Consider the following 103,875-nt stretch of genomic DNA (forward strand, 5'->3'; position numbering starts at 1 on the left):
TAATTAGCTTTAAAGTTAATTGTTATAAAAAGGTCACTCAGGTGGCCTTTTTTAATGCCTGAAGAAAAGTGTCATATGAAGGTGGCGCTCTTACCTTAGGCGTAGGTACTTTGTAGCAACGTTCAAAGCGTAATAATTAGCTTTAAAGTTAATTGTTATAAAAAGGTCACTTAGGTGGCCTTTTTTAATGCCTGAAGAAAAGTGTCATATGATAGTGGCGCTCTAGCCTTAGGCATAGGTGCTTTGTAGCAACGTTCAAAGCGTAATTATTAGCCTAGCTAATTATTACCAAAAAGCCCGAGCTTAGTTTCGGGCTTTTTAATGTCTAAAATAAAGTGTTATATAAAAGCGGTATTCCTACTTTTGTTCCAGAGTGGCTTTTATTTAAATATTTACCTTCTAACACAGCTACATAAAATACAAAAAATTAATTACTAATCTAGCCGATAGGTTTGAGTCTTGATAAAGTTAAATTAGAGCCAGTTAAGGGGAATATTTATGTTGAACCAAACTCTATTTAGCGCCGAGCAGGTGAGAGATAACGAAGCGCTTGCAGCTAAAAATAGCCATTGTGATTTATTTACCCTAATGCAGCGCGCAGGAGAGGCTGTATATAAGCAATGGCAGTTATTTGATGCACAGCATACATTAGTCATTGTTGGCCATGGTAACAACGCTGGAGACGCCTATATTACTGCTAGGCTGATCAAGCAATCAGGTCAACTGGTAACAGTATGCGCAGCTGAGCCTAATAAAGTATTAACCGGTGATGCTGCAAAGGCGCAGCAGTTATGGATAGAAGCGGGTGGGGTGGTTTCTCATTTTACAAAAGATGCTCTTAATGAGTGCGATATCGTTATTGATGCGCTCCTTGGGACTGGGCTTAATAACGCCGTGCGCGATAATTTTGCGAATATAATTAACGCTGTAAATAACAGTGGTAAGCCCGTAATAAGCATTGATATTCCATCAGGCATTGAAGCAAATACAGGACAGCCTTTAGGGTGCGCAGTACAAGCGACTTCAACCGTTACTTTTGTAGGTATAAAGCAAGGGCTCGCAACGACGGCAGGTAAACAATATAGCGGTAAGTTAGTATTTGATGATTTAGCAATTGGCGATGCGTTTACTTGTGTCGCTCAATCTTCAGGAACCCTTGTTAATATCAATAGCTATAAAGGAATAGCCACGCGGGCAATCAATAGTCACAAAGGAAGCCACGGTAAACTTTTATGTGTTGGTGGCAATCAAGGTACTGCAGGTGCAATTAGGTTAAGTAGTGAAGCAGCTCTTAGAACGGGTGCTGGCATGGTAAGAGTGTATACACACGAAAGCTCAATAACGCCTATTAGTATTGGCAGACCAGAACTTATGGTAAGCAGTAATAACTTACATCAAGCGCTAGAGTGGGCAAGCTGCGTTGTTATTGGCCCAGGGCTTGGGCAAGACGAGTGGGCACAACAAACATTCGATGAAGTAATGCAATATTGCCAAAACAATAAAATGCCATTAGTTATAGATGCAGACGCCCTTAATTTACTGGCTAAGAAAGCTTCATCATACACGTTAGAGCAATGCGTACTTACTCCACACCCAGGCGAAGCTTCGCGACTGCTAAGTGTTAGCACCAGCGAAATAGAATCAGACCGCTTTAATTATGCCCGCCTTTGCGCCAAGCGCTATAACGCGACTTGTGTATTAAAAGGCGCAGGAACATTAATAGATAATGCTCAGCACACGTGGGTATGTGAAGATGGCAATCCGGCATTAGCCGTTGGCGGCAGTGGCGATGTACTTACTGGTATTATTGGTGCCTTACTTGCTCAAGGTTTAACTATTGATGAAGCAGCACGCTATGGTGTAACACTGCATGCTAAAGCCGGTGATATCGCAAGTGAGCGAGACGGGCAAAGGGGCATGCTACCCAGTGATTTATTCCCAATTGTAAGAGAGTTAGTTAATAAAGTGACGTGAGTTTAAGCGTCACTCAACTATCAGTGTTCGGCTTTAAATTGTGGAACGTTATTGCACCCACTAAAAAGCATACACCTACATAAAGCCAAACACTGCTCGCTATAATATTCCACGTATCGGCACGCATTAATGCAGGGATAATTTTTAAGCTTCGTATGATACACAAGGTTGCAATAGCAATTAAAGCGGTTCTAGTAAGTACTATGTTACGCACTAGGCCAATTGCTGATAAGGCAAATGCAGTACAGGCAAACATAAGTCCAGCTATTGCAATACTACCTAAAGGCGCAAGGAGCGTACCTTGCTGTGATGATTCTATTATTTGTATTGGAGCGCGAGCAAATATAAACCAACTAGTGCCACCCCATATACAAAGTAAATGCCATACAGCCGCTGCAGATGCAATAACTCCTGCGCTTAATAAAAATTTTGCTTTTATATTTAACAGCATTTTATCTCACTGATTATTAAGCTGTAATAAATCCCACTTTGTACCATATAAGTCTTCAAAAACCACTACGGTGCCATAGGGTTCTACTCTAGGCTCTTCGTTAAATGTAACGCCTTTAGAAAGCATTAAATTATAATCTCGCCAGAAATCATTAGTATGCAAAAATAAAAACACGCGACCACCCGTTTGATTACCAATAGCGCTAATTTGTTCGGGCGTTGTGGCTTTAGCAAGCAGTAGATTAGTCCTGCTCGAATTAGTCCCATTTGAACTAGCCCCGTTTGAATTTGGAGGTTAAATTAATACCCAGCGTTTACCATCACCTAAGTTAGTATCCTCTACTAACTCAAAGTTGAGCTTTTGAGTATAAAACTCAATGGCATCGCCGTAGTCCTTAATAACTAATGCAATGCTGCTTATATGCTGTTGAACGTTAGCCATGTTTGGTTTACTCCGTACTATTAAATAAATGTGATTTTTATTATATTTAGTAAGCGATCAAGTAGGGTATATGCTCGCAGTATGTAGTGTGAATTAACTTGCGAGTTCGTCTTCATCATCGGGTGGATCACCTGAGTCTTCTTTGCGTTTTCTTTGTTCTTGTTTTGCTTTTTGTACATTTTCGTAGGTAGGTGGCGGAATAGGCATCAGTGAAATAAGCGGAAAGAATGCTAAAAATAAATAAGCCCCCTTAGACATACTTTTACCCCACGTGACCATTTTGAGCATAGCCCAAACTACGAATGAAAATAACCCAGTCACAAGGGCAATAAAAACAAAGAAGATGAATATTCCGTTATTACTTAATAAATCCATTTAATATAAATCTTAGTTATACGTAACTTAGATGTGGGTATAAATTAAACAATACCAATGGTTTTTATACTAAAAAGCAAAAAACCAGCCGAAGCTGGTTTTTTATATAAGCGAGGTGCTTAGGGATTGATTACATCGCGTTGCCCTAAATTATTTATATTTTTGATTTTAAATAAGTAAAACAAAATATTATTTACAAGTATCCCGCTTTATGACCCAGTATATAATGAGGTCTACTCAAAAGTTAGCTATCATCGCACTAACACTCATAGCCCATTGTCATGACAAATTCTCTCTCCAATTTTTCCAAATAACCCTCTTTGCGCAGAGTGAAATGGCCGTAATAACCCATTAATAGGAAGTAATTCAGTTTCTGCAATTAGAGACAAAGAGGCTTCATCAGATTCATCAATAATCTCCTCTAAAGCTTTCAACCAAACATTACGCCAATTTACTAATATTGGGGCGTTTAAGTTTAATTTATGAATCGTAAGTCTTGCTTTGGCTTTTTCCCTTCTAGTAGGTAAGCTTTCTTTAGGCACAACTTTTCCTGTTGTCTCATAATGAAAGTAATCACAACAATTTTCTAAGAGTGGTGATATAAAAGATATTTCATTAAACCATTTCAACTTGGCATGCCCGCCAAAAACATCTTTTTTGATTAAATTGTTTGCTTTGATGTCCTTAATTGCTGATGCAATTAAGTTAGTATGATCAAATGTTCTTTGCGGATTAATATTTTTAGGTTCAACATGCTCTATATGAATACCAAGGTTACGGCTAATTTCATAATTTGAATCGTCAATTATTGGAAAAATATTATCCAAACTAATTTCACTATAGCCACATAATCCAAATTGCTCTTCATAGCATAGATTCTTTGTTGCACGTTTTCTCTCTCCTTGAAAACGATCCCAAGCCTTAGTTGCTTGTTCATGAGTTTGTGGAGGCTCCATATGACGACTTTCTAGATGTCTATTTGCAACACCTTTCTTTATTCTCCTCATTCTAATCGCTCCCTGCGTCGCTTAGCCATAGCTAACCTAACCATATCAGGATGTTGTTCGCCTAATACTCCATTTAGCTGTAACTGTAACTTATTTATTTTATTGGCTACCTCTTCGGATTTTAAATCGCCTTGCTCTATCAGTTTCCTATATTTTATAAGAATATCTGACTCTGCGATTATCGGAGTTGGTTCCACCCCCATAATTGTATGCATAACATCAGAATTAGGATGACCATAACTGTCTGCTATAGGGATCGCTGCAACGGCATCACCATAAATATTATTACCTAGAACTCGAATATTGTGTTTATGCACAGTAGATAAGACCTGTGGACTGTGAGTAGTTAAAATAAACTGAATATTTTTAAACGTAGTAAGCAACTTACTTACCACTTGTTGTTGCCAGCGAGGATGTAAATGTAAATCTATTTCGTCAATTAAAACGATGCCATTACCATCAAATGGGTTATCTCTAGATGGATTTAACATGATCATACGTTTTGCTAGATCTCCTACCAAAGCGAGCAGCGACTTTTCGCCTTGTGATAGCTGAAATACGCTAATCATTGCACCTGACTTTTCGATCTTCATATCAATACCACCATTAGCATGTACAATCGAGATGGAATTTATTTCGGGAATAAATGTGCAGATAGCACTGATAACTTGATTAGTCATGTTCAAACAAAGACCGGCTTCACTATTAACTACTGATAGTTCTAGTTCAGATAGCTCTTTCTGTTTTTTTTGACGGTCTTTTTCAAGGTAAGTTAATAGGTTACCGTCGGCCTTAAGAATATCTTCATTTATAGTTTTTAGCTCATCATGCAATTGTGTTATGCGTGCCAGAGGTACTTCGGCCTGTTTTGCCATTTTGTCGCAAAGTATAAACCATGCTAAAAAATTGGTGAAATTTTGTGAATTTTTAAGCGCATCTGCATAACCATCAAATTTAGACCAACTAAGTTTTTCTGCTTTTTTTTCTGCTGTTTTAGATATATCAACTGCTATTTCATTTGCTCGATCAATCGAATAATAGGCAATGACAGGTAAGTTGGATTGATTGTTTACACGATCAAAGTTGCGATAAATATCACCAAGTATTGTAATCGGTGCATGATTAGATTCACCTTTTGAACGCTTTCCTTTCGATAACGTGTGTTCAAAATATTGGCCATCTTCAACCGCTAATAAATTAATAGCCGTAGCAATATCAGCTAACTCATCGACATTTATATCTCTATCATCTAATGAAGAACGCGAGGCATTTTCCTTAATAATAGTTGCAGCTAAGTATTTTAAAGATTTAGCAATAGCATCGATTATTGTCGACTTACCTGAACCGTTATCACCAACTAAAATGGTTACTTGTGGTTCAAATTCGACGCTTATTTTTTCAAACTGACGAAATTGAGATAAATTCAATTTCTTCATTACCAATTTAAAGTGTTCAACTGATGCATAAACTTGATCAAAGTAATACTTCGCCTTTATAGCATCTTGCTTAACATGTATGCCTTTCTCATACTTGTTTGCCATTTCAATAGATGCTAAATAATCTCCGTTATCTGCTTTTTCTATCAAGTCTTTCGTAAGTCTAGCAGGAGGAACAAACGAGTTATCAGGATTGTTGTTATTCATGGTTATGGACTCTATCGTAAGCAAGTAATTGTTGGATAACTTGTGGCGAATATTTTTTTGTCATTCTGGCTTTAAAGTCAGATTCAATATGATTAGCGAAAGTTAATAAACCACGCAAAGAGAGAATATCTTCTGTACCTAACAAACCAAGCGAAAATTTATGCAACAATAAAGATATATGGCGTTTACGCTTTCGGCCAATTGATAGTAGACCTTGGTTTGTTAATGTAATACCTGTGACATGTCGGTTATGTTTTTTAGAAGTAAATATCGTCTTGACATCATTAATGACAATGCCACCATCTAATTCTTCGCGCAAAATAGATTTGATTTGTTTAGGTATTTTGTACAATACATTTTTCTTATTAGTTGAGAATGTCAGGTCATCTGCATAACGCGTATAAACAATATTTTCTTTTCGGCATAATTCAAATACAATTTTATCAAACCCATACATGATCCAGTTTGAAATAAATGGTGAACTTGGTGCACCAACACTTAAAATTCGTTTACCCCCTGTTTCCTTGCTTGGACACCAAAAAGCTAAATGCTCAATTAAAAAGGTGTCTTGAGGTGAGATTTTGATACTAAGTTTATCTAGCATACGGACGAACAATGGCGCAGTTATGCTATTAAAAAAGTTTTGAAAATCCATTTTCAATAAATACTGGTTGTGACAATGTTCCTGTGCATTGAGCTTAATACTAAGACCTTCCTGATAAGCAAATGCACAATGATGGATAGGAAATATGACTTTCATTTGCCTTAATAAAGCATGCTGAGCAACCTTAACCCGTTTTGCTGGATGAGCAATGATGCGTTTACCTGAGGTTCGTTTGGGAATAGCATAAACCTTATACATTTTCGGGGATTCTAACGCAAAATCAATAACCTGAGTCTTATCTAACTTCAGCTCAGCACATAATGCTTGGCATATATGCATACCCCTTACTCCATAGATATCGAACAAAAAAGCCCAAGAATAAATATACTCTTGGGCTATAGACTCTTTACTTAAGAAAGCGAAGGTCTCGCATTTCTTATTGAGGAACGAGATAATAAATGCGAGGCTTTCGCATTCATAATACCGTTCAATAAATTACAGTCTGGCGTATCGCCCGACTAAGCTGAAAAGCAGCTCAAAAACGCTAAAGAGTTCAAATATAGTAACAGCCCATGAGAGTCGAATCAACAAGCAGAAACACCAAAACTAATGTACGCATCGACTACATCTACATATGAAAAATTCACAACATTACTCCTGTTAAAGTTATCCTTTAGGTGAACGAAATTTAGACAAATTTAACTCAGCAGTACGATTTATTAAATCCAATTTTGTAAGTGCGTCGATAATTAAATTTAAATGAGCTTTCCTTTATACCTAGCTACCAGAGAAAAAAGATAGGACATCCATATTGTAAACTCTATAAAAAATGGGACTCTTTTTAGCCGGAGTTTAAAACAACTATTCAATTTGTAATGGCACAGTAATTTGGCCACCTATTAAGAAAGGAATGTTATGCTACCGGCATACATATATGTGGTTGTAAAGAGAGGGAATCTTGACTTCAAGCATCATATTGCGGGTTTTAATACACTAAAAGCAAAAAACCAGCCGAAGCTGGTTTTTATATAAGCGAGGTGCTTAAACGGTGATGTTTATCACATCATGCCGCCCATACCACCCATTCCACCCATGCCGCCCATATCAGGTGCACCAGCAGATTCGTCTTTAGGGATTTCAGCTACCATTGCTTCAGTAGTGATCATTAGACCCGCAATAGACCCTGCAAACTGTAGCGCAGAGCGTGTTACTTTAGTTGGATCTAGGATACCCATTTCAATCATGTCGTTGTATTCGCCCGTTGCTGCGTTGTAACCGTAGTTACCGTCGCCGCCTTTAACTGCGTTAATTACAACTGATGCTTCGTCGCCTGCATTTGTTACGATTTGACGAAGTGGTGCTTCCATCGCACGAAGTGCAACTTTAATACCGTGGTTTTGATCTTCGTTGTCGCCAAGTAAATCAGCTAGCTTGCTAGCAGCACGTACAAGTGCAACACCGCCGCCAGGTACTACGCCTTCTTCAACCGCTGCACGAGTTGCATTTAATGCATCTTCAACGCGGTCTTTTTTCTCTTTCATTTCGATTTCAGTAGCAGCACCTACTTTGATTACTGCAACACCGCCAGCTAGTTTAGCCATGCGCTCTTGAAGTTTTTCTTTATCGTAGTCTGATGTTGCTTCTTCAATTTGTGCTTTAATTTGAGAAACACGACCGCTAATACCTGCTTCTTCACCAGCACCATCAATGATAGTTGTATCATCTTTAGTGATAATTACGCGTTTAGCTGTACCTAGGTCTTCAACTGTTGCTTTTTCAAGCTCTAAGCCTATTTCTTCAGAAATAACAGTACCGCCAGTTAATACAGCAATATCTTGTAGCATTGCTTTACGACGATCGCCAAAGCCAGGTGCTTTAACAGCTGATACTTTAACAATACCGCGCATGTTATTAACTACTAATGTAGCGAGTGCTTCGCCTTCAAGGTCTTCTGCGATGATTAGTAGTGGTTTGCTTGCTTTAGCAACCGCTTCTAATGTTGGTAATAATTCGCGGATGTTAGATATTTTTTTATCTACAAGTAGAATAAATGGGTTATCTAGTTCAACAGTGCCTTTTTCTGGGCTGTTGATGAAGTAAGGAGATAAGTAACCACGGTCAAACTGCATGCCTTCAACAACATCTAGTTCGTTTTCAAGTGATTGACCTTCTTCTACAGTAATAACACCACTGTTACGGCCTACTTTTTCCATTGCTTGTGCAATGATATTACCAATCTCTTGATCAGAGTTAGCTGAAATAGTACCTACTTGTGCAATTGCTTTAGTATCAGAACAAGGAACAGATAACGCTTTAAGCTCTGCAACAGCAGCAATAACTGCTTTGTCGATGCCGCGCTTAAGATCCATTGGATTCATGCCTGCTGCAACAGCTTTAAGGCCTTCATTAACAATAGACTGTGCAAGTACTGTAGCGGTAGTTGTACCATCGCCGGCTGCATCATTTGCTTTAGATGCAACTTCTTTAACCATTTGTGCGCCCATGTTCTCAAACTTGTCTTCAAGTTCGATTTCTTTTGCTACAGATACACCATCTTTAGTGATAACTGGAGAGCCAAATGATTTATCTAGTACAACGTTACGGCCTTTAGGACCTAATGTAACTTTTACTGCGTTTGCCAGGATGTTTACGCCAGTTAGCATTTTAGCGCGTGCGTCACCTGCAAAAAGTACTTCTTTTGCTGCCATGTTTTAAATTCCTCTAAATTCTTAAATGTTTATAAACGAAAAGTAGGTTTAGCCTACAATGCCTAAAATATTATCTTCACGCATGATCAGGTACTCTTGACCTTCGATCTTTTCAACTTTTTCAACATATGAGCCAAATAACACAGTGTCACCGGCTTTAACTTCTAACGCTCTCACGTCACCGTTTTCTAAAACGCGACCATTACCTACGGCTACAACTTCTCCGCGAGTTGATTTTTCAGCTGCAGAGCCAGTTAATACAATACCGCCAGCAGATTTTGTTTCTTCTTCTAGACGTTTAACGATTACGCGATCTTGTAAAGGACGAATGTTCATGTTTTTTAGTTCTCCTAACAGTTTCTGAACAGTACAGAAAAAAGCTTTTCTAATTTGCATTCATTAATGGGGGTAGAGTGAAAAATTCCAAGAGAAAAAACGATAAATTTTTAATCTTTTCGCTCATATTCACCATCAATAGTGGTCGGCTGGTCCATTTGCTGCTGTTCACGCGGTGAATGTGGTTGTTGAGCAAACGGTGATGGCCCTTGTTGCATGCCTGCGCTCATTCTAACAGTTGCTTGGCTAGCAAGGCCTGCTGCCAATTTGTTACGAATGGCAGGGGTTAATAATAGTAGCCCAAATACGTCAGTCATAATGCCAGGAGTAAGTAGTAATACACCTGCAATGACCACACATATTCCGGTAAATAATTCTTTAGCTGGCATTTGCCCTTGTGCCATTTGCGTTTGCACATTTTGTAGTGCACTCATACCTTGTTGTTTAACCATTTTGGCACCTAAAATAGCAGTAATAACAACAAGTGCGATTGTTGCAAACCCACCAATTACGTCGCTTACTTGAATTAGTAAGGCGATTTCGATAATAGGCACGATGATAAACAACACAAATAAAAATCTAAACATAACGCTCTCTAAATAATGACACTCAAAAGAGTTGATGAAATATAAATGAGGGTGACGAGGTCTCTTTTCAAGGTTAGGGCATAGGTATAGTCATTTTACTGATATTTAAGCGTCTACACATTGTATCGGCTATCAGATACTATGAAGCTAGACACTGTTAAATAAGTAAAGGTTCACAATGACTACGCAATTTAAACTGATTTTCACGATCTGCAAAGACGAAGACGAAGCACGTATACTTGCAAGGGCATTAGTTGAGCAAAAGCTTGCTGCTTGTGTAAATATTTTACCCAATGTGGAATCTATTTATATGTGGGAAGGCGAAGTGGCTGAAGCGACTGAAACTAAACTACTTATAAAAACGAAATCAGACAAAATGAACGATGTGTTTGTAACAATAAAAGCAATGCATAGTTATGAAGTTCCAGAGATACAAGTTATTGATGTTGCAACTGGAAACTTAGCATATTTTAATTGGATGGATGAGGTACTGAATTAATGCGTTTTTTCTTTTTATTATTGGTAACGCTATTAACTGCGCCTGTAAAGGCTACAACTAATAATGTGCTTGGTGATCTCCTTGGGCCTCCGCAACAGACTTTTTTACCTGTAGACCAAGCGTTTATGTTTGACTTTGATCAGCAAGGCAGCACCTTGTTTGTAGGTTGGGATATAGCGCCAGACTATTATTTATATAAAAAGAAAATAGAAATTATTGCCAAAGGCGCAAACATTCAAGTGGGTGACTTGGGTACAGGCGAAATTATTGAAGATGAATTTTTTGGTAAAACAGAGGTTTTTTTTAATTCCGCAAGTGTTATTAGTAAGCTAAGTAATGTTACCGACGGTGCCGTAGTTAAAGTGCGTTACCAAGGCTGTGCTAAAGCCGGGCTTTGTTATCCGCCAGAAGTTATTAGCATTCCACTTAGTGTAATTAATGGCGCACAGGTTAAAAATGTAGAGCAAAATAACACTACAGATGAAGCAGCAACTGCGCAAAGTACGTTTGCAGCACTCAATGAGCCTGCCACTGAACCTACAACAAATTCGGATGATGCCGAAAAAGAACTTACTTTTACCGAGCAGTTAGAAAGTCAGGGCTTAATAACTAATTTACTCATATTTTTTGCTGTTGGTGTTGGCCTTGCTTTTACGCCATGCGTATTCCCTATGTTTCCTATTTTGTCGAGCTTAATTGCGGGTCAGCAAAACCTTTCAACTAAAAAAGCCTTTGCACTATCGTTTGTATATATACAAGGTATGGCTGTTACTTACGCAGCACTAGGTTTGGTTGTTGCAGCGCTTGGTGGGCAAGTGCAGGGGTATTTACAGCATCCATTTGTGTTAATCAGCTTTAGTTTATTATTTGTATTATTGGCTATGTCTATGTTTGGCTGGTACGAAATTAAATTGCCAAGCAGTATGATGAGCAAGTTAACTCAGGTAAGTAATAATCAAAAAGGCGGCAACTACGTTGGCGTATTTTTAATGGGCGTGCTTTCGGGATTAATAGCATCACCTTGTACTACTGCGCCACTGTCGGCGGCGCTCTTATTTGTTGCGCAAAGTGGTGATTACTTAGTAGGTGGTTTAACACTATACGTGCTTAGTTTAGGTATGGGGTTACCACTTTTATTACTTGGTACATCTGGCGGTAAATTGCTGCCTAAAGCCGGTGGTTGGATGGAGCAAGTTAAAACCTTGTTTGGTTTTGTGATGCTCGTTGTGCCGCTTATATTACTTGAGCGCCTAATCAGCGCCGACATTATATTATTAATGGCAGGTGTGCTTGCATTAGCAACGGCACTGTACTTACATCATTGGCAGAGTAGTCAAACACAAAGCATGTTAAAAACTGCATTGTGGTTTGCTGCAACGCTATTAGTTATTACAGGCTTTACGTTAACAAAAAACTACTTTTGGCCGGTACAAGCGGTGCAGGTAAGCTCGCAAAGTAATGAGTTTAAAAAGGTGGCTGATTTAGCTGAGCTAAAAGAAGCGGTTGCACAAGCAAACGACGACGGTCGAATGGTTATGGTCGACTTATATGCCGACTGGTGTGTGGCGTGTAAAGAGTTTGAGCATTACACGTTTCCAAATGCCAAAGTGCAAAGTGAATTTAGCCATTACCAGCTAATTCAAGTTGATTTAACTAACAGTGACAATAAAACAATTGAGCTAATGGAAGAGTACACCGTGTTTGGTTTACCTAGTATTTTGTTTTTTAATACTCAAGGGCAAGAGCTTAGTATGCAACGAGTGACTGGCTTTTTAAACGCTGATGATTTTGCTAAACACCTAGCTATAGTGCGCGCCAGCGCACAATAATAGTGCAATAGTGCCACCTATACTGATTAAGTGGCACCTTCTTTATTCTTCTGATACCTGTACCCATCACACTGATAAGACCAGTATTTTGCTGCTATTTACGTCGAAATCACTATAATAGTTGGTTAACGTGAGAAATTGTTGCTACATTGCTTTTTTTACTTACTTAAAAGTGAAAAATTAGTTAGTAACCGCTTAACTCATTACTTATAGGATATATCGCGTATTATGGCTGCAAAATTTAACCTTTTAGTTATAAATGGTCCAAATTTAAACATGCTTGGCAAACGTGAACCGGACAAATACGGTTTTCAGACGCTCAGTGAGATTATGAACGAACTAACCAGTGCTGCTGATAGTCTAGATGTTAAGTTAACGCATTTTCAAAGTAATAGTGAGCAAGTACTCATCGAACGAATTCACGATGCTTGGCAAGCGGTTGATTACATAATTATCAACCCAGCTGCATTTACGCATACTAGCGTCGCATTACGTGATGCACTGTTAAGTGTTGATATTCCGTTTTTTGAGGTGCACTTAAGTAACGTGCACGCACGTGAAGCCTTTCGTCATCATTCGTATTTTTCTGATGTGGCACAAGGCGTGATATGTGGATTAGGTGCAATGGGTTATCACGCAGCATTAAATGCAGCAGTTAACCGGTTGCAAAACGCAATTTAATTTTAAATTAACACACAAACTAACAGGCGGGTCGTGTAATGGATATTCGCAAGATAAAGAAGCTTATCGAATTAGTAGAAGAATCAGGTATTGCTGAGCTAGAAATCACTGAAGGTGAAGAATCAGTACGTATTAACCGTAACAATATGAGCGCAGGCCCAGGTTACCCGCAATTTGCTCCACAGCAATATGCACCAGCGCCAGCAGCACCAGTTACAGCGGCTCCTGTAGCTGTTGAAGCAGCAGCACCAGCTGAGCCTATGGGTCATCAAGTTAAATCACCAATGGTTGGTTCTTTTTACTCAGCTGCGTCCCCTGAAGCGCCAGCATATGTAGAAGTAGGTCAGCAAGTTAAAGTTGGCGATACACTTTGTATTATCGAAGCTATGAAAATGATGAACCAAATTGAATCAGATAAAGCCGGTACAGTAAGAGCTATCTTAGCTGAAAATGGCGAGCCAATAGAATTTGATCAACCTCTATTCATCATTGAATAATAGCGTAACCTAAAAGGCCAACTCTAATGTTAGATAAAGTAGTCATTGCAAACCGAGGTGAAATTGCACTTCGTATATTGCGCGCCTGCAAAGAGCTTGGGATCAAAACGGTTGCTGTGCATTCAACGGCAGATCGCGATCTTAAGCATGTATTGCTTGCAGATGAAACCATCTGTATTGGTAGACCTTCAGCAACTGAAAGTTATTTAGATATTCCGCGCATTATTGCTGCGGCTGAAATAACTGACGCTGTAGCGATTCATCCTGGTTACGGTTTCCTTGCAGAAAATGCTGATTTTGCCGACCAAGTTGAGCAAAGTGGTTTTGTATTTATTGGCCCTCGTGGCGACACTATTCGTCTTATGGGTGATAAAGTGTCTGCTATCGCAGCAATGCGTAAAGCAGGCGTTCCATGTGTTCCTGGCTCTGACGGCCCAGTATCAGATGATAAAGAACGCAACATGCAAATCGCTAAGCGTATCGGTTACCCGGTAATCATCAAAGCTGCTGGTGGCGGTGGTGGTCGTGGTATGCGTGTTGTTCGCAGCGAAGCTGAACTTATTGATTCAATTGCATTAACACAGCAAGAAGCTAAGCAATTCTTTGGTAATAGCATGGTTTACATGGAAAAATTCCTTGAAAACCCACGCCATATCGAAGTTCAAGTATTAGCTGACGGCCAAGGTAATGCAGTACATTTAGGTGAACGTGATTGTTCTATGCAACGTCGTCACCAAAAAGTAGTTGAAGAAGCGCCAGCACCAGGAATTACTGCTGAAACGCGTAAATTCATTGGCGAGCGCTGTACACGTGCATGTATCGAAATTGGATACCGCGGTGCAGGTACGTTTGAGTTTTTATACGAAAACGGCGAATTTTACTTCATCGAAATGAATACACGTATTCAGGTTGAACACCCTGTTACTGAAATGGTTACTGGTATCGATTTAGTGAAAGAGCAGTTAAAAATTGCAGCGGGCCAGCCATTATCATTCACTCAAGACGACGTTGTTATTCGTGGTCATGCTATTGAGTGTCGTATTAATGCTGAGGATCCTGAAACGTTTATCCCGTCACCGGGTAAAATTACCCGTTTCCATCCAGCGGGTGGTTTAGGTATTCGTTGGGACAGCCATATTTACGCTGACTATACGGTTCCACCGCATTACGATTCAATGATTGGTAAGCTAATTACTTACGGTGAAAACCGTGACGTAGCTATTGCCCGCGCGCGCAATGCACTTAACGAGCTAGTAATTGACGGAATTAAAACTAATACTCCTCTGCATAAGAGAATTCTTGCAGATGAGAACTTCCAAAATGGTGGTACGAACATCCACTATCTTGAGAAAAAATTAGGGTTATAATTCTAGCGTTTTAAAAAACCGGCTTAGGCCGGTTTTTTTATGCCTGAAACTGCAATTTATCGCCTTAAATAAATATTCTGGTATGATTGGCAAACATGCGCTTTTAAGTAAATTTTTGAGGTAGTAATGACGCGTAGTTTTGAATCACACCTAAATGATGAAGTGGCAACCGTTACTATGGGAAACCAAGTTGCAGCTATTATAGAGCAAGGTGCGGTGATTTATTTACATGGCGATTTAGGTGCTGGTAAAACCACGTTTACCCGTGGCGTAGTGCAAGGCTTTGGCCATACTGGTAAGGTTAAAAGCCCCACATATACGTTAGTAGAACCTTATGAGCTTGAACAAGCAAATGTTTATCATTTTGATTTATACCGTTTAGGCGACCCTGAAGAACTCGAATACATGGGAATACGCGATTATTTTTCAGCAAATGCAATTTGTGTTGTTGAATGGCCTGAAAAAGGTGGCGAATTTATTCCTGTGCCTGATTTAGATATTACCCTAAGCTATGTGGGTAACGAACGTAAAATTGTTATTAATAGTGCGAGTGATCGCGGTGTAGCAATTGTCGAAAAACTAAATAAAAAACAATAAAATAGTGAAGGCAGTAATTATCAAATGAGTCGAGGTGCAGTTAAACTCTTTATTTACCTTATGGTTATTACCATAAGCCTGCCGCTGTGGGCGAAAAATACGATTAATAGCGTACGTGTATGGCCATCACCAGACAGTACGCGTGTGGTGTTTGATTTAAATGACAAGCCCGACTTTAGTTATTTTATGCTAAAAAGCCCTAGCCGCTTAGTGGTCGATTTAGAAAATACTAGCGAGTTAAAAATACTGCCAGGTGTACCACCAAAACATCAAATAGTGAGCAAGCTACGCTACTCAAAGCCTAAAAATAAGCACAGTGTACGGTTAGTGTTTGAATTAAACGCACCAGTAAAACCTGTTGTGTTTGCTTTAGCACCTACTGGTCCTTATAAAAATAGACTCGTTGTTGATTTATATAATAAGAGCCAAGCAAAAACTGTTGTATCACCTGCACAAACAGCGGCTAAAAATCGCCAATTAAGTCAAGAACGCGACATTGTTATTGCAATTGATGCAGGCCATGGCGGCGAAGATCCTGGCTCCATAGGTCCATCAGGCACGTACGAAAAAACAGTCACATTGCAAATAGCAAAGCGATTAGAGCGTATGATCGACGGTGAGCGCGGTATGATTTCACGTATGGTACGAAGCGGTGATTATTTTGTAAAACTCAATACGCGTACTAATCGAGCTCGTGAAAAAAAGGCCGATTTTTTTGTTTCTATTCATGCAGATGCATTTACAAGCCCAGGACCAAACGGTGCCTCTGTTTGGGTGTTATCATTAAGGCGTGCTAATTCAGAAATAGGTAAATGGATAGAAGATAAAGAAAAGCACTCTGAGCTTTTAGGTGGTGCTGCTGATGTGATGAAAGATGCCGCTAATGAAAAATATCTAGCACAAGCATTGCTTGATATGTCGATGGACCACTCGATGAAAACTGGCTTAAGTGTAGCCGACGAGGTGGTTAAAGAGTTGCGTAAAGTTGCCAAACTGCATAAAAAAGATCCGCAACACGCGAGCCTTGCTGTACTTAAGTCACCAGACATTCCATCTATTTTGGTAGAAACGGGGTTTATATCTAACCCGCGAGAAGAAAAATTACTTAAAAGCGCTAATCATCAAGAGCGTTTAGCTAAAGCGATATTTACTTCAATTAAAAATTATTATTTAAAAAATCCACCTGATGATTCTTTATTTGCCAAATTAAAGTCGCAATACCCAACAAAACATAAAGTACGCCCTGGAGAGTCTTTGAGTATGTTGGCAAGTCGTTATGGCATTACGGTCAGTAAATTAAAGCAAGTTAATAAACTAAGCTCTAATACTTTATTTATTGGGCAAGAGCTTGATATACCGCAAAGTTAGTCATTATTATCAGCGCAATGTTTGCTAGGAAGTTCCATGAATATTGAAATATTACCCGCGCGTTTAGCCAACCAAATAGCTGCAGGCGAAGTGGTCGAGCGTCCAGCGTCGGTAGTAAAAGAGCTAGTCGAAAATAGTTTAGATGCTGGTGCTAACCGTATTCAAATAGATATAGAGCGCGGCGGCCACAAACTTATTCGTATTCGTGATAATGGCACTGGGATAAGTAAAGATGAGCTAACGCTCGCGCTTTCTCGCCACGCAACAAGTAAATTAAAATCACTTGATGACCTTGAAAACATTTGCTCACTTGGTTTTAGAGGGGAAGCACTTGCGTCAATTAGTTCTGTGTCGCGTTTAACGCTGAGCTCAAAACCAAAAGAGCAAGAAGCAGCTTGGCAAGCTTTTGCAGAAGGCCGCGACATGGCCGTGCAAGTAAAGCCAGTAGCGCACCCCGATGGCACAACCATTGAAGTAAAAGATTTATTTTTTAATACTCCAGCACGTCGTAAATTTTTACGCACCGAAAAAACTGAATTCAGCCATATTGATGAGTTGATAAAGCGTATTGCGCTTAGTCGCTTTGATGTCTCTATTACACTAACTCACAACGAAAAAGTAGTAAGGCAGTATCGTGCCAAAACTGATCCCTCTCAGGCTATAACACGCGTAGCACAAGTTGCAGGCAAGGCCTTTGCCGAGCAAGGTTTGCATATTCAATCAGGAGAAGGCGGTTTACAGTTGCATGGTTGGGTGCTGCCTGTAGGCTCAGCGAATACTACTCAGTACACTTATGTGAATAATCGCATGATGCGCGATAAGCTTATTTTACATGCGATACGCCAAGCGTTTGAAGAGGTGAGTGGGACGCAAGAGCTACCTGGGTTTGTTATTTATATTGATATTGACCCACGACAGGTCGATGTAAATGTTCACCCTGCTAAGCATGAAGTGCGTTTTCATCAAGGGCGATTAATTCATGATTTTATATTGCAAGCTATTAAGCAAGTAGTCGTGCCATTACAAGGGGAGTTTACTAGCGAGTCAGTAAGCACTGAAACTGAATTTTCTTCTGTGTTCACAAGCCCAACACATAGTAGCGGTAATAATATAGAGAGCGATGGAGTATTTGATTACCCTAAATCGCAATTACAGCCCTCTTACTCTGGAAGTGCTGGTAGCTCAAGTTCGTCCTCAGGTACTAGAAGTGTTGGCGGTGCATACCGTGCAGCACCAAGTACGAGCCATCATGACGTAAATGCGTTTTATCAAGGAGTGAGTGAGCAACACGCTGCGCATTTTGACAATACAGCCAATATATCTGCAGCACAACACCAGTCAGTATCTGTTGATAATGTCTTAAAAGCTGTTTCTATTATAAGTGTTAGTGAAGGAGTGTGTGTCTTTAGTGAAGAGCAGCAATTGTATTGCTCACATTTTAAATATGCATTAGTTGATGATTGGCATAATCAAATTAAAGAGTTCGGAAGTTTAGAAGGGAAAGCCCTTTTGTTACCTGTGCGGGTAAGCCTAGACAAAGAAGATTGCTTGCTTACAAAGGCTCAGCAATCGTGGTTTACATTACTTGGTTTTGAACTCGTAATAGAAAAACAGTTTGTAATGGTTAAAAAATTACCAGCGTGTTTATATTTACTTGATGTAAGTACAGCAATAGGTGAGCTGCTTGATGCATGTAAAGCGGGACTCGAAAATATAGAGAACTGGTTAGCGTGGCAGATGAAATGTGTACCAACTCGATTTTATTTGAGCAATGTATTTTTAGCGCAACAAATACGCTTACAAAATAATCCGCAAACTATTGAACGCTTACGCGAAAAAGCAGTTAAAATAGAGTTAAATCACTATTTAACGCAATTAGATTAAGGTATCAGTGTTGAGTAATTTACCAGTTATATTTTTAATGGGTCCAACTGCTGCTGGTAAAACAGCATTGGCTATCTCACTGTGCGAGCATTTAAATACAGAAATAATCAGCGTTGATTCAGCGTTAGTGTATAAAGATATGAACATTGGAACTGCAAAACCCGATGCAGAAGAACTTGTTAAAGCTCCACATCATTTAATTGATCTACTTGACCCGAGTGAAACGTATTCAGTTGCAGATTTTAGGCGCGATGCAGTGCAAAAAATTGACGAATTCCATAGACAAGGTAAAGTGCCTGTATTGGTTGGGGGTACAATGTTGTACTTCAAATCTTTAATTGATGGTTTATCGCCTTTGCCTGAAGCAGATGCAGTAATAAGAGCAGAATTAGAAGCACAAGCTAAAGAATTTGGCTGGCCTCATTTATATAAAGAATTAGCTAAAGTTGACCCTAAAGCAGCTGAAAAAATGAGTGAAAATGATTCACAAAGAATTAATCGCGCTTTAGAAGTTTACCGATTAACTGGTAAAACCATGACTGAGTTGCAAAAGCAAAAACAGCCACCTTTACCTTATACTTTTCATCAATTTGCGATTGCACCGCAAGAACGCAGTGAATTACATGCGCGAATTGAAGAAAGGTTTAAAATAATGATTGATCAGGGGTTTGAAAATGAAGTTTCGACCCTATATCTACGTAAGGATTTACACCCCAATATGCCTTCTATTCGTTGTGTAGGTTATAGACAAATGTGGGATTACCTTGCGGGTGAGATAGACCATGATGAAATGGTTTTTCGCGGCATCGCTGCTACACGTCAATTGGCCAAACGTCAATTAACTTGGTTGAGAAGCTGGCCTGATGTTACTTGGTTAACAACAGGTGATGAAGAAAACTTGCATCGTGTAGTAAGTTCGCTAAGCTAGTAGTAGTTGAACAAAATTTAGCTTTGTTAAATAAGTTCAGCCACTTAATTATAATAACACCTAGAACGAAGGAATAATAACATGGCAAAAGGCCAATCGTTACAAGACCCATTTTTGAATGCACTACGTCGTGAGCGCATTCCAGTATCAATCTTTTTGGTAAATGGCATAAAATTACAAGGTAAAATTCAGTCATTTGACCAATTTGTTATTTTACTTGAAAACACTGTAAACCAAATGGTGTATAAACACGCAATTTCAACAGTTGTACCTGCTCGCGCAGTCAACTTCCAAGGTGTTCAAGGGGATGAGAGCACTGAAGAGCCAGAAGCTGGAAACTTTTAATTAGGAGCGTAATGCTTGTTTGACCGCTATGAATCCGGCGAACAGGCAATTTTAGTTCATATCGACTTACCTAAAGAAGGAGATCGTGAAGATCTTCATGAATTAGAAATGTTGGTATCCTCTGCTGGTGTTAGTAGTTTGGCGGTTGTGCAAGGCAGCCGTCAAGCACCACATCCGAAACTATTCGTCGGTACCGGTAAAGCAGAAGAAATAGCTGAAATTGTCAAAATCCACAATGCAGATGTCGTTATTTTTAATCATCAACTTAGACCGTCACAAGAGCGTAACTTAGAGCGCGTTTGTGAGTGTCGTGTACTTGATAGAACGACGCTAATTCTTGATATTTTTGCCCAACGTGCACGTACCCATGAAGGTAAGCTGCAGGTTGAATTGGCACAACTTCGCCATATGTCAACTCGATTAATTCGAGGCTGGACCCATCTTGAACGTCAAAAAGGCGGGATTGGTTTGCGTGGGCCAGGTGAAACCCAACTTGAAACCGACAGACGATTACTTCGTGCTCGTATTCAAAATATTCGTGCGCGTTTGGCTAAAGTAGCTGTACAGCGCGAACAAGGTAGGCGAGCTCGTACGCGTAATGAAATACCTACTGTATCGTTAGTGGGTTACACGAATGCGGGTAAATCTACGTTATTTAATCGTATTACACACTCAGACGTATATGCGGCCGATCAGTTGTTTGCAACGCTTGATCCAACTTTACGTAAGCTTGAATTAGGTGATGTTGGCCCCGTTATTTTAGCGGATACGGTTGGTTTTATTCGTCATTTACCGCATGACTTAGTCGCGGCTTTTAAAGCAACGCTTACTGAAACACGTGAAGCTGATTTACAGCTACATGTAATTGACGCAGCAGACTCTCGTCTTCAAGAAAATATTGAACAAGTACAATCTGTGCTTAAAGAAATTGAAGCCGATGAAGTACCACAACTATTAATTTATAATAAAATTGATGCGCTAGATAACGTAGCTCCCCGTATTGATCGCGATGACGAAGGACAACCTATAAGGGTGTGGCTTAGCGCCCAGACTGGTGAAGGCTGTGAATTACTTAGTGAGGCCATTAGCGAGTTACTTGCTAAGAAAATGTTTAACGAAACCTTATTTCTTACGCCATTGTATGGTCGCCTAAGGGCTGCATTATTTAGTTTAAATGCAGTGCATGAAGAGCGATTTGATGATCAAGGTAATTGGCTGTTAGATGTTAGAATGCCTATGGTTGAGTGGAATCGTTTAATTAAAGAATTTGGTCCTGAAATTGCTGGTTTTATCAGCCGTAATTAAAAATTGACGTTTAAATGTCGGTTTTTGTATGAGAAACGCGGTAGATTTGTTAGATTTAACACAATTTCCTAATTTATTTAGATAACAATGGAGTATAGCTATGGCCTGGAATGAACCGGGTAATAATGGCAATGACAAAGATCCGTGGAATAATAAAGGCGGACGTGATCAAGGCCCACCTGATTTAGACGAGGTGTTCCGTAAATTTAGTAACAAGTTCGGCGGCTTATTTGGCGGGAAAAAATCCGGCAATGGTAGCGGTGGTGGACTTGGCGGAGCCGGTATTTCATTTATACTTATTATCGCCGTTATTGTATGGGCGTTAAGTGGTATTTACACGGTAAAAGAAGCCGAGCGTGGTGTGGTTCTTCAATTTGGCAAATATGACCGAATTGCAGATCCAGGTCTGCGTTGGAAAATGACGTTTATTGAAACAGTGATCCCAGTCGATATTGAAGCAGTTCGTTCACTATCAGCTACTGGCTTTATGTTAACTGAAGACGAAAATGTAGTAAGCGTTGAGTTTCAGGTGCAATACCGAGTTATTGACCCATACCTTTACAAATTTAGTGTAACTAATGCTGATAGCAGTTTAGAAGAAGCTTTAGATAGTGCACTGCGCTATGTTGTGGGCCATGCCAAAATGGACCAAGTTTTGACTAATGGCCGTGAGGTTGTTCGTCAAAATACATGGGATGAGCTTAATAAGATTATCGAACCATATAACTTGGGTTTAATTGTAACTGACGTTAACTTTAAAGATTCTCGTCCGCCAACTGAAGTTAAAGATGCATTTGATGATGCAATTGCTGCACAAGAAGATGAAGAACGTTTCATTCGTGAAGCAGAGGCCTACGCCCGTGAAATTGAGCCTCGTGCACGTGGTCAAGTAACACGTATGACGCAGGAAGCTGAAGGTTACCAAGAGCGTATAACTTTAGAAGCACAGGGTGAAGTGGCTCGGTTTGAAAAGTTATTACCTGAATATCAAGCAGCTAAAGAAGTTACTCGTGAGCGCTTATACATTGATGCAATGGAAGAAGTGTTAGGGAGTAGTTCTAAAGTATTGGTTGATGTTAAAGGTGGTAATAACATGATTTATTTACCGCTTGATAAGATCATGGATAAGCAAGGCACAGCAACACGTGTTGCTCTACCAAGCTCAAGTGATATTCAAGATTTACGTAATAAAGTGAATACATCACGCAATAGCACTGTTAATGGTGGTAATGACCGCTTTAACAATGATCGCTTTAATGAAGGGAGATAAGCATAATGAAAAACTTTAGTTTAGTAATACTATTAGCTGCCATTGTGATGTCTTTCTCGTCAGTTTTTGTTGTACCTGAAGGGCAAAAAGCAATTGTTTTGCTATTTAGCAAAGTACAAAAAGACAGTGAAGACAGTGCTGTTGTTTACAGCCCTGGTTTACACTTTAAAGTACCATTTTTTAGCCAAGTACGACGTATTGATGCGCGTATTCAAACATTAGATGGTACGCCAGACCGCTTTGTTACAAGTGAAAAGAAAGACTTAATTGTTGATTCATTTGTAAAATGGCGTGTAAACGATTTTAGCACTTTTTACTTACGTGCTCGTGGCGATAAGCAATATGCTGAAACGTTACTTGAACAAAAAGTAAATAATGGCTTGCGTACTAACTTTGGTACGCGAACTATTCGCGAAATTGTATCAGGTGAGCGTAGCGAGTTAATGGAAGAGGCGTTAGTACAAGCTTCTGAAAGTGCACGCGAGTTAGGTATTGAAGTGCTCGACGTACGCGTTAAGCAAATTAACCTACCTCAAGAAGTCAGTAGCTCTATTTATCAACGTATGCGCGCTGAGCGTACTGCCGTTGCAAAAGAGCATCGTTCTGAAGGTCAAGAAAAAGCTGAAACTATTCGTGCCGGTGTCGATCGCCGTGTAACGGTTATGCTTGCTGATGCAGAGCGTAACTCTCGTTCTGTACGTGGTCAAGGTGATGCAGACGCTGCTGGGATTTATGCAAATGCATATAATAAAGACCCTGAGTTCTTTAGTTTTGTACGCTCGCTAGAAGCATATAAAAAGACTTTTAAAAATAAGCAAGACGTTATGGTGCTTTCACCAGATAGCGACTTCTTCCAATATATGAAAGGTGCTAAAGCTCAATAAGCTTTACATTAAGTATTTAAAAGTTAAAAGCCTCGCATTTGCGGGGCTTTTTGTTAATGGGTATTTAATAGTTTAAATTACTGTTATTTATGTGGTTATTAGCTATCGTTTAGGTTTAAAAAAAACTACGCGGAAAAAATAAGCTGAACAGGGGTGATCTTTACTTTAGTTTTCTGGTAAAATCTCGTCCTAATTTTCTCTAAGTGAATTTACAATGGGTAAAAACGTTGTTGTATTAGGCACCCAATGGGGTGACGAAGGTAAGGGTAAGGTAGTTGACCTCCTTACGGACAAAGCATCTTTAGTAGTTCGTTATCAAGGAGGCCACAATGCGGGTCATACTTTAGTTATCGAAGGTGAAAAGACGGTTCTACACCTTATTCCATCGGGTGTATTACGTGACAATGTTAAATGTGTGATTGGTAATGGTGTAGTTTTATCACCAGAAGCGCTAATGAGAGAAATTGGCATGCTTGAAGAGCGCGGCGTACCAGTACGCGAGCGTCTTTTAATAAGCGAAGCATGTCCACTAATCTTGCCTTTCCATGTTGCATTAGATGTAGCCCGCGAAACTGCTCGTGGCGATAAGCCAATTGGAACTACCGGTCGTGGTATCGGTCCAGCGTATGAAGATAAAGTGGCGCGCCGTGGTTTACGTGTAGGTGACTTGTTTAATCCGGAATTATTTGCAACTAAATTAAAAGAAGTTCTTGAATACCATAACTTCACTTTAGTTAACTACTACAAAGTAGATGCTGTAGATTTCCAAAAAACGTTTGATGATGCAATGGCTGTTGCTGATATCTTAAAAGCAATGGTTGTAGATGTAACTGAGCTTTTAGATCAAACGCGTTTAGCAGGCGAAAACATTTTATTTGAAGGTGCACAAGGTACGTTACTTGATATCGATCACGGTACTTACCCTTATGTAACGTCTTCAAATACTACCGCTGGTGGCGTTGCGACGGGTGCAGGTTTTGGTCCATTAAACCTTGATTACGTTCTAGGTATTATTAAAGCGTACACGACACGTGTTGGTTCAGGTCCTTTCCCTACAGAGCTTTACGATGGTCTTGATAAACAAGATCCAGTTGGTAAGCATTTAGGCGATAAAGGCCATGAGTTTGGCGCAACAACAGGTCGACTTCGTCGTACTGGTTGGTTAGATGCAGTGGCTATGCGCCGTGCAGTTCAAATCAACAGTATTTCAGGTTTTTGTTTAACTAAGCTTGACGTTTTAGATGGTTTAGAAACACTTAAAATCTGTATTGGTTACAAGCTCGAAGATGGTACAGTTACTAACGTAACGCCATTAGCAGCTGAAGGTTACGATAAAGTAACACCAGTATACGAAGAGATGCCAGGTTGGTCAGAGAACACAGTTGGTGTAACAAGTCTTGACGGTTTACCAAAAGCTGCAATTGACTACATCAAGCGTATTGAAGAAATTACGGGTGTTCCAATTGATATTATTTCTACAGGCCCAGATCGTGTAGAGACTATGGTACTTCGCAACCCGTTTGCGTAATTACTATTAGATTAAAAAAAGCTGCCTAGTGCAGCTTTTTTTTGTGCCTAAAATTCACTTTGGAACGATCTTTGTATAGTATTTTGTAGATATTATTTTTATATGTGGCGAATATGCGTTTATTATTTTGTAATTCAATGTTGGCAATATCGCTAACATCACTCTCTTTACTCATAAGTGGCAATAGCTTAGCTGAGGAAACATCTGCTGCTGTGCCGTTGTACACTGAGCCTGAGTTGATTGCATTGATAAATAAAAATGTCCATTTACAGCGCGTAAAGGCTGATGATTGCCAGTTAGTGCAAGATATAGAAGCACGAGCCAATAAAATGGCGTTACCGTCTTATCAGTTTTTATATGGCGATATGCTGGCTTATAACGTATGCGTTGATCGAAATGTAGAGTTAGGTGTGTATTATATGCGTAAAGCTGCTCAGCAGGGCTTAGCGGCAGCATTAGAGCAACTAGGACGTTACTACGACACTGGCCGATTAGTGCAACAAGATAAAACGATGGCAATTACGTATTTACGTGAAGCTTCATCGCAAGGCAATTTAAAAGCTCAATTGCGCTTGGTTAAATTATTTAATGATGGCTTTGGTAGTCCACGAGACTTTGAAGATGCGTATCGATGGTTGTTTAACTCTATGGTGGCAGATAAGGCAACCCATCAAAAAATTGAACAATCACTTACTCAATTAGCTGAAAAAATGCCAGCAAGTGTGGTTGCTCGAGCTCGTCTTCCTATTTAATGGCTTTAAAAAACAAAACCCTAACTTTTTAAGTTAGGGTTTTTTAGTTTTTACAGACTGTAAAAGTATTTAACTGTCTTCTTTAGCCTTTGTTTGCGGGTCTTTTAAAACTGACATTTTAGGCGGCTGTAATGCAACAACGCGTTCGCCTTCTTGCGGCGGTTTTTCCATGTTGATTGTAAACGGTCTGAGCTTAATTGGTGTATCCTCATCACTGTCTTTATCACCAATGAGAATAAACAGTGGTATAGCCTCAGGGTTCATTTCTAGATATTGCTCCCAGCTAAATTCATCAGAAATACGTGTTGAACTAACTTTACCACCTTTAGCTATAATGCTGCTTAAGCGTGCATATGACCCTTCGTCACCAAAAAGTATTTGTCGTGATAAAAACGTTGCGCTGTCTTTATTTGCTTTTGCGTGCGACGTTGAAGAGCGCAATGAGAATACATTTTTCTCATTAAGTAAGTGAGAAAAATATTGGACGCCCAACGCGTTGTGATGACGATTAGGTGAGAGTGCTAGTACACTGCGAATAGTAGTTAGTGGTAAATAGCGTTCGGCGTGCTCCGATTGCGGGTTACCGTAATAACACGCTAAGCCATCCATACGTGCCATTCTACAGTTTTCCCATGCTGGGTCTGATAAATGAACAGGAATATTTTGATCTTTTAAGCCTCGGCCAATGGCACGTGCAACATGGTTTGCACCAATAATCAAAATCGTATTTGGCGACGGTTGGCGTACACCTAAAAGTTTAGCAACAGGAATCGCAGTTAAGCTCTGTAGTACAACGGTAATTATAATTACTGTAAATATGAGAGGTACCATTTTTTCAGCATCAGCAACACCAGACTCCATCATACTAAGCGCAAATACCGACCCAACGGCAGCGGCGACTATACCGCGTGGAGCTATCCAAGCAAGTACCAAGCGAGACTTCATTGGTAGGTCAGTACCAAAGGTCGAAATAGCAATACATAATGGGCGTGCAACAAAAAGTACGATGGCTAAAAATATAAATACATCGCTGTCGAGCATCATTAAATCAGAGAGCTGTAAGCGTGCTGCAAGTAAAATAAACAGCGTTGATATTAATATCATCGACAAGTCTTCTTTGAACTCCAGTACAGAATCTATTTCTAAATCGTCTTGGTTAGCAAGCCAAATGCCAAATACTGTCACAGCTAAAAGACCCGATTCATGGCTTAAATAGTTTGATACAGAAAAACTAATGAGTACTAACGCTAAAATTCCAAACTTATGTAATTCAAATGGTAGCCATTCGCGGCGCATTAATAGTGTTGTTAGCCAGCCTGCAGCAACACCAATACTTAAACCAACGCCGAGGGTTTTAACTAAAGCAATAATAGTGTGGCTAAATACTTCGCCTTGGCCTACAAGCATTACGGCTTCAAATACTAATACAGCAAACAATGCGCCGATTGGGTCTATTACAATACCTTCCCAGCGTAGTATGCGGTCAATGTCTTGTGTTGGGCGCATTGAGTTTAATAGCGGTGCTATCACAGTAGGGCCTGTTACAACTAGCACTGCACCTAATACTGCAGCTACACGCCAATTAAGCTCAAGTAACCAATAGGCGCTTAGGCTAATAATAATACAGGTAGTAAGCATGCCGATTGAGCAAAGGTTTCTTACAACTTTTCCAATCCCTTTTAATTCTCTGAAATGCAGAGTAAGTGAACCTTCAAATAAAATGATTGCAACGCTTAGTGATACAACTGGAAACAGTAAATCACCTAACAATGCATCAGGGTCTAAAACACCACTAAATGGCCCAAGTAAAAGACCAGTAAGCAATAAAAAAAGAATAGCGGGTACTCTAAATGCCCACGCGACCCACTGGGCAAGTACAGAGCAAAGTGCGATACCGGCTATATAAATTGCTGACATAGATTAAGAATTCCTTATTTATGACGATATATTTTAAAAGTATAACTTTTGTTAATTATTAATACAGGGGTATACACGGGAAATTCAAATATTACTAATCAATTTTAGCTGCTAATAAAAGATTAGTGATCTTTAATTTTGGATCTTGGATGCAAAGACTTTATAAAAGCACATTAACTACTATTATCTTGTTGATTTATAATGAAAATATATATTTTATTATTAATGTGTAATAGCTCTGTTTGAATTTTAGCCTTGATCTTACTGTGTAATTTAGCGTATTATACTTCGAGTTCGAATTATTAGTTATCTAATTAAGATTGTTGGTTGAAATAGTAGAACGTTAATACTACGGTCATTTTTACTGCTTATAATCATGTTTTGGATACTAAATTAGTATCTGAACGTTAAAATTTTATTTTCCGAATTCTTAAGTATGGTTTTACTGGACAAGTTTGTTTATTTTTTTTTAACAAATAAAGGTTTGAGTTGAACTATTACTTTTCAATATTTAATCCCCATCGTGGCGATTAAATCTCGGTCCTTGAGTCTTCACCCTATCTGTTGGTGTATCAGACTCTAGAGGCTCTATGTATGTTGTTAATAGAAAAGCCACACACAGCTTTTTACAGCGATGCATAAACAACACTTTTAAACTTTCTTATTGGTACTGCTCATAACACTGGGTGGGTGCTACTTTATATCTGAGCTTAAATTTAAAACAACGTTTTAGATTTGGCCTTTTTGTGTGCGTTTAAAAGTGCTGTCAAACGATAAATAAATTCGAAGCAAGGTTTTATACCTAGCTACTTAGTTTTAGCTCACGAGTAGTGAGCGCAAATAAAATGGAAAGTTGAGCATTTATGCAAAAGTTAAATTGGCGACGCATTGTACTTAAAGTAGGCAGCGCTTTAATTGCACCGGATCACGATGGCTGCCGTTCACGTTATATATTAACCATCGCACAGTTTATTGTTCGTTGCCGTGCGCGTGGTATTGAGGTGATCCTAGTTTCGTCTGGTTCGGTAGCGGCTGGCGCGCACTTGTTTCCATCAGATAAACCACGTTCAGTTGTAATGAAAAAGGCAATGGCGGCAGCAGGCCAAACAGAAATGATTGCCATGTGGGACCGTTTTTTCGACTTTCCATCTGCGCAATTACTACTAACTCATGGTGATTTACGTGATCATGAGCGTTATCAAAGTATTCGGGAAACCGTATTTACGTTACTTGAGCACGGTGTGCTACCAATCATCAATGAAAATGATGCTGTGACAACAGACGATTTACGAGTAGGTGATAACGATAATTTATCCGCTATGGTTGCCGCTGCAGCAGATGCAGATGCTTTACTGATTTTTTCGGATGTTGATGGGTTATATGATAAAAATCCTAATTTGCACGACGATGCTGTTTTATTACCTGAAATAAAATCAATTGATGAATCTATTTATGCTATGGCAGGATGTGCTACGAGTGCTGTAGGCACAGGTGGTATGAAAACTAAAATAGAGGCTGCGGAAAAGGCAACATCACACGGTATAGCCACTTATATTATTAATGGCTTTAAAGAAGAAACATTTACTCGATTATTAGCTGGAGAAAATCCAGGTACTATTTTTTCGCCATACGAAAAGCCAATGCAAGATTCTGTACATTGGATGACACATACAGCAAACGAGCAAGGTGAAGTTGTTGTTGATGGGTCGTTTGATGAGTCATTAGAAGGTGAAACTGGGTGTATTCGCGGCGATGAGATCGTTGAAGTACACGGTGAATTTGCTATCGGTGATACCATTTTAGTACGAAGTGAAGACGGTACGCGTCTAGCTAAAGCGACCGCAAATTATAGTAGCTGTTTGTTAAACTTTATTGCAGACAACGAACAGAGTGAATTCAGCGAAAAAATGCAGGATTCAATTGGACCAGTTATATCTGAAAAACATATCGCATTATTGGAGAAGTCATGAGTTTAATTACGGACATTTCACGTCAGGCAGCTAAAGCTGCACATACACTTGCTTTACTCGATACCGAGACTAAAAACCAAGTATTAGTTGAAATGGCAGCGGCATTAAGAGAGCAAAAAGCATTTATAATAAAAGAAAATGAAAGTGATTTAAGCGCAGCACGCGACAATAACTTAGCTGCCTCAATGATCGACCGCTTAACGTTAAACGATGAGCGTATTGAATCAATGGCACAAGGCATTGAAGTTATAGTAAGCCTTGATGATCCTGTTGGTCAGCTACGAGATATTACCGAGCGTCCAAACGGTATCAAAATTCGTAAAATGCGCGTACCTCTTGGCGTTGTATGTATGATTTACGAAGCACGCCCGAATGTGACAGCAGACGCTGGTGCATTATGTTTTAAATCAGGTAATGGCGTAATTTTACGTGGCGGTAAAGAAGCACTTAGAAGTTCACAAGCTATCGCAAGTGTGATGCATAGCGTACTTGAAAAGCATAACTTACCAGTATCACTTATTTCAGTGATTCCAGATCCAGATCGTGCGCTATTAATGGAGTTAATGCAGCAACGCGAAAGTATTGATTTAATTATTCCACGTGGCGGCGAAGGCTTAATCAACTTTGTTACTGAAAACAGTACGATTCCTGTAATTCAGCATTACAAAGGTGTTTGTCATCTATATGTGGATAAAGATGCAGATCTAGAAGTAGCCCTTAACTTACTACTTAATGGTAAAACGCAGCGTACCGGTGTTTGTAATGCACTAGAGGGCTTAGTTGTTCATCAAGATGTGGCAGATGAGTTTTTAAATCTGTGTGCAGTCGTACTACGCCAAGAAGGTGTGAAAATAAATGCAGACAGTTTTGCAGCTAAATATTTTGATAACGCAACCGTTTTAGCTGATGATGAATTTGGTGAAGAGTATCTAGATTTAGAAATTGCTATTCGCGTTGTTCCAAGCTTTACGGCAGCAGTTGAGCATATTGCACAGTTCGGTTCAAACCACACCGAAGTGATTTGTACTAAAAATCAAACTGCCGCAGAGTTATTTCAACGCAGTGTTGATGCTTCTGTAGTAATGGTTAACGCGTCATCTCGCTTTTCTGATGGCTCACAATTGGGTCTAGGTGCGGAGATTGGTATAGCGACCTCCAAGCTTCATGCATACGGTCCAATGGGGCTTGAATCACTCACTACTGAGAAGTACTTAGTAAATGGCGAAGGCCAAGTTCGTGAATAAATTAACGATGTAAGTAATAAAGCCGAGCATTGCTCGGCTTTTTTGTATTTGTGGTTTATTTTAATTTTTTTATCCAATCACTTGCTGGTTCTGGCTTATGCAAATGATAGCCTTGCATAATTACTTCAGGGTACTCTTGGAATAAATCAAAGTGGGACTGATTCTCTACTCCTTCGGCAACAACTTTCAACTGAAATAGCTTTCCTAAGCTAACAATCATATCAATAATTAATTTATCGTTGTTATCAGTCGGCGCATCAAACACAAATGAGCGGTCTATCTTCAATTCTTGAATAGGCAATTGTTTGAGGTAGGTAAGGCTTGAATAACCCGTACCAAAGTCATCAATGGATACACGAACACCTAAGTTTTTTAGGTATTGTACCGCCTCAATGGCGGACTCTATGTGATTGAGTAAGGTGCCTTCAATAATTTCGATAGTTAACTGGTTTGGTTTTATTTCGTAAAACTCTATTTTAGTTTTTAATAATGATAGGAAACGTGCTTCATGAAAGTGTCTACCACTAATATTTACCGATAAGCTCAGTGTTGAATGACGATCATCTAACTGTTGAATAAGCGACAAAGAATTTGTAAGTACCCATGAGTCTAGTTCATAAATAATGTCTGACTCTTCAGCAATAGGAATAAACTCAGCGGGGCTAATAAAGCCTTTCTCAGGATGCATCCACCGTAAGAGCACTTCGCCACCTTTTAACTTTTGCTGACTATCAAATTGAGACTGAACATAAAGTGTTAATTCATTTTGCGATATTGCTTTTCGTAAGTCTTGTTCAATTTCAAAGCGGCGCTTTGCCTGTTCACCAAAAGAGTTATCAAAGAAAGTGACTCTATTACCGCCTTTTTCTTTTGCTTTATAACAAGCAGCTTCGCAGTTTCTGATCGTTTCAATCGCATTTTCCCACTGATCTTCTCTAGGGAAAATATAGGTGCCGATGCTAATTGTAATACTTATTTGTTGATCATCAATTATGAAAGGCTCGTTAATAACTCTTAATAACTCTTGTGCCTTATGTTCTGCAATTTCTTGTGATCTTAGTCGACCAACGCCTTTGTCAACACTACTCAAAGCGGCAAATTCATCGCTGCCTAAGCGTGCAATAACGTCTTTTTTATCAAGTTTATTATGGATACGATTGGCAAGTTCTTTAAGAACTTTGTCGCCTGCTAACAAACCAAGGCCATCATTAATTGAGTGAAAGCTGTCTATGTCTATTATATAAATATAAGCGTAGTTATTGTCTAAAGAACATCGCTGTAATTGTTGTTCTAGCTGCTTTAGAAAACCGTTTCGGTTAGGTAAAGCGGTTAGCTCGTCATGCCAAGTAAGGTAGTCAATGCGTTCTTGGGTTACTTTCAAACTCGAAATATCACTAAATACACCAATGAAATGAATATTTGTGTCTTGTTCACCTTTTACCATACTTAGTGTCAGTAATTCAGGGTATAGCTCACCATTTTTACGACGCGTAACGAGCTCTCCGCTCCAATAACCGGCTTTGTTAGCGTGTTGCCAAACATTATTGAAGCTTATACCTGCTTGGTTATTTTGTTTTAGTTTATGTAACTTAATATCTAGCGCTTCGGCTTCAGTAAAGCCTGTGATACGGCAAAAGGAAGGGTTAACAGCAATTATTTTACCATCGGAATCAGTAATAACAACACCATCGGCAGTACTCACCAACGCCTGATAGAAAAGCTTTTGTTTAGATGATAATTGCTTAAGCTCCTCTTCTCTTTCACTTAATTCTTGTGCTAGAGATTCTATTTCAAGGAGCTTATCGTGCAGGTCAAAGTTCTTCTCTATAAGTCGGTCTAACATACCCTGAGATGTTATGTGAGTACGAATCCTGGCTCTTACTAAAGCAAGTTTATAAGGCTTGTGGATATAATCAATAGCACCTAATTCAAACCCATGTTCTTCTGAGTCTTCAGTGGTCAGTGCTGTCACAAAAATAATGGGGATTCCTTTGGTATTTTGGCGTGATTTTAATATTTCACATACTTCATAGCCATCCATACCCGGCATCATTATATCAAGCAGAATTAAATCAGGGCGTGTTGATTCTATAAAAGTTAGGGCTTGTTCGCCGCTAATAGATACTCTTACGTCATAGTCAGCAAGTAACCCTTCAACTAATACATGAAGATTATTTGGCTCATCATCAACAATTAACACTAAGGGTTTGTGTTTTTTATCTTGAGCTTCACTAATATTTTTAGCCGGATACATCGAATGCACATTCAATCCTTTTGAGTCTTTAATATCTAATCTAGCTTAGTTTTTTACGCTTGGCTAATTTAAATTGTCATCACGAAATTGGCTTATCAACTCTAATACTAATTGATAGTCAAATTGATTTATTGCCGACTTAAGTCCGAGTAAAGGATGGGGAGATTTCAAAGTGAAGCCATTTAAGCTTCTTACTAAGCTGCTAGGAATTGGCTTTGAGTTAATTGTTAATTCATAAATTTTATCAATAAGGGTTGTAAGTTCGCTTGCATTTTCATTGCCCTCTAAATTGACATCTTCGCTAAGGCGTTGAGTTGTTAGATACTGTTTAATTGCATGCAAAGTAATTACAAATTGCTCACTAAACAGTGAAAATGAAACAACTTCTTTATTGCGTATTTGAGATTCAATTTTTTTAGCTAGCTGCTCTAAAACTTCTAATCCTAAAGTGCCCGCTAAACCCTTTATTGCATGAACATGGCGAGCAAGTTCAATATTATTATTAGTTTCTTGTAGCTTTTGAAACTTTACAATAAAGTTTTCATAGTCTATCGCGAACTGTGTAATCAATTTATTTAGCAAACGTTCATTATTATCTAAGTTATCAAGTGCTAGAGGGATATTAATGAGTAAACCACTTTGGGGCGTTGATAAATTCTTTTCAAGGCTTTGAAATAGCATATCAAAAATGAGGGGCTTGGTTAAAAAGTCATTCATACCTGCATCAATAGCTGCCTTTTTATCCTCAGGAAGTACTGCCGCGGTTAATGCAACTATTGGTAGCGTTTCACCATTTTCTCTAATTTTACTGGTGGCTAAAATACCATCCATTACTGGCATTTGAATATCCATAAAAATAATGTCGAATATATTGTTTTTAACACACTCAACGGCTTCCAGCCCGTTCATTGCCGTTACAATGTCTAGATCTAATTTTTTTAACATTGCAGAGGTGATTTCTATATTCAGAGGGTTATCGTCAACAATGAGTGCTTTTATACCAGTAAATTTAATCAAGTTATCAGGCTTTGGGGTGATGCTTGCTTTGCTTTCAGATGCAAGTAATTTTAAGATATCCGACTGTTTGTAACTGTTATTTATAATATGTACATTTTTTTGTGTTGGCTGGGTGTGAGGCTGATCGGTATCCGTAATTATTATGATGATTTTTAAATTGTTTTTAGATAGCTGACTGCTTTCAGTGAGTTTTTGAAGAATAATACTGTTTTTGGCTTCTTCTTGCGTCAATGACAAAATGACAATATCAAAAGGAGAGCTTGGTTGAGATATTTTAGCGAGAGCGCGTAGCGGCTCTTCTGTTGTTTCGGGTGTTATTCCAACACTGCTGAGTAAAGACACAAGTTGGGCAGCTTGTTCTTTTTGTGGCGTAATGAGTAAGGCTCGTTTTTTTTGTCTGTGTTGTGGTGAAAGTTTAAATGGTAAGGTGAAATAAAACTCACTGCCTTTATCTTTTTCGCTTCGAATTTGAATTTTTCCACCGAGTACTTTTGTAAATTGTTGGCTAATAGTTAACCCAAGCCCCGTGCCACCGTATTTGCGAGTAATAGAAGCATCACCTTGATAAAAAGAGTTAAATACTTTCTCGACCTGTTCAGGTTCAATTCCTACGCCTGTATCTTTAATACAAAACCTTAAATCAATTATGTTTTTTTGTTGGGATATTGTTTCTACAATTAACTGAATTTTCCCATGTTCAGTGAATTTTATTGCGTTTCCGACGCAATTATTGATGATTTGGTTCAGATGAAATGGATCCCCTATCAGCTCTAAATGTGGGTCAGCATGTAGATTAAATTCAAGTGCTAAGCCTTTTTGATTCGCGGTATCTTTAAATAAATTGCCCGTGTTTTTTACAATAGAGTCGAGAGTAAATGGTATTTCTTCTATTTTTATTTTTTTTGATTCAAGTTTAGAAAAATCTAAAATATTATTCAGGATATGCAGTAAATTATGTGCACTTGAATATGCTTTGTCTGCGTAATGTTGCTGTTTAGTAGGTAAAGTACTGTCTCTTAAAAGCTGTAGCATACCTAATACGCCATTCATTGGTGTTCGCAGCTCGTGACTCATATTTGCCACAAAGTCACTTTTTGTTTTGTTAGCACTTTCGGCTTGTGCTATCGCAACTGTAAGCTCTTTGTTCATAGTCTCCATTTGGATATTTAACGCCTGCGTTTCAATCAGTAACTCTTTGGTTTGCTGATTTTTTTGATACAACATATTTGCTGCTTTTATTACTGCGGATATCTCGCTTTGATTATGATGGTTTTTATTGAGCGTAACTTGTTTTTCATTACTCATATCGTTTAGTAAAGTGGTTAACTGAGTAATTGGTTTAATGACCGATCTAAAAATAAAGTAGCCGACTGATATAACAATAATCGTAATTAATAAAGCGAATAAATTCGCTTGTTCTGTGTAGCTTATTAGGTGGGAGCTGAGCTGTTTTTCAGTTTCATTAAATTTCAGTTTTTCAGTTTTTTTGACTTGATTAGCTAAATAGAGTAATTCGTTTTCAATACCAGTAAGCACAACATTAATCGAAAAAGTGTAGCTACGTGTCAGCAGCATTAATTGGCTGTAAGCTTTCTTTAAGTTTGTAATCGTGTTCATGGAGACACTGCTTATGCTAGGTGCTTTCGCTAATTTTGAGTGTAAATGCTCAAGGTTTTTATTAACATTTTGTGCTTCGTCAAAATTAGGTTTATACAGGTAACTTACTACCGCGTGCTCTAGGTTGCTTATAGTAAGCAATATATCGCTAAAAATAGCTTTGCTTTTAGGGGAAGCTTGCGTTTCTAATTTCGTTATCTGTATTTTTAGATCTGTAATAGGTTGTTTAAATTGCGTTATGTAAAGTTGCTCTCGTTTAGTTCGATTCATCACAATTTGATTGAACGTGTCTTGATAGTTACTTAGGTAGTCACCAAGTCTGTTTAGTGCACTTTGATACTCTAAAGAATGCTCTACAGAATTGCTTTTTAAGAGATTGAGGTTTTTATTTGCTTCATTTAAATAAAGGTCGAATTTTTCGATTGTATTTTGATTTGCTTTATCAACATAAGCAATCGCCTGACTTTGCAGTGAAATAACATCGTTTTCTAAACGCGTTACACTTTCATTTTGCATCAGTGCATTGTGTTGTGCTTTTTGTAAGTTTAATAATGATTTTTGTGAATAATTAAATAAATAGCTTTGCAGTACTAATAAGCTCATAAGTAAGCACAAAGCTAAAATTATTTTTGATTTTATCGAACGAATTTTCATTAGCGACTAATTAACTCATGCCATTTTTGCAAACTGTAATCGTAGGTTGGCATAACACTGTTCCATACTGCAACATTACTGAAACGTTTGAGATAACTACCTCCATTTCGTTCCTCTCCTGCTTTTATCGTTATATCACCGTTGGTATTTCGTAAGTCTATTTCAGTTGCTTTACCATCGTACCAGTAGTCCCATTCAGAAGAACTCAGTAGTGGCTTTGAGCGTTCAGGGTTGCTAATGTAATAACCTTGACGAGCTATAAAAGCCCCCGGCCAACCTGATAACCACCAATTCATATAATCGTAAGCAGCATCTTTAACGCTATTTTGTGTTTGTGACGATAAGCACATCACACCGTGCCAGCCTCTGTAACCCTCTTTTGGAGCGGCAAAGCGCACATTAACACCTTGGCTATTAAGCGCGGCTACTGCTGGTGAGAACATGCTCTCTATATGCGCACGTTTGCTCTTCATAAACTCGATTGATTCTGGCACAGAGTTCCAGTACCCACTAAAGTGACCTTGGCGTTTAAAATCAAGTAATATACTAAAGAGTCGATCCATTTCTGAACGCGTTATTGAACCGATATTATTAAATTTTATGAGGCCTTTGCTTTGTGCAGCTAAGGCCAAATCGAATAATCCGATAGTAGGGGCATTTACAATGGCTACTTTTCCTCGGTTCGTATCATCTAATAGCCAACTCCAGCTTTCTGTTTCGTAAGCTATACCTGGTTTGATGAAATCAGTGTTGTAACCAAAAGAGTCAACATTGTGCACATAAGGCAAAAAGCTTATGTGATCGCTTTCGTGCTCGCTTAATGTACCATCGGGTTGGACATTTAATAATTTATACGGAGCATCGCCTGCACCAATATTTGCATTTTCGGTGAGCTTTCCTGTTTTAGTAAGGTTGTTAATTTCATTAAAGTAAGTGAGTCGTTTTTTTTCTATTGGCTGTATAGAGCCTGCATTCCACAGCACATTTATGCTATTTGACCATTGTTCGTATAGATCAAAGGAGCTTGGGGCCATTGACGCTCTTTGTAAAACGGCTGCACTGCCTGCGGGTGTAAATTCGATATTAATACCCAAGTCGCTCATCGCTTGTTTTCGAATAGCATCTTGTAATGTGACATGTGTACCAAGGACTCTTAAAGTGACTTTTTTTCGGGCAAAAACATAAGGAGCTTGCATAATCGCGCCAGCAGTCAAACCAATAACAGCAAGTTTTTTTAACGTTGAGCGCTTAGGGGTGTCCATGATAAGCCTAAAGCATTAATACATATGACATTATATATAGCTAATAAGTTGTAAAGACTCAAGTTGAAAGTTATAAAAATTAGTTAGAAAAGAAAGTAATTAACACTACGAAAAAATAGTTTTTGTTTTTTGATGAGGAGTTAGGAAAGTGGTGGAGCTAAGCAGGATCGAACTGCTGACCTCCTGCGTGCAAGGCAGGCGCTCTCCCAGCTGAGCTATAGCCCCACATTCCTAAATTACGATTTACGTAATTACTTGGCTGCTGAGTTCCAAGCGGGACGAACTTTAAATTTTTTTATAAATTTGGTCAAGTATTTTTTCGCTAATTTTTACTGTTTATGACAAATTTTGATAGACTCGGCTTAATTACAAACTAAAACGACAAAAAACATGAAAAAAAGTGTTCTAGTGATGATGGTTTTACTCGCAGGTTGTGCGTCAAGTGACGGGCCTCCTTTTGAAATAAACAACAAACAGTTTCATGAAAAAAAGATGCGCAAGGTAATAAAATTTTTGCTTATGTTGTTTCAGTAAAAGCTAAGCATCGTGAAAACTTTAATCTTGACCGTGGTCCTAATAACAGACCAAGTCGTGGTGAGGTTAAGCAATATATTGAGCAAGAGCATTTTGAAGAGTCGAGTGTTTTAAAGTTGCAGCTAGAAGACCAAGCTGTTGAGTTATTAAATCAAGAGCTAAAAGAGCGTCAGTATTGCGATAACGAACACGAAGTCAATGACGTTATATGGCGAGATTTGAGTGTGCAATTAAGAGGACGTTGTTTGTAATATGTTGGCTGATAAAACTAAGTTAGCAGAGCTTTTAGCGCACCTAGATATTAATTACGATGTAATAGAGCATCCGCCGCTGCATACTAGCTTAGCGGCTGATGAGTTTATGATTGAGCGCCCAGGTACACGTCTTAAAAATTTATTTTTACGTGACAATGAGGGTAAGCGACATTTTTTAGTTATTACAGCGCACGATAAACAACTCGACTTAAAGGTATTGTCAAAGCAGCAAGGTCTTTCACGCTTAGGGTTTGCATCAAGTGAGCGGCTAGCTAAATATTTAAAAGTGGCTCCTGGGTGTGTATCTATGTTGGCTCTTTTAAATGATAAGCAAAACGAAGTGAGCTTATGGGTTGACCAAGATATTTGGGGTGGCGATTTGTTCCATTGTCATCCATTTGAAAATACCCAAACATGGTTGCTTAGCAAGGCTGACTTAGAAACTTTTTTTAATTACACAAAGCATCAACCGCGAGTTGTATTTTTACCCTCAAAATAAGCCCACACAATTAACGATAAACCGCATAAGCAAACCGCAAGCAGCGTAAACATAAACGCTGTTTGCCCATAATGTTGGTATACCACACCGGGTAATAACGACCCTAATGCACCACCACTGTAATAAAATGATACATACCCGCCATTGGTTACGCTTGGTGGGGCTTTACTTATTTTGTTAACGAGCGGCGCTGCAGTTGAATGGATTACAAACATTGCCCCACAAAACAAAGTAAATGCGATTAAAAATAAGCTAAGTTGGTGGCTCATTAATAAAATGATACTCACACTATAAAAACTAAATACAGCGACTAAAAGATGCCAAGCTGAAGGTGTTTTTTTAAGCAACCAAGGTGCAGTAATAGAGGCGAGTGCACCAATTAAATAACCACTGTAAACTAAACCTATGTCACGAGTATTGGTAATTAAAAACGTGTTTTGTAATATAAACGGTAAGTAATTAAGTAGTGCAGCGAAACAAAAAAACATACAAAAAACGGCGCCATACACTTTAAGTACAGCACCTTCTTTAAGTTGTTTAAGGTAATCTAGAGGGGGGAGCTGCGACGGTGTAGCTGGGTTTGAAAAGCGAGAATGCTTAATTGTTAAAGCCAAAAAAATAAGCATAAAAGCAATAACATAATAAAAACTTTGCCAATGCCACAAATCGCTAAACAAAGCGGCGAGTACGCGGCCAAAGTAACCTCCAACTATACTGCTACCAATATACAGAGTCATATTTTTTTGAAGGGCATCTGCGCTGTAGCTCATGCCTATATAACTAGTCATTGCTGTTAAAGCTGCTGGAAGCGTTAAACCTTGTAGAAATCTAACCAAGAGTAAAAGTTCAAAGCTCGGTACATAAATGAAAAGCAGGCTACTAAGTCCTAAAAATACCATTGCAATACGCAATACGAGTAATGGGTTGCGTTTTGCTAAAAGTACACCATAAACAAGTGGTGCAATGGCCAAGGGTAGCATAGTTGCGGTCATTAAGCTGCCAGCTACCGCAGGGACTACATTAAACTCATTCGCAAAAAGACTGAGTAAGGGCTGTGGCGCATAAAGTACAAAAAATATAAATACTGAGCAAACGAGTAGATGAGGTAAACGCATTATATGCCTTGTACATTTGCTGATTGGTTAGGCGGCATTGTATTAAAAATTGCTTTTAATTCATAATTAAAAGCACGCTCTTTGCGCTATATCATGGTTTGTTTTAACTAGTTTGTTAGATTAATGTCGATAGCGCTGTTATTTAGACTCGTTGGTGATTAAAATAACCTTAATATTAGTTTTTAGTGGAACAAAGCCATGGGTTCATTACAAGACCAATTGCTTCAAGCAGGATTAACAACATCGCATAATGCTAAAGTTGCTAAATCAGAAAAACGTAAGCAACAAAAAAAGCAAAAGAAAGGGGCTACTAGTAACCCAAGTGATCTGCAAAAGCACATCCAACAAACCAAGCTAGAGCAGCAAAAAAAGGCTGAAGAGCTTAACCAAACACGCCAAGTTAGCTTAAAGCAGCGCGAACAAGAAGCGCGTGTTAAACAAATTTTAGAGCACCACAACCAAGACGCTATTCGTGGTGAGCGCACATTTAATTTTACTTATCAAAACAAAGTAAAAAATATCGATGTGAACGAGAAAACGCAAAAAGCGTTATCGGGTGGTCGTTTAGCTATCTGTGTACTAGAAGGGCAATTTTACGTTTTAGACGATGAACCAGCGCGTAAAGTGGCTGAAGTTGACGAAAAGTATATTGTTTTTCATGTAGAGCCTGAAAACAAGCCAAAAGATGAAGACGACCCATATGCAGACTTTGAAGTACCAGATGATATAGTTTGGTAATACCCCATTAAGGGGAAGCTCATTTTTGTTTGTTAAGATAAATGAGTAGAAACGGGTTAGCAGTTTTTGGTTAAGTTGATCGTCTAGCGTCGTTTCGTACGTATGCTTTTTATTTGATTGTTTACTACAATCAATAGAACAGTTTTTTCTAACCGTCAAAAAAGAAGAGTAAATACAATGAGCAAGATGAAAACACTACTATTAGGTGCGGGTATTACTTTAGCTGCAAGCTTTTCGTTTAATGCAGCTGCTGCTGATGGCGCTGCACTTTATACCGCTAAAAATTGTCAAACCTGTCATGGCGCTGAAGGTAAAGCACCAATTATGGGTATGTACCCTAAGCTAAATGGTCAAAATAAAGACTACTTAGTAGCGCAAATGAAAGACATTAAATCAGGTGCACGTAACAACGGTATGACCATGGCCATGAAAGCAATGGTTGCAACGGTAACAGATGAAGAGTTTGACGCAATTGCAGATTACCTCGCTAACGTAAAATAATTTACGCAATTATACCATTTGAATGCAATTGGTATTTTAGCTTTATAAACAGCCACACAATAGTGTGGCTGTTTTGTTTGGTGTTTGCTATAAAATAGAGACTGCTTTAGACTTCTAAACATCTGTTCGTACAGATTGATAATGTACGTTTTAAAAGGCTTATTATGTTTGATTTACCCCAACTCGATTTAAAAAATAAAGTATCAGCACAAGAGTGGCAACTTCGTGTTGATTTAGCCGCATGTTATAGACTGGTAGAGCACTTTCGTTGGGGGGATTTAATCTATACGCATTTATCAGCACGTTTGCCTGGCACCGACCACTACTTAGTGAATGCCTTTGGTTTAACCTTTGATGAAGTAACTGCCTCTAATTTAGTGAAGGTCGACTTAGACGGCAACATTATTGACGATACGCCATTTAGTATTAATCCAGCTGGTTTTACTATTCACAGTGCGATTCACGAGGTACGCGAAGACGCTCATTGTGTTATTCACCTTCATACTAAAGAAACAATCGCAGTCGCTACACAAAAAAATGGTTTGTTACCGCTTAGCCAATATTCAATGTTTTCACTGCCATCGCTTTCTTATCATGGCTACGAAGGGCTTGCAGTAAACGACGATGAACGAAAAGTACTGCAAGATGATTTGGGCAGCACTAACCATATGTTATTGGTAAACCACGGTGGCTTAACGGTAGGCCCAACGGTAGGTGATGCGTTTATGCGCTTTTATGATTTACAGCGCGCATGCGAAATTCAATTAGCGCTACAATCAAGCTCGCAAGAGGTTATTGAAGTGCCGCAGCCTATAATCGACAATATTTATAATCAAGCAAACGTAGTACACAGCGGCAGCACTGGCGGGCAACTTGCGTGGCCTGCGATGTTGCGTAAAGCGTACCGACTTGACTCTAGTTTTGCAAAATAACCCATAGCGGTTAATAAGGAATTTTAATGAAAGTAAATCGCGTTGAAGTATTTGATATTCACTGTCCTGATAGGCCTTCTTGGACACCTGTATTTGTACGTATTCATACTGACGAAGGTATTAGTGGTGTTGGCGAGGCAGGCCTTGCTTACGATTTAGGCCACAGTGCAGCCGCTGCTATGATTAAAGAAATGGCCGACGCCTTTTTAATCGGCCACGACCCTTTTCAAACAGAAAAACTATGGTCACGTATGTTACGTGAGAGCTTTTGGGGTTTAGGCGGCGGACCAGTTGTATATGCTGCAATGAGCGCAATTGATACCGCACTTTGGGATATAAAAGGTAAAGCGCTTGGTTTACCTGTATATCAATTATTAGGCGGTAAAGTTAACGACAAACTACGTACATACGCATCGCAATTACAGTTTGACTGGGATAGCGAATTTAAAGCGCTAGTACAGCCGCAAGAATATGCAGAAGCTGCTTTGAAAGCGATGGCCGAAGGCTATGATGCAGTTAAAGTAGATCCAATTCAGTACGATAAAGACGGCAATACTTATTACGATCGTACAAAAATAATCTCACGTACTGAAATGAAGTTATACCGTGCGCGCATGCAAGCTATTCGCGAAGCAGTAGGCGATGAAGTGGATATTATTTTTGAATGCCACAGTTTACCAGGCGTGACAACAGCCATTCAGTTGGGTGAAATTGCAGAAGAATTTGACTGTATGTACTTTGAAGAGCCAGTTAACTACCTAAACCACTCATTACACGCAAAAGTAGCAGATAAAGTTAATGTGCCTATTGCTGGTGGCGAACGTCTGTATAACCGCTGGGGAGTGCGCCCATATTTAGAAGATCAAAGTATTGATGTTCTACAGCCAGATATTGGTTTGTGCGGTGGTTTTACCGAAACTAAGAAAGTATGTGACTACGCTGATATTTTTGATGTGCGAATTCAAGCTCACGTATGTGGCGGCCCTGTTGCAACCGCAGCATCACTGCATTTAGAAACGGCTATCCCTAACTTTTTAATTCATGAGCACCATACTTATGCGATTAAAAAATGGAACCGCGAGTTATGTTTGCAAGATCCACAGCCTAAAAACGGCTTCTTTGAAGTATCAGAAGAGCCAGGGTTGGGTATTGAGCTAAATGACGAGATTGTTATGCGCTCTCAGCGAGTTGAAATTAAGTAGCCAATGCGTTGAGATTGATAATATTACACTTTAAAAAATAAACTATTAAAAATAAGTTAGACCGACTATTTCAGCCGGTCTAATTTATTACTAAAAATGTCACTAGTGCTTTTTATTGTATGATCTGCTGCTCACTCTACATTGTCTTCTAAATTTGAAGACTCTATTTTTTTTCCTTTATAAATAGTAAACGTTTTTCCGCCAAAGCGGACTTTTCCGCGTTTACGTTCTATCAATGCACTGGGTATTATTTCATTATTAAGTATTTCAACAAATTGCTTTCGTGCGCGATGGATTTGAATATTAACGTGACTTTCACTAATACCTAAATCTTTTGCTAGTTTTTTTACTTGCACCCAACCCTGTACATCAGCCTCAAAATTATTTTGCATGTCATTTAATTTATATCGTGCTAATAGCAAGGTTAAATAATGATGAGAACGCACATCAAAGTCTAATGTAACTTTATTTTTTTTGATTTTTAGTTCGGCTAATTCTTCATCGAGGCTTAGGCTAAAAATGAACTCTAAATTATTATTAGGCTGTCTTTTGAGTTCAACTGTTTTTTCTTGCATGGTGGATTCAGCTTGAAATAAGCACCAACTTTGTCCGCCGATATATAAATTTTGACCATCACTCATTAGGGTCAGAAGGTGATCTTGCATAGTTTCATAATACCAACAGTGCTGCTGTGAGTCGAAAAAGACAATCACTTCAGGTTGCTTATTGTCAGGTAAAAAATGGTATTGCTCTAGAAAAATGACGTCTTCATGCGAGGCATTTTCTGGTAACAATAAGTCTCTTGGTGGGTCGACGCAAATAACTTGATACACCGCATTATTTACTTCAGAAAAACGGATATTATCGCCTTTTTTTAAAGGTATATTTTGATTTTTACTGATTTTTTTATCGTTTAACCAAACGCCATTTTTGCTTAAATCATTTATACACCATTGCTCATTTAGCCATTCAATTACGGCATGAATACGTGTAATTTCAGGAAAATCAAGCAAAGTATCTACAGAGTGTACTAATCTACCAAAGCGGTGGAAAGCACGTAAATAGAATTTACTCTGGGATTCTATATGTTTTAAAACAGCCATGGTTCATCCGTTTTTTCTTATTGATATAATTTATTATACTTAAATAATATCAATAGATTGTAATTATTTAATCTTTGAAGTTACACTAACCATTAAAATGTAAATATTATTGAGTTGCAGTGTGTTTAAATTAGAAGAGCATTACCATAAGCTAAACGTTTTAGCACAAGGAGGTATGAGCAAAGTCTACCTTGCTACTGATTTAAAGTTAGATCGCCAAGTTGCGCTCAAAGTAATCGATTTATCATCTTCAGTTACAGATCAAATACTATTAGAGGCTAAATTATTAGCTTGTTTTAATCATCCAAACATAGTCCAGATTTATAAGACCATCCAGTATGGTGAGCAATTGGTTCTTGAAATGGAATATGTTAAAGGTACAACACTTGAACGTTTGTTAAAAAAACAAGTATTAACCGCACAAGAAAAGCTAGCATTATTAATTGATATAAGTGAAGGGTTGTTAACCATTCACCAGCAAAATATTTTGCACCTTGATTTGAAGCCAAGCAACGTTTTGGTCAATGAAAGTGGTTCAGCTAAAATCGCTGATTTTGGTATTTCACAGATAAAAGATACTTTGCAATCGGAAGAAAACATGAGCTTTGGCAGTTTAACAGCAATGTCTCCAGAGCAGTTAAATGATCAACCGTTAGACTTTAGAAGTGATTTGTTTTCATTTGGATTAATTGCTTATCAATTATTCGCTAATCAACATCCATATAGTGCGCAGTCTTCTGACCTTACTAATAAGTCTATAGCAGAGCAAATAAAAAATAATAAATGCAGTGCTAATGCATGCGCTATTACGGGTATCCCAGAACCATTGGGGCTACTTATAAACCGTCTTCTTTCTTATAATGTAAAACACCGACCGTCATCTTGCGTAGAAGTTACTGATGAATTAAAACGTATTTTATTGTCGCTAAATGGTAATAGTGAAACTATTTCTATGGCAGACATTCATTTAGCTAGCAAACACAAACAAAGGAATAAGTGGGGCATTTTTGCATTATTGTCATGTATTACCATCAGTTTACTCAGTGTGAGCATTTGGTATTGGCAAGCAAATAAACCCAAAACTTACGTTGCAGTGTTACCTGTCGAATTTAGTAAAACAACCAAACTCTTAGATGCTCAAAAGCAAGTGCTTAACTTGGCAATTAATGATGCTATAGCGCATTACTTATTAAATCACTCTGATTATGCATTAATCTCAAAAACTGAAATACGACAAACTCAAAAATTATTAGGCAAAGACACAAATTTAGCCACTTTAGGCCAGGCACTTAATTCGGATCAATTACTTGTTACGCACTTAGATTGCACTCCACTTTCTTGTGATATCAATTTAAGCCTACTGAATGGGGGAAATGCGACGCTAATTCGTGAAGAAAGAAGTGCAAGTGATACTGAAAATTACATGGGAATTTATAATTTAGCGAGTAGTTTTGTTGAAAAATTATACACAGGTAATGCTGCGAGTAGGCAAACACTAAAAAAAGAGAGTGAGTTTTTAGATCAATATGTGAATTTAGTACGTGTAGTGTCAAATAATTCGCGTGATGCGGAATCTTTAATGGCAGATGCTGAGAATTTGATTTTACACAGTCCCGAGTTTACACCTTTATATCCACTGTATCGTAAAATCGTACTTCGTCAGTATGATAAAACACATGATCCCGAAATTATAAAAAAATTAAAACAAACCTTAAATACTTTACCTCGTACTTATCGTAATAGTGCTGCTTACTTAATTGATATGTTAGAAGTTCATCAGCATGTTAAAGATAAGTATAATGCGGAAATTGTGATACAAAAAATTCAGGAGTCAGATCTTGAAGAGTTTCAAAAACAAACATTACTAGCAATTTACTATAAAAGAAATGGTGATTTAGCGCGTTCCTTAACGCATGCAAAGCTCGCTTATAAAATAAGGCCAACACTTGTTGCAACACGGAATCTAGCTATTGCCCACCTTATGCAAGGCAATAATCAAAAAGCAGCAGAGTATTTATCAAAAATACTTACCTACACACCTAATGATTTTATTACGCTACAAACGCTCGCAGATATTTCATTGTTATCAGGTGACCTAGCGGAAGCTGAAATTAACTACCAGCGATTAATTTCAGCAGGGACTGCTATTTCATCAACATATTCAAATTACTCTATTGTGTTGTCTTTAAAAGGGGAGTTAAAAGATGCATTACACCATGCCCAAAAGGCAGCAGAACTCTCCTCTATAAATAGTACGCAACAGCTCAATCTAGCTGATATTTTATATATGTTAGATAAAAAGGAACTGGCTTTTGATATTTATAAAAAGATAGATCGACAGATAGCAGACGATACACAAGTTGTTGAGTTATTATTAGAAAAAGCGCAAGCCCAGGTTCATTTGAATAAAGGGCAAGAAGCGATGATCAGTATCGATCGTGCTTTAGCTCAAAGTTCTGAATTAAGCGAAGTATACTTTGTGAAAGCTATGATTCAGGCCATTTTAGGAGAGAAGTACTCAGCGGTTGCATCTGTAGAGCAAAGTATTAAAAAGGGATGGAGCCCCACTTTTTATCGACTTGGTTGGTTCAAGCCGTTATGTACAGAGAGTAAGTTTCAAAAACTCTTAGGCAAAGAGAATTATGATTCTCTCTGTACATAAAATCCCTAGTGTGGTTCCATGTCTTGAAGAATCACTCGCGGATCTTGAGAAAAATAACGCATTGTTGGTTCTTGATTAGCTGTGTTTTTAGCGACAAGACGGAAGTTTACTTCATAGTCTGCGCTCTCACTTAGCATACCTGAAACAGCTTCGTCTGGATTGTCAGCGAGATCTGTTGCTAGCTGAGCAGGTAATGCGTGGGCAGGAATGATACTTGAGATAGACACTATAAGTGATTGACCGCTATTGGCCACTATACTTGTTAATTGATAATTAAAATTATCTTTAGCATCAGAGAAATAGGTGCCATTTTCAGCGAATTCCCATCCTAGACAATCAACCAATTCATAATATAAATTGACGGCTTGGCCTGCCTTTAATGCTTTATAATCAATACAAATATTTTCACTCTCTCCGCCCGTAGGGCTAAAAATGTTCCATTGTCCATTTTCTGTAGGAATAACTCGAAAGCTAAGATTATTCATTTTAATATCCTGTTTTAGGGTTAATAAATGTCATTATAGTTGTTTTACAGGTTAAATAACCTGCGCTTAGGTAAAACATATACTCCAGTGAGCATAGCGTTTTTTATACATAAATTGCCATTGAGCAAACTAGTTATTTACTCGGCAATTAACATCATTTATGACTTTGGTTGCCTTACTATCAAGGTGACGTACAAAACATTGCTCGTTTTTAATCATTAACTCAAATTGATCGGGCATGTTGAGTTGCTTGCCCATAATCGGGTTACCCAAAGTGTCTTTTTGATTAAGTCTATCGAGCGTTACCGTACTACTTGTTAAAAATACGTCATCAGCTAATTGTATCTGCTGACTATGAAGTAGTAGAGCTATAACCTCGGCTACAGCCTCACTATTTGGTTCTACCAATAATGCATGTTGCAGCTTAGGTGTCGACTCAGAGCTTTGTGCTGAGCACCCAGTAAGCGTACACATTATGATAGCTGTGATTATTAGTAAACGCATTTGCATAGCCTACCTTATGTTATCGCTGAGAATAATATTTTGATTAAGCATGGTTTGCACTCGGGTATCTTCTACCTTTGGTGAATCATCTACAATTGATGGAGCAAAACCCTGCTTGCTACTGGTAGAGCTTGGCGCAGGACAGCTTTCTGTTGTGCGATAGCTAAGTGCCGTTTTGAGTAGTGCTTCATTAGCATCACCTAAGGAAGTAGTAAAATCATCTGCAACGGCACAGCCTGCTATTAATACAGGCTGGAGTGCGTTATCTAATGTATTTTGTGGTGCAAAACCATCTGAAAATTCACCAAAGCCTTTATTGTTCTCGCCGGTAAATTGAATGGTGAAATAAGTTGTATCGCAATTATCTGTTGGGTAAAAGCCATATGGTTTTCCACAAGTACCTGAACCCACTTGAATCACCTCTACATCTGCGCCGCGTAGACCATTAATAATGGCTTCACTGGCAGAACAAGTGCTGCTGGTTGTAAGCACAAATACACGATTTAAGTTAAGTGTTGGCAAAGGTGTACCCGGTGTAATACTTGGGTTGCTCTCAAATCCCACAAATTGATTGGTAAAAGACATTGGGGTAAGTGCTTGCCCTGTTATTGGGTTGGTATTTGGGTTTTTATCGTTAAAAATAGTACGTTCAAAAACCTTACCTTGTGTATTACTATTACCTGCAATCATATAAGCAATTTGGCTTGCCATTTGTAAAAGCCCACCACCGTTATAGCGTATATCGATGACTAAGTCTTTAATGTCGCTTGCAGCAAGTTGGTTAAATGCGTTGTATAGTTGCTCTTCAGCAATTGCATTATGGCTATTAAATTGAAAATATCCAACCTCTCCATTCGCTAAGTCAGTCCGTACATTACTTACCGGTTGCGAGGTTATATTTTGCGACGTGAGGGTAACAGTACGGTTTTCGTTGGTGTTGATATCTTTAAATACAAACTCAGTTACTTTACCTGTTTGCGTAGGGAATAAACCTGCATTAATAACACTAACATCATTTGATGAGTTGGTATTTACAAAATCAATACCATCTACTTCAACTAACTCAAATCCACGTGTTAGGTTTTGGTTACTTGCCGGAGTATTGGGCTGCGTATAACTTATTATGGCTTGGCGAGGTGCGCTAGACGCTAGAATTTTTATATTGAAACCGTAGCCATAACTTACGCCTGCTTGATTTTGGCGTTCCCACTCATCGGTAGGTAAATTAAAATGAAAGTTATCCTTTTTTGCACCCGATTCGGTGAGTTCATTGGTTTTTAGTTGTTCAAAGTAATCAAGGACTCCACTCGTAAGAGCTGGGTCAGTGTCGATAATTTCATCATACCAAAGGTATGTTTCGTTACTCCATGAACGTAGCCAGTTCTTCTCATCACTTGCTTGGCACTGGCCTTTAAATTGACTAGCGCGAGCAAATTCATTGGCGGTCCAAGTTGTTGTATTTGAGCCAATAGGAGTGACACTATTACTGTCATTTAAACTTCCGCCACCGCCACATGCGCTTAAGATGCTAATAAGTGTTAAAGGCAGAATGGTTTTTGCAATATTTAACTTCGTAGGAATGAACATGTGAAGGCTCGCTTTTTATACTATTACGTAAATATAGCGGTTTTTATTTATACTAGATAGAGATGTTTGGCATTTTTGTAGCTTAACTGGTACCAGATGTGATCGCTGTTACACAACCCCAAATGAGCATGCCATAAATTGTTATAGCTGGAGTTAATTTGGCAAACGGGGAAATTACTGGCAAACATAATCCGTTGCTCACCAAAATGCTGAAAAATAATATCAAAACACGTAATTTGCTGTTGGTTATTTAGCGACAGAAGCTCAAACCCTGAAAACTTAATTGCAACGTTACAATTTTTGGCTAATAGTTCAATACCTTGTTGCCAAAGTACTATATTGCTTGGTAATCCAGCATGATTAATTACAATCTGTAGATGTGGGAGTTGCTTCGCGTAATACGCTAATTTTTTTACTATTGGTATATTTTCAAGCTCAAGCTGCGCTTCAAAATGCAGATTCAAGTGGCTTAATATTTTAAGATTATCTAAGCAAAAACTGTTTAATAAGCGTGCTGCATCATTGCCTTCGGTAATATCTCTGATCCCGGCTAACGTTGGGTGTATAAGGTTTTTTAGCGTACGTTCAAATGACTCACTGTCTTGATCAATTTGTATAAAGCTAATCGCTTTATAGGCAATATTACTTAAGTGTTTATCAAGCCATTTTAACTCATTAATAGGTGCGCTGTTATCAAATCCAGCTTCTATATGCACTAAGCCAGAAAGTTCGAAATCAGTGCTTTCAATAAGTTGTTCTGCGCTAATTTGCTGTTTTATTTTATCTAAATTTGGCCATGTTGGCGGATTGGCGCCCTGCAACCATAAATACTGACCCTCAATTAAATTAAAGAAATGGACATGCGGGTCAATTATTTTTGTACTCATTGGGCAGTATAGCCACCGTCAATACTTTGTAGGCTGCCAGTAATAAAGCTGGCATCGTCGCTTGCTAAAAAGCTCACAAGAGCGGCAACTTCGTCGGCTTGCCCCAATCGGTTAAGCGGTTGAAGGCTTGCTTCTTCGGCAACTATCTCGGCCTTGTTTGCACCACTTTTTTTACAGTACGCATCTATTGCGTTATGAAATAGCGGGGTCTCTATCGTGCCAGGGCATACGGCATTTGCTCTAATATTGAAACTCGCGTAATCAAGCGCTGTTGTTTTTGCCATAGAGGCAAGGGCGTGTTTGGTCAGGTTATACGCAAAAGAGTTTTGCTTACCTATAAGCGCCTGATCGGAAGCGACTAATATAATAACGCCGTTATTTTGCGCTTTCATGCTAGGCAATACACTTTGTACTGCCGCATAAGCGCCTTTAACATTAAGCGCAAACAGCGCATCGAGAGTTTGCTCGTCGGTGCTTTGTATATTTGCGCTTAAATGCTTTCCTGCATTAGAAACAAGTACGTCTATTCGTTGCGATTGCTCGTATATAATATTAATACAGCTACGTACGGCTGTTACATCACTGACATCGCACTGATGGAATATACCGTATTCACTAGGCTCTATATCGAGGTTATGAACTTGGTAACCACTGTTTAGCAAGCGTTTAATTACTGCTAAACCAATGCCTTTTGTTCCGCCGGTAACAACAGCAACTTTAGCCATATTTGATCCTAATTAGTAAAGGTGATTAGTGAGAGTGGCCACAGCCGCCTTCAGCGTGCACATGTCCGTGAGAAACTTCTTCACTTGTTGCTTCACGTACAGAGATGATTTCCACATCAAATGTTAGCGTTTTACCCGCAAATGGGTGGTTTAAATCACAATCTGCGTTAAAGCGACCTACTTTAACAATAGTCACTTGATGACGACCTTGGTTAGAACTTACCATTGCTGTCATACCAGGTTTCCATACTTTAACATCGCCTTGTAAGTGCTTAAGCGGGATGCGTTGAATTAAGTCATCAACACGCTCGCCGTACGATTCACTTGGCTCTAGCGTTACACTAAACTTCTCACCAGCTTGTTTGCCTTCAAGTGCTTTTTCTAAACCAGGAAGCATGCCTTCGCTACCATGAATGTAAGTGAGTGGTGCTTCATTTGTGCTACTTTCTACTTGTTCAGTGCCTTCACTGAGTGTGTAGTGAAATTCAACAGCTGAATTTTTACTGATTTGCATGCTTATCTCTTTAAATTTGACTATGTTGAGGCTGATTTTACGCGAAATATACTTGTTTATAAACTTAACGTGGCTGATTTAGTGTTTTTTGTAAATCTAGCAGTAAATCTTTTTTATTGGTGCTGCTTTTTGCTTTTCAGCCTGGGGTATAAACAGCACTAATTGAGTGCCTGGCTTTAAAATGCTTGATGCAGAGAGCTTATTCCATTTTGCCAAGTCGCTATGAGGGACATCATAAAGCTGACTTATACTCCAAAGGCTATCGCCTGACTTAACTTCGTAATCTATTTCAATGGTGGGGATCGCAATCTCTTGGTGCTCTAAATAAGGGCTAATTTTGTAATCAACAGTTAATGTGCTTGGCAGGGTTTTAGGTCGTCCAACTAATAACTTTTCTCCAACGCCGATTAAATTGTTATTTTTATTATTAAGTTGTTTTAGAGCTTTTACCGACATACTAAAACGCTTAGCGATACCATAAAGCGTGTCGTTTTGTTTAACGATGTACTCTCCAGCAAAGTTTGATTTAAAAAACTGACTTTTTAATAATGCCTCTTGCCCTATAGGAAGCAGTAAAGTGTGCGGCCCGTTAGGTGAGCTTTGATTTTTTAAGTACCCCTGATTGATTGCATGTAACTGCTTGGAGCCTATACCAGAGAGCTTAGCAATAACTGAAAAGTCAAACTGCTGGCCTATATTCATCTGTGTTGTAAATGGCTTATATGCAAGCTTTGGGCGCTTAATGCCTTTTTGTGGGTGTTTAACTAAATAGCTTAAAGCGAGTAACTTGGGGACGTAGTCAGCGGTTTCTTTTGGCAGACTGAGCGACCAGTAATCGCTGCTTTTACCGCGCTTTTTGTTTTTTTCGATTGCGCGTTTAACACGGCCCTCACCACTGTTATAAGCGGCCAAAGCGTGTAGCCAATTACCATCAAAGCGTTTATGTAAGTAGCTTAAGTAATCAAGTGCAGCATCGGTTGAAGCAAGTACGTCTTGGCGCCCGTCATACCATTGGTCTGACTTAACTCCAAAGTGATGCGCCGTTGCGCCAACCAGCTGCCAAACACCAACAGCTTGCTGTGATGAGGCTATCGTTGGTCTAAAATCGCTTTCTACAAATGGTAGTAAAGCGAGCTCCATAGGTAGTTGCTTTTGCTCAATTTTTTTTACTATGTGATACAGGTACGGCGCTGCGCGTTTGTTTACAGCACGTAAGTAATTGGGTTGCTTTAAATACCAATTTATACGTTGCTTTAAAGCTCGGTTTTGATCAATTTTAAAATGCAGGCTCTCGGCAATGTGAACCCATAGGTCAGTTGCTTTGGGAGAAGGCTTTTTAATGTTTACTTTTTTATGTAGTAATACTGTGTTCTGAGGCTTTACTTGAGCATCTTCAATTATACGTTGATCCGATTTGTCTAAAAAAGTGTGTTTTGGCTCAAAGTGAGTAAATATTTTTGGCGTTTCTTGAATTTCTGATTCAGTTGTTTCACAACCGAATAGAAATAAAACTAAAAAACAGAGAGACAAGCTGCGCATAATGTTCACTTTTGTAAATTCCTTTTACTATTTTAACACAGTCCATTGTGTTGAGTTATTTTGCGTTTTTCGCGCGAGCTAATCCTGATTGCAAAAACAAATTGCTCGATTTTGCATTTAAAGATTCTTCTGTGTAAGGTTTCATTACTTTTTCAGGAAACGATAACACAAGTTGTTCTATCGTTTGATCGTTGTTTTTGTTCACATGCTCAGTAATAGCGGTTAGAAATGCTAACGGCTGTTTGAGTTGAGCTCTGTCAAGTATACCACCATGCCCAGGTATAATCAGCGCAAGATTTTCATCGTCAATGTATTGTTTAAGCAGCGTTTGCCAGCTTTTAAATTCGCCGTGCCCAGGATAAGGGAGCCAGTCAACAATGTCGCCACCAATTAAAATACGACCGCTATTAGTTGTGAGTGTTAAGTCACCACTTGTGTGGGCTTGATGGGCGTTTAAGGTTACTTTAAAACCCCCTAAATCAAGAGTTTTATTTTCATCAATAATAATTTCTGGCGACTTTAGTTGATATTCTTGCCAGCGAAAAAGGCGTTTTTTTGCAAGCTCCAACTTTTCACGCCATTGTGCTTGTTCTACTTTTGAAATACCTGCTAAGCGTTGGTAACTCAGCTCTATACTTTTCTTGTAACTATCGAGTTGGTCATTAAATGCTTTTTGGTAGCGATTAAAATCGCTATTTACTTGCTGATGCACAATTAGTTTTGCATCAGGGTAGAAGTGTTGCATAACCGCCATACCGAGTAAATGATCATCGTGGTAATGCGAAGCAACTAAGTAGCATAATGGTGTTTTTAGGTGTTTTTTTAGGTCATTAGCTAGCTGTTCCACAGCAGCAAAATTACCGCTTGCATCAACAAGTAGTGCACACTTGTCACCTTCGATAAGTACTTGGTTAGAGTCGTAAAAACGCAGCTTTTTTTCTTGTTCTAAAAATTGGATATTAGCATTAATAGTTACCCAATTGACTGCGCCATAAGTTGTTGGCGCTACGAGTAATAAAGAACATGCTAGTAGTAAGTATTTACATGAAGCGATTATATAAGATAGGTTTAACTTCATCCTGTGTCTCTACGCTATTATTTAATTATGCTAATAATAAACAAAAAGCGCAGTTTGCGCTTTTTATTTTTGATGTGAGGGGTCATTTGCCAAATGCTGACTTAGTTTGTCAACGAGTTGGTCTTGTTGCTGTTGCTCAACTGTAGCCTGTGTTTTTGCTTCTAGCAATTCGTGGCTTAAGTTTAACGCTGCCATAAGTAAGGCTTTTTGATCATTTCGAACTGAAGAGCGTTGTTTCATTTGCTCCACCAAATCATTAAGGTTTTTAGCTGCTGCTATTAGTGCCTCTTCTTGTCCTTCAGGACAAGCAAATTGCTGCTCTTGACCTAGCAACTCAACAGTGACCCGCTGGTTTTGCAGCTCAGACATTAGCTAGCCTGTTGTGCACTTTGTAATTTATCAAGAAGACCAGATAAAGTTGTGCTGGCATCTTTTTGTTTTTCTTCGTTTTCAATAGCTTCTAGCTGTAATAACTCGTTTTCATCTGCTAGTTTGCTATTTTGTTCTTTTAAGTTTGAAACATCAGTTAGCAATTGATTATTACGATCAATTAGTGAATCGATCAGTTGTTCGAGTTGTTGAAGAGTGTTGTTATTCATAAAGGCGCTCATATAACTGTAATTAATGTCATGCAAATGTAAAGCAAAGTGTATTGATTTGCCAGCATTTACGGTGGTTTTAGCTGATTTTTCTTCTGCGTTAAGGGATAATTCAGCGTGAAGGCTTTTTCATTCATAAATGGTTCACTCTCAGTTGCCAAAGTATAGTGCTTATGGTTCACTGTTTTTTATTAAATAGCGTATGGCGAAAATAAATAATGCTTAGTTATAGACACTCATTTCATGCTGGTAACCCTGCCGATGTACTCAAACATTTAGTGTTAGCGCAAGTACTAGGTTATCAAACAATTAAAGATAAACCACTTGATTACATAGACACACACTCAGGCGCAGGTTTTTTTGAATTAGCCGCAGCTGATTCGCAAAAAACACAAGAATATCAAGATGGTATAGAAAAGTTGTGGCAGCATAAAAGTGAACACGCTGCGCTTAATGAATATATAGCGTTAATTAAATCGTTTAATGAAACAGATGAACTTGCATTTTATCCGGGCTCACCAAAGATTGCTGAGCACTTTTTACGTCGTCACGATAAAGGATGGTTTTTTGAGCTGCATCCGCGCGATTTGTTATTACTTGAAGAGAATATGCAAGGTAAACGATCTATTCGTGTACGTGGTGAGAATGGATTTACTGGATTGGTAGGCCTTTTGCCACCTGCTTCACGCAGAGCATGTGTATTGATCGACCCACCATATGAAATTAAGGATGATTATGAAACGGTTGTTACTACTTTAATCAAAGCGTACCAGCGTTTTTCGACAGGTACTTATATGATTTGGTATCCTGTAGTGGATAGGGAACGTATTGATAATATGGAGCAAGGTTTAATAGATTCAGGTATGCGTAATATTCAATTATTTGAATTGGGCACTGAAGATGACACCGATGTACACGGCATGACCGCATCTGGCATGATAGTCATTAATCCGCCATGGAAACTAAAGCAAACTATGGATGCAGTGCTACCAGAGCTCATGACTTTATTAAGCAAGCCGAGTGGCTTTTATCGTAGTGAACAATTAGTAAATGAATAGCTGAAATGTTAAATAAAAAGCGCTGTGCAATACAGCGCTTACTTTTATGCCTTATTTTTTAACGTATTTAGTTAAAATAACAATACGTTGACCATCAACTCGCCCTTCAATATGTTCAGGATTACTCGTTAAGCCAATATTGCGTACTGCGGTACCGCGTTTAGCGGTAAGGCTACTGCCTTTAACGTCTAAATCTTTAATAAGTGTAACGGTATCGCCAGCTTGAAGTACCACACCGTTGCTATCAACATGTTTAACATCGTCATCTTCCGCAAGTGCTTTTTTAGCCCAAGCAAGTGTATCTTCTTCAAGGTAAATCATGTCGAGTGCGTCTTGTGCCCAGCCATTATCAGGCGCTAAGCGCGAAAGCATTCTGTAAGCTACAACTTGTACTGCGGGTGTTTGGCTCCACATGCTGTCATTTAAACAGTGCCAATGTGTTGGTGTTAATTCGCTACTGTTTTCGATTTGATCTTTACAGGTTTGACATGTGTAAATACATTTATCTGAATGAGTTTCTGTCACAGGAGGTACTTCGTATACAGAAAGGTTTTCGGTTGCTGCACATAATTCACATTGATTACTACTGCGTTCAATTAAGGCTTTTTCAATACTCATGAAGGTTCTTATTTAAGTGAAGTTTACATTTGGCGTTATTATACCCTAGCAGGGCTGCTGAACGCTATAAGCCCCTTGGTTTTGTAAGGGTATATTATTCATGCGGGGGTTTTTAATTTCTGAACCCTAGGCCTGCTTATCTTTCGAGGTTAAATTTACAGCAGTCAGTTTGGTATTTAGGCGAGGCAGAGCCTATGGTGTGTGGTTATTCTCATAAATAGCCCCTCGATTGAACAAATTTCAATCCACAAAGGTCAACAAGCCCAGTTGTTTATTCTTTTTGTAAGGCGTTTATGCAATATGTGTAATGTGTCTGCGGGAGGTTTGATAATAAAAACGATGGCAATAGATCGCTATTTTATATTTAGTTGAGCATCCTTTTATATGATTTACTTTTAGTTGTTTGCAATGATTAAGATATTTTTACTATACTTTTAATTTGTCACATGTATTAAAGTAACTATATAAGTGCTAATTGCACACATGAACTTACAGGCTAAACCTATTGAAAGTGTCTAATACACCAACTTTAACTCCTACTCTTACGCAGTATGTAGCAAGACAACCCATATTTAATGCTGAAAAAGAGGTTTTTGCGTATGAGTTGCTGTATAGGAATTCATCAAATAACGCCTTTCCAGTAGGTACAAGTGATGAACATGCAACGAGCCGTTTATTTTTTAATACGCTTATGTTGGTAGGTGCTGAAAAGCTTACTGCGCATCAACTGGCATTTATTAATTTATCAACGGATGCATTACTCGATGACTTCCCTAAATTATTAAATCCTGAAATGACGGTTATTGAAATTGTAGAACGCACAGTGAATATAGATGAAGTAGCTAAACGTGTTACGTCATTAAAAAAAGAGGGGTACACTTTTGCACTTGATGATTATGATGGCGATGCAAAGTGGGAGCCATTATTAGCACTTGTTAGTTATATAAAAATAGAGGCCGATGAGCCCATAATAAAAACTAATATGCACGTAAAAAAGCTTAAGCGTAAATACCCTCACTGTAAAATTATTGTTGAGCGTATAGAGACACACGAGCAGTTTAAAGTACTAAAAACTGCTGGATGTGACTTATTTCAGGGGTTCTTTTTTGCTCGTCCAGAAATGCTAACTTACAGTGGTATCGATCCTTCAAAAGTTACTGTGTTTGATTTACTTAAATCAACGTCAAAAGAGTCTTTATGTTTTGAGGAGATACATCAGCGTGTAGCCAGAGATGTTGGTATTACCACGCGTATTTTGAAATTAGCTAATGCACGCTCAGGAAATAGTAATTTAGTAATTACGTCTATTTCGCAAGCTGTAGTGTATCTAGGCGAAGACGTTATTCGCCAGTTTGTCCGCGTACTAGCTCTCAGTGACTTAGGTATAGATAAACCGACAGAGCTCACTAAATTTGCACTTGTGCGAGCAAGGTTAATAGAGTTAATTTTAACTGAAGAAAGTCGTGATTTGGCTCAGCAAGGCTATTTAGTTGGGTTGTTCTCAATGCTTGATGCCATTTTGGATATTGAATTAAATAGTATTGTTAAAGAATTTACACTAAACAAAGATATCACTGATGCTTTATTACATGGCTCTGGGGTGCTAGGCGATTGCTTAATTCTTGCCAAAGCTATCGAAAATAAAAACTGGTCATTAGTTGATACAACCTTAAAAGAAATCAATCCACAGCTCCCAATTGAGAAACTTTATAACTTTGTTTTAGAGTCGATGCTTTATAGTGATGATGTAATAGAGGTTGTGGTTGATTGAATATGCGTAATTGGTTGTCGGTTATAAGTGTAGTGGTTGCTCTTTGTTTATTGTTTCCTGGTATTACAAAACCAGTATTAACAATAGAGGGCAACATAGATAAATCAAAGTTAGCGCAAGCGGGTATTGAAATGCTGGCTGAAGAGGGTGATGGCCGGACTCGCAGCATGCTAATGATGTTCTCGAATATGCTAGGGCTTGATAAGTTAGAGGGCGAGATTAGCGCCTATAACAAAACACAAAGTATTTTAGGTACAGTTAAAGAACTTGCTAATAATAACAATTTACTTGTAGCTGCTTTAGTGGGGTTGTTTTCTATTGTTATTCCAAGCTTGAAGCTGCTATTACAATTGCTTTATTGTTGCCTACCTTTGAATGGGTTTAAGCAAAAGCTCGGTCTGGTTATTTGTGCATTAAGTAAGTGGAGCATGGTTGATGTATTTGTTATTGCATTAATAGTGACTTATCTAGCAGGTAACGCTCATGGTAAAAGTGGTGAGCTACTTGTTATGAATGCACAATTTGGTGAGGGCTTTTGGTATTTTAGCGCATATTGTATATTTGCAATTATAGCGAGTAACTTAATTAAAACACCTGATAAACCGCAGTCTACATAATTAAAGTATTTGTGGTTGCCGTTAGGTTATCTTACAATCATTTTAAAATTTATTAAAAGGCATAATGTTGCAACGTTTTTACTCTAGTTTACTCATGATAACTTTACTGCTCACTTTTGTGGGTCAGGCAGTTGCGTCTGTAGCTATGGTATGCGAAATGCCACATATGCCAACAAAAACAGCAATGCATGCCCAAATGCCAATGACACACAGTAGTGATGCAACAGCTGTTGCTAGCATGTCTGAAAATATGATGCAGATGGATTGTTGCGACGACGAAAGTACGCCACAAAATGATTGCAAATGCCCTATGAGTGGCTGCGCTGCTAATTCAATGCTTAATGTTGATACTTTATTTAGCGTTATTTTACTTGAATCTGAAAAAGTAAATATAAGTGTATTTACTACACAAATTAATATACCTCGTTCACTCTACCGTCCTCCTATGTCTGCTTAATAGCAGGATAGGTGTAATATCAATTTTATTGAAAACATGCTCATTTTAGGAACTAAATAACTCTCTAACTGCGTTAAAAATTACTTATATAAAGCAACTATACTGCGTAATTTTTTCCTTTTTATAGAGCTATTTCCCTACCGCAATAATAGAACATTAATTCAATGCAATTGATATAAAAGGTTTTTGTAAAACTCCTAAACACCTTTTTTGCTTCCTAATTTAAGATTTTCTTTATTTTTAGATGGAGCAGGTGATGAACCACGCTGTAAGTATTAAAGCCGTATTATGTAGTGTTGTGTTATTTAGCACAGCTGTTAATGCGCAAAACAATTCAAATAACCTAAATATCGATACGCTAAAGCAAGCCCGCAATGAGCGAACGCTTAGCTTAACGCAAGCGCTTAATTATGCACTAACGCATGAGCCATGGCTAAAAGCGAGTGGCTACCAAGAAGATGCCGCAATAGCGCAAAGTATTGCCGCAGGCACCTTACCCGATCCTGTTTTAACGGTTGGCTTACTTAACTTACCTACTAACGGTTATGCGTTTGATCAAGAAGGGATGACGCAGCTTAAAGTCGATTTGAGCCAAAAGTTTAGCCGAGGGAATAGTTTAGCACTTAAACAAAAGGCATTAGCTCAGTCTGCTCAACAATATCCTTGGCAGCGCGCCGATCGCTTAGCACAAGTAAAAGCAATTGTGATTGAGTCGTGGTTAAACGCGTATCGTGCTCAGCGAAGTATTGCTTTAATTGAGCAAGATAAAGGGCTATTTACTCAGCTTATTGAAATTACCGAAGCAAGCTACGCAAGTACCTTAGGTAAAACACGCCAGCAAGATATTATTCGTGCGCAATTAGAGCTCACTCGCCTTGAAGATAAGCTGGTTATGCTTGAGCAGCAATTTGAAAGTGCTAAAAACCGTTTAGCACAGTGGTTACCTATGAATATGCTTATGCAGCCTTTAAATGCCGAATTTACTAAAATCACAGGGCTGGTTGATTTTGCAAACATTGAATTTGATAAATTAATACAGTTGCTTATGGCGCATCCCGCAATTATTGCGATAGACAAAACCGTCACCGCAAAGCAAACCGAAGTTGCGCTCGCTAAGCAAAGCTACAAACCTCAAATGGGCGTTAATGTGGGTTATGGTTACCGAGATGATACGCCTATGGGGGAGTCGCGAGCTGATTTACTTTCGGTAGGGTTTAGTATTGATTTGCCATTGTTTACTGATAACAGACAAGATCAACAGGTTAAATCGGCTATTGCTAGTGCAGAAGCTACTAAAACACAAAAGCTGGTGGCGCTTCAAAAACTCAAAGGCATGTACTTTAAGGAGTTTAGCCAACTCGTTCGTTTGCAAAAACGCGATGCGCTTTATCAAAGTACGTTATTACCGCAAATGTCAGAGCAATCTCAAGCAACACTTAATGCTTATACGCGCGACGATGGGGATTTTTCTGACGTGATGCGCGCGCGTATTAGTGAGCTTAACGCCAAAATAGACGCGCTTAATATTCAAGTAGATCAGCATATTATTACCGCTCGCCTTAATTATTATGCAAGTAGCTTAGACCCCCAAGTAATGAGCGAGCAAACTGGAGAATTACACAATGAATACTAATTTAAAGTTACTTGTTGCTGCCTTAGTTGGTGCGGGCGCATTTGCGTTAATTGGCGCCTTAGTAATGCAGTTTTTACCTAGTAACTCGGCAATGCATGAACAGCAAAGTGCTGAAAAACAGCCCTTATATTGGGTAGCCCCTATGGATAGTAATTACAGGCGTGACGCGCCAGGGCTGTCGCCAATGGGAATGGATTTAGTCCCTGTATATGAAAACGATAGCAATGCTCAGGATGGACCAGGTGCAGTAACTATTTCGCCTGCAGTAGTTAATAACTTGGGGGTAAGAACCGCCAAAGTGCAGCTTAAAACACTTCACAGCGATATAAATACTGTAGGTTATGTGCAATATAACCAAGACCAACTTATTCACATTCATCCGCGTGTAGAGGGCTGGATTGAAAGCTTATATGTTAAAGCGCAAGGTGCCCAAGTTAAAGCTGGTGAGCCTTTATATACTTTGTATTCACCACAATTGGTGAATGCACAGGAAGAGTTTTTATTGGCGGTGAATCGTAATAATACCGTGTTAATTCGCGCAGCAAAGGCACGTTTAGAGTCGTTAAATGTGTCTGATGGATTTATCGAGCGCTTACAAAAAAATAAAACGATAATGCAAAATATTACTTTTTACGCAAAGCAAAGTGGTGTGGTAGATGAGCTAACAGTACGAGAAGGCTTTTACGTTAAACCAGGCACATCAATGATGAGTATTGCTCAGCTTGATGAAATTTGGGTAGAGGCAGAAGTTTTCGAGCGCCAATCAGAGCAAGTGAGCGTTGGTTTACCTGTAACAATGACGCTTGATTACTTAAAAGGTCAAAAGTGGGAAGGTAAGGTTGATTACATTTACCCCGCGCTTGATGCTAAAAACCGGACTCTGCGTGTAAGGCTCAGGTTTGAAAATGCAGATCATCGGTTAAAACCAAATATGTTTGCACAAGTGAGCATTCACGCTAAAGCGAGTAAAGCGCAATTTACAGTCCCTAAAGAAGCGGTAATTCGCACGCAGCATCAAAACCGTGTGGTTATTGCATTAGGTGAGGGGCGTTTTAAATCGGTAGAAGTCGAAGTTGGGCAAATTAATAGTAATGAAGCGGTCATTTTGTCAGGTGTAATGACAGGTGACACGGTAGTGACCTCAGCGCAATTTTTAATAGATTCTGAGTCGAGTAAAAGCTCCGACTTTAAACGAATGGAAATACCTAGTTCTGGTATTAGCTCAGGTATGGGGTCGGATTCTGGTTCAGGCTCTAATATGAACATGGATATGCAGCCACAAAGCGCCACGGTTAACGGCACTATTAATGCCATAGATATACAAAATCGCATTATAAATATTAGTCGAGAAGCCATTGAAAAATGGAATCGAGAACCCGCCACAATGGACTTTGTATTAGCGCCAGATATTGATATTACTCAGTTTGAAAATGCCCAGTATATTAATTTTACTTTTAGCATTATTAATGATGAATTTGTAATCACTAAAGCGCAAAACGCAGAGGCGATTGATCATTCTACTATGCAACCTATGCAACCTATGCAACATAGTTCTCACTAGGAGTCATTATGATAACTGCCATTATTCGCTGGTCTGTTAGCAATCGCTTTTTTGTGTTGTTGCTTACATTAATTTTACTAGGTGGAGGGTTGTTTGCGATAAAAAATACGCCCGTGGATGCCTTGCCTGACTTATCTGATGTTCAGGTCATTATAAAAACTACTTATCCGGGACAAGCGCCGCAAGTAGTGCAAGACCAAGTCACATTTCCTCTCACCACTGCAATGCTTTCTGTGCCGGGTGCACAAACTGTAAGGGGTTTTTCGTTTTTTGGTGACTCGTACGTTTACGTTATTTTTGATGAAAAAACTGATTTGTATTGGGCGCGTAGCCGAGTACAAGAATACCTAAGCCAAGTAGCGAGTAGATTACCCGACAGCGCTACGCCAGAGCTTGGCCCTGATGCAACAGGCGTAGGTTGGATTTACTTATACGCACTAATTGATAAAACAAATAAACACGATATTAGTCAGCTACGAAGCTTACAAGATTGGTTTTTAAAGTTTGAGCTACAAACCGTACCAGGAGTCTCTGAAGTGGCTGCTGTTGGTGGCATGGTTAAGCAATACCAAGTCAATGTAGAGCCCGATAAATTACGTGCATATGGTATTCCGCTTAGCCTTATTCAAACCGCTATCCAGCAAGGCAACCAAGAGATGGGCGCCTCGGTAGTTGAAATGGCTGAAGCTGAATACATGGTAACAAGCACTGGCTACATTAAGAGTGTTGCCGACCTAGAAGCTATTCCGCTTGGCGTAAACGCCAACGGTACTGCGCTGCAATTGCGTGATGTAGCTGATATTAGAGTCGGGCCGCAAATGCGCCGTGGTATTGCAGAGCTTAATGGTGAAGGCGAGGTGACCGGCGGCATCGTTATTATGCGCTATGGCGAAAATGCACAAAAAACTATTGAGCTGGTAAAAGCAAAATTAGAATCGCTTAAAAAGGGATTACCAGAGGGCGTTGAAATAGTCCCTGTGTACGATCGCTCCAACTTAATTAATAACGCGGTAGATAATCTAACAAGTAAGCTAATTGAAGAGCTGATTGTAGTTGCTTTAGTGTGTGTGGTGTTTTTGTTTCATGTGCGCTCATCATTGGTGGCAATTATTACGTTACCGCTTGGCATTTTAACGGCATTTATAATTATGTATTGGCAGGGGATTAACGCCAATATTATGTCTTTAGGGGGAATTGCAATAGCGATAGGCGCAATGACCGACGGCGCTATCGTTATGATTGAAAATATGCACAAACATATGGAAAAAACGCCACTTACCAACGAAAACCGCTGGGAAGTTGTGGCTAAATCGGCGAGTGAAGTGGGTCCTGCATTATTTTTTAGTTTATTAATTATTACCGTCAGCTTTATGCCGGTATTTATTTTAGAAGCGCAAGAAGGACGTATGTTTGCGCCACTGGCTTACACTAAAACCTATGCTATGGCAGCGTCTGCTGGGCTTGCGATTACCTTAGTGCCGGTATTAATGGGTTACTTTATTAGAGGTAAAGTTATTTCGGAGCAAAAAAATCCAGTTAACCGATTACTCGTCGCAGCGTATCGCCCACTACTTAACTGGGTGCTTAAATTTCCAAAAATGACATTGGTACTCGCGGTGGTTGTTTCTGTTATTGGCTTTTATCCGGTAAACAAAATAGGCAGTGAATTTATTCCGCCACTTGATGAGGGCGACTTAATGTATATGCCCACAACGTATCCTGGTTTATCGGTAGGTAAAGCGCGCGAAATACTACAGCAAACCGACAAGCTAATTGCCACAGTACCCGAGGTTAAAACAGTATTTGGTAAAGTTGGGCGAGCAGAAACAGCAACAGATCCTGCGCCGCTTACAATGATAGAGACGTTTATTCAGTTAAAACCAAAAAACGAATGGCGCGAGGGGATGACTCTTGAAAAACTAAAAAAAGAACTCGACGGTTTGGTTAAGTTTCCGGGGTTGACGAATGCGTGGGTAATGCCAATTAAAACACGTATTGATATGCTCGCAACCGGTATTAAAACCCCTGTGGGCATTAAAGTTGCGGGACCAAAGTTGAGTGAAATTCAAAAAATTGGTCAACAAATAGAAGTGTTATTAAAAGATGTGCAAGGCACTGCATCGGTTTACTCAGAGCGAGTAGCCGGTGGACGTTATATAAAAGTAGATATAAATCGTGAAAAAGCCGCGCGTTATAGTTTAAACATTAGCGACGTACAGCAAGTTGTATCTACTGCAATAGGCGGCACAAACGTAACACAAACGGTAGAAGGGCAAGAGCGCTACCCAGTTAATTTGCGTTACCCGCAAGCATACAGAGACTCGCCAGAAGAGCTAATGTTGTTACCCATTGTAACGCCTACAGGGCAGCGTATAGCACTTGGTGATGTTGCTGATGTATTTATTGAAGATGGACCGCCTGGTATAAAAAGCGAAAATGCACGTTTAAACGGTTGGAGCTTTATTGATATAGATGGCGTTGATATTGGTACTTACGTTGAGCACGCTCAGCAAGTGCTCGATAAAGACCTAATACTACCAGCTGGCTACTCAATTACGTGGGCTGGGCAATATGAATACATGCAGCGTGCTAAAGACAAACTGACTTATGTATTACCACTTACATTAGCAATAATTATTGTGTTGCTTTACCTTAATTTTAGAAGCTTTGCTGAGGTCACTATTATTATGGCTACGTTGCCACTGGCAATGATTGGTGGCGTATGGCTAATGTATTTAGAGGGCTTTAACTTTTCAGTTGCAGTAGGTGTAGGCTTTATTGCCTTAGCAGGGGTAGCGGTAGAAATAGGGGTCATTATGTTGGTGTATTTAAACCAAGCCTATCAAGAAAAGTGCCTCGAAGCAGAGCAAGCCGGAAAACCGCTTAGCTTAGTGCAATTACAGCAAGCTATTATTGAAGGAGCAGGGCTTCGAGTACGCCCGGTTATGATGACTGTCGCGACCATTATTATTGGCTTGCTACCTGTGCTGTATGGCACCGGTACTGGAAGCGAAGTAATGAGCCGAATAGCAGCGCCTATGGTTGGCGGTATGGGAAGTGCAATTGTACTTACTTTACTTGTTATTCCTGCGGTTTACCTACTGTGGCGCAAACAAGGACTTAAATAATATAAAGCAACAAGACGATAGAGCAGTGCGGTTACTTCCCACGCATTGCTCTATAAAAATTACCTATAATTTGTAAGTTGTTCTGTTAAATAGCTAGTTATTACTCATGCACAAACTAACCGATTGTTTTTAAATAGCTTTTTAATTGGCACGCTTTACGCAGTGTACTACCTATACAGTCAACTAAGTAAGGAATGCACATGCAAGTTAAAACAATTAAAGAGGTATACGATTGGACCGTTTTGTTTCATACACAAATGGCGGCCAATTTTCATAGCGTAAAGGATTTACTTGATGAACATAATGCAATGCTGGTGGACTACTACCTAAATTATGAAAAAAAACTCGCCGAAGATTTGGTCGGGTTTAAGGCGATAACCGAAATAAATACGCTCGATACGTACTGTTATGAATACTTTGCTAAAAACCCTGAGCTAATTACTTTTGAAGATATTAGTAAAGATCAGCAATTTGATGAAGAAGTTATTCAAGGCTATTTAGCACGGCAGCATCAAAAAGTAATTGAGTTATACGAATACTTACTTGAACGCGCCGAAACCCAAAGCGGACAAGAAAAGCTGCAACAAATACTAGAGCTGGAAAAGCAAGGTATAAAGCAAATGATGCAAAGTACGAATCGTCATATGGATATGTAGCTGAAAAAGCGGGGTATTACTGATCCTACTTTTGATATATGTTAGTTTTAGGAGCAATCAAGCGCTATACCCACTTTCTTTAAGTAACGCTGTTCTTGTATTAAATCAGCTTGTAGTAGTGTGTGTTCTTGCAGGTAGTTATCGCAAAATTTTATAAATAAGCCGGTGCTATTTGCGCTAATTTCCATATTGGGTTTTTGGCTTACTTGGCGTTTTTGATTAAATAGAATCGCTAAACGCAAAATAGTAATAAGCTTGAGCACTTGCTGCTGAGAAATAGTTATGAATTCAGGTAACTCATCGAGCCTAATTTTTTTCCGGTAAAAGCGAATCAACGAACTTAATATTATCTGTTCTTGTTGGGTAAAGCCGGGCAGCTGGCTGTTAGCAACAATATAAGCGCTGTGTTTATTAATACCCGAAGAGTTAATTGATAGGCCAATTTCGTGAAGACTAGCAGCCCATGTTAACAAAGCAATATCATCATTGTTATTAAGCTGCCACGGCGCTTTAAGTTGCTCATAAAGCCAAGTTGCAGTGTTAGTAACACGGATTGCATGTGCTTTATCTACAGTGTATCTATCACTTACGTTATTAATGGTATTGCTACGAATGTCTTTATCGGCCAACTTTTGCTGCATTTCATGTAATAAACCTTCACGTAGCGAAAAATCACTATAAGTTAGTTCTTTAATCAAAAACTCTCTAAAAATAGCAATGAGTATCGCTAAACCGCCACAAATACTTTGCTGTCGTTCCGGTGTTAAACCTTCAATGAGTAAATTATCGCTATGTTTGGCATTTATGAATTGCTGTTTAAGGGTGACTAAATCATTGTAGGTTATACAAGGCTGATGCGGGTTTTGGGCGCCCACCATAGCCAAAATAGATTTAATAGTGCCAGATGTACCAATAACGTTTTGCCAACCCTCATTGATGTAATTAGCAAAAATAACCTCTATTTCTTGTTCTGCTTTTATCTCTGCTTTATTAAAGCGTTTGGCGTTTATTATGCCGTCACTAAAAAATTGCTTGGTATAACTTACGCACCCTATATTTCGGCTTGTGAGTAACTTATGTTTAAAGTGCTTACCTATTATTAGCTCGGTGCTGCCGCCGCCAATATCAATTACTAAGCGGTTTTCTTCATTGTGTACATAATGCGCGACACCTTGATAAATGAGCCGTGCCTCTTCTTGCCCTGCAATAACATCAATATGAAATGGAAAGATCTTACTGGCTTGTGTTAAGAATGCATGGATATTTTTAGCTCGTCTAAAAGTATACGTTGCAGCTACTTTTACATTACATGCAGGGAAGTCTTGTAGAGTATTTGCAAATTGTTTAAGCACTATTAAGGCACGATCAATTGCTTGCTGGCTTAGCCTAAATTTATCGTCTAGCCCGTCAGCTAAATATACACGTTGCTTTTCTTTATGCAGAATTTGCAGTGTGCCATCCACTTCACGGGCAACCACTAAATGAAAGCTATTAGAGCCTAAGTCGACAGCGGCAATAGAGGGGTGATCATCCATTATTATAGTTACCTTCCCACTTTTTTAGGTGGTCATAAATCGCTATTTGCGAGCGGATTTTTTTACGGTTTCCACGTCTTACATAGGCATTTTTTTGTTCGCTATCGATTAAGCGTGCTTTTGTACGGTCTTTAAATTGCAGTTCTAGAATATCAATAATGAGCTGCTTTAATTTCGCATCTAAAATAGGCACGCCCACCTCAACGCGGTGATCGAGATTACGGGTCATCCAATCAGCAGATGAAATATAAACTTTGTCGTTTGCGTTATTACCAAAAACCATTACCCTTGGGTGTTCTAAAAAGCGATCTACAATGCTTATTATTCTTATATTGTCGCTAAATCTAGCTACCCCTGGTATTAATGAACACATGCCACGTATAATTATACGTATTTTAACGCCGCGACGACCAGCGTAGTAGAGTTTATCAACAAGCTGTTTATCAACAAGGTTGTTTACTTTAATAGTAATTTTACCTGCACAACCGTTCTCTACATGCTGAATTTCTTTATCGATTAAATCAAGTAAAGTGTCACGAGCATTTACAGGTGACAGCATTAAGTATTCAAAATTAAAAGGTTTGTAGCTACTTTCTATAAATTTAAATACGCTATCGCATTCCTCGCAGATCCCAACATGTTTTGTGAATAAACTAAAGTCGGTATAGATTTTTGCTGTTTTTTCGTGAAAGTTACCAGTGCCAATGTGTGCATACTTTACTATTTGACCTTTCTCTTTACGATGAATAATACATAACTTACTGTGTACTTTTAACGCGGGTATACCAAAAATCACTCTAATACCTGCGCCGCTTAATATCTTTGCCCACTCGATATTATTTTGTTCATCAAAGCGAGCTTTTAGCTCGACCATTACAGTGACTTGTTTACCATTTTTAGCGGCATTGATGAGTGATGATATCAATCGAGATTTACTGGCAACGCGATAAATATTAACTTTAATTTGCGTAACTTTTGGGTCGAATGCTGCTTGACGCACATACTCTAGTAAGTGGTTAAATGTGTGGTACGGATAATAAAGGAGAATATCTTGTTCGCTAATAGCATCAAATACGCTGGTGTGTTTATTAAATGCAGCGCTTTGTAATGCCGGCAGCGGTTTATTTTCAAGGTACTGACGCCCTACATTAGGAAAGGCTATAAAGTCTCTAAAGTTACGATAACGGCCTGCTGGGATAAGTGCGTCGTGATGAGTTACGCTCAGGCGCTTTTTCATTACTTTAAGCATATTATCAGGCATGGTTTCGTCATATACCAAACGAACGGGCTCTGCGTAAATACGCTGTTTGAGGCCTTTAGACATTTTATCTAATAAGCCCTCTTCTAGTTCGTCATCAAGGTTATATTCTGCATCGCGAGTAAGCTTAATTGAGTAACCTTGAATTGTTTTAAAACTAAAAAAGCTATTAAATACATCATTTAAAAAATATAAAATAACGTCATCAAGCATCACAATAGTTTTATGGCGACGAGTTTTTTCAGGCGGTAAATTTATAAATCTTGGCACGCGGTCTGTGGGTACTTCGAGCATAGCGTAATGGCTTTTTTCGTCACACATTTCTACGAATAGATAGGTCATGGTGTCGTTGACGTAATCTGAGTAATCTTTATTTTCATCAAGTAATATGGGCGAGATATGCTGTAGTACATTGTCATTAAAGTAAATTTTCAACCAATTTAAATGGAATTCGCTTAGCTTTTCAGGACGATCAACATGGATGTTATGTGCGGTTAAGTCACTTAAAATTTGCTGATGAACTTGGTTAAATTTTTTACCAAGCAATAATACTTTTTTTTGTACTTGGCCTAAAAGAACTTCGTCTTCTTCAAAATTAGCATCAGGTAGTTTGCTTAATAAAATACGGCGCTTAACATCGGCCACTCGAACTCTGAAAAACTCATCAAGGTTATTTGAAAAGATACCTAAGAAACGCATACGCTCAATGATTGGGTTACTTTTGTCTTTTGCTTCTTGTAATACGCGCTCGTTAAACGATAGCCAGCTTAACTCTTTTGCAAAATATTCAATAACTTGCGTTTTTCCTGTATGGGCATTCATATTTTATTCCGCGATTAGATGCTAAATAAAATATAGTGCAAGTTCATGACATTAAAATGACATGCGTGTCAGGTTTATGACACGCATCAAGGAAGGTTAAACGTCTTCAACATCAACAATCAAATCACTAGTTATCGATTCGAGAGCATCAATTACTTCATCTTTATTCATTCCATTAGGTAATGTTATGGTAGCTACGGCGCTAAAAATAGGGACTCCCCAGTTTGGGGCGCTCTGTTGCCTTGAGTTTAAATGTGTAATGTTAGCGCCCTTATGGCGAATAACACTGGCAAGTTCTTGTACTATTCCAGGGCGATCGTTTCCTGTAATCACAAAGTTTAGCTGTTCAAGTTCAACATGTTCTATTTCTGTATTGCCGGTTTCAATACGTACATCAAGCTTAGGCAATGCGTTTAATGCATTTTGAAGTGATTGTAAATGCTCTTCAGCGACCTCTAGCTGTATGATCCCCGCAAAGTGACCAAGCAAATGACTTAAATTACTGCTGAGCCAATTACCGTTATTTTTTAAAATAATGGTTGAGATGCTTTCTACTAAGCCAGGGCGATCTTTCCCTAAAATTGTTATAACCAACTGCTTCATAAATAATTCTCTTTTTTAAGCCCAAAGAAGGTAAATGCATAGGCATTAAGTGTTTATCTAACTTAAATCTAAATATTATGGGTTGTTTTATAAACGATAGGTTCAAACCCTAGAGTTGTGCGCGTCTAGCAATGTGCACTAAGTGCTTAGCTCATTGCTATTGTTATTTATTAGGCGCCTTTAAGTATTGACCTCGATAAATACTTTGTCCAATAAATTTATAATTAAGTTCACTTATAAACTATTCGTTTAATGCAAAATATGCAATGAATTAAACCACCTTGTTATTAGCTGGCTAAAAAGGCTTATTATTACCGCTGTAACAATACTGTCATCTTGATGAAATATAATTTATGCAACGTTAAGATTTAAGGGTGTTTTGATGACTTCCAATCCGAATAAGCCGACTTTTAATACGGATCGAAGCCGTCTATTTAAAGATCGGTTTGCCAAGTTTGGCATAACCGCAGGTGGAGTAATGGTATTAATAGCGCTGCTATTAATTTTTTTCTACCTCCTTTATGTAGTACAACCGATTTTTGAATCAGCAAAAGTTGAAAAGCGCGACAGTTTCAATGTTGCCAATGCAGATCAAATTGTTGGTTTAGGTGTTGAAGAGCAAACAGAAGTTGCTTTTTTACTTAGCAAGCAAGGCAATGTAGACTTTTACAATGTAGAAAAAGCTAGTTTTGGTAAAAAACTTAAAACACTTGATGTAGAACTACCAAGTGAAGTGAGCAGCTTTGCGACCAGCGCACCGTTTCAGGGGCAATATGCCTATGGCTTACAAAACGGTTCGGTGGTGATTGTTGCACCTAAATTTTTAGTCACGTTTCCAAATAATGAACGTAAATTAACGCCGCGAGTTGATTACCCACTTGGCGAAATGGCGCTAGAAGTAGATGAAGAAGGCGCTGCTATATCGCGTTTTGCATTTAGTCATTATGAAGATAAAACAGCTGTTGTGGCATTAACGGCTGACAAACGTGTTTTGTTTAGTAGCTTTGTAGCTGAAGAAAACATGTTTACTGGCGAGGTAGAATGGGTTGTTGAACGTACTGAGTTGAACATTGAAGGGCGCGTCGATGAGCTTTTAATTTCACCTGATACAACGCGTACTTTTATTCGTTCAGCTAATCAAATTTATGTATACGATACACGTGATTCAAGCGACGTTGAGCTAATTCAATTACTTTCGGCAAATGAAGAAAATGCAAATATAGTATCTGCACAATTACTTGCCGGTGCTAACTCATTGATGCTTGCTAATGATAATGGTGAGGTTTCACAATGGTTTGAAGTAAATACTGAGACTGGTCGTGAATATCAAAAAATCCGCTCATTTGAAACAAGTAAACAAAGTAAGTTAAATATATTTACAGAGTTTTATCGCCGAACTTTTTTTACTACCAGCAGTAATGGCGAACTTGGTGTGTACTATACAACAAGCGAAGCCAAATTATGGCAAGGCAAGGTGAGTGAAGGTGCTATTAAAGACTTTGCTATTGCACCACGCTCTAACGCCGCATTAATTTTAGCTGACAATAAACTTACGGTACTTGAAATACATAACGAACACCCTGAGGTAACCTGGTCTGCGCTATGGGAAGAAGTATGGTACGAAGGCTACCCTGAGCCGGGTTATATTTGGCAGTCAACATCAGCAAGTGATGACTTTGAATCTAAGTTTTCACTCGTACCTATTTCGTTTGGCACAATAAAGGCAGCATTTTATGCCATGTTATTTGCGGTACCTATTGCACTTTCTGCAGCTATTTATACAGCCTACTTTATGTCGAGTGAGCTTCGTAAGGTAGTGAAACCAACCGTAGAAATAATGGAAGCATTACCCACGGTTATTTTAGGCTTTTTAGCTGGCCTTTGGTTGGCTCCTTTAATTGAAGAGCATTTGCCAGCCATTGTTGGGTTATTAGTATTACTACCATTGGGCATTTTAGGTACGGCATTAGGCTGGACAAAGTTGCCAGCAAGCATTCGCCATAAAATACCAGAAGGTTCTCATTCAATCATCCTTATTCCGGTTGTGTTACTTATTGGCTGGTTTTCGTTCGCAATGAGCGAAACAATAGAACTGTGGATGTTTGATGGCAATGTTCGTCAATATTTAACGAATGAATTAGGCATGACGTTCGATCAGCGAAACTCGTTAGTTGTTGGTATTGCGATGGGGTTTGCGGTTATTCCTACTATATTTTCGATTGCTGAAGATGCGGTATTTAGTGTGCCAAAACATTTATCAAACGGTTCATTAGCTCTGGGAGCTACTCAGTGGCAAACGCTTGTGCGTGTTGTATTACTAACAGCCAGCCCAGGTATTTTTTCAGCAGTAATGATGGGGTTAGGCCGTGCAGTTGGCGAAACAATGATTGTATTAATGGCGACAGGTAATACACCTATTATGGATTGGAGTATTTTCCAAGGCATGCGTACTCTTGCGGCAAATATTGCGGTGGAAATGCCAGAGTCAGAAGTGGGTAGTTCACATTATAGAATTTTGTTTTTAGCCGCTTTTGTACTATTCATATTCACCTTCATTTTTAACACAGTGGCTGAGTTTGTTCGTCAGCAACTACGTGAAAAATACAGCTCAATGTAAGTGGAGAGACACGACATGATAAAGCAGTGGTTTAGGTCTGGTTCTCCTTGGATTTGGATGACCGGTGGTGCAGTGAGCATCAGTTTAATTTCAGTGCTAGGTATCCTAGCAATGATAGCCTGGAAGGGATTAAGTTTTTTTTGGCCTTCTCAAGTTGTACAGTTTGAGCTTGAAGGGTCAATTGCAAAACAAACCGTAATAGGTGAAATTTACGATCGTGAACTTGTTCCTAAAGAGCGTTTGACGGCAACGGGTATTGATGTATCTGCATTCGATAAAGAAGAGTTTGAACGTTTACTGATAAAAACGGGTAATCGGGAATACGTAGATTTAGATTTTCGTTGGATATTAGAAACTGACATAACAAATAAAACAGCACCAGCGGCGCTTGCAGTATTTGAGCGTAGTAAAAACGGTAACTTTTATGGTTATGTGCAAAACGTTATTAAAGACGGTCAACCGGTTAATGGCGACAAAATAGAAGCACTACATGAGCTTGTTGAACGGGCTGTTGATTTAAACGATGAGGCACTCGATTTACAAAATGGCGATATAGGCCATATTAACTACGAGCTTGAGCGTCTTCGTTTAAAAGAAAAGGGCTACTTACTCGATAACGCATTAACTGATGAACGTGTTGCTGAGCTTGCTCAAGCACGTGCTGAATTACGTGCAGAGTATGGTGTACTTGAAAAAGATTTATTTGCACTACGTAAGCAAGCTAAACGTGACTACGTAACCGTAAAAGATATGCGCGGTGAAATTGTTACTATTCCTATGTACCAAGTACTCGATGTTTGGTTTCCAAACGACATGGGCTTTTTTGCAAAGTTAGGGCACTACTTTGTACAGTTAGGTAAGTTTGTATCTGATGACCCACGTGAAGCAAATACCGAAGGCGGCGTTTTTCCTGCTATATTTGGTACAGTGTTTATGGTTATGTTGATGGCTGTAATCGTGACGCCGTTTGGTGTTGTTGCTGCAATTTATTTGCACGAGTATGCCGCTAAAAATGCTATCACTAAAATGATTCGCATCGCGGTAATTAACTTAGCGGGTGTGCCTTCAATTGTATACGGTGTATTTGGCCTTGGCTTTTTTGTATACATGTTAGGTGGCAGCTTAGACCAATTATTTTATCCAGAAGCTTCACCAACCCCAGTATTTGGTACACCTGGTGTAATGTGGTCGGCGTTAACGCTCGCTATACTGACTTTACCTGTTGTTATTGTATCGACTGAAGAGGGTTTATCTCGTATTCCTAGCACTGTGCGCGATGGTTCACTCGCACTTGGCGCAACAAAAGTTGAAACGTTATGGCGTATAGTAATTCCAATGGCAAGTCCTGCAATTATGACCGGTTTAATATTGGCAGTTGCACGTGCTGCAGGTGAAGTTGCACCGCTAATGTTGGTGGGCGTTGTGAAAATGGCACCTACATTACCACTGGATGGCAACTTCCCGTACTTTCACTTAGATAGAAAGTTCATGCATTTAGGTTTTCATATTTACGATGTTGGCTTCCAAAGTCCTAATGTTGAAGCGGCGCGTCCGCTGGTATACGCAACGGCCTTTTTATTAGTGTCGGTGATTATTACGCTTAACATAACGGCTATTGGTATACGTAATCATTTACGTGAAAAATTCAGATCGCTTGAACACTAATTTGTAAAGATTTTATAGGTAACAAACATGATTACAGTCGCTCCACAAGTAAACCAAGCAAATATAGGCTTGAAGTTAGATTTAGAAAACTTAACTGACGATCAAAAAGCGTTAGAGATTAAAAATCTCGATCTTTACTACGGTGATAAGCAAGCACTTAATAAAGTGAATATGAACATTCCTAAAGGTCAAGTAACCGCGTTTATCGGCCCATCGGGTTGCGGTAAATCAACATTGCTGCGCTGTATCAACCGCATGAATGATTTGGTTGATATTTGCCGAATTGAAGGTGAGATATTACTTCATGGGCAAAATATATATGATAAAAGTGTTGATGTAGCCGCACTTCGCCGTAACGTAGGCATGGTATTTCAGCGTCCGAACCCATTTCCTAAATCTATTTATGAGAATGTGGTATATGGACTACGCTTACAAGGTATTAAAGAGAAACGTAAATTAGACGAAGTAGTAGAGCAGTCGCTTCGTGGTGCAGCATTGTGGGATGAAGTAAAAGACAGATTACACGATAGTGCGTTTGGTTTGTCGGGTGGTCAGCAGCAACGTTTAGTTATTGCTCGTTCAATTGCGATTGAGCCAGAAGTGTTACTATTAGATGAGCCTACATCAGCGCTTGATCCAATTTCAACGTTGGTAATTGAAGAGCTTATTAACGATTTAAAAAACAAATTTACCGTTGTTATTGTTACACATAACATGCAACAAGCAGCGCGAGTGTCTGATCAAACAGCCTTTATGTATATGGGTGAATTGATTGAGTATTCAGATACTAATACCTTATTTACAACACCAACTAAGAAAAAGACCGAAGACTACATTACCGGTCGTTACGGTTAATTAGCCCGTTATAACGTGTTGTATAAGATTAAGAGAGAAGGCAATTATGGAACATAATATTAATAAGCATATTTCTGGCCGGTTTAATCAAGAGCTAGAAAATGTACGCAACCATGTATTAAGCATGGGAGGCCTCGTTGAACAACAACTAAGCAGCGCACTTGACGCCGTTAGTCGTAACGATGCAGAGCTTGCTCAAAAGGTGCGTCAGAACGATTACAAAGTAAATGCTATGGAAGTGAACATTGACGAAGAGTGCACTCGCATTATTGCTCGTCGTCAGCCAGCAGCCAGTGATTTACGGTTAGTAATTGCAATTGCAAAAACGATTGCTGATTTAGAGCGTATTGGCGATGAAGCAAAGCGCATTGCAAAAGTGGCATTGGATTCATTTACTAAAGATCAGCAAGATTTATTAGTTAATATTGAAAATATGGGTCGCCAAGTATTAAAAATGCTTCATGATGTGCTTGATGCGTTTGCGCGTATGGATGTACAACGTGCATTTCAGGTTCACAAGGAAGATGCAAAGGTAGATAGAGAGTATGAAGCCATTACACGTCAAATAATGACCTATATGATGGAAGATCCTCGCTCAATCCCGAAAATTATGGACTTAGTATGGTCTGTGCGTTCGCTTGAGCGTATCGGAGATCGTTGCCAAAATATTGCGGAATATATTATATATTTCGTAAATGGCAAAGATATTCGTCATACATCTCAAGAAGATATAGAAAAATCTCTATAAATTTAATTATTTCATTCTTTTGTATTAAAGCGGCCTTGTGTCGCTTTGTGCATTGTTAGCACAAGTGAAGCAATAAAAAGCATTCACAATCGTTGTGAATGCTGTAAAATTCATGCTGCAAAGCATATCAATTTGATTAAAGGGTCAGTTATGCCTACAAACGCGTTTTTAGGAGTATTTGCAAAATCTCCTATCAAACCTATGGAAGAACACATCAAGAAGGTTCATCAAGCAAGTAAAGCTTTGATACCTTTTTTTAATCACGTATTTAAAGAAGAGTGGGTACAAGCAGAAGAGCTTCGTATCACTATTCGTAATTTAGAGCGTGAAGCCGATGATATGAAAAGAGATATACGTTTACAGCTACCGCGTGGATTATTCATGCCGGTAGAGCGTACAGATCTGCTCGAATTAGTAACCCAACAAGACAAAATTGCTAATAAAGCGAAAGACATTGCTGGACGTGTGATTGGTCGTGAAATGACCATTCCTAAAGTTATGCAAGTTGATTTTCTTGCTTATTTAACTCGTTGTGTCGATGCAACTAAACAAGCATCTAAAGCAATTAATGAGTTAGAAGAATTGCTAGAAACTGGTTTTAAAGGTCGCGAAGTGACCTTAGTAGAAAAAATGCTAGTAGAATTGGATGCGATAGAACAAGACACGGATGAAATGCAAATAAAAGTACGTCGCCAACTGCGAGTTGTAGAAGGTGAGCTAAATCCAATTGATGTAATGTTTTTATACAAAATCATTGAGTGGGTTGGCGAGCTTGCAGATATTGCAGAGCGCGTAGGATCACGTCTTGAGCTGATGTTAGCTCGTTAATTTAAAATCAGTTCAATTACGAAAGATTAAGGTTACACAATGGATATCATTGCATCTTACGGCACGGTATTAATTTTAATTGCCGCAGCAGTCGGCTTTTTTATGGCTTATGGTATTGGCGCGAATGACGTTGCTAATGCTATGGGTACTTCAGTAGGTTCTAAAGCGCTTACAATCAAACAAGCAATTTTTATTGCGATGATTTTTGAATTTGCAGGTGCTTACTTAGCAGGTGGTGAGGTTACATCAACAATCCGTAAAGGAATTATTGATGCAGCACCATTTGCAGATATTCCTGAGCTTATGGTTCTGGGCATGATTGCTTCTTTATTTGCAGCCGGAACATGGCTATTAATGGCTTCGTTCCTAGGTTGGCCGGTATCAACTACTCACTCAATCATTGGCGCAATCATTGGTTTTGCTTTAGTTGCTGTTGGTACTGAGGCAATCCAATGGGATAAAGTAGGTGGTATTGTTGGTAGTTGGATTATAACACCGGCTATATCAGGCTTTATTGCATACTTAATATTTATGAGTGCGCAAAAGCTTATTTTTGATACAGACGCTCCACTTAAAAATGCTAAGCGTTATGTACCACTTTATATGGGTCTAGCAGGCTTTATTATGGCTTTAGTTACAATTAAAAAAGGCTTAAAGCATGTTGGCATAGATTTAGGTGCTGTTGAAGGCTATGCACTTTCTATCGCTATTGCGGTTATTGTGGGTATTATTGGTAAAATTGCTATTTCTCGTTTGAAGATTGATCCTCAAGCGGATAAGCAAATGCAGTTCAACAATGTTGAAAAAGTATTTGCTGTATTAATGGTATTAACTGCATGTTGTATGGCATTCGCCCATGGTTCTAATGACGTTGCTAATGCTATTGGTCCACTAGCTGCTGTTGTAAACATTGTTGAAAACAATGGTGAAATTGCTAAGAAAGCCGCTATTGCATGGTGGATTCTACCGCTTGGTGGTTTTGGTATTGTGGCAGGTCTTGCTATTTTAGGTAAAAAAGTAATTAAAACGATTGGTGAAGGCATTACACATTTAACGCCTAGCCCTGGTTTTGCTGCTGAACTAGCTGCTGCTTCAACGGTTGTTATTGCATCAGGTACTGGTATGCCAATCTCTACTACTCAGACCTTAGTTGGCGCGGTATTAGGTGTAGGTATGGCACGTGGAATTGGAGCACTTAATATGGGCGTAATCAGAAACATTGTAGTTTCTTGGGTAATTACGTTGCCAGTTGGTGCTGCCCTTGCTATTGTTATTTTCTACGTACTAAGAACCGCTTTTGGGGTTTAACAAAAAAGTACTTAAAGACTTTTAGCTTGAAAAGATCTCAACGCCCTAGGTGTTGGGGTCTTTTTATTTGTGGAAAGAAAAAATGACCAATCTTCCAAGCATCAAACAGCTACAGTATTTATTAGCTGTTCATCAACATCAACACTTTGGGCGTGCCGCGAGCGCGTGCTTTATAGGTCAATCCACTTTAAGTAGTGCGATTCAAAACCTTGAAGAAACACTTGGTTGTCAGCTCATCGAGCGAGAAAATCGCAGCCTTATGTTTACCAGCATCGGCGAAGAAGTTGTAGAGCGTTCTCGTAAAATAATTAATGATACAATTAGCTTAAAAGAGCTGACTAAAAGCTTCTTAACTCCCCTCAGCGGTAAGTTAACCGTGGGTGTAATACCGACTATAGCGAGCTTTATTGCTGCGCCGCTCTATCACTTTTGCAAACAAACTTTTTGCGACTTAGAGCTGGTATTGATAGAAGACACGAGCGATAAACTACTCGACAAGCTCGAGCATGGTCATATTGATTTAGCGCTATTAGCCTTACCATACGAAACGGATAAGTTTCATACTCAAATTTTGGCAAAAGATCATTTTAGCTTAGTGCATCATAAAGAATATATGCCTGCAAAGGGGGTAGAGGACTTTAATTTGCTACCAGATGCGAGTGTATTCTTACTGGAGCGTGAGCATTGTATGACAGGGCATGCGCTTAGTGCGTGTCACTTAAATCGTGCTAGTTGTATTAATCCATTTGAAGCAGCAAGCTTGCATACTTTGCTTAGCATGGTTGAACATCAACTTGGCGTGACTTTTTTACCGCAAATGGCAATTAATGCAGGAATTTTAGATAATAAAAATATGACAGCGACACCATCGCAAAGCGACGCATACCGTGATATCGGTATATTGTGGCGTAAAACAACGGGACGAATCCGCGACTTTAAATTATTTAGTCAGCAGCTTGAGGTGTTTTTACAACGCCAATGTAGTTTGGAGTTTAATAAAACAAAGTGATTTAAATGTTAAAGCAGCCTAAAGAGGCTGCTTTTGATCATGGTTATGGTGTTCAAAAGGTTCTAGCTCCGGTAAAAATAATAAATAGATCCACACCACTAAATTAAAATAAGGCATGCAACCTAATACTGTAAATACTCGAATTGGGTAGCCCTTTATGCTCGCGTATCGATAGCATTGATACGCTATTGCAAAGTGAATAAGTAGTAATAAGATAATCAATTGCGTCATATTTATCTCCTCAAACCTTATTTTAAAACAGCCCGTGATTTAGGGTTCTGTATTTGCAATAGGTAATGTCATGTTTGTTAAGCGTAATCCTTTAAATAACGTGACATTCGTATTGTGATGAGGAAAGTATAGGTAAAAAAGATAATAATGATAGTAATAAAATGCTTAAAATTGTTTATTAATGCTTAATATGAGCTAGGTTATTGTTGGTAAAAAACTTTATTTTTTAAAATATTTTCAAGCTCCGTCTTTACTTTTTCAACCGCCATAGGACGTGCAATAAAGTAGCCTTGTCCGTAGTCCACACCAATCTCTTTTAGTGCAAAAAATATATCTTTATTTTCAACATACTCAGCCACAGAACGCTTATCGAGTGACCGGCTTATATCATTAATTGCTTTTACTAACGCTAAATCGATGGGGTCGTTAAGCATGTCACGTACAAATGAGCCGTCAATTTTTACATGCTGTGCGGGAAGCTGCTTTAAATAATTAAAAGTACTAAAGCCGGTACCAAAGTCATCTATAGAAAAGTGACAACCTAAGCTATTGAGCTTCTCAATCATCTTACGTGTTGCTTTTAGATTATTAATACTTGCAGATTCAGTAATTTCAAAAATAATACGAGTAGGTGATACTTGATATTTTTCTAAGCTTGACTCTATAAGCGGCAGTAATCGTTCATCTAAAAATGATTGTGCTGATAGATTAATTGCGACTTGATTTAATTCTGGGTGTTTTTCAACACAAGCAAGCGTGTTACGAATAACACATTGATCCATCAAAAATGTATCGTTTAACATTTCAAGCGATGGAATAAATTGATTGGGGTACACAAGTTTATCATTGAGCTTTAATCGTAGTAGTACTTCAAAGTAAGCAACTTTACTTTGTTTGAAGTCCCAAATAGGCTGATAATGAAGCTCTATATTATCTTGTTGTAATGCTTGGCGGATTTCGTGACCCCATTCCAAACCTGTTTGCAATGTCTTATTTTGCGAGTCTTCTTTTGAATAACAGTGGACTAAATTTCGACCTAAATTTTTAGCTATATATAGGGCGATGTCGGCTTGTTTTAAGCATTCATTGGGATCGCAATTTTTAGATGTAATTTGAGCTAAGCCAATAGAGCAGCTTATTGTATAAACTTGATCCTCTGATTTAAAAGTATGTTGTTCAATTGCGATGCAAACACCTTCGGCCACTAAATGCGCTTCTAATAAGTTCATGTTTGTTAAAATAACAGCAAATTCGTCACCGCCAATACGGCAAACAAGGTGTTCATCACCGATATTGTCTTTAAACAGTTGAGCCACTTCTTTTAAGACAATATCGCCCTGATGGTGGCCCTTACTGTCATTTATTATTTTAAAGTGATCAAGATCGATATAAATAATAGCATGTTCTATATCATCGAAAGTGTGCTTTGGTTGGCAGATACGATTAAGTTGTTGATCAAAATAATAGCGGTTATGTAAGCCTGTAAGTGGATCGTGATGCGCTAAATGACGTAACTGTAATTCAGCTTGCTTTCGCTCATGAATATTGTCGATTGTGGCGGTAATTGTTGCTGTATTACGACTATTTTTGATCAGTTGAAACCTGCATTCTACCCAAATTTGAGTGCCATTTTTGTGCTGTAACTTAATTTCTACTTGTTGCTGATTTTCACCACCCCCTAAAATATCACAAATCGTATTTTGTAATTTTTCTTGGCATTCATTAATACAAAATGCGGTTAAAGGTTTTTGCAGTGTTGGTTTTACGCCATGCCCACTTAGTGTTTCCCAAGCTGGATTTATAAAGCGTATTTTACCTAGTTGATCAAGTTCAAGTACCACGGTATTTAAGTGTAATAGAATGCGTTGGTGGGCTGAGAATAACTCTTTATATTTCACTTCACTTACACTCAATTGCTCAACTTTGTTGGCGAATTCAGCATAACTGACCATAAAGTCTTCTCGACGTGCTGCGTGGTCACATACTTTATTTAAAAAAGAAGGGTCGTAGGGGGCACGAATAAAATCGGTAACACCTGATAATAAGAGCTGCTCTGCATAATTTGCATCATCATTATCTATAATTGTTACAATTGCCTGTTTTGGGTTATGTTGCAAAATTTCTTCTACTAAAACACTCGACGTTTCAGCTCTTGCGGCTGTGGCATCTAACAGTACGATGGCAAATTTTTGCTGGTAGTAAGCGTTTAGCGCTTCTTTGCTTGTTGTTGTATGTGTAATTGCAAAGTTTAGCTTTAGTTGTGCGCTAATATCATTGGCTTTATCTTGCAGTGGCTCAAGTAATAAGAGGTTTAAGCGGCTACTTTTTTCTAAATGTGTCGACAGCACATTAGCCAAAACCTGTGGCAGCATGTCTTGTTGCTCAAAAGGCAGTACGGCATCAATACCATAACTACGCGCAGTTGTTTCTGCGATGCGTTCACAATAAATGGGAGGGATGAGTAGTATCGGCGTATTCTTTGGTGTTTTTAATAAACCCGAACGGATCATCCGTGAAAAGCGCCAACCATCTATTTTACCAACATTGAGGCCCGTGATAATAATATCAACAGGCTGTTGCTTTAATAGTTTTAAAGCTTGTTGGCTGTCTTGTACTTCAATAAAAGCAAAAACATTCAGGCTCTCTAAAGTGGCACGAATAGTAAGGCGTTCAGCACGACTTGCGTTTAATATTAGCAATTTAAGTTGCTCTACCACGTATTTCTCAACCCATATTTATTTAACCGAATAAGAATAGTGATTTTTTGATTGAAGAACAAGAAAATTAATGGTCATTCGTAGGCTTGCGTACTTCAATTTTGCAGAATATAAGGGGATTTCTTGAGCTTGATAGGCGATAGATATACACTTGGCGCGATTTTAAATGATGTGGATTACTAACTATGCGCGTAGCTGATTTTAGCTTTGACTTACCTGATGAATTAATAGCTCGCTTTCCTAAGCCGGATCGTACGAGTAGTCGTTTACTTAGCCTAGATGGGCCTAGTGGTAGTGTAGAACACAAAGTCTTTAGTGACATACTTGAACTGGTAAATGAAAACGACTTACTGGTTTTTAATAATACCAGAGTAATCCCTGCACGCATGTTTGGTCAAAAAGCATCAGGTGGTAAAGTTGAAGTATTAGTTGAACGCGTACTTGATGAACATCGTGTGCTTGCACATGTCCGTGCTAGCAAATCATTAAAGCCTGGTAATGAAGTTATTTTAGAAGGTAAGGCCAAGGCAATAATGGTTGCACGCCATGACACGTTATTTGAGCTTGAATTTGATCACAGTCAAAACGTACTTGATATATTAAACGACATTGGACACATGCCATTACCGCCTTATATCGACCGTCCTGATAACGAGGCAGATCGTGAGCGCTATCAAACAGTTTATGGTGAAAAACCAGGGGCAGTGGCAGCGCCTACTGCTGGTTTACATTTTGATAAACAGTTAATGGCTGCATTAAAGGGTAAGGGCGTGCAAATGGCTTTTGTTACCTTGCATGTTGGTGCAGGTACTTTTCAGCCAGTGCGTGTTGACAGTGTTGACGATCATATAATGCATTCCGAATACATTGAAGTGCCAGAAGATGTGGTAGCGGCTGTTGCAAAAACTAAAGCGAAAGGTGGGCGCGTTATTGCCGTTGGTACAACCTCAGTGCGTTCATTAGAATCTGCAGCAAAAGTACATGGTGGCAAGCTAGACACTTACTTTGGTGATACAGATATATTCATTTATCCGGGTTATCAGTTTAATGTAGTGGATGCCATGGTTACTAATTTTCACCTACCGGAATCAACGCTTATAATGTTAGTGAGCGCCTTTAGCGGGCAAGACAACATTATGGGTGCGTATAACACGGCAATTGAACAGCAGTATCGTTTTTTTAGTTATGGCGACGCGATGTTTTTAACACGTAAATAGTTAAGTAACTGGCCCTATTGCAAGTAAATTCAACACAGTTAGCGCTGAAAATAGTTGCTTGAGACAGACTTATTATCCAGGGTTCAGGTTAAGTATTAAATTATCAGTAAAAATGATTACAAACCCCAGTTAAGTTGCTGGGGTTTTTTATTTGAATGAAGTTATCAGTATTGAATTTACCGCAGCTAATAGTATTGGCTGGTCAAAAAGGGTAGAATCAAGCGGTTAAATTATAGCTTGTTGGACTGTTTTTCTGACATTGAGGATGATATGAAATTTGAATTAGACCGTACTGACGGAAAAGCGCGCCGTGGCCGCTTGATTTTTGACCGTGGTGTAATAGAAACACCTGCATTTATGCCTGTTGGTACTTACGGTACTGTAAAAGGTATGACGCCAGATGAAGTAAAAGCGACTGGTGCACAAATTTGTTTAGGTAATACCTTCCACTTAATGCTTCGCCCAGGTACTGAGATCATTAAGCAGCATGGTGATTTACATGACTTTATGAACTGGGATTTCCCTATTTTAACTGACTCAGGCGGTTTTCAGGTATTTAGCCTAGGCGCAATGCGTAAAATCACTGAAGAGGGCGTATTATTTCAATCACCTGTAAATGGTGATGAAATTATGATGTCACCTGAAAAATCGATGGAAGTACAACGCGATTTAGGTTCAGATATTGTAATGATATTTGACGAATGTACGCCGTATCCAGCGACTGAAAAAGAAGCTAAAGATTCTATGGAGCTATCTCTTCGTTGGGCTAAGCGTTCTAAAGAAGGTCATGGCGACAACCCATCTGCTTTGTTTGGTATTATTCAAGGTGGTATGTACCCAGAATTACGTGCACAATCACAAGCCGGTCTTGAAGACATTGGTTTTGACGGTTATGCATTAGGTGGCCTATCAGTAGGCGAGCCTAAAAACGAAATGATGAACATTCTTGATCATTGTGCGTTTAAAATGCCAGAAGACAAACCTCGTTACCTTATGGGTGTAGGCAAACCAGAGGACTTAGTTGAGTCGGTTCGCCGAGGCATTGATATGTTTGACTGTGTTATGCCAACGCGTAATGCACGTAATGGTCATTTATTTATTACCACAGGTGTGGTTAAAATACGTAACGCAGTGCATAAAACAGATACAGGGCCACTTGACCCTGAGTGTGATTGCCATACGTGTGGGAATTATTCACGAGCTTATTTGCATCACCTTGATAAATGTAATGAAATTTTAGGTGCGCGACTAAACACAATTCATAATTTACGTTACTATCAACGTGTTATGGAAGGTTTACGCAATGCAATTAGCGAAGGTAAATTAGAAGAATTCGTAAAAGATTTTTATGCTCGCCGAGGCCAAGATGTGCCAGAGCTAGCAGATATAAAAAATTAAACTTTAAAAATTAAAGAGGAAGTATCATGAGTTTATTTATTTCAAACGCACAAGCAAGTACAGGCGCAGCAGCGGCAGGCGGCGGCACTATGCAAATGCTAATTATGTTAGCTATTTTTGGTTTAGTTTTTTACTTTTTGATTTATCGCCCACAAGCTAATCGTGTTAAAGAACACAAAAGCCTAATGAATGCGATGGCTAAAGGTGACGAAGTGCTAACTCAAGGTGGCTTAGTAGGTAAAATAGTTAAAATTTCTGAAGATAAAGATTTCATCGTTATCTCTTTAAATGAGCAAGCAGAAGTAACAGTGCAAAAATCATCTGTATCTGCAGTATTGCCAAAAGGCACAATGAAGTCGCTATAAAAATAATAAGGACGACACCGTGTTAAACAAGTTTCCGGTTTGGAAGTATTTACTTGTTTTAGCTGTGGTAGCCATTGGCCTTTTATATGCTTCTCCAAACTTGTATGGTCGCGATCCGGCTATACAAGTTTCAGGTGCTAAAGGTGCTGATGTTGATCTCAGTGTTGTAGACAAAGTAAACGAAATCCTCAAAAAAAATAATGTAACCGCTAAATCGACAATACTTGAAGATGGACAAATTTTAGTTCGTTTAAAAAATGTTGAAGAGCAGTTAAAAGCGCAAGATTTACTGCGTGATTCGCTTAGTGATGATTACATTTCTGCTATTAATATGGCACCTGCTCAACCAGCTTGGTTAAAAGCGGTTGGTGGCAACCCAATGAAGTTAGGCCTTGATTTAAGTGGTGGCGTTCATTTCACCATGGAAATCGACATGGCAACAGCGGTTGATAACCAACTTGAGCAAATGGAACAAGATTTTCGCAGTGATCTGCGCGAAGAAAAACTACGTTACCGTAGTGTTCGCCGTGTAGCTGGCTCTGAACGTATGCGTGTAGAAATGCGTACCGAAGAAGACAAAAATGCTGCAGAAAGTTTCTTAGAAACTCGCTACCCACTAAACGTTTACATTGATGATAGCAGCAACGATAAAGCATTTTTTGCAACAATGAGTGAGCAAAAACTCAAAGAAATTCGTGACTACGCTATCAAGCAAAATGAAACGATTATTCGTAACCGTATCAACCAAATTGGTGTTGCAGAGCCTAACGTACAACGCCAAGGCGCTGAGCGTATTATTGTTCAACTACCCGGTATTCAAGATACAGCACGCGCTAAAGAAATTTTAGGTGCGACAGCAACACTTGAATTTCGTGAAGTAGACGAAAATGCCGATGCAAGTGCTGCTGCCCAAGGTCGTATTCCAGCGGGTACTGAAATGATCATGAGCCGCGACGGTTACCCTGTTGTACTTAAAAAGCGTATTATTTTAGAGGGCAGCCATATTACGGGCGCGCAATCTGGCGCTGATGAATACCAACGTCCGCAAGTAAGTATTACGCTAGATAGCAAAGGTGGGGCAAAAATGAATGCCTTTACCAAACGGGCTATTGGCAAGCGTATGGCAACGGTATTTATCGAATACAAGCCATCAGGTAAAAAAGATGCTAACGGTAAAGCACTTCCACCTATTAAAGTTGAAGAAGTTATTAACGTGGCAACGATTCAAGCTCGTCTTGATCGCTCGTTCCGTATTACCGGCATTGATAATCCAGCAGAAGCACATAACTTAAGTTTACTACTTCGTGCTGGTGCACTTGTAGCGCCAATTCAAATTGTTGAAGAGCGCACAGTAGGTCCAAGCTTAGGACAAGAAAATATTGAAGCGGGTATGACTGCGGTTGCACTTGGCTTTGCGTTTGTACTGGTGTTTATGCTTGTGTACTACAAAGGCTTTGGTATGGTTGCAAACCTTGCGCTTGCGGCTAACTTAGTACTGATTGTTGGCGTTATGTCTTTAATTCCAGGCGCTACACTTACGCTACCAGGTATTGCCGGTATTGTATTAACAGTTGGTATGGCGGTTGATGCTAACGTACTTATTTTTGAACGTATTCGTGAAGAACTGGCCGATGGTCGTAGTCCTCAACAAGCGATTCATTTTGGTTACGATAGCGCATTTAGCACTATATTTGATGCCAACATCACGACACTAATTGCTGCCATTATACTGTTTGCAGTGGGCACAGGTCCGATTGCGGGCTTTGCAGTGACACTTGCGATTGGTATTTTAACTTCAATGTTTACAGCCATCGTTGGTACCCGTGCGGTAATCAACTTATTTGTTGGTGGTAAACGCATTGATAAACTTTCGATTTAAGGAGCAGACATGCAAATTTTAAGTTTGGGTAGTAGAACCCTTCGTTTCATGTCTCTTCGAAAAGTGGCTATGGGTTTTTCGACGTTACTAATTTTAGCGTCGTTTGCATCAATTTTTGTTAAAGGCTTAAACTTTGGTTTAGATTTTACAGGCGGTACTGCTGTAGAAGTTGGTTTTTCACAACCTGCTGACCTTAAAAAAGTACGTGATGCGCTAGCTGAAAATGGCTTTGCTGATGCTTCGGTACAATTGTTTGGTTCAAGCCAAGAGATTTTAGTTCGCTTAGCGCCACGCGGTAGCGATGTAAAAGCGGAAGTAATTGGTAACCAAGTAATCGACGCACTTAAAAAAGCAGACGGCAGCGTAGTAATGCGCCGCATTGAATTTGTTGGCCCAAGTGTTGGTGAAGATTTAAAAGAGCAGGGTGGCCTAGCCATGTTAACTGCGCTTATTTGTATCTTAATCTATGTTGCATTTCGCTTTGAATGGCGCTTTGCTGTGGGTGCGGTAGGTGCACTATTACACGATGTTATTATTACTGTAGGTTTGTTTTCTATATTAGGTTTAGAGTTTGATTTAACTATATTGGCGGCAATTCTTGCGGTAATTGGTTATTCACTTAACGATACCATTGTTGTGTCGGACCGTATTCGTGAGAACTTCCGTAAAGTACGCATTGACGACACAGTTGAAATTATTGATATTTCACTTACCCAAACACTTAACCGTACACTTGTAACATCAATCACCACTATTTTAGTATTGATTGCCTTGTTTGCATGGGGCGGACAAACTATTCATGGCTTTGCAACTGCATTGTTATTTGGTGTGTTTATTGGTACTTATTCTTCTATTTATGTTGCCAGCTCTGTTGCACTTGCAATGGGCGTAAGCAAAGAAGATTTAATACCAGAAGTAATTGAAAAAGAAGGTGCAGACCAAGACGCTATGCCGTAATGGTTGTGTAACTGTTAAAAAAACCGCTCTGTTGAGCGGTTTTTTATTGCGTGGCGTTTATTTCAGTGCAATAAAATTGTAATACAGGCTTGCTACTTTATTATTCTTATCAAATTATAATTAGAGTCCGACGTGACCGTACAACACAAAGTTTTAGAGTATATTTTAAATAATGCTGAAATAACGACATTATTTCAGCCTATTTTTAATATATCTAATCAAAGTATTATTGGTTACGAAGCGCTCAGTCGCGGTCCTAAAAATAGTCCACTTGAAATGCCGAATAAGTTATTTGAAGTGGCTCATCAGCATGCATTAATTTCAGAACTTGAATTATTATGTCGCTCTAAAGCAATCGAAAATTTTGTAAAATTAAACCTCCAAGGCAAGCTCTTTTTAAATGTAAGCCCTAAAACTTTACTCGATCCGTGTCACCCCAAAGGCGAAACGTTGCATTTAATTGAGCAATTTGGATTAGCTGCGAACAGAGTTGTGATTGAGGTTACTGAGCAAGAGAAAGTTGATGATGGGTTTTTACTTTTAAAAACAATTGCTCATTATCGAGAGCTTGGTTTTACCATTGCTATTGATGATTTAGGCGCTGGCTACTCAGGGTTAAAGCAGTGGTCTGAGTTATGTCCAGATTTTGTAAAAATAGATCGCTATTTTATTGATTTTTGTGATGAGAGTGACGTTAAAAAAGAGTTTTTAAAATCAATCACTATACTTGCTAAAGCAACTAATACAGCCGTTATTGCAGAAGGTATTGAGCGTCCGGAGGAGCTGGCGTTAGTTGAGAGCTTAGGCATTAGTAACGTACAGGGATTTTTACTCGAAAGGCCCAGTTTACGACCAAGTTATGACTTTAGTTCTGAGCAAATACAAGCACTAACATTTAAAGCAAAGGCGCTCTGTGAGCAATCAATGGCAATAGGGTATCTTGCTTTAACTCAGTCAGCAATTGATAGCGAAACACGCTGTAAGGATGCTCACAAGCTATTTGAGCAAGACAAATCAATTATTAGTATCCCAGTATTAAATCAAGATGACCAGCCAATTGGTTTACTTCATAAAGATCAGCTAACGGAAGTATTTGCGGCCCCCTACGGGCACGCACTTTATGATAAACGCCCAGTTACAGAATTAATGGACAAGCAACCATTAGTCGTTGACGAGAATCAAATGCTTGATGTCGTAAGTAAGCAAATAACAGATCAGGATTTTGATATACGCAGGCATATAGTTATTACACGCAATAATAAATACTTGGGATTAGCGCCACTGAGAGATATTTTAAAACATATTACCGAAGAAAAAATTCGCCACGCACAGCACGCTAATCCGCTTACTATGCTACCAGGTAATGTTGCTATAAATGAAGCTATAGAGCAAAGGCTGCGTAATAAGTTAAAATTTTCATTAGCTTATATAGACCTAAATCACTTTAAACAATTTAATGACTTATATGGTTATGCCAGCGGTGATAGTGTAATTAAATTATTAGCTGATGTAACAGTGCAAGCTTGCACAAACAGTGCTAACTTTGTAGGACATATTGGCGGTGATGACTTTATGGTTGTGTTTGACCAAAGTGATGCAGTTACAATTTGCAATACAATTATTGAACGGTTTGAATTGCAGTCACAGCTATTTTTTACTCCTGAGCATATTAAAAGCAAGGGATACTGGGCTACAAATCGCGAAGGTGAAAAGCAATTTGTCCCTTTACTGACCTTATCGATTGGTTTGGTTGAACCTGATTTACAACAGTGTAAAAATAGTCATCAAGTAGCTGCATTAGCGACTGATGCTAAAAAAGAGGCCAAACGATACCGTCATAGCTATCTTTTTATCTGTAAGCGAAGAAGGCCTACACCAGCGGTGGTGCGTTTAGCAAATAGTAAAAAGGTAGTTTAACAAAGTAGGTGATTATTATGTTGCCATTTAAGTATCTGGTTAGCGTTGTAAGCTTGTTTGTGTGTAGTGCTATAGCAAGCGAAGTCAATATTATTAATGTCCCTCAAGATCAACACTCGCATTTTACGCGTGACGACTACCTCAATGAATTACTCTCAAAAGCACTTATAAGAGCCGATTACTCAGCTGAAATAAATTTAGTGCCAGTTCACCCTCATCAACAACGAAATCTTATGGCACTTGATGGGAACGCCCTTGATTTATATTGGAGTATGAGTAGCCCTGAGCGAGAGTCGTTGGCGATTGCAATTAAAATCCCTTTATTTAAAGGGTATATTGGTAAAAGAGCACTGCTTACGAATACAAAAAATGTAGATAAATTTAAAGGTATTACCTCTGTTGAGCAATTATCAATGCTTATTGCAGTGCAAGGTCATGATTGGCCTGACATGCGGATATTAGTTAACAATGGACTAAGTGTTAGGCCACTTTCTAATTTAAACTCGATGTTTGCATTAACAAGTCAGGGGCGGATTGATTATTTTCCGCGCTCATTCATCGAAGTTAATTCAGAGCTTATGGATTTAAAAGATAAGAATTTAGTAATAGTGCCAGATTTATACATTAGCTATCCAACTGGGCTTTATTATTTTGTCTCAAAAAATAAACCCGAACTGGCTCAAGCGATTGAAAAAGGGCTTAAAATCATGCAAAAAAATGGTGAATTTGATGCGCTATTTTATGAGTATTTCGCGACAGAGCTTAATTCATTACCTTACACAAAAGGTAAAACAATAGAGCTTAAGCTTGATAACCCTTATTTTTAGACACAAAAAAAGGAGCCTGAGCTCCTTTTTAGTATACTGTTGTACCAATCTACTTAGGTAGGGAAATTTAATTCGTTAAATTGTTCAAATACTTATGCAGATTAGTATTAGTAGCATTAAATTAGCGAAGTAACGACTCAGTTAATACTGGGCGAATTTCACGAATAATCGCTTGAGTCAATTTTGGTGAACCACAGATGATATTACCGCTGTGGCTATAGTTATTACCACCAGCAAAATCTACAACCATACCGCCGGCTTCTTTAACCATTAGTTCGCCCGCTGCAGAATTCCACGGTTTTAAACCAATTTCAAAAAATCCATCAACACGACCCGCTGCAACGTATGCCATATCTAGTGCAGAACAACCTGCGCGACGAATATCAGCAGTGTGTACAAACAATGCTTTAAACGCTTCAGTGTATGCATCCATGTGGTTTTTATTTTTGAAAGGGAAACCAGTAGCAAGTACAGTGCCCGCAAGAACGGTAGTTTTGCTTACACGAAGACGTTTGCTGTTAAGTTGAGTGCCTTGACCACGAGAAGCAGTGAAAAGCTCACCACGAATTGGATCATAAATAACAGCTTGGTCTAAACGACCTTTAACTTTAAGTGCGATAGAAACCGCGTAATGAGGGATGCCTTTGATGAAATTAGTTGTTCCATCGATAGGATCTACAATCCATTGGTAATCATCATCCTTGCCTTTATGCTCACCTAACTCTTCACCAACAATCGAGTGAGTTGGGTAAGATTGTAAAATAGTGTCACGAATTACGGCTTCAGCTTCTTTATCAATGTTAGTTACTAAGTCGTTAGCGCCTTTTTGTTGCACTTCAACTTTTGATAAATCTTCACTTGCGCGAAGTAAAATTTTGCCTGCGTTACGCGCAGCGCGAACCGCAATGTTTAACATTGGATGCATGGAGTTACCTTTGGGTTGTAAAAGAACGTTTATATATTTCAGCCGGCGTATTTTAGCGATTTCTGCCATAAAGTAAACAATAAACCCTAAATACTTTTGTGTGTTTTTTATACTTTATTGTTCTGCATATATATTTGCGGCTGTATAAAATTTAAATAAATCTAAAAAACCACTTTACCTAAAGTTAACTTGAGGTTTTATTGTGTTTGCATACTCAATCAAGAAGGACACATTATGTATTTAGAACATGTCAATTTAGTGGTTAATAATATTGAGGATATGATTAAATTTTATCAAGCGGTATTCCCTCATTGGTCAATCCGAAGTGAAGGTAGGGGCACTTGGCATGGTAAACCAAGGCGCTGGGTGCATTTTGGTGATGACACACAATATATTGCAATGAGCGATCATGGTGAAGGTGAAAACCGAGATTTAGCAGGCCATCAATTAGGTTTAGCGCACTTTGCTTACGTTACTCAAAATTTAGATGCAGTAGTAAAGCGTTTGCAACAAGTTGGTTTTAAAATAGATAAACAAGGCGGTGACAACCCATTTAGAAAAAATGTTTATTTTATCGATCCGGCTGGATTTGAAGTAGAGTTTGTAGAATATTTAAGTGATATACCAAGCGAGCGAAATAACGATTTATAATAAAACGTCAGGCAGTAACTTAGGCTTATTTATCTTTCGAAGTTGAATTTTAAGCCGTGTGTTTGGTTTTTAGTAGAACACACCTATGTGGTGTGCTTATTCCCTATAAATAGGTAATAACAACGTATAAATGCCAAACACAGGCTAACGAAAGGCTCTACCTAGGACTGCAGTTAGCACTGAAAATAGTTGCTTGAGATAGATTTATTATCCAGAGTTCAGGTTATTTAGGTTACAAATCTCGGGCAGCAATTAAACGCACCTAATTAAGGCAATATCTGACCTTAAAGGTCAATCGACTCTAACGCGCTGCTAGATAAATTATAATGAGCGGTTATTATTAACGCCAAGTTGTGTTTTTAGCTCGTTTGCAAAGCTCATAAACTTCTCTTTTATGGTGCGTTTTATTTTAACTTCAACCGACCCCATTACTGCTTTACCTTCAATATGAATAGTGGGTCCTTGGCGCTTGTTAAGCGATACCGACTTGTTTTCAAGGCTGCTTAAAATACAAAACATTTTAGAGACTACATTTACATGCTCTGGTACATAAATTTCATCGCTACCAAAAATACAGTTAACGTGAATCGTTACATTTTGATGGGTAAAAATGGCATCAGTAAAATCAAGCACTACAGAGCCCATAAAATTGGTTAAGTATATATTTTTTGGCACAACCCATTGACCACTGCGCTCGTTAGAACCCAAAATGCTGCGTAGCGTAAAATCATCATCGCTGTTTTGCTGTGCACTATAATGTGGAGTAAATTGCGATTGTTTTTCTGCTTTATATTGCTGATCGGTATTAAGTGTTAAGTCTTCAACTAGGATTAACAAAGCTTCATTACTATTTGCATCCATAGCCTCATCTAAGCGTCTTTCAAATGCATCCACTGAAATAACGCCATGGCTGTAATTATAAATTAATTGATCTATCACTTGTTCGCGTACTTGCTCTATTGGGCGGTCTTCAACTTTTACAGACATGGGTATTCCTTATTATATTTACTATTGGTGGTGAGTAAGCAAACGGCGTACCAAATATAATTTCAATAATTATCAGAGGCTTAATTTTTCAGTCTGTTTTTAGTTTTGTTATATTAACGATAGATTAACCAAAACTGCAATTATCTAGCTATTTTCACAATGTGAGAAAGTTTTACCGATGAGTCTGTAAATAGTTACACGGCTATAACATGAGATTAGTTGATTTAAATTTCCAACCCATTGAATTTAAATGTTAAATTTAGTTGGCCTAAAGTTCGCATTAGTTAAAGTGTCTTTAATCAAAAGGAGAAAGATTATGAAAACATTTAACAAATCTATTATCGCGGCTTTAGTTCTTGGTACTACGGCTATGAGTGCCCAAGCAAACAGCTGGGAAAACGAAAGTAAAGATGCTTGGATTGATGGTAAGGCAGAAACAGTGCTACTTATGAACACTAATCTAAACAACTTTGACATTAACACTGATGTAAAAAATGGCAAGGTAGTACTTACAGGTAAAGTTGATAGCGAAATTGAAAAAGAGTTAGCAGAAGAGCTTGTACTTAGCCTAGATGGCGTATCCGATGTTGAAAACAGCCTGACTGTTGTAAAAAACATGGATACCAAAAACACAGACAAAGACATGATGGATGATGGTGACAACGACCTAACAGACGCTAAAATCACCACCGTAATCACAACGCGCTTCCTATTTGACTCAGAAGTTGGTGGTACAGACATCGATGTTGATACCGATAACGGTATTGTAACTCTAAACGGTTCTGTAGAATCTGAAGCTGAAAAACAGCTAGCGGTTAAAATTGCCAAAAATGCTGAAGATGTGCGCGACGTGGTAGATAAATTATCTATCGTTGCTGAATAATGCACTATACTCAAAGCCCAGTGAATCTGGGCTTTTTGTTTTTTAATTTTAAAGGAGTTAAGTTATGGATATCATTCGTATAATATTGTCAGTTTTATTACCGCCACTAGGTGTATTTTTGCAAGTAGGCTTAGGTATGCATTTTTGGTTAAATATTTTATTAACACTGCTAGGTTATTTCCCAGGGTTAATACACGCCATTTATATTATTGCTAAAAAGTAACGTTGTGTTATTTGTATTATTAGTTGTGTAAGTCAATTTTAAATATAGCTTAAATAGGCACTTTTAATTGGCTTGCATGAATCCCTTCTCTTAAATTCCTCATTTTTACACATTACTCCCTCATAAAAGATTACTATTTAAGCAGTTAGCTTACTGATTGTTAAAATAAAGGTTTTTAGTAGTGACAAGCCCCCAAAAAGTTTTTATACTGCAACCCGCTTTAGTCGCTCTGTGACTGAACGCTTCAAAAATTAACTGCCTAGCAGTTATATAAAAGTTGGCCCCTTAGCTCAGTTGGTTAGAGCACACGACTCATAATCGTTAGGTCCCCAGTTCGAGTCTGGGAGGGGCCACCACTTTTACACGCTTTCCAAGTAAACACCCACTAACAAAAATTACCCTGTGCTACCTCTGTGCTACTTTTAGTATAGCGGAAAACATCTCTATATGCTTGATATGATCAATCCCTTACCTTTTACTGAGCTTCACTTCTAAGCAGGAAAGCTTGTTGCTATATGATTGGACATTGTTTTGCTTGATAGTGGTCAACATTCAGGTAAATCATTTTTCCATCAAGTAAATGCTATAATATTCATCGTTCTAAGCAATAGGAAGCGAATGATGGATACTAACGAATACTACTTTCTAAAGAGCTTTTTAAAACCTAAAAGCTTATCGAAAGTGTTGAGTATGAGAGATTGGACTAGTTACTTAGGCCGTGATGCAAAGCTCGCTTTAAATAAATTTGAAAAAGAGGGGGTTTTACAGTCAGCTAATACCCAGGAAGTTGTCACAGCGACTTATTCTGCTCCAAAGTTAAAAAATATTTCTCAAAACCTTAACCTGCCAACTTCTGGTACAAAACCTGTTTTAGTTCGTAGGATTTTGGAGGCAGCACCAAATTCTTTTAATGGTAATTCATTAGAACATGATTTTTTGGTTTGTTCCTGTGAGGGAGCGAAACAAATTGAAGCTAAAGGAAAAATCATTAAAAATGAAATGTTTGCTGCAATTGAGCTATCAGTAAATGAAGCTCTAAATAGAAACTTTGAAGATGCTTTTGAGCCAGTTAGGAAATATCAACTGAGTTTACCATTTCAATCAGGCTTAGGAGTTGACTGGTCTAATTTTGGTGGTTCAAGAGAGGTTTTTATAATTAATAATATTCTTGATGATTGGCCACTCATTCTTTCTGAGATACAGCCTGATTTAAAGCCTCTAGTGCGTCAAGGAGCAATTAGTATGTTTCTTTGGGGGTTAAAGCTGGATGATGAATTAAGAAAGAAATTAGCTAGCAATGGAACTCACTTGGACCCTGATGGCGTATGTCGCATGATGTTATTCTTTGCACAAAACAAGTTTCGTATATTTGATGCTAAATTAAAGTCTCAAGAACTTGATATGCCGTATATTATGAAAACTTTACGGTTCGAAGGGGATTTTTGCTCTGCATGCGAAAAACACAGAGTTGGTGATTATAGTCTAAGCGAAGTACCGGAAATTCCGTTAGCTGATTGTCGGTGCAAAGGTGGTTGCACCATAGCACTATCGGAGGCTCTTGATATTAACAAAGTCACTGCAATGAGAAAGACCTCGAAGATGAGTTAATGGGTAGTAGCTCATATTTAATCCTACAATGCTAGTTGACGGGTTTCTACGGTATCAAAGCAGACTGCTTTGAGGAGAAGCGGTTATTGAGACTGGTAAAACTTTTATTTGCTTATATATTTATGAAGGTGAGCAACACGTGCACATTAGCTTTTTTTGAAGGTTTAGTGATAGAAATACCTCAGATCATTGTTGTTAAAATCACTTAAAGTAGGTAAATGAGCGTTAGGTCGAATCGATAAATGTATTATTAAATTGTAATGAGCTAACCTAATTACGAGATTGTAGGAGATAAAAATGGATTTTGATAAGCTAGCATATCCAGAAAAATTTACTTTTGCAGGTAAGGAACACAAAGGGTATCGCAATATGTCCAAAGGTGAAGTTATAGTGCCCTATACAGATGAACCGAATATAGGTATTGGTGACGTAATTACTCAAAAATCAGGGACGCGTGAAATTCACCTTAAGGTTCTAGATACTTCCTTTCTAGAAAAAGGTTCTCTTGGAGTAGGTACCTTACATCCTCATATACTAACTCTCAAGGTCGAAAACACAACCTCACAACCTCATGTCACAAAACATGGTGATTCCACTTTCAATATAGGCTCAATAAGTGGCGATAATGTTCAGGTTGGTAACAGTAATACATTATCTACCAATGTAACTATTCATGAGCTGACGGAAAAAATCGCTAAAAGTGATGACCCTGAGGCGAAATCAAAACTAAAGGAATTTTTGCAAAATAGCACTGTTGGTAGTCTTATTGGTTCTGGCGCTTCAGCTTTAATTGGCATGCTGTAGGCGCATAATAAAGTCATTAAACTCAATTCCTTAGGTCACCCGGCGTTCGCAACCTTGAGCAGTCTATGGTCGAGTTATATGCTTTTCAGATCAATCTAATTTGGTAAATAATCACTTTATTGCAGACAGGTGTATTTGTATGGGTATCATTGTTTATTCCTTTTAACTTTTAATTTATAGGAATATTTATGACATCTTTAATGGCGATATATTTATCAGGCTTCATTGGCAGCAATTTCGGAGCTATTGCTTTGATAATTACACCTAACAATAAATTATTACTCAACAATAGCCAAGCTTTGCTATTGGCATCTATTTTTGGTTGTTTTTTATCTTCAGTTTTTTATGCTTCTACTTCAAACTTTGAAATTGGATTAGAAACGGTGATCGGTTTTGGTGCGTTTTGTTTTATTACAATTTATCGCTACTTAAAGAAGCCAGAAAAACTACTAAAGTTAAAGCCGCGTATATGACAAGTCAATTATGGCATGGACGCAAATTGAACTGAGTCGAACTTCGGTAAAGAGGGAGTCGTAGTCATTGATATAGCCTGTGTTAATATGCAACATGTAAGACAGGCTCATTTATGTACGTAATTAGGGGAAACAAAGAAGATATCTGCCATCTTTGCCTAATTAATAGAGAAAAAACTTTATCTAAGCAGTATGCTAAAACCGCATAAGATATAGTTCGGGCACTACTATAAATTAGTATAAAAATAAGGAGAACAAAATTGAGTGACTGGCCTATATCATGGAGAGATGTACATTTCTTAGGTGGTATTCATGCAATTAACTTGCCATCATCTAATAAAGTTAAAATTTACCCAAGCACCACAGATGACAAGACTGCAATAATAACTATTCCAACATATCAGCAATTATACGTAGGTTTAGATCAATTAGGGTTAAATGAGCTAGTTGGTACAGAGTTTTATACTGATGTATCTCAAATTGATGGCAGCGCTCCATCTGAGTGGAGAGTTCATACAGCTTACAAATCTAAGTCATGGTCACATATCGAAGCTATTTGGCATTGGTCACATGTATCAAATCAAGGGTATAAATTAAAAAATGCGTTTTTGTGGGATATAGCTAAACGAATATCTCATCAAATCAGTACATTAAATGAGTCTTTCAAAGTTTTGTCTCGCAAGTATAGAGATCAGCTAATGGGACGGTGTATACAAGAAAAAATTGAAGTAGGGAGTAAGTTTGAAGATGGGTTTTCAAAAGATATATATAACTCCTTTCAACACTTTTTATTTGATGCATGTACTTTGAGAGATTATTTATCCGAGTTTATTTTTCACTTCATATTATCGGATGAAGAAAAGTCGGGAGTACAACATATGAACATGACATCACGTATTTTCAACAAATATTTCAAAGATAAAAGCCAGCCTACTGTATTTAGAAAAAACTTTAAAAGTGCTTGTGGCAAAAACGGATGGCTAAATATATTAGGAGCATATAGAGATCTGGTTACACATGCATGCCCAATGTCGATGGCTGGTGGTTACTTTTGGATTCGTGTTGAAAGTTTAAAACTGAATGATGGTAAATTACTTCCTAAAATTGTTGCGCCGATTCCATTAAATCCTGAAGAAATAAAGCTGGAAAGAAATACACTAGAATCATTTGAACGATTTGATCAAAAGTTAAAAGAGTTTTTTGGTAAATCAAACGATGAAAAACAGTCAGCTGATATTTTAACTTACTCAAAAACTGTTATGGATAATTTTTCAAGTTTCATTTGGGAACTGGCGGAAGAAAGTCCATATAAAGGTATAAGGCATACAATTACAGATAGTGAGATTGTTGGTAAGATAAAAATAGTAAATAGGTAGTTAACATGCCAAGAGCAGGTTATGCATGTAGTAGAAGCAGGTTTTGAAATGTGCATAGTACATGCTACTGCCGTCCGCTGGTATATGATAGCTTTTAATTCTAATTTACAGCAACGGAAATAGGGTTACCTTAAATAAACTTCAGTAATTTCAGCTCTAAAGTGGCCTAGCTCTTGCGACACAGTTTCAAGAGCAATAGCTCTCGCTAACCCCAAGCTTTTTAGTTCTGCCATTCTCTCTTGTGCATAGCTGTGTCTAAGGCCATGACCGCCATTAGAAAAAAAGAGTGTACGACTAGATGCTTTTGAGAATGAGCATGACCATTTATGACCACCACCAAGATCGTAGCGTTGCAGATAATTAATTTCCCTGTCACGAATGGTAATAGGCTGTGCTAAGCGCCTTTGTTCTAGTTGTGTAGCCAGTGCGTTAGGTATTAGTACATTACGGATTAAGCCACCTTTGCCTTTCACTGTGTAAATACGACCTTCTCGACCAAGCCATTTACTGTCTAGCGCTGGACGGTTATCTGCTTTACGCTCTGATACTTTGGCAATTGTTAAAAGCTCATGGGCTCTTAATCCTGCGGTATAGGCTATTTGAGTTGATAAATTATATTTTCTAGTTTGATGCTCACTGATTGCTAGAGCTTGGGCTGGAGTGTAGGCGCGAGACTTTTCGATTATCTCTTTTTCGGATTTTATTACAGTCAGTGTTTCTTTAGGGTCAAGTTTGCCGTTGAGTTTAAACATAGCTTGAATTGCTTGCCGTTCCATATCCAGTGTTTTTTGGCCTGCAAACTCACTGCGGTAATCAAGATATTTATAAGCATCTTGAAGGCTCATACCCTGTACACCATTAATTCCAATATCTTTTGACCACCGAGCTATTTTTATAAGTGCAGCTTTATAACTTCGAGCAGTACCTAGAGATTTAATAATTTTGTGCTTAAATAAGTTTTTAGCTAGCTTTTCCGCTTGCGTTTCTGGTTTTGCGAACTTAGGTATTTTTATCAACCCACCGTTTTACAGTTGTCCAATGTGCTCTCACTCCTTTACGCAAGAGCCATCTTTGTAGGTTGGCTATATTCGTATCTTCTTCGTAAAGAGCTAGAAGTCGTTGTTTATGTTTATCGAGCTTGGATGGCTTAAATCGTTTTTTACTGATCAATTTTTTCTCATTCTTTAGGCGCAATGCTTCTGCTTTAGCATTAAAGGTCATAGTTATTCTCCGGTGTGATTGTAAGAAAAACTGGCTGATAAAGCTCAGCGGCTAACGCCTATTCGCCCCCGTTCAACGCATAGCGTTTGGCTCGGACTGATCTCGCCATTAATTATTTTTGATACGTAAAAGCATCAATATGATTTTCACAGTGAAGTGAAACTTGTAAACCTCGTTACTACGTTTTGAAGGCAGCTGAACAGCGCCTGTATTTTTCTTTGCTCGTTAAGAGCTAACTAGCTTCTAGATTAGCACTTTTTCAAACCATTTCAATCTGCAAATAAAAGTATGCGTATAACGCCTTATATCCCCAGACCCCGCTATGTGTAAGCCGATTTTAGGCTTCTACATAGCGGGGTCTGGGCAAAGCCCAGTAAAAAGGAGGCGAATTGCTCATGATGCCTCATTTTGAAATGGTTTGAATTACAGTGGAGGGAAGTTTGGCATGCCAAACTTAATACCTACTTGCTACAGAAATATAAAATCTTTTCTGCGAGTTCATCTTCTATGCAATACAAAAATGCAGTAGGCACTTCTAAAATATGAGCTAAAGCTTTAACTGTTTTGAAGTCAGGAGCATGAACACCTTTTTCATATTGATTCATTCTAGCCGATGCTGCGAACTCATCCATACCAGCTAAGATCCCTAGTTTTTTTTGGGATAGTTCTTTTGCTTTTCTTGCTTCTTTTAATCGTTTTGGAAAAGGTGAGTCATCATTAGTTTTCATTTATATCTATTCTTAACTTGAAAACTAAGAGTTTCTTAGCTTTAATGTGTTTTAGATACTAAGTAATACTTAGCTTTTGAGGTGGTATATGATTTGGAAAACACTAAAGGTTATTGGTTCGGTAGCCGTGGCTGTGATCTTAGACGTTGACGATAAGTCAGAGGAGGATCGCTTTATTGATGAGTACAGTGATGGCATGGGAAGCGTAAATCATTGTGGGGACGACTATGCTGAACAGGAGGCCAGAGATGCACATGCCCGTGGAGAGCTCTATAAGTGAAAAGTAATATGATTAAGCCTGAAAATAAGCCATATCAGTCTGTGCTTGCAGTACTATCAGTGCAGCTTTACGGTTGCGAGAAAAGCTATCAACAATTAGCGCTATTAAGCAGTCAACTAAATAACATATCGGAATCTAGGTTAATTAGTTCATTGCTTACCTTAGATTTTATGCTTCATCATTATATAAATGATAAGGGAGAGGTTTGGGATATTCAAAAAGAAAGTTATCAAATGTTTTGTAATCGCTCGGAGTCTTTAAAGATTGTGAATAGTGGTTACTCTGAAAAAGACGTTCAGCACTTTTTCCAATGGATTGTTATGCTTTCCAATTGGGATCATGGTTTAAACTTGCCAATCACCTACAGTTTTCATTAAATTTTTAGCTTGAGTTTGGCATGCCAAACTTTAAGCCCCCTGTTTTGAGCAAAAATTTAGCCTTTTTTTGATGTAAAAAATTGTTGATATTTACGCTATAGATCCTGAACAAAAAGCGCAACGTAAAGAGAATTATTCAGATTAAGCTCTATTTTAAAGGAGCGACTCGCTGGTTACTTTACCAAATGATTAAAAATAATTAGAATATAGAGACAGATTATACCAAGTCTCACTAATACAAAATAAACAGGTTTCAATGAAAGAAGTGTCGATTGTAATAAGGAAAGAAAATGAACCTCTGGAAAACAGTGAAGCTGAATTCAAATCTTCAATAAATTGGAGTTCATTATTACTCGCTTTTTCTGCACTAATTACTCCTATTTTAGTTGCTGGTATAGGTTATCTTCACATCACTGAGACACATGCTGCGAAGTTAGAGCAACAGAAACAAGAAAACGAAGCTGAACGGCAAGCTGAATATATAAATTTGGGAGTTAAAATTTTAGGAGGCCCTGCAAATGAAAATAATACTAACTTGCGAGATTGGGCAGTAAAACTTATAAACAATTATTCTGACGTTAAAATGTCTGAAAAAACACAGAATGAACTTATAAAAAAATCGTCCATACCTGTTGATTCGGTCCCGGATGCATTTAACCCAAATTTAGTTGGCTACTCCCTCAAGTGGGATGGAGATAAAACAAAAAGCTATGGATTAGAGGTTCAGGAGAAACGCGGTGATTCATGGAGCTATTTAAAGGCTTTGAGTCTTCAAGGAAATACTCATTATTTATATTTGCCAAGAAATATCTCTTTAAGGTGGAGAGTATTAGAATACCCACTATCTGATGAGAAAAATAATAATAGAGACTGGAAAAAGTTGCTAATAAATGATTTTGAGTCTCAATATTACCCTCAATAGTCAAACCTTGATGAACTTGGCCTTATTCATTCGGATTATAATTGAAAGGTCTGTATTGTGATTGGTTTAATTTTTAACTCAAGTTTGGCATGCCAAACTTCCCTGTTTTGAGCAAAAATTTAGTCTTATATTAATCAATAAAGTGCTAATTTCCTTCTAAGAACCTTACTTACATCTAACTTTAGGTCATTAGACTTACTTTGCATTACCAGCTTTTACTACTTTAAAAAAAGCATCAAAAAATTGCCCCCCCCTTTTTGAGAGTCAGATTAAGAAATATGTGGAGAATAGGTTATTCCAATAACTAATAGGAATAATAATGAAGATCAAACAACAATTTTATACGCTAGAAGAAGTCGCTGATGCAATGCGTATTTCAAAACAGACTTTATACAATAAGCTTTGCGATAATCGAAAAGGTAAATCAGAGCACCTGCTACCACCATATATTAAACAAGGTGGGAAAACTTTATTTCCTATAAGCGAATTCCATAACTGGATTAAAGAGCAACCACTGATAAAAAGTGAATCGGTGATGCACCAATGAGTACTGATGATCAGATTGAAGAGATTGTAAAATATTGTCCTTATAAGATGAAAACAGTTGGTTTTTATCCTGCATTTTTAATTGACCCGTGTGTTTTACCTCTTAAAGACACAGATTTATCTGAGGTTAAGAGCTTCGGAAAATACGCAACAGTCATATTGAAAAGCTCGCAGCCTCTGCCACATGGACACTATGCGAGACTGATTATTGCTTACCTAACAACAGAAATTGTCAGAAGACCAGAGCTCCCATCTTATGTAATTGCTAACTCGGTAAGTGATCTGTTTAAACGAGTTACTGGGCAAAAGGTAATCTCGGGCGGTACATTCGCAAACTTTATGCTTGCTCTTAAGAGAGTATTT

The 103,875-nt window shown here is 38.5% G+C and carries 93 protein-coding genes, 2 tRNA genes and 2 pseudogenes; 60 read left to right on the plus strand and 37 right to left on the minus strand.

Annotated features, from left to right (window positions below; translation table 11 throughout):
- Nucleotides 1-498 precede the first annotated feature (498 nt).
- Complete coding sequence (locus tag P20495_RS02465) at nt 499-1,974, plus strand: bifunctional ADP-dependent NAD(P)H-hydrate dehydratase/NAD(P)H-hydrate epimerase (protein WP_008138813.1); 1,476 nt, start codon at nt 499-501, stop codon at nt 1,972-1,974.
- 13 nt (nt 1,975-1,987) lie between these two features.
- Here the strand turns inward: P20495_RS02465 and P20495_RS02460 are convergent, their stop codons facing one another.
- From P20495_RS02460 to P20495_RS02430, 9 genes and pseudogenes are all read right to left on the minus strand, one after another.
- Nucleotides 1,988-2,425: a hypothetical protein gene (locus P20495_RS02460; protein ID WP_008138814.1), complete on the minus strand. Its 438-nt coding sequence runs from the start codon at nt 2,423-2,425 to the stop codon at nt 1,988-1,990.
- Nucleotides 2,426-2,431: 6 nt separating this feature from the next.
- Nucleotides 2,432-2,866: pseudogene (locus P20495_RS21010) on the minus strand (VOC family protein).
- Between the two features lie 93 nt (nt 2,867-2,959).
- On the minus strand, nt 2,960-3,241 hold the full coding sequence (locus P20495_RS21015; RefSeq protein ID WP_033016357.1) for a hypothetical protein: 282 nt from the start codon (nt 3,239-3,241) through the stop codon (nt 2,960-2,962).
- A 266-nt stretch (nt 3,242-3,507) separates the two neighbouring features.
- Nucleotides 3,508-4,248, minus strand: coding sequence for a retron system putative HNH endonuclease (locus P20495_RS02455; protein ID WP_008138819.1), 741 nt, complete (start codon nt 4,246-4,248; stop codon nt 3,508-3,510).
- Entirely contained in the window at nt 4,245-5,891 is a 1,647-nt protein-coding gene (locus P20495_RS02450) for an AAA family ATPase (protein ID WP_008138820.1), read from the minus strand. The genes P20495_RS02455 and P20495_RS02450 overlap by 4 nt, the downstream gene beginning before the upstream one ends.
- Complete coding sequence (locus P20495_RS02445) at nt 5,884-6,834, minus strand: retron St85 family RNA-directed DNA polymerase (RefSeq protein WP_008138821.1); 951 nt, start codon at nt 6,832-6,834, stop codon at nt 5,884-5,886. Before P20495_RS02445 ends, P20495_RS02450 begins: the two co-directional genes overlap by 8 nt.
- A gap of 719 nt (nt 6,835-7,553) precedes the next feature.
- Complete coding sequence (gene groL, locus P20495_RS02440) at nt 7,554-9,203, minus strand: chaperonin GroEL (RefSeq protein WP_008138822.1); 1,650 nt, start codon at nt 9,201-9,203, stop codon at nt 7,554-7,556.
- A 48-nt stretch (nt 9,204-9,251) separates the two neighbouring features.
- On the minus strand, nt 9,252-9,539 hold the full coding sequence (locus P20495_RS02435; RefSeq protein WP_007580032.1) for a co-chaperone GroES: 288 nt from the start codon (nt 9,537-9,539) through the stop codon (nt 9,252-9,254).
- A 110-nt stretch (nt 9,540-9,649) separates the two neighbouring features.
- Nucleotides 9,650-10,126 (minus strand): FxsA family protein, encoded by a 477-nt coding sequence (locus P20495_RS02430; RefSeq protein ID WP_008138824.1) that lies wholly within the window; start codon nt 10,124-10,126, stop codon nt 9,650-9,652.
- 178 nt (nt 10,127-10,304) lie between these two features.
- Here P20495_RS02430 and cutA point away from each other — a divergent pair, with 178 nt between their 5' ends.
- The 15 genes from cutA (at nt 10,305) to P20495_RS02355 (ending at nt 25,860) form a co-directional block, all read left to right on the plus strand.
- On the plus strand, nt 10,305-10,625 hold the full coding sequence (gene cutA, locus P20495_RS02425; RefSeq protein ID WP_008138826.1) for a divalent-cation tolerance protein CutA: 321 nt from the start codon (nt 10,305-10,307) through the stop codon (nt 10,623-10,625).
- Entirely contained in the window at nt 10,625-12,454 is a 1,830-nt protein-coding gene (locus tag P20495_RS02420; protein ID WP_008138828.1) for a protein-disulfide reductase DsbD, read from the plus strand. Before cutA ends, P20495_RS02420 begins: the two co-directional genes overlap by 1 nt.
- A gap of 228 nt (nt 12,455-12,682) precedes the next feature.
- The gene (gene aroQ / locus P20495_RS02415; protein WP_007375932.1) at nt 12,683-13,135 is read left to right on the plus strand and encodes a type II 3-dehydroquinate dehydratase; all 453 of its coding nucleotides are present in this window, start codon (nt 12,683-12,685) and stop codon (nt 13,133-13,135) included.
- A 38-nt stretch (nt 13,136-13,173) separates the two neighbouring features.
- Nucleotides 13,174-13,632 carry an acetyl-CoA carboxylase biotin carboxyl carrier protein gene (gene accB / locus P20495_RS02410; RefSeq protein ID WP_008138830.1) on the plus strand — a complete coding sequence of 153 codons (459 nt, stop codon included), beginning with the start codon at nt 13,174-13,176 and terminating at the stop codon, nt 13,630-13,632.
- 26 nt (nt 13,633-13,658) lie between these two features.
- The gene (accC, locus tag P20495_RS02405; RefSeq protein WP_007375934.1) at nt 13,659-14,999 is read left to right on the plus strand and encodes an acetyl-CoA carboxylase biotin carboxylase subunit; all 1,341 of its coding nucleotides are present in this window, start codon (nt 13,659-13,661) and stop codon (nt 14,997-14,999) included.
- Between the two features lie 126 nt (nt 15,000-15,125).
- Nucleotides 15,126-15,596 (plus strand): tRNA (adenosine(37)-N6)-threonylcarbamoyltransferase complex ATPase subunit type 1 TsaE, encoded by a 471-nt coding sequence (tsaE, locus tag P20495_RS02400; RefSeq protein ID WP_007375935.1) that lies wholly within the window; start codon nt 15,126-15,128, stop codon nt 15,594-15,596.
- 24 nt (nt 15,597-15,620) lie between these two features.
- Nucleotides 15,621-16,964, plus strand: coding sequence for an N-acetylmuramoyl-L-alanine amidase (locus P20495_RS02395; RefSeq protein ID WP_008138833.1), 1,344 nt, complete (start codon nt 15,621-15,623; stop codon nt 16,962-16,964).
- 36 nt (nt 16,965-17,000) lie between these two features.
- On the plus strand, nt 17,001-18,848 hold the full coding sequence (mutL, locus tag P20495_RS02390; protein WP_008138835.1) for a DNA mismatch repair endonuclease MutL: 1,848 nt from the start codon (nt 17,001-17,003) through the stop codon (nt 18,846-18,848).
- Between the two features lie 10 nt (nt 18,849-18,858).
- The gene (gene miaA / locus P20495_RS02385; RefSeq protein WP_007375938.1) at nt 18,859-19,776 is read left to right on the plus strand and encodes a tRNA (adenosine(37)-N6)-dimethylallyltransferase MiaA; all 918 of its coding nucleotides are present in this window, start codon (nt 18,859-18,861) and stop codon (nt 19,774-19,776) included.
- Between the two features lie 81 nt (nt 19,777-19,857).
- Nucleotides 19,858-20,121: an RNA chaperone Hfq gene (gene hfq, locus P20495_RS02380; protein WP_007375939.1), complete on the plus strand. Its 264-nt coding sequence runs from the start codon at nt 19,858-19,860 to the stop codon at nt 20,119-20,121.
- Nucleotides 20,122-20,136: 15 nt separating this feature from the next.
- Nucleotides 20,137-21,426, plus strand: coding sequence for a ribosome rescue GTPase HflX (gene hflX / locus P20495_RS02375; RefSeq protein WP_008138837.1), 1,290 nt, complete (start codon nt 20,137-20,139; stop codon nt 21,424-21,426).
- Nucleotides 21,427-21,526: 100 nt separating this feature from the next.
- Nucleotides 21,527-22,696, plus strand: a complete 1,170-nt coding sequence (gene hflK / locus P20495_RS02370) for an FtsH protease activity modulator HflK (RefSeq protein WP_007375941.1) — start codon at nt 21,527-21,529, stop codon at nt 22,694-22,696.
- A 5-nt stretch (nt 22,697-22,701) separates the two neighbouring features.
- A complete protein-coding gene (gene hflC / locus P20495_RS02365; RefSeq protein WP_007375942.1) occupies nt 22,702-23,580 on the plus strand; it encodes a protease modulator HflC in 879 nt (292 codons plus the stop codon).
- 214 nt (nt 23,581-23,794) lie between these two features.
- Nucleotides 23,795-25,108, plus strand: coding sequence for an adenylosuccinate synthase (locus tag P20495_RS02360; RefSeq protein WP_007375943.1), 1,314 nt, complete (start codon nt 23,795-23,797; stop codon nt 25,106-25,108).
- 113 nt (nt 25,109-25,221) lie between these two features.
- Nucleotides 25,222-25,860, plus strand: a complete 639-nt coding sequence (locus P20495_RS02355) for a tetratricopeptide repeat protein (protein ID WP_008138841.1) — start codon at nt 25,222-25,224, stop codon at nt 25,858-25,860.
- Nucleotides 25,861-25,929: 69 nt separating this feature from the next.
- On the opposite strand, the gene P20495_RS02350 is transcribed toward P20495_RS02355, so the two are convergent.
- Nucleotides 25,930-27,777, minus strand: coding sequence for a sodium:proton antiporter (locus P20495_RS02350; protein WP_007375945.1), 1,848 nt, complete (start codon nt 27,775-27,777; stop codon nt 25,930-25,932).
- A gap of 863 nt (nt 27,778-28,640) precedes the next feature.
- On the opposite strand from P20495_RS02350, the gene proB reads away from it, so the two are divergent.
- Together proB and P20495_RS02340 are read left to right on the plus strand one after the other, a co-directional pair.
- Entirely contained in the window at nt 28,641-29,747 is a 1,107-nt protein-coding gene (gene proB / locus P20495_RS02345) for a glutamate 5-kinase (protein WP_007375946.1), read from the plus strand.
- The gene (locus P20495_RS02340; RefSeq protein WP_007375947.1) at nt 29,744-30,991 is read left to right on the plus strand and encodes a glutamate-5-semialdehyde dehydrogenase; all 1,248 of its coding nucleotides are present in this window, start codon (nt 29,744-29,746) and stop codon (nt 30,989-30,991) included. The genes proB and P20495_RS02340 overlap by 4 nt, the downstream gene beginning before the upstream one ends.
- 55 nt (nt 30,992-31,046) lie before the next feature.
- Here the strand turns inward: P20495_RS02340 and P20495_RS02335 are convergent, their stop codons facing one another.
- From P20495_RS02335 to P20495_RS02320, 4 genes are all read right to left on the minus strand, one after another.
- Nucleotides 31,047-33,245 (minus strand): EAL domain-containing protein, encoded by a 2,199-nt coding sequence (locus tag P20495_RS02335; RefSeq protein ID WP_008138844.1) that lies wholly within the window; start codon nt 33,243-33,245, stop codon nt 31,047-31,049.
- Nucleotides 33,246-33,308: 63 nt separating this feature from the next.
- A complete protein-coding gene (locus P20495_RS02330; protein ID WP_232525486.1) occupies nt 33,309-36,482 on the minus strand; it encodes a response regulator in 3,174 nt (1,057 codons plus the stop codon).
- Nucleotides 36,483-36,532: 50 nt separating this feature from the next.
- On the minus strand, nt 36,533-37,795 hold the full coding sequence (locus P20495_RS02325; RefSeq protein ID WP_008138849.1) for a PotD/PotF family extracellular solute-binding protein: 1,263 nt from the start codon (nt 37,793-37,795) through the stop codon (nt 36,533-36,535).
- A 149-nt stretch (nt 37,796-37,944) separates the two neighbouring features.
- Nucleotides 37,945-38,020 (minus strand) — tRNA-Ala (locus P20495_RS02320).
- Between the two features lie 165 nt (nt 38,021-38,185).
- Between P20495_RS02320 and P20495_RS21020 the strand changes: the two are divergent.
- Nucleotides 38,186-38,580: pseudogene (locus P20495_RS21020) on the plus strand (hypothetical protein).
- Between the two features lies 1 nt (nt 38,581).
- Nucleotides 38,582-39,082 (plus strand): prolyl-tRNA synthetase associated domain-containing protein, encoded by a 501-nt coding sequence (locus P20495_RS02315; RefSeq protein ID WP_008138855.1) that lies wholly within the window; start codon nt 38,582-38,584, stop codon nt 39,080-39,082.
- On the opposite strand, the gene P20495_RS02310 is transcribed toward P20495_RS02315, so the two are convergent.
- Nucleotides 39,049-40,197 carry an MFS transporter gene (locus P20495_RS02310; protein WP_008138856.1) on the minus strand — a complete coding sequence of 383 codons (1,149 nt, stop codon included), beginning with the start codon at nt 40,195-40,197 and terminating at the stop codon, nt 39,049-39,051. The genes P20495_RS02315 and P20495_RS02310 overlap by 34 nt on opposite strands.
- A 198-nt stretch (nt 40,198-40,395) precedes the next feature.
- Between P20495_RS02310 and P20495_RS02305 the strand changes: the two genes are divergently transcribed.
- The 4 genes from P20495_RS02305 (at nt 40,396) to P20495_RS02290 (ending at nt 43,570) form a co-directional block, all read left to right on the plus strand.
- Nucleotides 40,396-40,935, plus strand: a complete 540-nt coding sequence (locus tag P20495_RS02305) for a DUF2058 domain-containing protein (RefSeq protein WP_002957867.1) — start codon at nt 40,396-40,398, stop codon at nt 40,933-40,935.
- Nucleotides 40,936-41,112: 177 nt separating this feature from the next.
- On the plus strand, nt 41,113-41,436 hold the full coding sequence (locus P20495_RS02300) for a c-type cytochrome (RefSeq protein ID WP_033016362.1): 324 nt from the start codon (nt 41,113-41,115) through the stop codon (nt 41,434-41,436).
- A 164-nt stretch (nt 41,437-41,600) separates the two neighbouring features.
- On the plus strand, nt 41,601-42,368 hold the full coding sequence (locus P20495_RS02295) for a class II aldolase/adducin family protein (protein ID WP_007375955.1): 768 nt from the start codon (nt 41,601-41,603) through the stop codon (nt 42,366-42,368).
- A 26-nt stretch (nt 42,369-42,394) separates the two neighbouring features.
- On the plus strand, nt 42,395-43,570 hold the full coding sequence (locus P20495_RS02290) for a mandelate racemase/muconate lactonizing enzyme family protein (protein WP_007375956.1): 1,176 nt from the start codon (nt 42,395-42,397) through the stop codon (nt 43,568-43,570).
- Nucleotides 43,571-43,701: 131 nt separating this feature from the next.
- On the opposite strand, the gene P20495_RS02285 is transcribed toward P20495_RS02290, so the two are convergent.
- Nucleotides 43,702-44,673 carry an FHA domain-containing protein gene (locus P20495_RS02285; protein WP_007375957.1) on the minus strand — a complete coding sequence of 324 codons (972 nt, stop codon included), beginning with the start codon at nt 44,671-44,673 and terminating at the stop codon, nt 43,702-43,704.
- A 121-nt stretch (nt 44,674-44,794) separates the two neighbouring features.
- On the opposite strand from P20495_RS02285, the gene P20495_RS02280 reads away from it, so the two are divergent.
- Nucleotides 44,795-47,335 (plus strand): serine/threonine-protein kinase, encoded by a 2,541-nt coding sequence (locus tag P20495_RS02280; RefSeq protein WP_008138857.1) that lies wholly within the window; start codon nt 44,795-44,797, stop codon nt 47,333-47,335.
- A 5-nt stretch (nt 47,336-47,340) separates the two neighbouring features.
- On the opposite strand, the gene P20495_RS02275 is transcribed toward P20495_RS02280, so the two are convergent.
- From P20495_RS02275 to zapB, 10 genes are all read right to left on the minus strand, one after another.
- Complete coding sequence (locus P20495_RS02275) at nt 47,341-47,820, minus strand: hypothetical protein (protein ID WP_008138858.1); 480 nt, start codon at nt 47,818-47,820, stop codon at nt 47,341-47,343.
- A gap of 129 nt (nt 47,821-47,949) precedes the next feature.
- A complete protein-coding gene (locus tag P20495_RS02270; RefSeq protein WP_008138859.1) occupies nt 47,950-48,330 on the minus strand; it encodes a hypothetical protein in 381 nt (126 codons plus the stop codon).
- Nucleotides 48,331-48,333: 3 nt separating this feature from the next.
- Nucleotides 48,334-49,911, minus strand: a complete 1,578-nt coding sequence (locus P20495_RS02265) for a S41 family peptidase (protein WP_007375961.1) — start codon at nt 49,909-49,911, stop codon at nt 48,334-48,336.
- Between the two features lie 47 nt (nt 49,912-49,958).
- Complete coding sequence (locus P20495_RS02260) at nt 49,959-50,798, minus strand: amidohydrolase (RefSeq protein WP_008138861.1); 840 nt, start codon at nt 50,796-50,798, stop codon at nt 49,959-49,961.
- Nucleotides 50,795-51,523: an SDR family NAD(P)-dependent oxidoreductase gene (locus P20495_RS02255; RefSeq protein ID WP_008138863.1), complete on the minus strand. Its 729-nt coding sequence runs from the start codon at nt 51,521-51,523 to the stop codon at nt 50,795-50,797. Before P20495_RS02255 ends, P20495_RS02260 begins: the two co-directional genes overlap by 4 nt.
- A gap of 25 nt (nt 51,524-51,548) precedes the next feature.
- Nucleotides 51,549-52,037, minus strand: coding sequence for a peptidylprolyl isomerase (locus tag P20495_RS02250; protein WP_007375964.1), 489 nt, complete (start codon nt 52,035-52,037; stop codon nt 51,549-51,551).
- 96 nt (nt 52,038-52,133) lie between these two features.
- Complete coding sequence (locus tag P20495_RS02245; RefSeq protein WP_374700028.1) at nt 52,134-53,576, minus strand: LysM peptidoglycan-binding domain-containing protein; 1,443 nt, start codon at nt 53,574-53,576, stop codon at nt 52,134-52,136.
- Nucleotides 53,577-53,631: 55 nt separating this feature from the next.
- Complete coding sequence (locus P20495_RS02240) at nt 53,632-54,654, minus strand: MBL fold metallo-hydrolase (RefSeq protein ID WP_008138867.1); 1,023 nt, start codon at nt 54,652-54,654, stop codon at nt 53,632-53,634.
- 63 nt (nt 54,655-54,717) lie between these two features.
- On the minus strand, nt 54,718-55,023 hold the full coding sequence (locus P20495_RS02235; protein WP_008138870.1) for a cell division protein ZapA: 306 nt from the start codon (nt 55,021-55,023) through the stop codon (nt 54,718-54,720).
- A complete protein-coding gene (gene zapB / locus P20495_RS02230; RefSeq protein WP_007375968.1) occupies nt 55,023-55,253 on the minus strand; it encodes a cell division protein ZapB in 231 nt (76 codons plus the stop codon). Before zapB ends, P20495_RS02235 begins: the two co-directional genes overlap by 1 nt.
- A gap of 218 nt (nt 55,254-55,471) precedes the next feature.
- Between zapB and P20495_RS02225 the strand changes: the two genes are divergently transcribed.
- Nucleotides 55,472-56,311, plus strand: coding sequence for a 23S rRNA (adenine(2030)-N(6))-methyltransferase RlmJ (locus P20495_RS02225; protein ID WP_007375969.1), 840 nt, complete (start codon nt 55,472-55,474; stop codon nt 56,309-56,311).
- A gap of 51 nt (nt 56,312-56,362) precedes the next feature.
- Here P20495_RS02225 and P20495_RS02220 read toward each other — a convergent pair whose 3' ends face one another.
- A complete protein-coding gene (locus tag P20495_RS02220; RefSeq protein ID WP_007375970.1) occupies nt 56,363-56,929 on the minus strand; it encodes an alkylphosphonate utilization protein in 567 nt (188 codons plus the stop codon).
- Nucleotides 56,930-57,434: 505 nt separating this feature from the next.
- Here P20495_RS02220 and P20495_RS02215 point away from each other — a divergent pair.
- From P20495_RS02215 to P20495_RS02185, 7 genes are all read left to right on the plus strand, one after another.
- Nucleotides 57,435-58,700, plus strand: a complete 1,266-nt coding sequence (locus tag P20495_RS02215; RefSeq protein WP_007375971.1) for an EAL and HDOD domain-containing protein — start codon at nt 57,435-57,437, stop codon at nt 58,698-58,700.
- Nucleotides 58,701-58,702: 2 nt separating this feature from the next.
- Nucleotides 58,703-59,317 (plus strand): paraquat-inducible protein A, encoded by a 615-nt coding sequence (locus P20495_RS02210; protein WP_033016366.1) that lies wholly within the window; start codon nt 58,703-58,705, stop codon nt 59,315-59,317.
- Between the two features lie 94 nt (nt 59,318-59,411).
- Nucleotides 59,412-59,774, plus strand: coding sequence for a hypothetical protein (locus tag P20495_RS02205; RefSeq protein ID WP_306304990.1), 363 nt, complete (start codon nt 59,412-59,414; stop codon nt 59,772-59,774).
- 256 nt (nt 59,775-60,030) lie between these two features.
- On the plus strand, nt 60,031-61,407 hold the full coding sequence (locus P20495_RS02200; RefSeq protein ID WP_008138875.1) for a TolC family protein: 1,377 nt from the start codon (nt 60,031-60,033) through the stop codon (nt 61,405-61,407).
- Complete coding sequence (locus P20495_RS02195; RefSeq protein WP_008138876.1) at nt 61,397-62,968, plus strand: efflux RND transporter periplasmic adaptor subunit; 1,572 nt, start codon at nt 61,397-61,399, stop codon at nt 62,966-62,968. Before P20495_RS02200 ends, P20495_RS02195 begins: the two co-directional genes overlap by 11 nt.
- A gap of 8 nt (nt 62,969-62,976) precedes the next feature.
- Complete coding sequence (locus tag P20495_RS02190; RefSeq protein WP_008138877.1) at nt 62,977-66,096, plus strand: efflux RND transporter permease subunit; 3,120 nt, start codon at nt 62,977-62,979, stop codon at nt 66,094-66,096.
- 200 nt (nt 66,097-66,296) lie between these two features.
- Nucleotides 66,297-66,752: a hypothetical protein gene (locus P20495_RS02185; RefSeq protein ID WP_008138879.1), complete on the plus strand. Its 456-nt coding sequence runs from the start codon at nt 66,297-66,299 to the stop codon at nt 66,750-66,752.
- A gap of 47 nt (nt 66,753-66,799) precedes the next feature.
- On the opposite strand, the gene P20495_RS02180 is transcribed toward P20495_RS02185, so the two are convergent.
- The 3 genes from P20495_RS02180 to P20495_RS02170 form a co-directional block, all read right to left on the minus strand.
- On the minus strand, nt 66,800-68,287 hold the full coding sequence (locus tag P20495_RS02180; protein WP_008138881.1) for an exopolyphosphatase: 1,488 nt from the start codon (nt 68,285-68,287) through the stop codon (nt 66,800-66,802).
- Nucleotides 68,280-70,367: a polyphosphate kinase 1 gene (ppk1, locus tag P20495_RS02175; RefSeq protein ID WP_008138883.1), complete on the minus strand. Its 2,088-nt coding sequence runs from the start codon at nt 70,365-70,367 to the stop codon at nt 68,280-68,282. Before ppk1 ends, P20495_RS02180 begins: the two co-directional genes overlap by 8 nt.
- Before the next feature lie 96 nt (nt 70,368-70,463).
- Entirely contained in the window at nt 70,464-70,970 is a 507-nt protein-coding gene (locus P20495_RS02170; RefSeq protein ID WP_007375981.1) for a glycine cleavage system protein R, read from the minus strand.
- A 382-nt stretch (nt 70,971-71,352) separates the two neighbouring features.
- Between P20495_RS02170 and P20495_RS02165 the strand changes: the two genes are divergently transcribed.
- The 7 genes from P20495_RS02165 (at nt 71,353) to P20495_RS02135 (ending at nt 80,000) form a co-directional block, all read left to right on the plus strand.
- Complete coding sequence (locus tag P20495_RS02165) at nt 71,353-73,587, plus strand: ABC transporter permease subunit (protein ID WP_033016368.1); 2,235 nt, start codon at nt 71,353-71,355, stop codon at nt 73,585-73,587.
- A 15-nt stretch (nt 73,588-73,602) separates the two neighbouring features.
- Entirely contained in the window at nt 73,603-75,252 is a 1,650-nt protein-coding gene (gene pstA / locus P20495_RS02160) for a phosphate ABC transporter permease PstA (RefSeq protein WP_008138887.1), read from the plus strand.
- A gap of 27 nt (nt 75,253-75,279) precedes the next feature.
- The gene (gene pstB / locus P20495_RS02155; RefSeq protein ID WP_008138889.1) at nt 75,280-76,107 is read left to right on the plus strand and encodes a phosphate ABC transporter ATP-binding protein PstB; all 828 of its coding nucleotides are present in this window, start codon (nt 75,280-75,282) and stop codon (nt 76,105-76,107) included.
- 46 nt (nt 76,108-76,153) lie between these two features.
- Complete coding sequence (gene phoU, locus P20495_RS02150; protein WP_007375985.1) at nt 76,154-76,855, plus strand: phosphate signaling complex protein PhoU; 702 nt, start codon at nt 76,154-76,156, stop codon at nt 76,853-76,855.
- Nucleotides 76,856-77,005: 150 nt separating this feature from the next.
- A complete protein-coding gene (locus P20495_RS02145; protein ID WP_007375986.1) occupies nt 77,006-77,683 on the plus strand; it encodes a TIGR00153 family protein in 678 nt (225 codons plus the stop codon).
- Between the two features lie 39 nt (nt 77,684-77,722).
- On the plus strand, nt 77,723-78,991 hold the full coding sequence (locus P20495_RS02140; RefSeq protein ID WP_008138891.1) for an inorganic phosphate transporter: 1,269 nt from the start codon (nt 77,723-77,725) through the stop codon (nt 78,989-78,991).
- A gap of 82 nt (nt 78,992-79,073) precedes the next feature.
- Nucleotides 79,074-80,000, plus strand: coding sequence for a hydrogen peroxide-inducible genes activator (locus P20495_RS02135; protein WP_007375988.1), 927 nt, complete (start codon nt 79,074-79,076; stop codon nt 79,998-80,000).
- An 18-nt stretch (nt 80,001-80,018) separates the two neighbouring features.
- Here P20495_RS02135 and P20495_RS02130 read toward each other — a convergent pair whose 3' ends face one another.
- Both P20495_RS02130 and P20495_RS02125 read right to left on the minus strand, forming a co-directional pair.
- Nucleotides 80,019-80,231 (minus strand): hypothetical protein, encoded by a 213-nt coding sequence (locus P20495_RS02130; protein WP_007375989.1) that lies wholly within the window; start codon nt 80,229-80,231, stop codon nt 80,019-80,021.
- Between the two features lie 200 nt (nt 80,232-80,431).
- Nucleotides 80,432-82,948 (minus strand): EAL domain-containing protein, encoded by a 2,517-nt coding sequence (locus tag P20495_RS02125; protein ID WP_007375990.1) that lies wholly within the window; start codon nt 82,946-82,948, stop codon nt 80,432-80,434.
- Nucleotides 82,949-83,133: 185 nt separating this feature from the next.
- On the opposite strand from P20495_RS02125, the gene queA reads away from it, so the two are divergent.
- The 7 genes from queA (at nt 83,134) to P20495_RS02090 (ending at nt 91,508) form a co-directional block, all read left to right on the plus strand.
- Nucleotides 83,134-84,165, plus strand: a complete 1,032-nt coding sequence (queA, locus tag P20495_RS02120) for a tRNA preQ1(34) S-adenosylmethionine ribosyltransferase-isomerase QueA (protein WP_008138892.1) — start codon at nt 83,134-83,136, stop codon at nt 84,163-84,165.
- Between the two features lie 270 nt (nt 84,166-84,435).
- Nucleotides 84,436-85,563: a tRNA guanosine(34) transglycosylase Tgt gene (gene tgt / locus P20495_RS02115; RefSeq protein ID WP_007375992.1), complete on the plus strand. Its 1,128-nt coding sequence runs from the start codon at nt 84,436-84,438 to the stop codon at nt 85,561-85,563.
- A gap of 26 nt (nt 85,564-85,589) precedes the next feature.
- Nucleotides 85,590-85,928, plus strand: a complete 339-nt coding sequence (gene yajC, locus P20495_RS02110) for a preprotein translocase subunit YajC (protein WP_007375993.1) — start codon at nt 85,590-85,592, stop codon at nt 85,926-85,928.
- 19 nt (nt 85,929-85,947) lie between these two features.
- Nucleotides 85,948-87,807 (plus strand): protein translocase subunit SecD, encoded by a 1,860-nt coding sequence (gene secD, locus P20495_RS02105; RefSeq protein ID WP_008138893.1) that lies wholly within the window; start codon nt 85,948-85,950, stop codon nt 87,805-87,807.
- A 9-nt stretch (nt 87,808-87,816) separates the two neighbouring features.
- Nucleotides 87,817-88,764 carry a protein translocase subunit SecF gene (gene secF, locus P20495_RS02100; RefSeq protein ID WP_008138894.1) on the plus strand — a complete coding sequence of 316 codons (948 nt, stop codon included), beginning with the start codon at nt 87,817-87,819 and terminating at the stop codon, nt 88,762-88,764.
- 132 nt (nt 88,765-88,896) lie between these two features.
- The gene (locus tag P20495_RS02095) at nt 88,897-90,681 is read left to right on the plus strand and encodes a bifunctional diguanylate cyclase/phosphodiesterase (protein ID WP_008138895.1); all 1,785 of its coding nucleotides are present in this window, start codon (nt 88,897-88,899) and stop codon (nt 90,679-90,681) included.
- A gap of 17 nt (nt 90,682-90,698) precedes the next feature.
- Nucleotides 90,699-91,508 carry an ABC transporter substrate-binding protein gene (locus P20495_RS02090; RefSeq protein WP_007375997.1) on the plus strand — a complete coding sequence of 270 codons (810 nt, stop codon included), beginning with the start codon at nt 90,699-90,701 and terminating at the stop codon, nt 91,506-91,508.
- 121 nt (nt 91,509-91,629) lie between these two features.
- On the opposite strand, the gene suhB is transcribed toward P20495_RS02090, so the two are convergent.
- Nucleotides 91,630-92,433, minus strand: coding sequence for an inositol-1-monophosphatase (suhB, locus tag P20495_RS02085; protein WP_007375998.1), 804 nt, complete (start codon nt 92,431-92,433; stop codon nt 91,630-91,632).
- A gap of 234 nt (nt 92,434-92,667) precedes the next feature.
- Here suhB and P20495_RS02080 point away from each other — a divergent pair, with 234 nt between their 5' ends.
- Nucleotides 92,668-93,084, plus strand: a complete 417-nt coding sequence (locus P20495_RS02080) for a VOC family protein (protein WP_008138897.1) — start codon at nt 92,668-92,670, stop codon at nt 93,082-93,084.
- A gap of 321 nt (nt 93,085-93,405) precedes the next feature.
- Here P20495_RS02080 and P20495_RS02075 read toward each other — a convergent pair whose 3' ends face one another.
- Nucleotides 93,406-94,071, minus strand: a complete 666-nt coding sequence (locus P20495_RS02075; RefSeq protein ID WP_008138898.1) for a LiaF domain-containing protein — start codon at nt 94,069-94,071, stop codon at nt 93,406-93,408.
- Between the two features lie 316 nt (nt 94,072-94,387).
- Between P20495_RS02075 and P20495_RS02070 the strand changes: the two genes are divergently transcribed.
- From P20495_RS02070 to P20495_RS02040, 7 genes are all read left to right on the plus strand, one after another.
- Nucleotides 94,388-94,954, plus strand: coding sequence for a BON domain-containing protein (locus P20495_RS02070; protein WP_007376001.1), 567 nt, complete (start codon nt 94,388-94,390; stop codon nt 94,952-94,954).
- A 64-nt stretch (nt 94,955-95,018) separates the two neighbouring features.
- Nucleotides 95,019-95,177, plus strand: a complete 159-nt coding sequence (locus tag P20495_RS21750; RefSeq protein ID WP_002957822.1) for a YqaE/Pmp3 family membrane protein — start codon at nt 95,019-95,021, stop codon at nt 95,175-95,177.
- A gap of 279 nt (nt 95,178-95,456) precedes the next feature.
- Nucleotides 95,457-95,533: transfer RNA gene (locus P20495_RS02060), tRNA-Ile, on the plus strand.
- 262 nt (nt 95,534-95,795) lie between these two features.
- Nucleotides 95,796-96,785, plus strand: coding sequence for an SAP domain-containing protein (locus P20495_RS02055; protein ID WP_008138901.1), 990 nt, complete (start codon nt 95,796-95,798; stop codon nt 96,783-96,785).
- A 297-nt stretch (nt 96,786-97,082) separates the two neighbouring features.
- Complete coding sequence (locus tag P20495_RS02050; RefSeq protein ID WP_008138903.1) at nt 97,083-97,589, plus strand: hypothetical protein; 507 nt, start codon at nt 97,083-97,085, stop codon at nt 97,587-97,589.
- A gap of 188 nt (nt 97,590-97,777) precedes the next feature.
- Nucleotides 97,778-98,062: a hypothetical protein gene (locus P20495_RS02045; RefSeq protein ID WP_008138905.1), complete on the plus strand. Its 285-nt coding sequence runs from the start codon at nt 97,778-97,780 to the stop codon at nt 98,060-98,062.
- Between the two features lie 260 nt (nt 98,063-98,322).
- Complete coding sequence (locus P20495_RS02040) at nt 98,323-99,438, plus strand: hypothetical protein (RefSeq protein ID WP_008138907.1); 1,116 nt, start codon at nt 98,323-98,325, stop codon at nt 99,436-99,438.
- Between the two features lie 125 nt (nt 99,439-99,563).
- Here the strand turns inward: P20495_RS02040 and P20495_RS02035 are convergent, their stop codons facing one another.
- The 3 genes from P20495_RS02035 to P20495_RS02030 all read right to left on the minus strand — a co-directional run bounded on the left by P20495_RS02035 (nt 99,564) and on the right by P20495_RS02030 (nt 101,387).
- Nucleotides 99,564-100,445, minus strand: coding sequence for a site-specific integrase (locus P20495_RS02035; protein ID WP_033016383.1), 882 nt, complete (start codon nt 100,443-100,445; stop codon nt 99,564-99,566).
- Entirely contained in the window at nt 100,438-100,659 is a 222-nt protein-coding gene (locus P20495_RS21025) for a hypothetical protein (protein WP_033016372.1), read from the minus strand. Before P20495_RS21025 ends, P20495_RS02035 begins: the two co-directional genes overlap by 8 nt.
- A 461-nt stretch (nt 100,660-101,120) precedes the next feature.
- Nucleotides 101,121-101,387, minus strand: a complete 267-nt coding sequence (locus tag P20495_RS02030; protein ID WP_008138909.1) for a helix-turn-helix domain-containing protein — start codon at nt 101,385-101,387, stop codon at nt 101,121-101,123.
- A 76-nt stretch (nt 101,388-101,463) separates the two neighbouring features.
- Here P20495_RS02030 and P20495_RS02025 point away from each other — a divergent pair, with 76 nt between their 5' ends.
- The 5 genes from P20495_RS02025 to P20495_RS21030 all read left to right on the plus strand — a co-directional run.
- A complete protein-coding gene (locus P20495_RS02025; RefSeq protein WP_242401503.1) occupies nt 101,464-101,667 on the plus strand; it encodes a hypothetical protein in 204 nt (67 codons plus the stop codon).
- Nucleotides 101,664-102,044 (plus strand): hypothetical protein, encoded by a 381-nt coding sequence (locus P20495_RS02020; RefSeq protein ID WP_033016376.1) that lies wholly within the window; start codon nt 101,664-101,666, stop codon nt 102,042-102,044. The genes P20495_RS02025 and P20495_RS02020 overlap by 4 nt, the downstream gene beginning before the upstream one ends.
- 256 nt (nt 102,045-102,300) lie before the next feature.
- A complete protein-coding gene (locus tag P20495_RS02015) occupies nt 102,301-102,966 on the plus strand; it encodes a hypothetical protein (RefSeq protein WP_008138912.1) in 666 nt (221 codons plus the stop codon).
- Between the two features lie 319 nt (nt 102,967-103,285).
- A complete protein-coding gene (locus P20495_RS02010) occupies nt 103,286-103,513 on the plus strand; it encodes an AlpA family transcriptional regulator (RefSeq protein ID WP_008138913.1) in 228 nt (75 codons plus the stop codon).
- Nucleotides 103,510-103,875, plus strand: a 366-nt coding sequence (locus P20495_RS21030; RefSeq protein WP_033016378.1) for a hypothetical protein, incomplete at its 3' end; no start/stop codon positions are given. The genes P20495_RS02010 and P20495_RS21030, both read left to right, overlap by 4 nt.

Source organism: Pseudoalteromonas sp. BSi20495 (assembly GCF_000241185.1).
In the GTDB taxonomy this organism is placed as follows: domain Bacteria; phylum Pseudomonadota; class Gammaproteobacteria; order Enterobacterales; family Alteromonadaceae; genus Pseudoalteromonas; species Pseudoalteromonas fuliginea.

What these genes read in the sequence shown, in the direction of transcription:
- cutA (WP_008138826.1), top strand. Translation starts at nt 10,305, where the DNA reads ATGACTACGCAATTTAAACTGATTTTCACGATCTGCAAAGACGAAGAC.
- P20495_RS02245 (WP_374700028.1), bottom strand. Translation starts at nt 53,576, where the DNA reads ATGCGCAGCTTGTCTCTCTGTTTTTTAGTTTTATTTCTATTCGGTTGT.
- P20495_RS02285 (WP_007375957.1), bottom strand. Translation starts at nt 44,673, where the DNA reads ATGGCTGTTTTAAAACATATAGAATCCCAGAGTAAATTCTATTTACGT.
- P20495_RS21025 (WP_033016372.1), bottom strand. Translation starts at nt 100,659, where the DNA reads ATGACCTTTAATGCTAAAGCAGAAGCATTGCGCCTAAAGAATGAGAAA.
- P20495_RS02130 (WP_007375989.1), bottom strand. Translation starts at nt 80,231, where the DNA reads ATGACGCAATTGATTATCTTATTACTACTTATTCACTTTGCAATAGCG.
- P20495_RS02340 (WP_007375947.1), top strand. Translation starts at nt 29,744, where the DNA reads ATGAGTTTAATTACGGACATTTCACGTCAGGCAGCTAAAGCTGCACAT.
- mutL (WP_008138835.1), top strand. Translation starts at nt 17,001, where the DNA reads ATGAATATTGAAATATTACCCGCGCGTTTAGCCAACCAAATAGCTGCA.
- P20495_RS02200 (WP_008138875.1), top strand. Translation starts at nt 60,031, where the DNA reads ATGAACCACGCTGTAAGTATTAAAGCCGTATTATGTAGTGTTGTGTTA.
- secF (WP_008138894.1), top strand. Translation starts at nt 87,817, where the DNA reads ATGCAAATTTTAAGTTTGGGTAGTAGAACCCTTCGTTTCATGTCTCTT.
- P20495_RS02220 (WP_007375970.1), bottom strand. Translation starts at nt 56,929, where the DNA reads ATGAGTATTGAAAAAGCCTTAATTGAACGCAGTAGTAATCAATGTGAA.
- P20495_RS02080 (WP_008138897.1), top strand. Translation starts at nt 92,668, where the DNA reads ATGTATTTAGAACATGTCAATTTAGTGGTTAATAATATTGAGGATATG.
- P20495_RS02455 (WP_008138819.1), bottom strand. Translation starts at nt 4,248, where the DNA reads ATGAGGAGAATAAAGAAAGGTGTTGCAAATAGACATCTAGAAAGTCGT.
- P20495_RS02445 (WP_008138821.1), bottom strand. Translation starts at nt 6,834, where the DNA reads ATGCATATATGCCAAGCATTATGTGCTGAGCTGAAGTTAGATAAGACT.
- P20495_RS02145 (WP_007375986.1), top strand. Translation starts at nt 77,006, where the DNA reads ATGCCTACAAACGCGTTTTTAGGAGTATTTGCAAAATCTCCTATCAAA.
- P20495_RS02255 (WP_008138863.1), bottom strand. Translation starts at nt 51,523, where the DNA reads ATGGCTAAAGTTGCTGTTGTTACCGGCGGAACAAAAGGCATTGGTTTA.
- P20495_RS02460 (WP_008138814.1), bottom strand. Translation starts at nt 2,425, where the DNA reads ATGCTGTTAAATATAAAAGCAAAATTTTTATTAAGCGCAGGAGTTATT.
- P20495_RS02190 (WP_008138877.1), top strand. Translation starts at nt 62,977, where the DNA reads ATGATAACTGCCATTATTCGCTGGTCTGTTAGCAATCGCTTTTTTGTG.
- P20495_RS02275 (WP_008138858.1), bottom strand. Translation starts at nt 47,820, where the DNA reads ATGAATAATCTTAGCTTTCGAGTTATTCCTACAGAAAATGGACAATGG.
- P20495_RS02165 (WP_033016368.1), top strand. Translation starts at nt 71,353, where the DNA reads ATGACTTCCAATCCGAATAAGCCGACTTTTAATACGGATCGAAGCCGT.
- P20495_RS02435 (WP_007580032.1), bottom strand. Translation starts at nt 9,539, where the DNA reads ATGAACATTCGTCCTTTACAAGATCGCGTAATCGTTAAACGTCTAGAA.
- P20495_RS02180 (WP_008138881.1), bottom strand. Translation starts at nt 68,287, where the DNA reads ATGGATGATCACCCCTCTATTGCCGCTGTCGACTTAGGCTCTAATAGC.
- pstA (WP_008138887.1), top strand. Translation starts at nt 73,603, where the DNA reads ATGATAAAGCAGTGGTTTAGGTCTGGTTCTCCTTGGATTTGGATGACC.
- P20495_RS02045 (WP_008138905.1), top strand. Translation starts at nt 97,778, where the DNA reads ATGACATCTTTAATGGCGATATATTTATCAGGCTTCATTGGCAGCAAT.
- P20495_RS02450 (WP_008138820.1), bottom strand. Translation starts at nt 5,891, where the DNA reads ATGAATAACAACAATCCTGATAACTCGTTTGTTCCTCCTGCTAGACTT.
- P20495_RS21750 (WP_002957822.1), top strand. Translation starts at nt 95,019, where the DNA reads ATGGATATCATTCGTATAATATTGTCAGTTTTATTACCGCCACTAGGT.
- hflK (WP_007375941.1), top strand. Translation starts at nt 21,527, where the DNA reads ATGGCCTGGAATGAACCGGGTAATAATGGCAATGACAAAGATCCGTGG.
- P20495_RS02135 (WP_007375988.1), top strand. Translation starts at nt 79,074, where the DNA reads ATGACCAATCTTCCAAGCATCAAACAGCTACAGTATTTATTAGCTGTT.
- tgt (WP_007375992.1), top strand. Translation starts at nt 84,436, where the DNA reads ATGAAATTTGAATTAGACCGTACTGACGGAAAAGCGCGCCGTGGCCGC.
- P20495_RS02430 (WP_008138824.1), bottom strand. Translation starts at nt 10,126, where the DNA reads ATGTTTAGATTTTTATTTGTGTTGTTTATCATCGTGCCTATTATCGAA.
- P20495_RS02295 (WP_007375955.1), top strand. Translation starts at nt 41,601, where the DNA reads ATGTTTGATTTACCCCAACTCGATTTAAAAAATAAAGTATCAGCACAA.
- pstB (WP_008138889.1), top strand. Translation starts at nt 75,280, where the DNA reads ATGATTACAGTCGCTCCACAAGTAAACCAAGCAAATATAGGCTTGAAG.
- aroQ (WP_007375932.1), top strand. Translation starts at nt 12,683, where the DNA reads ATGGCTGCAAAATTTAACCTTTTAGTTATAAATGGTCCAAATTTAAAC.
- P20495_RS02225 (WP_007375969.1), top strand. Translation starts at nt 55,472, where the DNA reads ATGCTTAGTTATAGACACTCATTTCATGCTGGTAACCCTGCCGATGTA.
- P20495_RS02265 (WP_007375961.1), bottom strand. Translation starts at nt 49,911, where the DNA reads ATGTTCATTCCTACGAAGTTAAATATTGCAAAAACCATTCTGCCTTTA.
- P20495_RS02055 (WP_008138901.1), top strand. Translation starts at nt 95,796, where the DNA reads ATGATGGATACTAACGAATACTACTTTCTAAAGAGCTTTTTAAAACCT.
- queA (WP_008138892.1), top strand. Translation starts at nt 83,134, where the DNA reads ATGCGCGTAGCTGATTTTAGCTTTGACTTACCTGATGAATTAATAGCT.
- P20495_RS02305 (WP_002957867.1), top strand. Translation starts at nt 40,396, where the DNA reads ATGGGTTCATTACAAGACCAATTGCTTCAAGCAGGATTAACAACATCG.
- yajC (WP_007375993.1), top strand. Translation starts at nt 85,590, where the DNA reads ATGAGTTTATTTATTTCAAACGCACAAGCAAGTACAGGCGCAGCAGCG.
- P20495_RS02465 (WP_008138813.1), top strand. Translation starts at nt 499, where the DNA reads ATGTTGAACCAAACTCTATTTAGCGCCGAGCAGGTGAGAGATAACGAA.
- accB (WP_008138830.1), top strand. Translation starts at nt 13,174, where the DNA reads ATGGATATTCGCAAGATAAAGAAGCTTATCGAATTAGTAGAAGAATCA.
- zapB (WP_007375968.1), bottom strand. Translation starts at nt 55,253, where the DNA reads ATGAATAACAACACTCTTCAACAACTCGAACAACTGATCGATTCACTA.
- P20495_RS02330 (WP_232525486.1), bottom strand. Translation starts at nt 36,482, where the DNA reads ATGAGCTTATTAGTACTGCAAAGCTATTTATTTAATTATTCACAAAAA.
- accC (WP_007375934.1), top strand. Translation starts at nt 13,659, where the DNA reads ATGTTAGATAAAGTAGTCATTGCAAACCGAGGTGAAATTGCACTTCGT.
- suhB (WP_007375998.1), bottom strand. Translation starts at nt 92,433, where the DNA reads ATGCATCCAATGTTAAACATTGCGGTTCGCGCTGCGCGTAACGCAGGC.
- P20495_RS02315 (WP_008138855.1), top strand. Translation starts at nt 38,582, where the DNA reads ATGTTGGCTGATAAAACTAAGTTAGCAGAGCTTTTAGCGCACCTAGAT.
- P20495_RS02260 (WP_008138861.1), bottom strand. Translation starts at nt 50,798, where the DNA reads ATGAGTACAAAAATAATTGACCCGCATGTCCATTTCTTTAATTTAATT.
- P20495_RS02270 (WP_008138859.1), bottom strand. Translation starts at nt 48,330, where the DNA reads ATGCAAATGCGTTTACTAATAATCACAGCTATCATAATGTGTACGCTT.
- P20495_RS02015 (WP_008138912.1), top strand. Translation starts at nt 102,301, where the DNA reads ATGAAAGAAGTGTCGATTGTAATAAGGAAAGAAAATGAACCTCTGGAA.
- ppk1 (WP_008138883.1), bottom strand. Translation starts at nt 70,367, where the DNA reads ATGAATGCCCATACAGGAAAAACGCAAGTTATTGAATATTTTGCAAAA.
- P20495_RS02355 (WP_008138841.1), top strand. Translation starts at nt 25,222, where the DNA reads ATGCGTTTATTATTTTGTAATTCAATGTTGGCAATATCGCTAACATCA.
- P20495_RS02205 (WP_306304990.1), top strand. Translation starts at nt 59,412, where the DNA reads ATGATAACTTTACTGCTCACTTTTGTGGGTCAGGCAGTTGCGTCTGTA.
- P20495_RS02185 (WP_008138879.1), top strand. Translation starts at nt 66,297, where the DNA reads ATGCAAGTTAAAACAATTAAAGAGGTATACGATTGGACCGTTTTGTTT.
- groL (WP_008138822.1), bottom strand. Translation starts at nt 9,203, where the DNA reads ATGGCAGCAAAAGAAGTACTTTTTGCAGGTGACGCACGCGCTAAAATG.
- P20495_RS02290 (WP_007375956.1), top strand. Translation starts at nt 42,395, where the DNA reads ATGAAAGTAAATCGCGTTGAAGTATTTGATATTCACTGTCCTGATAGG.
- P20495_RS02310 (WP_008138856.1), bottom strand. Translation starts at nt 40,197, where the DNA reads ATGCGTTTACCTCATCTACTCGTTTGCTCAGTATTTATATTTTTTGTA.
- P20495_RS02070 (WP_007376001.1), top strand. Translation starts at nt 94,388, where the DNA reads ATGAAAACATTTAACAAATCTATTATCGCGGCTTTAGTTCTTGGTACT.
- hflC (WP_007375942.1), top strand. Translation starts at nt 22,702, where the DNA reads ATGAAAAACTTTAGTTTAGTAATACTATTAGCTGCCATTGTGATGTCT.
- P20495_RS02090 (WP_007375997.1), top strand. Translation starts at nt 90,699, where the DNA reads ATGTTGCCATTTAAGTATCTGGTTAGCGTTGTAAGCTTGTTTGTGTGT.
- P20495_RS02050 (WP_008138903.1), top strand. Translation starts at nt 97,083, where the DNA reads ATGGATTTTGATAAGCTAGCATATCCAGAAAAATTTACTTTTGCAGGT.
- P20495_RS02075 (WP_008138898.1), bottom strand. Translation starts at nt 94,071, where the DNA reads ATGTCTGTAAAAGTTGAAGACCGCCCAATAGAGCAAGTACGCGAACAA.
- phoU (WP_007375985.1), top strand. Translation starts at nt 76,154, where the DNA reads ATGGAACATAATATTAATAAGCATATTTCTGGCCGGTTTAATCAAGAG.
- P20495_RS02030 (WP_008138909.1), bottom strand. Translation starts at nt 101,387, where the DNA reads ATGAAAACTAATGATGACTCACCTTTTCCAAAACGATTAAAAGAAGCA.
- P20495_RS02335 (WP_008138844.1), bottom strand. Translation starts at nt 33,245, where the DNA reads ATGTATCCGGCTAAAAATATTAGTGAAGCTCAAGATAAAAAACACAAA.
- P20495_RS02420 (WP_008138828.1), top strand. Translation starts at nt 10,625, where the DNA reads ATGCGTTTTTTCTTTTTATTATTGGTAACGCTATTAACTGCGCCTGTA.
- P20495_RS02360 (WP_007375943.1), top strand. Translation starts at nt 23,795, where the DNA reads ATGGGTAAAAACGTTGTTGTATTAGGCACCCAATGGGGTGACGAAGGT.
- P20495_RS02010 (WP_008138913.1), top strand. Translation starts at nt 103,286, where the DNA reads ATGAAGATCAAACAACAATTTTATACGCTAGAAGAAGTCGCTGATGCA.
- proB (WP_007375946.1), top strand. Translation starts at nt 28,641, where the DNA reads ATGCAAAAGTTAAATTGGCGACGCATTGTACTTAAAGTAGGCAGCGCT.
- P20495_RS02395 (WP_008138833.1), top strand. Translation starts at nt 15,621, where the DNA reads ATGAGTCGAGGTGCAGTTAAACTCTTTATTTACCTTATGGTTATTACC.
- P20495_RS02250 (WP_007375964.1), bottom strand. Translation starts at nt 52,037, where the DNA reads ATGCAAATCAGTAAAAATTCAGCTGTTGAATTTCACTACACACTCAGT.
- P20495_RS02350 (WP_007375945.1), bottom strand. Translation starts at nt 27,777, where the DNA reads ATGTCAGCAATTTATATAGCCGGTATCGCACTTTGCTCTGTACTTGCC.
- P20495_RS21015 (WP_033016357.1), bottom strand. Translation starts at nt 3,241, where the DNA reads ATGGATTTATTAAGTAATAACGGAATATTCATCTTCTTTGTTTTTATT.
- P20495_RS02235 (WP_008138870.1), bottom strand. Translation starts at nt 55,023, where the DNA reads ATGTCTGAGCTGCAAAACCAGCGGGTCACTGTTGAGTTGCTAGGTCAA.
- P20495_RS02195 (WP_008138876.1), top strand. Translation starts at nt 61,397, where the DNA reads ATGAATACTAATTTAAAGTTACTTGTTGCTGCCTTAGTTGGTGCGGGC.
- hfq (WP_007375939.1), top strand. Translation starts at nt 19,858, where the DNA reads ATGGCAAAAGGCCAATCGTTACAAGACCCATTTTTGAATGCACTACGT.
- P20495_RS02140 (WP_008138891.1), top strand. Translation starts at nt 77,723, where the DNA reads ATGGATATCATTGCATCTTACGGCACGGTATTAATTTTAATTGCCGCA.
- P20495_RS02300 (WP_033016362.1), top strand. Translation starts at nt 41,113, where the DNA reads ATGAGCAAGATGAAAACACTACTATTAGGTGCGGGTATTACTTTAGCT.
- P20495_RS02325 (WP_008138849.1), bottom strand. Translation starts at nt 37,795, where the DNA reads ATGGACACCCCTAAGCGCTCAACGTTAAAAAAACTTGCTGTTATTGGT.
- P20495_RS02210 (WP_033016366.1), top strand. Translation starts at nt 58,703, where the DNA reads ATGCGTAATTGGTTGTCGGTTATAAGTGTAGTGGTTGCTCTTTGTTTA.
- P20495_RS02240 (WP_008138867.1), bottom strand. Translation starts at nt 54,654, where the DNA reads ATGAAGTTAAACCTATCTTATATAATCGCTTCATGTAAATACTTACTA.
- tsaE (WP_007375935.1), top strand. Translation starts at nt 15,126, where the DNA reads ATGACGCGTAGTTTTGAATCACACCTAAATGATGAAGTGGCAACCGTT.
- P20495_RS02170 (WP_007375981.1), bottom strand. Translation starts at nt 70,970, where the DNA reads ATGAAGCAGTTGGTTATAACAATTTTAGGGAAAGATCGCCCTGGCTTA.